The organism is Kitasatospora sp. NPDC057500 (assembly GCF_042802195.1).
Classification (GTDB): Bacteria; Actinomycetota; Actinomycetes; order Streptomycetales; family Streptomycetaceae; genus Kitasatospora.
Genome location: NZ_JBHVER010000011.1, coordinates 1 through 84,367, shown reverse-complemented (window position 1 = coordinate 84,367; position 84,367 = coordinate 1). Strand labels below are relative to the sequence as shown.

Genomic DNA, 84,367 nt, shown 5'->3' with positions numbered 1-84,367 from the left:
CTGGAGGCCCGCCGCCCGCTGCGCGCGGCCGCCCGCCGCGGCCCCCGCCTCGTCCGCACCGCCCGCGCCGCCGCGGCCGACACGCGGGTCGCCCCCGACGCCCGCGCCGCCGCCGACCATCTCGCCCCGTCGCCGGAGCCCCCGTCCCCGGAGCCCCCGTCGCCCAGCCCGGTGCGGCCGGCCCCGACGCTGCGGCCCGTCCCGCAGGCCCCGCCCGTCCAGGCGCCGGAGCGGCACCACGGCGGCTCGACGACCCGGACCATGCTGGTGGTCACCGTGCCCGCCGTACTGGCGGCGGCAGCGCTGCGCCCACGCGGCCGCTCCGGTCGCGGCGGTGGCAGGAGCTCCCGGGGCTCCAGCGGATCCAGCGGCTCCTGACGCCGCCTCCCCCTACCTCTTCACTCCCCGTTCGTCGGACCCCACCCGGCCCGACGAACGGTCCCGACTGTTTCCGATCGACCCTGTCGATCCCCGACCGAGAGAGGAGTTCCCATGTCCGAGTGGTTGGCGCTGGCCATCGCCATGCTGGCGGCCTGTGCCGTCGTGGTGGCGGTGGTGCTGCTGAGGCACCGCCGCGCCGGTGCGGACGAGGACACCGACGAGACGCCCGACGTCATCGAGTACATGACGATGATGATCGGCGTGGTCTACGCGATCGTGCTCGGCCTCGCCATCGCAGGCGTCTGGGAGGCCCGCGGCGTGGCGCAGGACGACGTCTTCCGCGAGGCGCAGTCGCTGCACGAGGTGAGCGAGCGGGCGCAGGTCTACCCGGTGGAGTTCCGGGAGAAGGTCCGCGCCGACGTCGACGCCTACGTCTCCTACGTGGTGGACGTGGAGTGGACGTACATGCGCGAGAACGGCGAGATCTCCGCCCGGGGCACCGAGTTGCTGGCGAAGCTGCGCAGCGACGTCGCGACCCGCGCCCCGGCCTCCGACCTGGAGGCCCAGGCCTACCAGCCGATCATGGACCGGATCAGCATCGCCGACGACGCCCGCAACGCGCGCGGGCAGAACGCCGGCCCGACCATGCCGGGCGTGGTCTGGTTCGGCCTGATCGTGGGCGCCGTGGTGACGGTCGGCATGGTGTTCGCCCTGCAGATCCGGCGCTCCCGGCGGGAGCTGTTGCTGGCCGGCGCGTTCAGCGCGCTGATCGCCTTCCTGCTGTTCCTCATCTGGGACTTCGACGACCCGTTCGGCCGCAGCGTCTCGGTCACCACCCAGACCTTCACCGACCTGTTCCCGCACCTCGGTGGCGGAAGCGGCTGAGCGCCCTGCGGATCCTCCTGCGGGCCGACCCCCGTGCCGACGGCCTTCGATAGTCTGATCGAGCCGTTGGGGGTCGGCCCCGGCGTGCGTGCGCCGAGAGGAACCGCCAGCGTTGTCCCACCAGCAGCCCGCCCAGGGCGAACAGTTCCCGACGACCCGACGCCCTGGACGCGCCTGGTGGTGGCTGCCGCCCGAGGAGCGGCGCAGGCGCAAGCGCCGGCAGCAGGAGTGGAAGGCGTACCTGCGCAGGCACGGGCAGCAGAAGAAGGACAACGACCCGACGGACTGCCTCCCGCCCGGCTGCACCGGCAGCGGCAGCGGCACGAGCGGCAGCGGCGGTGGTGGTGGCAGCGGTGGGGGTGGCGGCTGCGGTGGCGGGGGCGGCGGCGGGTGCGACGGTCCCTGTCTGATCGCCCTCTTCCCGGTGATGATGGCGGGTATCCGGTTCGCCCTCTCCAGCGGCCGGACGCGGCGCTCGGCGCACGGTGCGGACCCGGCCGCGCCCCCGCCGCGGGGCCTGGCCGCCGGGGTGCTGTACGGCGCGGTGCGCCACTACCGCACCGAGATCAGCCCGAAGCGTCCGGCCTGCTGCCGGTACACCCCGACCTGCTCGACCTACGCCGTCCAGGCGCTGCACCGGCACGGCGCGCTGCGCGGCGCCCGGCTCACCGCTGGCCGGCTGCTGCGCTGCCGCCCCGGCGTGCCCCGGCGCGGCGACGGCGTCGACCCGGTGCCGGAGCGCTGATCGGCCGCCCGTGGGCGGCCGACGGGCCCCGAGGACGCCCGGGCCCCGGAGGGCCGGCCGGTGCACCACCACCGGTCGGCCCCCCGGGGCCGCTGACGCGGGCGTCGGCGCGTCAGTTCAGGCTGCTGCTCATCGCGTTGAGCATGGTGCCGGAGGCGTCGTCGTTCTCCAGGGAGAAGGCGAACATCCCGGCCAGGCCCTTGCTCTTCACGTACGCGCCGCGGGCCTGGACGGCCTGCGGGGTGTCACCCGTCCAGAAGTTGGTGCCGTCGTACACCCAGGAGGACTCGGTCACCGGGTCCCAGTGGGTGTTGGCGGCGGTCGGGTTGAGCTCCTTCCAGGCGGCCAGGCCGGCCTCCGCGCTCAGCGGCTTGGCCGGGGTCGGGCCGGTCGCGCTCTGGTACAGGCCGAAGTTGTTGCCGGCCGGCACGCCGGTCCAGCCGCGCCAGTAGAACGGCACGCCCAGCACGATCTTGTTCGCCGGGAACCCGCCCGCGATGCCGTACTCCGGCAGGCCGGAGGTGTACGCGGTGATGGTGGTGTCGACGTTGTACTTGCGGTTGCCCGGGGTGATCGGGGTGGTCGGGTCGGCCGGGCTGTCGTGCAGCGGGTCCTGGTGGTTCGTCGGGCCCTTGGCGTCCCACGCGCCGTGCATGTCGTAGGTCATGACATCGGCGTAGTCCAGGTACGCGCCGATCTTGTCGGTCTCCAGCTGCGCGATCTTGTCCTGGCCGCTGGGCAGCGCCGCGGTCAGCAGGAACTTCTTGCCCTGGGCGTTGCCGAGGGTGTCCAGCTGGGTGCGGAACTCCTTGAGCAGCAGGGTGAAGTTCTGCTTGTCGGCGGGGGAGTAGTGGTTGCCGGTGTGGCCGCCGGCCGAGCCCGGGTACTCCCAGTCGATGTCGATGCCGTCGAACAGGCCGGCCGCCGCGGAGGTGCCGCCCGCCGGGTCACCGGCGACGTTGGTGGGCAGGTTCCCCTTGAGGAACATGTCGAGGCAGGAGGAGACGAACTTCTTGCGGGAGGCGTCGCTGGCGGCCGCGTCCGAGAAGTACTTGGAGTAGGTCCAGCCGCCGAGCGAGATGGTGAACCGCAGGTTCGGGTACTTGGCCTTCAGCTGGCGCAGCTGGTTGAAGTTGCCCTTGAGCGGCTGCTCCCAGGTGTCGGCGGTGCCGTCCACGCTGGTCGCGCCGTTGTAGTCGGCCTGGTAGTCGGCGTAGGCGTCGCCGGCGCCGTCACCGGCGTTCGGGTTGTTCTCGTTGCCCGAGTCCGAGGCCTTGACCGCCTGGAAGCAGGTCAGGTTGGTCGGGTGGATGTTGGCGAACGCGTACTGGATGACGTCCAGCTTGCCGGCCGAGCCGCTGGTGTCGACGTTCTTCGCGTGGTACGCGTTCTCGTAGACGCCCCACTGGTCGAAGTAGGCCGCGCGGAAGGGGCTGTTGGCGGGCGCCGCGGCGGTGGTGGTGGCCACCGGGGCGGACTGGGCCGAGGCGTGGGTGCCGGAGTAGCCCTGGACGGTGAAGGTGTAGCCGCGGGTGGGCAGCAGCGAGCTGACCGCCACCGAGGTGCCCATCGAGGTGGCCACCAACTGGTCGCCCGCGTACACCTTGTAGGCGACCGGGTCGTCGCCGGCGGTCGCGGTGGACGGCTGCCACTTGAGGACCACGGCGTTGTGGGTGACCTTGGTGACGGTGAGGCCGGTCGGCGTGGTGACCTTGCCGTCCCCGGTGGGGCCGGTGCCGGTCGAGGTGGCGGTGGGCGTCACGGTCGGGCTGTTGGTGGCCGTGGGACTGTTGGTGGCCGTCGGGCTGTTCGTCGCGGTGGGGCTGCTGGTGGCGGTCGGGCTGTTGGTCGCGGTCGGGCTGGCCGTGCCGGTCGGGCCCGCCGGGCCGGTCAGGCTGAGGTCGTCGGCCTGGTACGCGCCGGTGCCGTACCAGCCGTGCGTGAAGACGGTCACCGAGGTGGTGTTGGCGCCCGTGGTGAAGGTGCTGCTCAGCTGCGTCCAGCCGGTCGCGCTGGGCGACCAGGCCTGGGAGTTGACGCCGGTTCCGGTCGCGCCCAGGTAGACGTAGCTGCCGCGGACCCAGCCGGCCAGGGTGTACGTGGTGTTCGGCAGGACGGTGACCGTCTGCTGGCACTGCGCGGTGTCGGACGCCGAGGCGGCGCCGTTGAGGGCGTAACTGCCGCCGTGCACCGGGGTGGTGACGACCGATCCGTTGGCGCAGCTCCAGCCGGCCAGGGTGCCGGTCTCCAGGTCGGCGTTGGCGAGCAGGTTGACGGGGGCGGCCGAGGCGGTGTTGAGGGAGAGCGCGATGGCGGCGCTGCCGGTGCTGAGCGTGGCCGCCAGGGCGAGCGCGAGCGCCCGGCGGCGGGGGGCGACGGCCCGGCGCTCAGCGGGGCGCGCGGACATGACACGGTCGTGCATGCGGTGGTCCTCCGGAGGAGTGGGGGTTCCGGCGGTGCGATGGCCCGGGTGGGCCGAGGGAGCCGAACCGGGCACTGTGGGGGCGCGCGGTCGGGTGTACACGTGCGGCAGGGCAGGATGCGGCAGGGCGTGCGTGTGCGTGGCGCGGAACGGCCCGGGGCCGCTGCGCTCACGACATCACAGATTGGACTGGACCAATATTCGCCGTCAAGGGTGTCCGGTGGACGGACCGTCCGCTGCCGCACGACCGGTGCGACGAGCCCCGGCCCGGTACGGTGGCCTCCCGAGAGGTCCCGCGTCGAACGGAGAACGGGTCATGGACAGCAGCGCCTGGGACGACCGCTACGCCGCGAGCGAGCTGGTCTGGGGCACCGAACCCAACCGCTGGGTGGTCCGCGAGCTCGCCGGGCTCGCCCCCGGAACCGCCCTGGACCTCGCCGCAGGGGAGGGGCGCAACAGCATGTGGCTGGCCGACCGCGGCTGGGAGGTCACCGGCCTGGACTTCTCGACCGTCGCCCTCGGCCGCGCCGAACGGCTCACCGCCGCGCTGCCCGACGAGGTCGCCGACCGCCTCACCTGGCGGCACGGGGACGCCCGCGCCTTCGAGGCCCCGCCCGAGGGCTACGACCTGGTCCTCGTCGCCTACCTCCAGCTCCCCGCCGAGGACCGCCGGGCCGCGCTGCGCCGCGCGGCGGAGTCGCTCGCCCCCGGCGGCACCCTGCTGGTGGTCGGCCACGACTCCGCCAACCTGGCCGAGGGCGTCGGCGGCCCCCAGGACCCGGCGGTGCTGTTCACGCCCGACGACGTCCTCGCCGACCTGGCCGGCTCGGGCCTGCGCACCGTGCGCGCCGAGCGGGTCCGCCGCCCGGCGGGCGAGGCGGAGGCCGTCGACGCCCTGGTCCGCCTGGAGCGGGCGACGAACTGAGCCGGCGTCGGCGGGGGATCCGCATCCGGGGGGCGTCCGCGGGGTATGCAGGTGTCCCGGGACGAGGGCGTACGCGGGGCGCGAAAAGATCTACAGTGCTGTAGATTCGAGGCGCGCGCAGGCGAGCAACGAGGAGGGCGCGATGAGCGTTTCGCTGGCGAAGGGTCAGAAGCTGAGCCTGGAGAAGCCGGGCGGCGGCCGACTGGGCGTGGTCCGGATGGGCCTCGGCTGGCGTGCCGTGCAGAAGAAGGGCTTCCTGGCGAAGCTGTTCGCCGGCCAGGAGATCGACCTGGACGCCTCGGCGGTGCTGTTCGCCGGGGGCAAGCCGGTCGACGTGGTCTTCTTCCAGCACCTCACCAGCAACGACGGCTCGGTGCGGCACAGTGGCGACAACCTGACCGGCGGCGCCGGCGACGCGACCGACGACGAGACCATCACCGTCGACCTCACCGCCGTTCCGGCCGAGGTGGACCAGATCCTCTTCACCGTCAACTCGTTCACCGGCCAGACCTTCCAGGAGGTCGAGAACGCCTTCTGCCGCCTGGTCGACACCCAGACCGGCACCGAGCTGGCCCGCTACACGCTCACCGGCGGCGGCGCGTACACCGCGCAGATCATGGCCAAGGTGCAGCGCGCCGCGGGCGGCTGGCAGATGACCGCGATCGGGCAGCCGGCCAGCGGGCGCACCTTCCAGGACCTCATGCCGGAGCTGGTCAAGCACCTCTGACGGATCGACCGGACGGCCGACCGGAACCCCGGTCGGCCGGTCCGGGAACGCCGTCCTGCCCGGTCGGGTGGAGTTCCGCGATTAGCCTGCGTGCTCTGCGCACGTCCGCTAACACTGGCCGCATGGACGATGACGCTGTGCAGCTACCCGCGCACCTCACCATCCGGGTCACCTGCACCGACGATCCGGTGGCCGCGGTGGCCGGCCTGGAGGCCTGGGCATCGCGCGAGAAGTACCCGGACCTGGTGATGATGCCGCCCGTCTTCGGCAGCCTGGAGCGCACCGGCACGGGCGCCTGGAGGATCCTCCGGTTCCATGCCAGTACCCCGCAGGGGGCCCGTGACGGCCTGGGCCACACCTTCCGCACCTGGGCCCTGGCCGAACCGGGCGCGACGACGGCCGCCCCCTGGGACCTCACCGAGGAGGAGCGCACCGCCTACACCGAGGCCTACGAGCGGCTGGAGTGGGAGGCGCTGGACGAGATCTCGGTGGCCGGCCGGGACTTCCGCGTCTTCCGCGCCGAGCAGGTGCTGCGCTCGGGCCCGGACGGCATCGAGCCGCCCCGGCCCACCGACCCCGACCCGGCCGCGGTCGGCCAGGGGCACCGGCTGCCCTCCCGGGTGACGGGCTTCGTGATCGACCCGGCGGCCGGTGTCACGCTGGTCGACGGGATCCTGCGGCTGGACATGATGGCGCTGGTGCCGACCGGCCGGTTCATCCCGGAGGACGTCCGGGCCGAGGCACGGCTCGCCTCGCACCTCTACCCCAATGTGATGGTCCTGCCGGCGCACTGCGCCGTCGCCGAGTACCGGGACGGCCGCTGGGGGCCGATGACCGGCGCCTGCGAGACGCCGCAGGGCGCGCGGGACAGCCTGGCCGCCTATCTGCGGGAGTACGCGCCCCGCCTGGACCCGGCCCTCGGCGAGGACGAGCTGGTCCGGTACGCGGAGGCAGCCGACCGGCTGGACGCCGAGCGGGCCGACGAGGTGCGGGCGGGCAGCCGCCGCTTCCGGTTGGTCCGGGTCGAGCCGGTGGTCCGCCTCGGGCCGGACGGACCGGAACTGCCGCGCACCTCGGACTGGGACCCGGACGTGCCGCTGCGGGTGCAGGAACAGCGCGACCGCGCGGCCGGCATCCTCTTCGACGAAGACGAGGACGAGGACGAGGAGGCCCGGGAGCCGGAGGGCGGCTGACGGACCGTCGCCCGTGCGCGCGTCGGCCCGCCTCCCCGGACGAACGGGGGGCGGGCCGATGCCGTGCCGCGTGTCGGCCCGGACGCTTCCCGGGGTCGGTCAGCGCGCCGAGGGGGCGGCGGCCGAGGGGGAGAGCGCGGCGCTCGGGGTGGCGGTGGTGGCGGCGTCCGCCGACGGGGCTGCGGACGGCGTGGTGGGCGTCGTGCTGGTCGGCGCGGTCGGCGCGGGGCAGCCGGGGCCGGTCGGGGTCGTCGTCGCGCTCGGGGTGGCGCTCGCGGACGGGCTCGCGCTCGCGCTCGGGGTGCCGGTCGGGGTGTCCGTCGGCGTGGCGCAGCCGGTGGGCGTCTCCGTGGGCGTCGCCGTCGGGGTGGCGCTCGGGGTACCGCTCGGCGTCGTCGACGGGGTCCCGGTGGGGGTTTCGGTCGGGGTGCCGGACGGCGTGGTGGTGGGCGTGGTGGGCGTGTCGGTCGGGGTGGCGGTCGCGCTGGGGCTCGTGCCGCCGGACGGAGCGGTGCTCGGCCGGCCCGAGGGCGAGGCGGTCGCGGAGGGCGAGGGCTCGCCGGACGGCGTCGCGGTGGGCGACGGTGCGCCGGTCGGGGTGCCGGTCGCCGTGCCGGTGGGCGTCGTGGTGGACGGGGTCCCGGACGGCGTGGTGGTGGCCGGCTGCGAGCCGGTGGTCGGGCTCGGCGGCAGCGGCGCCAGCGGGCTCGGCGCCGTGACGGGGAGCAGCGGGGCGAGCGGGCTCGCCGTGCCCGGGCGGTCCGGGGTGGTGACCGGGGTGCCGTTGGTGAAGTGCGCCATCCAGTTGCGGACGGTGCGCAGGTACTCGGAGGAGTGGTTGTAGCCGAGCACCGCCCGGTCCAGCTGGGCCTGGTCGGACAGGTCGCGGCCGCCCGCGCACAGGTAGCGGCCGGCCGCCTCGGCGGCGTCGAAGATGTTGTTCGGGTCGGCCTTGCCGTCCCCGTTGGCGTCCACGCCCCAGGAGGCCCAGGTGGAGGGGATGAACTGCATCGGGCCGACGGCGCGGTCCCAGCCCGCGTCGCCGTCGAAGCGGCCGCCGTCGGTGTCGGCGATCGCCGCGAAGCCGGCGCCGTTGAGCACCGGGCCCAGGATCGGGCGGTACGTGGTGCCGGCGGCGTCGACCGCGCCCCGGCCCGCCTGGCCGGACTCGACCTCGCCGATCGCGGCGAGCAGCTGCCACGGGAGGTGGCAGCCGGGCGAGCGCACGGCGAGCGCCGCCTCGGCCTTGCGGTAGGCGGCGAAGACCGTCTCCGGCAGGGCGGGCCCGGAGCGCAGCGGGTCGGCGAACGGCGAGCCGACCGGGGCGAGCGGCGGCTGGAGCAGCGGCAGGGTGCCGCCGCCGTCGACCGGTGCGGTGCCGAGCGTGCCGGGGAGCGCGGGGACCCCGGGGATGCCGGTGGTGCCGGGGCCGAACGGGGAGGCCGCGCCGCCCGGGACCGTCGCGGTCCGGCCGGACGGGTCCTCCACCGTGCCCGCCGCGGCGACCGGCGAGAAGCCGAGGCCGGTCTGTGAACCGGTCAGCGCCGCGAGGGCGGTGAACACCGCCAGCATCCCGGTCACCCGCTTGCCGAGCCGCAGTCGGCGGCCGGCCGTGCGGCCTTTCCGCCGTCCCCCGGCCCCGGCGGGTTTCCCGCCGTCCTGCGTCGCCGCACCGCTTCCGCTCACCATGCCGTTCCCCTCCCGTCACCGTCCGGTCCCCGGGGGAACGGACGGGCTGTCACCATCGTGCCTGCCGGTGCATGACAGTTTCTCGTTTATCGGAACGATTAGTATCACGACGATCCGACAGGCCCTTGGTGGCGAAGGGCGGTACCGGGCGCCACCGTTCGGTGAACGGACGGTGGGCGGGTTCGACGGGACACCGTCAGCCGGCCCGCCCGGTGGCGGCGGCGGGCCGGGGCGGCGACGCGTCACAGGTCGAGCAGCGTCCCGTCCTCGGCGACGTCCGCGCCCGCCGCCGCCAGTGCCGGTGCCAGGGCGGCGGCCTCCGGCGAACCCCGGTGGGCGAGCGGGTTGGTGTTGTTGAGATGGGTGTAGAGGTAGCGCGGGCCGGGCCGGCGGGCCAGGTGGGGGAGCGAGTCGGCGACCGCCAGGTGGCCCATGCCGCGCGAGGTGCGGGCGCCGCCGGTGCGTTCGGCGAGTTCGTCGTCGGTGGCGAAGGTGCCGTCCAGGATCACCACGTCGGCGTCGGCCACCGCCCGGTCGAGGGCGGGCGTCCAGGCGGCGAGGCCGGGCGCGTAGACCGCGCGGGCCCGGCCGTCCGCCTCGGTGAAGCGGTAGCCCACCACCCAGTCCGCGCGCTCGCCGGACGGATCGCCCGCGGGGAGGCCGGCCGGGTCGGCGGCGTACCGGGGGCGCTTGCCACCGAGCGCCAGCGCCTCGGCGACCAGTCCGCCGGCCAGCTCGACCGGCTCGCCCGCGGTGACGGTGTGCCAGCGCGCCTTGGTGTAGGGGGCCAGCAGCGGTCCGACCGGGAAGGCCTCGTGCAGCGCCGTGCGGACCGGCCCGGTGGCATGCACCGACAGCTCGGCGGCCTCGCGCAGGGTCACCAGGCCCAGGGTGTGGTCGAGTTCGCCGCTGGTCAGCAGGACGCCGCGCAGCGGGGTGGCCCGGGTACCGGGCGGCGGCGCCAGTTCGGGCGCGGCGAGCAGCTGGGAGCGCAGGTCGGGGGAGGCGTTGACCAGGTACCAGGCGGCGCCGTCGGCGCTGACCGCCAGGCAGTCCTGGCTGCGGACGGCGCCGGTGCGGCGGGCGGTGGCGCAGCCCTCGCAGCCGCAGTTCCACTGGGGCAGGCCGCCGCCGGCGGCGGTGCCGAGGATCCGGATCTTCAGCGGGTGCTCCTCAGGCCGGGTCGGGAACGGGCGGGACGGGCGCCGTGAAGCGGCGCGGTACCGGCTCGGGTGCCGGGTCGGGACCCGGTGCCGGTTCGGCGCGCACCAGGTGGTGGTGCGGGGAGAACCGGCAGGCCGGGTCGGTGACGCCCGGGTCGCCGGTGAACTGGAAGGCCTGGCAGCGGCAGCCGCCGTGGTCCTGCTCGCGCAGCTCGCAGCTGCGGCACGGCTCGGGCATCCAGTCGGTGCCGCGGTAGCGGTTGAAGGCGGGCGAGTCGTGCCAGCTCGCCGCCAGCCCGTCGGTGACCGCGTTGGGCACCGCCAGGCCCGGCAGCTGGGCGGCGGCCAGGCAGGGCAGCACGGCGCCGTCCGGTGCGACGACCAGCTGCTCCCGGCCCCAGCCGTTCATGCACGGCTTCGCGGTGCCGCCGTGGTGGTCGGCGATCACATGGGTGATCTCGATCCGGTCCCCGTGGCGGGCCCGGGCCTCGGCGACGTCCCGCTCGGCCCGGCGGACCTGCTCGTCGCCGGGCGCCAGGTGGGCGCGGTTGAGCCAGGCCCAGCCGTAGAACTGGGTGTGCGCCAGCTCGACCCGGTCGGCGCCCAGTTCGACGGCGAGGTCGGCGATGGCGCCGAGGCGGGCGACGTTGGCCCGGTGCAGCACCGCGTTGACGGTGAGCGGCAGTCCGGCGGCGGTGAGCAGGGCGGCGGCGGCGAGCTTGCGCTCGTGCCCGGAGGGGCCGGTCAGCCGGGTCAGCCCGGCGATGGCGTCGGCCTGCCGCGGATCGGCGTCCTGGACGGAGAGCTGGACGTGGTCCAGGCCCGCCGCGGCGAGTTCGGCGGCGCGCGGGCCGTCCAGCGGCAGTCCGCTGGTGATCAGGTTGGTGTAGAGGCCGAGCCCGCGGGCGTGCGCGACGATCGCGGCCAGGTCGCGGCGCAGCAGCGGCTCGCCGCCGGTGAGGTGGACCTGGAGCACGCCGAGGCCGCGCGCCTGGTCGAGCACGCGCAGCCACTGCTCGGTGTCCAGTTCGTCCCGCTGCCGGATGAGTTCGACCGGGTTGGCGCAGTAGACGCACTGCAGCGGGCAGCGGTGGGTGAGTTCGGCGACCAGGCCGAGCGGGGCGGGCGCGTGCTTCCCGGCGGCGGCGCCGGGAAGTCCGGCCGCCGGGCACGGCTCGGCCGGCGCGCCGGTGCCGTCGAGGGTGAGCAGCCGGCGTCCGGCGAGGTCGGCCAGCAGCGCCAGCACCTGACCGGTGTCCACCCCCTCGTACTCCTCGGCGAGCCGGGCGGTGATCCGGGCGGCGTCGCGCCGGCCGTCGCAGTGCCGCAGTACGGCGGCGGCGGTCGCGTTGAGCAGCAGCACGCCCTCCGGGTAGAGCAGAGCGGCCTGCTGCCGGACCGGGTCGTGGACCAGCCGCACCCCGCGCCGCAGCCCGGGGGCCGCGGTTGCGGGTGCGGCGTTCACCGGGCGGTCCCGGCGGGCACGGCGGTCCCCACCGGTTCGGCGCTGCCGGCCGTGGCCGCGGTCTCCGGCCCGTAGTCGACGGCGTCGAGCATCGCGCGCAGCACCTCGCACTTGAACGCGAGCGCGTCCACGGCGGCCCGCTGCTGTTCGGCCGTCGCGCAGTGGTCCAGCACCAGGTCGAGGGTCTGTGCGCTGTCCCGGCGGGCGTCGGGGATGCGGTGCTCGAAGTAGGCGTAGCCGGACGGGTCGATCCAGTCGTAGTGCTTCTGCCAGGCGATGACGCGCTCCGCCATGTGGTCGGGCGAGAACATCTCGGTCAGTGCTGCCGCCACGCCCTCGGTCCACGGCCGGGTCTGGCAGAAGTGCAGGTAGGCGTCGACGGCGAAGCGCACGCCGCGCGCCACGTGCCGCTCGTCCAGCACCTCGGCCCGGGTCAGGCCGACGGCCTCGGCGAGGACCAGCCAGTCGGCCAGCCCGCCCTCGCCCTCGTGGGGGCCGTCCTGGTAGCCGAGCCGCCGGGTCCACTCCCGGCGGACCTCCGGCAGCGGGCAGTTGGCGATGATCGCGGCGTTCTTCCGGGTCAGGACCAGCTGGTAGTACCAGCGGTTGGCGACCCAGCGCCGCAGCTCCGGCGGCGTGCAGCCGCCGGAGTGCAGGCGCAGATGGAACGGGTGGGTGTCCCAGTACCGTCCCCGCAGGCCGTACAGCCTGGCCGCGAACTCCTCGCGGGTCGACGCGGTGGTGGGGGTGTGGGTCACCGAGTGGTCCGCGCGGCGTACGCGGTGACCTCGGCGCCGGTGCGGTGGCACTCCACCGCCGGGGCGGACCAGACGGGCTTGGCCGGGGCCGCCGCAGCGGTCGGCGCGGCGCCGGCGGTGACGGCGGTGGACTGGTGAGCGAGCGTGGACTTCATGGGAGTTGCCCTCCTCGGTGTAGCGGGGGTCGGGGCCGGGCGGCCCCAGGAAGGACGCTACGAGCCACCGGGCCCGCCCGCCGGTCCAACCCGCGCGATCGCCTGACAATCGCGCTCGAACGGGTGACGCGAGGGGCCCGCGGCGCCCGAGGACCGGTGCGAGTGCGCCGCCGGGGCGGTGCCGTGTCGAGCGGGCCCGCGCAGAAGTCCGTACGGGTGGCGTCCTCATCGGTCGTTCGGCGCAGCCGGTGGGGCCGTTCCGGGGGCGCTGGGCCCGTTCGGATGCGCTGAGCTGGCAGCCGGAGTGGGGGTGCCAGAGGTTCGTCTCAACGGGACAACCGTCCCCGACCGAAAGGCAATTGCCGTGAAGTATCGATACCCCGCGCTCGCCGCGGCCTCCGCGCTGGTCCTGGGAGTCACCCTGGCCACGAGCGTCCCGGCGACGGCGGGCGGCCCGACCGGGCCCTCCGGGTCCGCGTCCAGCCCCGAGTTCGACAGGAGTGTTCTCACGACCGGCCTCGGCGACCCCTACGAGCTGCTGTGGGGCCCCGACGGACAGCTGTGGTCCACCGAGAAGAGCGGTCTCAAGGTCACCCGGATCGACCCGGAGACGGGTGAGAAGGTCACCGCGCTGGACCTGACGGCGGTGGCGCACCACACCGAGGGCGGCCAGGACGGCGTGCTGGGCCTGGCCTTCCAGCAGACGGACACCGGCTGGGGCGACGGCGACCACCGGGGCGGCGGCGGACACGACGACGGCGAGGCCTACGTGTACGTGTCGTACACGTACATGACCGACACCCCCGCCGAGGTCACCGGCGAGACCAGGCGGCTGAAGATCGTCCGCTACACGCTCGACTGCGACGACCACACCCTCCACAGCCCCGAGGAGATCCTGACCGGCCTGCCCTCCGGCACCGACCACCAGTCGGCCCGGCTGCGGATCGGCGAGGACGGCAAGCTGTACTACACCGTCGGCGACCAGGGTGCCAACCAGCTCGCGCACTTCTGCAACCCGAACTGGGCCCAGCGGCTCCCCACCCAGGGCGAGGTGGACCAGCACGCCTGGTTCGGCCCCTACCAGGGCAAGATCCTGCGGATCAACCCCGACGGGTCCGTCCCCGACGACAACCCGGCCATCAACGGCGTGCGCAGCCACATCATCTCGTACGGCCACCGCAACAGCCAGGGCCTGGACTTCGCCCCCGACGGCACGCTCTACCAGACCGACCAGGGCCCGAAGACCGACGACGAGGTCAACGTCATCACCCCGGGCAACAACTACGGCTGGCCCTACGTGGCCGGCTGGCGCGACGACATGGCGTACACGTACGCGAACTGGGCGGCGTCGGCGCCCACGCCCTGCACGGACCTCACCTACGACGACATCGACATCCCGCCGTCGGTGCCGCAGCAGAAGGAGACCGACTGGAACGGCGCGTTCGTCCCGCCGATCAGCACCCTCGGCACCACGGTCCCCACCGGCTTCGAGTTCCGGGACCCGAAGTGCGCCGAAGGCGGCCTGTACTTCATCTGCTACCCGACGGTGGCGCCCTCCAGCCTCACCTACTACGCCAAGGACGGCGTACGCGGCTGGAAGAACTCCCTGCTCATCACCACGCTCAAGGACGGCAGCGTCTACCGGCTCAAGGTGGGGGCGGACGGCAACGCGGTCGGTGACGCCGAGCGCCTCTGGACCACCCAGAACCGCTACCGCGCCACCGCGCTGTCCCCCGACGGCAGGACGGTCTACGTGGCGACGGACAGCGCCGGCCTGGTCCGTGACGTGAACACGGGCGCCCCGACCACGGCACTGGAGAACCCCGGAGCGATCCTGGCGTTCAGCCTCCAGCGCTAGCGCGCCGGCCGGCCCACCGTCCACGCACGCCCGCCCCTTCAGGACGGGCGTGCGCGTTGGCGTGCGGGGCGAGGGGCCGCCGACGGGCTCAGGCCGAGCGGCCGAAGGCCAGCAGGTGGCCGTCCTTGGTGCCGACGAACACCCGCCCGCCGTCGGTCGCGGGCACCGCGAACCTGGTCACCGTGCCGAGCGGGAAGCTGCGCCGCAGCCTGAGCGTGCCGTTGACCGGAACCGCGTCGTAGACCCGCAGTTCGCCGTTCTGGCCGCCCGGGCCGGTGCCCGAGTAGATCGTCCACACCAGCGCCGAGCCGCTCGCCGTGCCGTCGGAGGTGACGACGGGGGAGCCGGAGGCGTAGCCGAAGCCCTCGGAGCTCGTCGCGGCACTGGTCAACTGCGGGTTCCCGGCGCCGTTCACCGAGTACTTGAGGGCGCGCAGCGCGCCGTAGTTCTCGACCAGGTAGACGTAGCCGCCGTCGCCGCCCCAGACGCCCGGGTGGCCCCAGACGCCCTTGAACGGGCCGGTGGTGCCGACCACGCCGTCGGTGCCGTTCGGGCCCTGGCCCATGCCGCCGAGGCGGTCCCGGTCGAGCAGGAAGATCCGGCCGTCCTTGCCGACCTGCACCATCAGGCGCGGGTGGGCGGCGGTGCCGAAGCCGGAGGGCAGCGCGGCCGGGCCGCCGGAGCCGAGGTCCACGTCGCCGTGGTCCATCTCCCGGTTGTCGGTGGGGCTGAAGAAGTCCCGTGCGGCGAGGCTGCCGTCGCTGTTGACGCCCAGCCGGACGACGGACTCGGCGAAGTGGCCGCCGGGCCGGTCGCCCGGGCCCTTCGGCGGGGAGGAGCCGTCGCCGGCGCCGTTGCCGGTCGCGATGAAGATCCGCCCGGGGCCGTCCGAGACCAGGCCGCCGCCGCTCATCCAGACGCCCGCGTTCTGCGAGGCGGAACCGGACTCGGTCGACCAGAGGGTGAGTTTGCGGGTACCGGTGTTGACGCCGGCGACCGTGCCGACGTACGTGCCGACCCCGCAGTCCGAGGCGAATCCGAAGTAGACCGCGCCGTCCAGCAGCAGCAGTCCGGCCCGCTGGGCGGAGGTGTCCGGGTCGAACGGCACACCGGGGCTGTTCACCGGCGTGCCCTGGACGGTGACCGGCCAGCCGCTGCGCTCGGCGCCCGAGGCGGCGTCCAGGGCGTGCACGGAGAAGTGCGCGCCCCCGTCGCCGGACTTGGAGACCAGGTAGACGGTCCTGCTCGCCTTGTCGTAGACGGGCGTCGAGACGATTCCGGTGCCGGGGGAGAGGCAGGCGGTGGAGGAGGTCACCGGGGTGCCGAGCGCGCGCTGCCACAGGATCCGCCCGTCGGCCGCGTCGACGCCGTAGACGTGGTTGGTGGCGGTGGCGACCACGACGGTCGAACCGGCCACCAGCGGTTGGGCGTACACCGCGCCGTCCACGGCGGTGGACCAGCGGCGGCCGAAGCCGGCCGAGGACACCTCGGCCGGGGCGAGACCGGGCTCGGCGGCGTCCCAGGCGGTGCGCATGCCGTTGCCGGAGACGGTCGGATTGTCGGCCCGGGCGGGGGCCGCGCCGCCGAGCGTACCGGCGCCGACGGCCGGGGCGAGCAGGGCGAACCCGGAGAGCAGGGCCGCCGCGGACCGCGGGATCCGGGCCCGCCGGTCGGAAGGGGGTGCGGGGGTTGGTGGCGGGGGCGCCGGCGCCGGGGCCGGCCCGGTGGGGCGCGCGGGTGGGTGAGATCGGCTCATGCGATCCGCCTTGGCTGTCGGGGGAGTACGGGAGAACGGCGCCGTGGCGTCATTGTGCGAACGACCGTCCCGCACCCGCACCCGCCCGGCACCATCGTGCCCGTCCCGTTCACGCCCCGGGGGGAACCGGCTGCGCCGGGCGGCGGGCGCGGCCGGTTCCGGGCTTCGCTAGACCCCCTTGGACAGGACCAGCGCCAGGGTGCTCGCGGCGAGCGCCTCCGCCTCCGCGTCGTCGCCAGGGCCGCGGTCCTTGACCACCTCGACCTCGTACACGTGGCCGTCGGCGGCGACGAAGTACACCGCGGGGAAGCTGCCGTCCTTGCGCCGGATCAGATGGGCCTCCTGGCCGACGCCGGGCATCGGGGCGGCCGTGAGGTCGGGGCTGGCCTTCAGGGCCGCGTACCGGGTGGGCTCGATCTCCTCGATGGAGGCGTAGGACTGCCGGGAACCCCAGGTACAGCCCCAGACCGGCTTGCCGTCCTTCGGATCGTGGTGGGTGCCCCTGAACGGGCCGCCGGTGCCGACGGCGGCGACGACCTGGGGGGAGGTCAGCAGGGTGCAGGCGTCGGCGGGCCGCTTGCTCGCGCCGGCGGGGGTGCTGCCGGTGGTGGCGGTCGGCGTCGGTGTCGGCGCCGGAGTGGTGGCGGTCGGTGTCGGCGCGGGTGCGGGAGTGGTGGCGGCCGGCGCGGTGCTGACGGGTGCGGTGGTGGCGGGCGCGGCCGGCGTGGAGGCGGCCGTCGTCGAGCCGCCGCCCGAGGAGGAGCAGGCCGCCAGCGCGAGGGCCGCGAGGGCCAGTGCGGGCAGCCGGCCGTACCGGCGGGCGGACGTGAGCGGTGACCTGCGGTCCATGGAGACCCCCTCCGATGGCGTCCGCCGGTGCGGCGGACGGCGACGTGGCAGGATCCTACGGGGCCGGGCGATCCATTATTTCCCGTTTGCGCTACGGGAGTTGGACAGCTCGGTCACACCCGGGGGGCGGGCGCGGAACGGGCGCGCCCGGCGCCCGGGACGGCGGTCCGGGGCACGGGGGTGGTACGCGCACGTGCGGCCGGGCCCCGGCGGCGCCCTGGGCGGGCCGAGCTGACCTGCCCGGATGCGAAGGGCGCTCAATACCAGTGCGGCCCGACCGGTGTCGAGCACGGGACGGCGTCTTCCCCGGACGGGTGACGTTCTGGTGAAAGTGGTCATGCCAGGAACGGCGGCCCGGCATCCTGGGCCCGTGATCATGCGGATCCCGGGACGGGGCGGGGCGCGCGACCAAGGGGATGCCAGAGGGACGGAGGCCCTGAGAATGAGCACCAACCTGCCGGAGACCGTGGCGGAGGCCCCGGCCGTCCTACCCGCCCCGCCCCGGGTAGTCGACGACCTCGCCCGCGACCTGACCCGGGCCGCCGCCGCCGTCCGGTCCGCCTCCCGGGACGGCCGGGGCGGTGGCGACCTCTCGGTGGCCGCGTACACCGCGGTGGTCTGTACGGGGCGGTCGGCGGCCCGCGCGCTGGAGGAGGCCGCGGCGTGGTGCCGGCAGGCGCCCGAGGCCGAGGTGCACTCGCTGGCCTGGGCGAGAGTGCCCGGCCACCGCGACGACGTCTTCGAATACCGGGTCACCCTCGCCGTCAGCTTCCCCGACCACGAGACCGGCGAACACGTCGGCGACACCCACCACGCCCGGCGCTGACCCCCGGCGCTGACCCCCGGCGCCGGAGCGGCCGACCGGCGGGGTCCGTCCGGGTGGCGGCGTGGCTAGACTCGCCGCCATGGACACTCGGGGGACGAACGATCCGGACGCCGGGGAACGCGAACTGCCCTTCGGCGCGGCCGTGGTGGTCGTGGTGCTGGCCGGGCTCTGCGGCGGCGTACTGCTGCTGGCCCTGCTGCACGGGCTGGGCTGGACGGTCCCCGGCCTCGGCTGGCTGGTCGCCAAGGGCGCCGTGAAGCTCGGGGTCGGCGGCGCGGTCGGCCTGGCGGCCGCCGTCGCCTGGCTCCGGGTCCGCCGCGCGGGCCGGGGACCGGACGCGTCCTAGAACCCGTCTCAGGACTGCGTGGCCGCGCACTCCACGTGGCCCCAGCCTGAGCCCACCTTGGTGATCTTGGCGCCCTTGGCGTACGGGCGGGAGCACGGGCAGGTGCCGGGGAACCGGGCGGAGAGCGTCGGCGCCTTGCCGGAGCCGCCGGACCCGCCGGAGCCGCCCGAGGTGCGGCGCTTGGCGGTCGCCGCGGCGGGGGCGCGCCGGGTCCGGACCGGGGAGCCGGTGACCGGGTCCGGCACGGGCAGGTCGGCGGCCGTCCCGCCGGCCGCCTCCTGGGTGCGGGCGGCGTCACTGGCGGCCTTGTCGGCGATGGCGTTCAGCGGATCGCCGTCCACCTGGTGGGCGGGCACGTAGACGAACTCGACCTCCCGCCCCTCCAGGAGCCCGTCGATCCGCTGGATCAGCTCCTGGTTGGCCACCGGCTTGCCGGAGGCGGTCTTCCAGCCGTTGCGCTTCCAGCCCTTCAGCCACTTCGTCACCGCGTCGCGGGTGTAGGTGCTGTCCAGCCGGACCTCCAGCGGTACGGCGGAATCCGTGGCGGTCAGCAGCTGCTCCAGGGCCGTGAGCTCGCCCACGTTGTTGGTGCTGTGCCCGAGCGGGCCGGCCTGCCAGCGCTGCGGCGCGCCCGCGCTGTCGGCCACCACGTACGCCCAGGCCGCCGGGCCCGGGTTCCCCTTGGCCGCCCCGTCGCAGGCGGCGATGATTCGGTCGTTCATCCTGCGATCATGCCAGGATCCGGGGACGTCCCTCGAACCGCGCGGCGGGCCCCCGGGCTCAGGGCACCAGGACGAGCCGGCCGCGCAGACCGCCCCGCGCCAGCCGGCGGTGCGCGGCCCCGGCCCGGTCCAGCGGCAGGGTGCCCGCCACCCGGAGCGCCAGTTCCCCGCGCGCGGCCAGCTCCGCGAGTCCGGCGAGCGCGGCGCCGTCCGCCGCCACCCAGACGTGGGCGACCCGGATCCCGCGCAGCCCGAGCGGCGCCGCGCCCGCCGACACCGCGACGAAGGACCCCCGGTTGCGCACCGCGCCGAGCGCCGTCACCCCGAGCAGCGCCGCGTCCAGCGCGCCGTCCACCCCGCCGGGCACCAGCGCGCGCACCTCGGCGGCGAGATCGGCGGCGCCGCGCGGCACGCACCACTCGGCGCCCAGCTCCCGCAGTTCCGCGGCGTCCCGATCGCCGGCCACCGCGACCACCCGCAGCCCGCGCCGCGCCGCCAGCTGCACGGCGAAGCCGCCGACCGCGCCCGCCGCCCCGGTGACCAGCAGGGTCGCGCCGGCCGGCAGGTCCAGCAGCTCCAGGGCCTGGAGGGCGGTGAGCCCGTTGAGCGGCAGGGTCGCCGCCGCGACGGCCGGCACGCCCGGCGGCGCGGGGGCGAGCGCCGCGGCGTCCAGCACCAGGGCGTCGGCGTAGGCGCCGAGCGGGACGTCCAGCCGGTCGCGCAGCCCGATCACCGCGTCCCCGACCGCGAACCCGGACACCCCGGCGCCGAGCCGCTCCACCGTGCCGGCCACGTCCCAGCCGAGCCCGGTGGTCTCCCCGGGCGCCATCAGCCCGGCCTGCGCCAGCACCCCGGCGCGCGTCACCGCGTCCACCGGATTGACCCCGGCCGCCGCCACCCGCACCCGCACCTGACCCGGGCCGGGCTCGGGGACGGGCACCTCCACCAGCTCCAGGACCTCCGGACCGCCGAACCGGCGGACGACCACGGCGCGCATCGCGCTCTCCCTCCATCGGGGGACGCCCCCCGAACCGGCGGGGCTTGCCAACGCCAACCAACCTAGGGAGAGTTGCTCTCCGGCGGGAAGTACGCACCCGCGAGTGCGTACCGCACCGAGAGGAGAGCCGATGGCCACCACGACCGCCGCCCAGCGCCGTTCGGCCGCCCGGGCCGACTACGACGCCTACCTCGCCGAGTGCCCCGCCCGGCAGCTGCTGGAGCGGATCGGCGACAAGTGGGTCAGCCTGGTCGTCAACGCCCTGGCCGACGGCCCGCAGCGCTACAGCGACCTGCGCCGCCGCCTGGCCGGGGTCAGCGAGAAGATGCTCACCCAGACCCTGCGCGCCCTGGAGCGCGACGGTCTGGTGATCCGGACGGTCACCGCGGCCGTCCCCGCCCGGGTGGACTACGCGCTCACCCCGCTCGGCACCGGGCTGCTCCCGCTGCTGCGGGCGATCAAGGACTGGGCGGAGGAGCACATGCCCGCGGTGCTGGCCCACCGCGAGGCCCACGACGGAACGGCCGGTGGGCGCTGAGAGGCTGAGGGCATGGACGTCGAACAGCTGAGACTCGCGGTCTACCGAGTCTTCGCCGCCACCGGCCGCGCGCCCGGCCACGGCGAGCTGGCCTCCGGCCTGGGCGCCACCCGGGCGGAGGTCCGCGCGGGCCTGCGGGCGCCGGCCGACGCCCGGCACCTGGCGCTCGGCCCGGACGGCGCGATCGTGATGGCCCACCCGTTCTCGGCCGTGCCGCTGGGCTTCTCCGTGATGGCCGGCGCCACCCTGTGGTTCGGCGGCTGCGCCTGGGACTCCTTCGCGCTGCCCCACCTGGTGCCCGGCGCCGACCCGGCCCTGGTCGCCACCACCTGTCCGGCCTGCGGACGCCCGCACGCCTGGACGGTCACCCGGCAGGCGCCGCCCGAGGGCGGCCAGGTGGCGCACTTCCTGGTGCCCGCCGCCCGGATGTGGGACGACGTCGTCCACACCTGCGCCCACCAGCGGCTGTTCTGCTCCACCGAGTGCGTCGACGCCTGGCTCGCCGCCACCGGCAACCCGCGCGGCGCCGTCCTCGACCTGGCCGGCCTCTGGCGGCTCGCCGCGCACTGGTACGACGGGCGGCTCGACTCGCCGTACCTCCGGCGCGAGCCGGCCGAGGCGGCCGGCTATCTGTACTCGGTGGGGCTGCGCGGCGCGTTCTGGGGGCTGTGAACCGCCGGGACGCCGAAGGCCCGTGCGGGCCGCCCCCGTTGAGGCGGGGGCGGTCGCACGGGCCGGGATCAGGGACGGGCCGGCAGCGTCACAGGGCGCTGCACTGACCGCCCTTCGGGCCGTTCACGGTGTTGCCGTGGCCGCCGTTCCCGGGGGCCGGGGTGTTGCCCGCGCAGTCCAGCGGACCGCGCACCGTGCTGCCGGCGACGGCGGTGCCGCCGGTGTTGAGCGCCAGGTGGGCCGGGCCCTCGACGGTCGACCAGAGCAGGGCGACCTGCCCGGTGGAACCGCTCACCGAGACCGGGCCGGACACCTGGGTGTCGGTCAGCACGAAGGCCGCCGCGCCGCGTGCCGAGACCGGGCCCTTGAAGGTCGAGCCGTTGGCGACCAGCGCCGCGCCCGGCTGGACCAGCACCGGGCCGGTGACCGTCGCGCCGTCCAGGCAGGTGACGCCGGAGGTGACCGCGAGCTTCTTCTGGGCGCCGCGCAGCGTGGTGGTGCACGCCGGGACGGAGCCAACGGTGAGCCTGCGCTCCGCCGTCACGCCGCCGACGGTGACGGTCAGCGTCGCGCCGCCCGGGCGCAGGCCGGTGAGCGTGCCGGTGGCCGGGTCGTACGCGGCGACGGTGCCGCGCGGGGCCTTGGCGGCCGGGCCGATGTGCACGCCCTGGCCGCCCCACCGGGCGGTGACCGGCCAGGCGACCGGCACCGTCCGCTCGCCGTCCTGGGTGAAGGTCGCGCTGACCGGCACGGAGGCCAGCAGGCCGAGCGACTCGGGGGCGGTCAGCTGCACCGCGTCGGCGCGGGCCCGCACCTCGGCGCGCAGCCAGGCCGAGGCGTCGGCCGGCACCGCGTACGGGTCGGTGACCTTGCCGGCGGCCGGGTTGACGCCGAGCATCGTCCAGCCGGTGAAGCCGCCGCGGTCCGGCTCGGCGGCCGGGCCCTTGCCGGAGTTGCCGTTGATCAGGTACGGGACGCCGTCGACGCTGCTCGCGTGGAAGGCACCGACGTGGCCGCTGATCATCGCGGCGGACTTGCCGCCCGCGCGGAAGCCGGACAGCCACTGCTCGACCAGCGCGGCCTCCTTGCGGTCACTGAGCTGGCTGCCCTGGTCGGGCAGCGGGTCGCGGGTCGGGTGGTGGTCGAACAGCAGCAGACCGGTGACCGACGGGTCCGCGGCGGCCTCGTCCAGCGTGCTGCGCAGCTTGGCGATCTGGTCGAAGCCGCTCGCGCGGAAGGAGCCGAGCGCGCTGTTCAGGGTGATGAAGCGGGTGCCCTTGACGTCGAACACCTTGCTGGTCTCGCCGAACGCGGCCTTGAAGTTGTCGATGGTGCCGGGGCCCATCACCTCGTGGTTGCCGGGCACGTAGTGCCAGGGGACGGTGCGGCCGGTGAGCTGGTCGAACTCGTCCAGCACCTTGCGGGCGAGGGCGAAGTCGGCCGGGCTCGCCTCGTCGACCAGGTCGCCGGTGATGACCAGCAGGTCGGGCTCGGCGGCGGCGATGTCGCGCAGGGTGCGGCGGGCGGCCTGCACCAGGTCGCTCTCCGGGGCGCGGGCGATGAACTGGGCGTCCGACATCACCGCGACCCGCAGCGGGCTGCCGTCCACGGTGCCGTTGGTGAGCACCACCGGGTCGGTGACCCGCGGGCGCACCGGCAGTTCGACGTCCGGCGCCACCTTGACCCGCAGGTCGGCCAGGGTGAGCGCGCCGCTGTAGGAGCGGGCGGCGCCGGTCTCCATCAGCCGGAACCGCTGGAAGGTCAGCGGGTACTGCACGCCGGCCGGGACCGGGAACTCCACCTTGCGCCAGCCGGTCCAGGTGACCATCGGGGCGTCCAGGTTGGCGGTGACGCCGGCGGCGGTCCGGTACTGGATGCGCGGCCAGGCGCCGTTGCCGTCGCCCTCGATCCACATCGTGATCGAGCGCGGCTGGCCGGGCAGCACGATGCCCTCGGGGGCGATGGCGTACTGGCCGCGGGTGCCGGTCGACTGGGTGAAGTCGTAGCTCAGCCCCAGGCCCTTGCCGCCGTCGTGGCCGGCGGCCGGGGCGACGCCGCCGCCGGGCGCGCGGTCGTTGCCGGACTTCCAGGCGGCCGCGTCGGAGAAGTCGGCGAACGGCTTCTCGGTCATGCCGACGGTGACGGCGACGGAGGTCTCCAGACCGCCCACGGTCAGCTTGAGGGTGGCGGAGGTGCCGTCGGTGAGCGCCTTGAGGGCGATCGAGCCGTCCTCGGCGGCGGAGGTCCCGACGACGCCCGCGCCGCCGGTGACGGTGATGTCCGAGGCCTCGACGGGGGCGGCGTGGCCCTGGGCGTCGTAGCCGGTCACGGCGATCTTCGCGGTGGCGCCGGCGGCCTCCAGGCCGATCGGGTCGGTGCCGGCGGTGATCCGCACCGGCGCGCCGAGCACGGTCAGCGGCAGGGTGCCGCTCTCGGCGCCGTCGGCGGCGGCGGTGACGGCGGCCGGGCCGGAGGTGCGGCCGGTGACGACGGCCTCGGTGCCCTTGCCGGACACCTCGACGGTGCCGCTGCCCGCTGCGCCGTCCTTGGGCGCGCCCTTGGCGGCCGACCAGCGGACCGGCGGGGTGCTGCCGGTCACCGGGCCGAAGGCCTCGTCGTGCGGCAGCGCGCGGACGGTGCGGTGCAGGCCGGGGAAGACCCGGCTCGCGGTGTCCACGGCCTCCGCCGGGCGGACCCGGAAGCCCTTGACCTGGCCGGAGCCCGGCGCGGAGAACAGTCCGAGCCCGTTGGCGACGGCGCGCTCCCCGCCGTTGTCGGACGGGCTGCTGACGGTGCCGGCCTGCGCGGTGCCGGGCAGCCGGGCGGCCATCGCGGTCGAGCCGCCGCCGTCCATGTTGAGCGCGTTGCGCGCGCCCATGTCCCGCATCAGCACCGCCAGGTCGGGCAGGCTGATGCCGGGGCTGTCGGCCTGCCGGCCGTCGATGCTGACCAGGTACATCCGCTTGTTGTCGGCGGAGAAGCCCACGGCGGTGCGGGCGTTGAGCTCGTTGCCGTCGTTCTCGCCGGGCCGCATGGCGACGCCGTCGCGGACCAGCACCTGGTAGCCGCCGACCGCGACCGCGACCTCGCCGAAGGAGGCGCGCGGCCGGTAGCCGGTGGAGACCTGGTCGCCGGGCTTGAGGTCGCGCAGCGCGCGGGCGCCGGCCTCCCGGCCGACCAGCACGGTGGCGCCCTCGGGCACGGCGCCGCCCAACTGGTCGCGGACGGCGGTGACCCGGCCGTCGCGCAGCTCGACCTCGACCACCTCCGAGGAGCCGCCGGCGACCTTGGCGCGCGGGGCGTTGCCCCAGGCGGGGGTGAACAGGCCGACGCCGTCGGCGGGCACGCCGTAGGTGTTGACGCCGTTGAGCTTCAGCTCGCGGCCGCCGGGCAGGGCGGCGTGGCCCTCCAGGAACACCTCGGCCATCCGGGCCAGGCCGTCGGTGCCGACGGTCACGGCCTGGTTCCAGCCCTCGATGGGGGCGTGGATCAGGCCGTCCTCGCGGGAGACGCCGACGCCGAGCGGGGCCTCGGAGGCGTTCATGTCGAAGTAGTCGCCGTTGATGGCGGCGACCGCGCCGGCGCCCCGGGCCATCTCGGTGACGGTCTGGCGGGTCGTCACCTGGCCGGAGGACAGGTAGTCGACGCTCAGGCCCTCGGTGGCGAGGTCGGCGACCAGGACCTTGCCCCGGAGCCAGCCGGTGGTGCCGAGCCGGTCGAAGGCGGTCATGGTCAGCCCCGGGGCGATCGGGGTGACGTCGCGCCGGGTGACGACCGACTCGCCGGGGCGGTCGAGCACCAGGCCGGGGTCGGCGGTCGTGCCGTTCGCGGCAGCCGGTCCGCCGGGCGCGGCCCAGGCGGTGGCGGGGGCGAGGACGGGCAGGCCGGCGGCGACGAGCGCGCAGAGCGCGAGCGTCGCGGCGGGGCGCCGGCGACGGCGCGGGGCGGGAACGGGGGCGGTCGTCGTGGGGGTGACGGGCGGTGACATCGGTGGTTCAGCTCCTCGTACTGCTACGGGACGTGCGTACCGCCGGTGCGAGCGCAGGACGCGGTCGGCGGCATGGGGAGCGCCGCGGGGCGGCGCGGCCCGGGCGTGTGATCACCAGGCCGACGGCAGCCAATCGTCCACGAAAGACCGTCACACCACGTGATGGTGAACCGGCCCGTTCGGCCGTGCGAACAAAAGCCCCATCCGTCGCGGGAACATGACATCTGCCGCGGGAACATGACACAACGGGCCGTCGGGACAAGGGCGGTGAGGATCGCGGTGGCCCGGACTGCCGGTTTCCCGTCCTGGTGCCGGTTGCGGCGCGGGCCGGTGGCGCACAGTGGGGCGCGCACCACCTCGTCCCGCTTCTTCCCGTCAACGCGTTCCACCGGAGGGGAAAACCATGAGCATCCGCACCGCGGCCGCGGCCCTCGCCGCCACCGCCGCCCTCGCCGTCCCGGTCCTCGCCGCCGTCCCGGCCTCGGCCGCGCCCGCCCGGGTGGCGGCCTGTTCGACGTACAGCAACTACGTCAGCTACGGGGCCTCCTGCGACGGCACCCGCAGCTACTACGCGTGGGCCGTCTGCGCCAACAACAAGGTGGTCTACGGGCCGACCCGGTCGGGCGGGGTCTGGTCCTACGCCTACTGCAGCAACGTCGGTTCGACCTTCCGCAGCGGCGGTTACACGCTGATCTGACCGCCGGGGCCGCCGACGTCCCCCAGGGTGCGGCCGATCCGGTCGGCGAGCGTCGCCCACGGACGGCAGTCGACCACCGGGAGGGCGTGCCGGCGGGCCTCGGCGGCGAGCCAGTGCGAGTGCCGGGCACTGACCTCGGCGCGGTCCGCCTGTACGCCGCTCTCCGGCTCGCGGGCCGCGTAGTTGGCGGCGATCCGGTCCGCGTCGCCCTCGTGCAGGAAGACCGCCCGGACGTCCCGCCCCGCCGCCCGCCCCAGCGCGACCGCGCGGGCGCAGGCGGCGGGGGTGAGGTAGTCGCCCTCGACGACGGCGGGGACCGGGACGGTCAGCCGGTTGCGCACCACGCCGAGCAGGGCCGGTTCCAGCGCCTCGGCGGTGGCGATCTGGAGTTCCAGCACGCGTTCGGGCGTCAGTTCCCCGGCCGGGGCGGCGTCGCCGCCGAAGAGGTGGAGGCCGGGGTGCTGCTCGGGGACGGTCAGCTCCTGGACGGCGGCGACCACGTCGTCGAACTCGACGACGAAGGCGGTGGTGCCGGTGCCGACGGTGTCGATGTCGGTGCCGGCCGCGAGCCGGGCGGCGGCGAGGCTCTTGCCGACGCCGGAGGCGCCGCCGAGCAGGAGGAGGTCCCAGGTCCGATTCGTCATCCGGCGACGCTATCGTGCGGGATCCGGTCGGATCATCCGGATTTCTCCGTCGGGCCTGCGAGGTGGTCGAGGCGCCGCTGCCAGGTCGTCAGCAGGCCCTCCAGGGCTGCCGCCTCCTCGGCGGTGAGCAGGTCCAGCAGGCGGTGCTCATTGCGCATGTGGGCGGTGAACGCCTCGTCGATCAGCCGCCGGCCCGCCTCGGTGAGGGCGACCACCCGACCGCGCCCGTCCGCCTCGCTGCGCCGACGGGTGACCAGGCCCGCCCGCTCCAGCCGGTCGATCCGCTTGGTCATGGCACCCGTGGTGACCATGGTGTGCGCGGCCAGCTCCCCGGGCGCCCGCTCGAACGGCGCGCCCGCCCGGCGCAGCGCCGCCAGCACGTCGAACTCGCCCTCGCCCAGCCCGTAGCGCCCGTAGACCAGGCAGAGCTCCTCGGTGAGCCGGCCGGCCAGCCGGTGCAGCCGGCCGATCACCGCCTGCGGGGAGACATCGAGGTCGGGCCGTTCGCGGTGCCACTCGGCCTGGATGAGGGCGACGTGGTCCGGGCTGTGCTGCTCCATGGCCTCATCGTAGCGCAGTAGCTTCCTGGGAAGTTATATTGCCTTCCATGGAAGCAAGTTTTCGGTGGGTCCTGCTGACCGCCGTCGCGCCGGTGGCCTGGGGCGCCAACTACTACGTCACCCGCGAGTTCCTCCCGGCCGACCGTCCGCTCTGGGGCGCCGCCCTGCGGGCCCTGCCGGCCGGCCTGCTGCTGCTGGCGCTGCGCCCGCGCCGCCCGCGCGGCCCCTGGTGGTGGCGCTCGGCGCTGCTCGGGCTGCTCAACACCGCGGGGTTCTTCGTCCTCCTCTACATCGCCTCGCAGTCGCTGGCCACCAGCGTCGCCTCCACCGTGATGGCCGCCTCGCCGCTCGCGATGCTGCTGCTCGCGTGGGCCCTGAACGCCGGCCGTCCCGCCCGGTCCCACCTGCTCGGCGCGCTGACCGGCCTGGCCGGGGTCGGCCTGATGCTGCTGACCCGCACCGGGCCGGTCGGCCTCCCCGGCCTGGCCGCCTCGGCGGCGGCGATGCTCGTCTCCTCGCTGGGCTACGTCCTCGCCGCCCGTTGGCGCGACGGCGCGGACGCGCTCACCGCCACCGCCTGGCAACTGCTGGCCGGCGGCCTGGTCCTGCTCCCCCTGGCGGCGGTCTTCGAGGGTGCCCCCGCCGCCCCCACCGGGCCGGAACTGCTCGCCTTCGGCTACGTCACGGTGGTGGCCACCGCCCTGGCCTTCGCCGCCTGGTTCACCGGCCTGCGCCACCTCCCGCCCGGAACGGTCGGCCTGGTGGGCCTGCTCAACCCCCTGACCGGCGTCCTCCTCGGCACGGCACTGGCGGGCGAGAGCCTCGGCCTCCTCCAACTCGCCGGCCTCCTCCTGGTCCTGGCCGGCGTGACCCTCGGCCGCCCGTCCCGCCGGGCGCGGGCCGCAGCGGAGCCGGGCGCGCCTTCCGGGTGGAGGCCCCAGTCCCTGCCCCGGCGGCGCTGAGTCCGCGCCAGGTACGCAGTGGTGTCCGCAACCGCTCCCGATGGTCGTTGATCCAACCGGCGGGCAGCGCGACGGGCGCGCGTACGGTGGCCATCGGGTGGTCGTCCTCCACCGCGGTTGCGGGACAGTCCCGGTCGCCGGTGAGCCGGACCGAGGGGGAAGGTCCGCGGTCCCGCTCCGTCCGGGCGGCGGATTCGTCGGCTTCGTCGGCGTCGAGTCTGTCCGGGGTTTCCGCCCGGGGCCGCAGTCTGCGGTCGCAGCGCGCCGGACCGGACCGGACCGGACCGGTCCGCCCCGCCACGAACGGCGCCCTGGCGACGATCTGGGCCGCAGGCCCCTGCGGCCGGGAGGGATCCGGCCCGAGGGCGCGGACGCTGTTGCCCCCGTCGTCGGCCAGGACGACGAGGTCCATCGGCTTGAAGCCGGGTACGGGATGCCCCCTCTCGGTCGAGAACGCCGGGGATCCCCGCTCAGCTCCCGGCGTCCGCGCCACCGGAAGGGCCGGCCGTGCCTTCCGGCCGGCCGCCCTGTCGGGGGCTCCCGGGCGGATCCTCGGGGCCGAGGAGCCGGGTCAGGTGGTGGTCGAGCACGGCCCGGGCGGCCTCGGGGGTGCGCAGGCCGATCGCGGTGTCCACGGCGAGGCCGGTGGCCAGGGTCCAGCAGATGTCCGCCTCGACCAGGTCCGCGGGCTCGGGCGGGCCCTCGCCGCCGTCGCGTGCGTGGCGGGCGCCGGTGATCAGGTAGGCGGTGAAGGAGAGGAGTTCCTCGCTGCCCGGGCCGAGGACGGTTGCCGTTGCCGGGTCGGACATCGCACGGCCGAGGACGGCGACCGCGAAGCGGATCAGCCGGGTGCCCTCGGCGTCCGTGTCGATCAGGGCGTGCAGGCAGGTCCGCAGGAGAGTGGCCGGTCGGTGGTCGCCGGCGGCCTCGATCCGGCGTTCGATCGCGCGGTTGGTCTCCAGGACCGCCCGCTCCAGGGCGTCGCGGAGCAGCCGGTCCATCACGGGGTAGTAGTGCTGGACCTGGCCCATCGACACCCCGGCCTCGGCGGCGACCTTGCGCAGCGTCACGCCCTCCAGTCCGCTGCGGGCGGCCAGGGCCCAGACCGCTTCCACGAGCCGGGCGCGGCGTTCCTCGTGGTCCACGAGCTTCGGCATCGTCCGTCTCCTCCCGGCGGTGGATGGCCATGCGATCGCATTGCTTCCGCCGCCCCATGCTATTACAGTGCAACCGCATGGAAACCCCAATGCAGTTGCATGGCAACCGGCGGCGGGACTCGATCACTCCACCCGGGAGGCGTCCGTGAAGTACGACATCCTGCAGATCGCCGGTGCGGCGCTGACCGTGCTCGGCGCCCAGGGGACCATCCGTCTCCTGCTGGACCACGGCGACACCGGCCTGCTCGGCCGGCTCCCCGGCGGCTTCGCAGCCGCGTTGGCCGGCCATCTGCTGGCGCTGGTCGCAGGCGTCCTGCTGGCGGGGTGGTCGCACTCCCGGGCCAAGGCCCTCGGCCGTCGCGGCTGACGGCTGACGGCTGACGGGGGACGGGGGGCGGGGGACGGGGAAAACCGGGTGCCCCGGGGCGGGGCGGTTCCTACACTCGGCGTCCAGAGGCGTGCCGCCCGCGGGCTCGGGGCGGTGCGTGCCGTGATGAGTCGAGGGAGGGTCGGTCGTGCGTCACCGCAGCGCTGCCGTCGTTCCCTCGTCCCGGTTCGAGGTGATCCTGGTGTCCTCGTCCTTCCGGTGCCCGCTGCGCGGCCGGCACCGGGGGCGTGCGACGACCTGACGCGGGACCGGGAAGCGCCGGGCGCCGTCGTCGCCGCAATCGCGCTGCCCTTCTTCTCCCGAGAGCTTCGAAAGGCACCGGGCCATGCGCAGCACCGACATCCGTACCACCACCGGGACCGCCGGCATCGCCGCCGTCCGCAACCTGGGCATCCTCGCCCACGTGGACGCGGGCAAGACCACCGTCACCGAGCGGATCCTCTACCTGACCGGCGAGACCCACCGGCGTGGCGAGGTGCACGACGGCACCACCGTCACCGACTGCCACCCGCAGGAGCGCGAGCGCGGCATCACCATCTCCGCGGCGGCGGTCAGCTGCGTCTGGGGCGATCACCGGATCAACCTCGTCGACACCCCCGGCCATGTCGACTTCGCCGACGAGGTCGAGCGCTCGCTGCGGGTGCTGGACGGGGCGGTCGCGGTGTTCGACGCCGTCGCGGGCGTGGAGCCGCAGAGCGAGAGCGTCTGGCGCCAGGCCGACCGGCACGGCGTGCCGAGGATCGCCTTCGTCAACAAGCTGGACCGGGCCGGCGCCGACCTGGACGCGGCCGTCGCCTCGATCCGTGAGCGGCTGCACCCGGCTCCGCTGGCCGTTCAGCTGCCGATCGGGCGGGAGGGCGGCTTCACCGGCGTGGTCGACCTGCTGACGATGCGTGCCATGGCCTGGGACGACGGACCCGACGGGGACGACCTGCGGGAGGGCCCGGTGCCCGACGTGCTGCGGGCCGAGGCCGAGCGGCGGCGCGCGCTGCTGGACGAGGCGGTGGCCGGGCTCCACCCGGCCGCCCTGGAGGAGTACGTCGAGCACTCGGCGCTCTCCACCGCGACCCTGGCCGCCGCGCTGCGCGACCTCACCCTCGGCGGCGAGGCCGTGGTGGTGCTGTGCGGCTCGGCCTACCGCAACCGCGGGATCGAGCCGCTGCTGGACGCCGTCACCGCCTACCTGCCCTCGCCGCTGGACGTTCCGGCGGTGCGCGGCAGGACGGACGCCGGGGAGGCGGAGCGGGCCGCCGATCCCGACGGGCCGCTCGCCGCACTGGTGTTCAAGGTGAACGTCAGCGCCTCCGGCCGGCTCACCTGTCTGCGCCTGTACTCGGGCACACTGCGCAAGGGGGACACCGTGCTGGACGCCGGGACCGGCCGCACCGAACGGATCGCCCGGATCATGCAGGTCGCCGCCCACCACCTCGAAGCGGACGCGGCCGTCGCCGGTGACATCGTCGCGGTGGTCGGTCTCAAGGCCGCGCGCACCGGCACGACGCTCTGCGCGCCCGGCGCACCGCTGCTCCTGGAGCCGGCCGTCGCCGCGGTGCCGGTGGTGACGGTGGCCGTCGAGGCGCGGCGCTCGGTCGACACCGACCGGCTGGCCGTCGCGCTCGCCCGGCTCGCCGAGGAGGACCCGTCGCTGGTCGTCCGCACCGATCCGGAGACCGGGCAGCGGGTGCTGTCCGGGCTGGGCGAACTGCACCTGGAGGTGGCGGTGGAGCAGATCCGCCGGGCGCACGGGATCGAGGTGGCCGTCGGCCGTCCGCAGGTCGCCCACCGGGAGACGGTGGAGCGCGGGGTCACCGGACATGTCCACCGGCACGTCAAACAGGACGGCGGCGCCGGCCGGTTCGCCCACGTGGTGATCGACGTGGAGCCGCTGGTCGGCCCGGCTGCGGGGGAGGACGGAGGCGGATTCGCGTTCGCGTCCACCGTCACCGGTGGGCGGGTGCCCAAGGAGTACGTCCAGGCGGTCGAGGCCGGCTGCCGGGACGCGCTCGCCGAGGGCCCGCTGGGCGGCCACCCGGTCACCGGCCTGCGGGTCGTCCTGACCGACGGGGTCACCCATCCCGAGGACTCCTCGGAGCTCGCCTTCCGCACCGCGGGGCGGCTGGCGCTGCGCGAGGCGCTGCGGTCCTGCCGGACGGTGCTCCTGGAACCGGTCGCCGAGGTGACGGTGACGGTGCCGCAGGAGGCGGTGGGCGGTGTCCTCGGCGACCTCGCGGCCCGCCGGGGCCGCGTCCGGGGCTCGGACCCGCGTGGCGGGACGGCGGTGGTGACGGCGGTCGTGCCGCTCGCCGAGCTGTTCGGCTACGCGACCGCGCTGCGCAGCCGCACCCAGGGCCGGGGCACCTTCACCACCCGCCCGGCCGGGTACGCCCCGGCGCCGGGGGCCGCCGCCCGCTAGCGGGGACGCGGCGGGGCCGTCGGCCGCCGGATGCACCGGGAGGTGTGTCCGGCGGCCGGGGGCTCAGCCGTGGCGGCGTGCCAGGTCGGGGTAGTCGAGGACCAGGCCGTACCGGTCGAACAGCAGGTCGCTGCGGAAGTCCCCGGACTCGTACCGGACGGTTGCCGCCGCAGCGCCGGTGGCGTCGCCGTCGCCTCCGGCCGGTCCCAGGTGGGTGTACGTCTGGTGGGAAGGGTGCACCGTCAGGTCGGGCACCCGGACCCACGCCATCAGGAAGTCGTGCCGCCCCGGTTCCCGGTGGAGCCGGTGGCGCAGCACCGGCATGGTGTTGGTCAGCGGGGAGAGCCCGAGGTCGCAGTCGAGCGCCCCGTCCAGCTCGGGCCGGTGGCGCCCGTCGACGGTCCACCGGCCGTCGTCGTTCAGCAGCTCCAGCTCCCGGGTGCCCTCCGCCGAAGCGGCGCGGACGGCGAGCCGCCGGGTGGCCCAGGCGGGCCCGGTGTCGAGCTGGTAGTCGAGCCAGTAGGGCGCGGGCACCAGGCCGGCCACCCGCCCGCGGGCGCGCAGCGTGCCGTCGCCGAGTTCGATCCAGGCGGTCTCGACGCCCCGGCTCGCCGAGACCTCCCAGGTGGGGACCAGATGAGTGATCATGCCGCCACCGTAGCCACCCGGTCGGGCCCGGCCCCTACAGCGCGCCCGCGTCGCGGGCCGTCCACACCGACGGGTAGAGCGGGCGCCAGCCCAGCTCGCGGCGGATCGCGGCGGTGGAGACCTGGCCCTCCCACGGGTCGGCGGGCCCCACGCCCTCCGGCGCGACCACCGCGTGGGCGTCCGGCACCTCGCCGGGGGCGGTGTTCCAGGCTTCCGGGCGGGGCACCTCGTTGATCTCGTGGAGGTCCCAGGCGGTCACCGGGGCGTCGTCCGCGACGTTGTAGGCGCGTCCTTCCACGCCCGGTGTCACCGCCGCGGCCCACAGCGCCCGCGCCACGTCGGCGTGGTGGACGACGGGCAGTCGCTGGTGCGAGGGCCAGCGGCCGGCCCAGAACAGCGAGTCCGCGAGGTGCGGGTCGCCGTCGCCGTAGACGAAGGCGGGCCGGACCACGACCAGCGGCAGCCGGTCGCCCAGCTCGCGGAGCCCGCGCTCCCCGGCCGCCTTGGAGGCACCGTAGGCGCCCCAGAGCGGGGACGGGTCCAGCGGGTCGTCCTCCACGGCCGGCCGGCCGAGCCGGCGCGGGTACACCAGGTTGGTGCTGGTGTGCACGAAGCGCCGGACCCCGGCCCCGGCGGCCTCACGACCGAGGGCGACGGTGGCGTCCCGGTTGACCTCGAAGGCCTCCTCGTCCGGAGCCCCCCGCCGGCCGGCGGCCGCGTGCACCACCACGGAGGCACCCTCCAGTGCCCGCGCCCGGGCGGCCTGGTCCCGCAGGTCGCCGACGACGGCCTGGAGGCCGAGGGCGGTGGCCGCCTCCGCCTGCGCCTCCTGCCGCACCAGCACCCGTACCGCGCCCCGCCCGGCCCACCGGGCCAGCCGCGGTACGAACCGTCGGCCGACCCTGCCGGTCGAGCCCGTCACCAGGAACGTCGTCATCGCTCATCACTCCTCGTGGAGGTGGTCGCTCATGGGCGGGGAGAGCGGCAGTCCAGCGCCGGCGCGTCCGGCGTCGCCCTCCCCGTGACCACGGTGGCGCAGCGGCGGCGGCCGTGGCAGGGACCTCCTCAACCAGGGACCGGCAGTCCCTGGTTGAACGGCCCGCGTGGGACGGAGGATGGGCCGGTGATCGACCGACCCGCCCTCGCCGACTTCCTGACCCGCCGTCGCGCCGGGCTCACCCCCGCCGACGTCGGTCTGCCGCCCGGTGCGCGCCGCCGCACGCCAGGACTGCGCCGGGAGGAGGTGGCCCAGCTCGCCGGGCTCTCGGTGGACTACTACGCGCGACTGGAGCAGCGCCGAGGCCCGCAGCCCTCGGCGCAGCTGGTCGCCGCCCTCGCCCGGGCCCTGCGGCTGACCGAGGACGAGCGCGACCACCTCTTCCACCTCGCCGGCCACCGGCCGCCGCGCCGGCACACCCCGCTCACCCATGTCCGGCCCGGCCTGCTGCTGATCCTGGACCGGCTGCACGACACCCCGGCCCAGGTGGTGTCGGACATCGGCGACGTGCTCGCCCAGAACCCGATGGCCGCGGCGCTGTTCGGCGACGTCGAGCAGTGGCCGCCGGAGCGGCGCAACGTGGTGCTGCGCTGGTTCACCGAGCCCGCCTGCCGGGCGCTTCTGCCCGCCGAGCAGCACGAGGAGGCGGCCCGCGCGTACGTCGCCCATCTGCGCGCCGCCCACGCGGCCCGCCCGGGGGACGCGCGGCTGGGCCGGCTGCTGGCACGCCTGCTCGCCACCGGCGAGGAGTTCGCCGGCCACTGGGCGCGGCACGACGTGGCCGTCCGGCGCAGCGACCGCAAGACCGTCCTGCACCCGGTGGTCGGCCGGCTCGACCTCGACTGCGAGGTGCTGGCCGCCGCGGGCGAGGACCAGTTGCTCCTGGTCCACACCGCGCCGCCCGGCACCGTGAGCGCCGAGCGCCTCGAACTGCTCCGGGTGGTCGGGCGGCAGCAGCTCGACGCCGGACCGGCCGAGGGCGTGGCAGTGCGGTGAGCCGTCGCACCCGCCCGGCCGGGCCTCGCGGCGGCCGAGCCCGTGGCGGCGGGTCTCGCACCGCCGGGTCTCGCGGCGGCGGTCCGGTGGTACCCGGATCGCTGGAGGACCTCGAAGGCACCCGGTGGCCCGAACCGGGGGCGGACGCCGCCCGGCCGGCCGCGACCGCCCACGCGCTGCGCCGCCGCCCGGTCGCCGAACTCGGCGTCGAGGACCTTCGGCTGCTCATCGGCCAGGACATCGGACTTCCCACCTCCTCCCACGTGCCGTCGAGCTGCTCTGCCAAGACCCGCCCGGCGAAGGCGACCTCCACCCGGGCGACCTGCTCTCCGCGGTGCTCGGCCGCGCCGCGGCCGTGTGGACGGCGCGCCCCGGCCCGGTCCGGCCCGCGCAGGCGGCCCGGCTCGCCGGCGCCCTGCGCCGGGTGATGACGGCCCCGGCGGTGATGACGGCCCCAGCGCCCGGCCTCCCGGGGGAGGTGCGACGCCGGGCCGAAGCGTTCCCGGTCGGCCAGGCGCGGAGTGACGAGCCCGCGACCCCCGGTCACGGAACTTGATGCATCCCCGGAATACCCCCTCTGACCTGCGCGTCCTTCGCCGGAGCCGGCGCGCGGAGCGGCTACCGTGGCCGGGCGGCCGGGCCTGGCCGCCCGGCGCCGCACGGGCGCCGGCAGCACCACAAGGGACGGACGCATGCAGTTCGACGACCAGGGCGACCTCGACACCTCGCAGGTGGACGACCGGCGCCGCATCCCCGGCGGGAAGGTCGCCGTCGGCGGTGGCGCGGCCGGTCTGATCGCCGTCCTGATCGCGGTGCTCTTCGGCGTCGACCCGAGCGTCCTCGGGCTCTCCGACGGCGGCGGGTCGAACGCCGGGTCCGGCGGGACCACCACCACCGCGGGGGAGGTCCAGCAGGTCTGCCGGACCGGCGCCGACGCCAACCGCCGCCAGGACTGCCGGATCGTCGCCGTCACCAACAGCCTCCAGGAGTACTGGGGCGGCCAACTGCCCCGGTCCGGGGTCGCCTACCGGCCCGCCGAGACGGTCCTGTTCACCGGCCGGGTCTCCACCGCCTGCGGCGCGGCGAGCTCCGCCGTCGGCCCGTTCTACTGCCCCGGCGACCGGCGGGCCTACTTCGACCTCGGCTTCTTCGACCAGCTGTCCACCCGCTTCGGCGCCACCGGCGGCCCGTTCGCCGAGTCCTACGTCGTCGCCCACGAGTACGGCCACCACATCCAGAACCTGACCGGCACCATGCAGAAGGTCGGACAGGACCGGCAGGGCCGGGACAGCGCCTCGGTGAAGCTTGAGCTCCAGGCCGACTGCTACGCCGGGGTCTGGGCCCACCACGCCACCACCACCCCGCAGGCCTCCACCGGACGGCCGCTGATCAGCACCCTCACCGAGCAGGACATCGCCCAGGGCCTGGACGCCGCGGCGGCCGTCGGCGACGACCGGATCCAGAAGCAGGCCACCGGCCGGATCGACCCCGACACCTGGACCCACGGCTCCTCCGACCAGCGCAAGGCCTGGTTCACCACCGGCTACCGCAGCGGGGACCCGGCCCGCTGCGACACCTTCGCCGCGCAGCGCTGACCCGCGGCCGGGCCCCGGTCCGGAGTCCCCCCGCCCCGGCCCCCTGTCATCCGTCAGGGACCGCTGCGCACGGACCCTTCCTACGCTGCTGAACACCGGCCGAACACGGTCCGGACCAGCACCTGAGGGAGAACCACCATGCGCAAGATCCTGCACACCGTCGCCGCGCTCGCCCTCGCGGCCGCCGGCGCCACCACGATGGGGACCTCCGGCGCCCAGGCCGCCGACGGCCCCTGGGACGGCTGCCCGTACGGGGCGGTCTGCATCTACCCGCAGGACGCCGACACCAGTCGGCCGCCCACCGACATCTTCTACAGCTACGGCGCCCACAACCTCCGCAACCAGAACGGCTGGCACTGGGTGCTCAACAACCAGTCCGGCGGCGCGCACGCCCGCCTGTGCACCGGCTACAACGGCACCGGCTGCGGCGAGGACCTGGCGGCCCAGACCGGCGTCTACGCCGACCTGACGCCGATCAACTCCATCACCCTGGACCGCCCCTGACCCTGACCCCGACGGTCGCCCGACCGCCGGGCCGGGCCGCTCGCGGCGGGGTCCTCCGGGGGGAGGACCCCGCCAAGCGCCGGCCGCGTCACGCCCGCTCATCCGGCCTCCGGCGACGGGCAGGTGAGGTCGCCGGTCGGCACCGCCCCGGCGAGCAGGCAGGACTCCACGGTGGAGCGCACGCACGGGTCGGGCCCGGGGTACTGGCCGTGGTCGCCGTTCCCGGTGGCCCTCACCAGGCGCGAGCCGCGCAGCGCCCGGTGCGCGGAGCGCGCGGCCTCGATGGGCGTCGCGGGGTCGTGCACCGAGTTGAGCATCAGCGTGGGCGGCAGGCCCGCACCCGCGACCCGCACCCGGGGCGCCGTGGGAGCCGGCCAGGAGGCGCAGACCGCCGGGAAGGCGAGCACGCGGGCCCCGGCCAGCGGCCGGCGTGCCGCGTTCTCGGCGCCCCGGTCCGCCCAGACGGACCGGCCGCGCGTCCACGGGGGTGTCGGTGCAGATGACCGCGAAGTACTCGGCGAGGAACTCCGGGTCGAGGTAGTTGCCGAAGACCTCCCGGGCGTCGGCCCGGGCGTCGGGCCAGTCGTCGAGCGCGTCCAGCGCCCCGGCCGGCCGGGTGAAGCCGTTGTCCGCCCGGTGGACGGCCTGGATCGCGCCGTTGTCGAACTGGTTGGGCCCGACGGTGAGCGCGCCGTCCACGACCGGGTGCTCGCGCAGGGCCTCCCGGCGGGCCTTCGCCTCGGCGACCGTCGGGCCGTAGTGGTAGACCTGCTCCCGGGCGGCCGGCCACGGCAGGAAGTCCGCCTCGAAGCGCCGCTGGAAACTCATCGGCAGCCGCGACTGGAACCGCTCCCGGGTGCCGTCGAAGCCGGTGTTGCCGTCCAGCGCCATCCGCTCCACCCGCTGCGGGAACAGCGTCGCGTAGTACGAGCCGATCATGGTGGCGTAGGACGGCCCGTAGTAGCTGATGCGGCGCTCGCCGAGCAGCGCCCGCAGCAGGTCGAGGTCCCGGGCGGTCTGCTCGGTCGTCAGGTGGGGCAGCAGACCGTCGCTGCGCCGCTCGCAGTCGGCGGCCAGGCCGCGCGAGGCGGCGGTCACCCGGGCCCGGTCGGCCGGCGTGTCGTCGCGGAAGTCCCCGGCGAAGAACGCCCGGAACTCCTCCGGCGTCCGGTAGACGGCCCGGGTGCTGCGCCCGACGCCGCGCTGGTCGAAGCCCACGACGTCGTAGGCGGCGCCGAGCGCGGGCGCGTTCCAGACGGAGTCCGCCGGGCGTTCCAGCCCCTTGCCGCCGGGGCCGCCGGCGGCCGTGAACAGGGTGCCGATCCGCCGGCCGGGGTCGCTCGCCCGGTGCCGGGAGACCGCGACCGCGAGGTCGGGCCCCCGCCCGGGGTGGTGCCAGTCCCGGGGCACGGCCGTGGTCGCGCACGGGAGCCCGGCCCGCTCCGCGCAGGGCTGCCAGTCGAGTCGCTGGTGGGCGTAACGGGCGGGGACCGCGGGGGCGGCCCGTCCGGCGGGCGTCCCGACGGCGCCCGCCGGGACCGCCGTCCGGGCGAGGGTGAGGACGGTGAGCAGGCCTGCCGTGCGCCTGCCGGGGGCGGAGAGCCGGGAGCGGCGCCGGGTGCGGATGACGGTTCGTGTGGTCATGCCGTAGATCCTGGCCGCCGGAACCGGTCGTGGTCGATCCAGTCCGCACCCGTCTTCTTCCTGGTGCCTGGACCACCCTTGACGGGAGGTCAGGTTCAGCTTCCCCCTCGGGGGGCGGCGGGGTTGCCCAGGTCGTCGGACGGTCGGCGCGCGGTGGTCAGTGCGCGACGGTGAAGCGGACGCGGCGGTGGGCGGGGCGCTCGGCCTCGTCGAGGAGGGCCACGGCGAGGTCCTCCGTCGAGATGGCCGAGACGCCGTCCGGGCCGACCAGGAGCTCGTCGCGGCCCACCCGGTAGCGGCCGGTCCGTTCGCCCGGTTCGAGCTGTGCGGCCGGGCTGAGGTAGGTCCAGTCGACCTCGGCGTCCGCGCGGCAGAGGGCGAGCTGCTCGCCGCAGGCGTCGGCGATCGGGCGCAGTGCGGCGGGGAAGTCCGGGGCGTCCACCAGGGTGCCGCCGTTGCCGCCGGGCAGGGCGAGGCTGCCGGCGCCGCCGACGACCAGCAGCCGCACGCCGGTTCCGGCCAGCCCGGCCAGCAGGCCCTTGGTCGCGGTGGCCAGTTCGTCCTCGTGGCCGGGGGCCGGGCGGGTGGCCGTGACCAGCAGGTCCTGGCCGGCGGCGAGGCGGCGGACGTCGGCGGGGTCGCGGGCGTCACCGGTGGCGGTCCCGACGGTCGGCGGCAGCCGGTGCGGGCGGGAGGGGTCGCGCAGGACGGCGGTGACCCGGTGGCCGCGGGCGGCCGCCTCGGCGACGACCCGGCTGCCGACGTTGCCGCTCGCACCGAACACGGTGATGCGCATGAGGGGTTCTCCTGGAGCTGGATCAGGGGAGGGAGGGAGGGGTCAGACGGCCTGGCGCACGCGGGCGTCGGTGTCGGTGCCGGAGTCGGTGCGGTCGGCGGCCGCGCCGTCGGAGGGAGCGGCCCCGGGTGCCCCGGCGACGACCTTCGACGGCGTGCGCGGCCGCTGGGTCTGCGCGGCGACGAGCGAGCCGAGCACGATCAGCGCGCCGATCGCCTGGACGGGGGAGAGGTCCTGGCCGAGGGCGAGCCAGCCGAGCGCGGTGGCGACCACGGGGCTGAGCAGGCCGAGGAAGGTGACGGAGGTGGGCGGCAGGGCGCGGATGCCGCGGAACCAGAGTGCGTAGGCGACGGCCGCGCCGATCAGGCTCAGGTAGCCGTAGCCGAGCAGGTTGGCGCCGGTGAGGTGGGACGGCGGCGGGCCCTCGACCAGCAGGGTGACCGGGAGCAGCAGCAGACCGCCCGCGGTGAGCTGCCAGCCGGTGGTGGCGAGCAGTGGGGCCGGCGAGGTCCAGCGCTTGGAGAGGACGACGCCGGTGGCCATCACCACCGCGCCGCCGAGCGCGGCCAGGACGCCGAGCGCGTCCAGCTGGGCGCCGGCGCGCAGGACCAGCAGGCTGACGCCGGCCACGCCGGCGATGCCGGAGAGGAGGGTGCGCCGGGAGAGGCGGTCGCCCAGGAGTGCGGCCGAGAGGCCGGCAGCGATCAGCGGCTGGACGGCGCCGACGGTGGCGGCGACCCCGCCGGGCAGGCGGTAGGCGGCGACGAACAGGAGGGCGAAGAAGGCGCCGATGTTCAGCGCGCCGAGGACGAGTGAGCGCCACCACCAGTCGCCCTTCGGCAGGCGCCGGGTGAGGGCGATCAGGAGCAGTCCGGCGGGCAGGGCGCGGAGCACTCCGGCGAGCAGTGGCCGCCCGGGCGGCAGCAGCTCGGTGGTGACGAGGTAGGTGGAGCCCCAGATGGCGGGGGCGAGGGCGGTGAGCAGCACGATGGCGAGTCGATTCCTTAGCACTAAGCCAATGTATCTCAGCGCTAAGGAATCTGGACAGGGGGTCGGGGTGCGGATGCTGTGAGGTATCTCACCGCTAAGGAATCGTTTAGGCTGGAGGGCATGGCAGAACGCGAAGATCATGTGGACCGGGTGGTCCGGCAGTGGGGCGCGGAGCGTCCGGACCTCGATGTCTCCCCCATGGAGGTGATCGGCCGCCTCAAGCGGCTGAGCCGGCTGGTCGACGCCGAGCTGAAGGAGACCTTCGCCCGGCACGACCTCGACTTCGCCTCCTTCGACGTGCTCGCCACCCTCCGCCGCAGCGGCCCGCCCTACCGGCTCACCCCGACCGGCCTGATGCGGTCGGCGATGGTCACCTCCGGGGCGATCAGCCAGCGCCTCGACCGGCTGGAGGCGCGCGGCCTGGTCACCCGCACCCCCAGCGGCTCCGACGGCCGCAGCCGCGACGTCGCCCTGACCGAGGAGGGGTACGCCCTGATGGACCGCGCCCTGCCCGACCACCTCGCCACCGAGCGCCGCATCCTCGCCGACCTGGACAAGCCGCAGACCGCCGCGTTCATCGACGCCCTGCGCGTCGTGCTCGGCACCCTCGGGGACGACCCGGAGTAGCCGCGGCGACGGGAGCCGGGTCGAAGGGGCCCGGCCGCTCAGGGGTTGACCGCGACCGCCTTGGAGAAGGTGTAGTGGAACGTCCCGCCCGGCTCCGCGGCACGTCGCAGCTCGGCCACGCCCCGGTCGAACGCCTCCGGCGTGGTGAGGCCGGCCGCGACAGCGTCGGCCCGCACCGCCTCGACCATCGCGATGAAGGTGCGCCGGGTGAAGTTCTCGACGAGCGCGGGCCGGGCGCCGTCCGCGGACATCGTGCGCAGGCTCACCGCGACGTCCCGGAAGCCGGCGTCCGCGAGCAGCGGGTACAGCCGCCGTCCGATGAGGGCGTCGCCGCCGGCGTCCGCCTGGAGCCGGGCCAGGTGCTCGACGACCCGCTGCGCCGCCTCGCCGCGCGGGTGGAAGCACGCCGTGCCGTGGTCGCCCTCGATCACGGTCAGCGTGCCGCCGGGGCGCAGCACCCGGCGCAGCGCGGCCAGGGCCGCGGCCGGGTCCGCGAGGTGCTCCAGCACGAAGCAGACGAAGACGTGGTCGAACGAGTCGTCGGCGAACGGCAGCCGGTGCAGGTCGCCGTGGTGCCACCGGACGTTCGCGCCGGGCGCGTGCGCGGCCACCCGGGCCCGCGCCTTCGCGAGCGAGTCCGCCGAGACGTCGGCCGCCGTCAGCAGCGCCCCGGGGCTGGAGTCCAGCAGGTGCACCGTCTGCGCGCCGACGCCGCACCCGGCCTCCAGGACCCGGCTGCCGGGCGGGTAGGCGGTGTCGGCGTGGAGCAGGCCGGCCAGGGTGTCGGCCTGGTCGCCGAGGCGCCGGGCCTCGGCGGGGGAGTAGCCGTGGACGTAGCCGGGGCCGCTGCCGACGGCCGGTTCGGGACGGACTGCGGAGTGCTGCGGGGTGCTTGTGGTCATGCGCCTACCCTCTCGGCACAATGGACCGGTGCACAGGTCCAATGGCAGCCCGGAGGACAGGTCCAAAACCGCCGGAGCCGACTTCCTCCAGCTCGACCCCAGCGAGGCCCCCGTCGGCGGGCTCGCCGCCTGGCTGGCCCGCCGGCTCCGGCAGGCCATCGCCGACGGCCGGCTCCCGGTCGGCAGCCGCCTGCCCGCCACCCGGCTGCTCGCCGCCGACCTGCGGGTCTCCCGCGGGGTGGTCACCGACGCCTACCGCCGTCTCACCGAGGAGGGCCGGATCGCCGGCCGGGGCAGGGGCGGCACCGTGGTGGTCGACCCGTTCGCCCAAAGCCCGGCACCCCCGCCGTCCCCGGCACACTCGGCACGCCCGGCACCCCCGGGGTCCACGGCCCGCCTGGCGTCGCCGGCGCACCCGCCGAACGGGCGGCGCACCCGCCCGCGCCCGCACGCCCCCGCCACCACCCGCGCAGCCGTGCCCCGCCCGGGCTCGCCGTTCGACGAGGCGCCCGTCCCGGCCAGCTTCGAGACCCTGCGCGCCGCCCCCGCCCGGATCGACCTCTCGCCCGGCGTCCCCGACCTCGCGGCCTTCCCCCGCGCCGCCTGGCTGCGCGCCGAACGCGCCGTCCTCCACGACCTCGGCGCCCAGGACTTCGGCTACGGCGACCCGCGCGGTACCCCAGCCCTGCGCCGCGCCGTCGCCGACTGGCTCGGCCGCAACCGCGGCATCCGCGCCGACCCCGAGGACGTCCTGATCGTGGCCGGGGCCGCCCAGGCGCTCGCGCTGGCCGGCGAGGTGCTCCGCGCGGTCGGCCTCGACGCCGTCGCCGTGGAGGACCCGGGCTCCCTCGGCACCCGCCAGCACCTCGGCCACCGGATCACCGACACCCCGCCCGTCCCCGTCGACGCCGAGGGCATCCGGGTCGACGCGCTGCGCGCCACCGGAGCCCGCGCCGTCCTGCTCACACCCGCCCACCAGTTCCCGACCGGTGTCGTCCTCGGCGGCGCCCGGCGGCGCGAACTGCTCCAGTGGGCGGCCGACGGCGGGCTCGTCATCGAGGACGACTACGACTCCGAACACCGCTACGACCGCCCGCCGGTGCCCGCGCTGCGCGGCGTCCTCCCCGAACAGGTCCTCCACCTCGGCAGCGTCTCCAAGCTCCTCGCCCCCGCCCTGCGCACCGGCTGGATGCTCGCCCCAGCCCGCTACCGCGACCTCCTGGTCGACGCCAAACGGCTCAGCGACCTCGGCAACGCCGTGCTGCCGCAACTCGTCCTCGCCCGGCTGATGGACTCCGGTGCGCTGGAACGCCACCTGAGGCTGCTGCGCCCGCGCCACCGGCGCCGCCGCGACGCGATGACCGCCGCCGTCGGGGCCCATCTGCCCGGCGCCGTGGTCCACGGCGCGGCGGCCGGGCTGCATCTGATGGTCACCTTCCCCGGCGGCCTGAACTGCACGGACACCGAGTTCGCCGCGGCCGCCCTGGCCCACGGGGTCAAGGTGCAGCCGCTGTCCTGGCACGCCCGGCTGCCGCACCCGCCCGGGCTGGTGCTCGGCTACGCGGCGGGCGTGCCCGGCGAGATCGAGGAGGGCGTCGCCGTCCTCGGACGGCTGCTCCGGGAGGCGCGACGACCGCTCCCGGGGTGAGGCTGCTGGTGTCATGCCGCGCCCGCCCGCCGTCCCGGGGCCGGGTGCCCGGACCCGACCGACCATGGGAGGCCCGGATGCCGATACCCCGCCGAACGATCCGCGTCGCGCTCCTCGTCCTGCTGCTCTCCGCCCTGGCCCCGTCCGCCCCGTCCGCGCCGCCGGCCCCGCTCGCCCTGTCCGGCGCGGAAGGCGTCGAGGGCGCCGGGGGCGCGGAAGCCGGGGCCCGGCCGCCGAACCCCGCCGAAGCGCGGACCGAACCCGCGGCGACGGTCCCGACCCGGCCCACCCCCACGGAGAGGACTACCCCCGTGTCCAGCACCGATTCGCGACAGCTCGCCGGCCGCCGCGTGATCTACTCCTACCCCGGCCCCACCCCGCCGCCCGAACTGCTCGACACCATCCGGGCGGGCCGCGCCGCCGGCGTCATCTTCTTCAAGGAGAACGCCCCCACGGCGGCCGGCCTCCGGGCGGCCGTCGACCAGTTGACCCGGGCCGCGGCCGAGGCGCCGACCGGTGCGCCGCTCCTGCTGATGACCGACCAGGAGGGCGGCAAGGTCCGCCGGCTGCCCGGTGCCCCGGAGCTCTCGGCCAAGCAGACCGGTCTGGCCGCCGACCCCGCCGGGGCGGCCGCCGAAGCCGGCGCCGGAGCGGCCCGCACCCTGAGCGACGCGGGGCTCAACGTCAACCTCGCGCCCGTGCTCGACGTCTTCGACACGCCCGACAACTTCATCGACCACTTCGAGCGCTCGTACAGCCCGAGGCCGGAGGTGGTGGCCGAGTTGGGTTCCGCCTTCCTGGTCGCCCAGCAGAAGCTCGGCGTGGCCGCCACGGCCAAGCACTTCCCGGGCCTCGGCTCCGCCGTCCACGAGGCGAACACCGACGCGAGCGCCGTCGTCCTCCCCGTTCCCCTCGACGAACTCCGGGCCCGCGGCGAGGAGCCGTACCGCGCCGCGATCGCCGCCGGGGTCCGGCTGGTGATGGCCTCCTGGGCGGTCTACCCGGCCCTCGACGCCTACCGCCCGGCGGGTCTCTCCCGCGCCGTCGTCCAGGGCGAGTTGCGCGACCGCCTGGGCTTCCGCGGGGTGACCGTCACCGACGCCCTCGAAGCCGGCGCCCTCGCCGGCTTCGGCGACGCGGGCGACCGCGCCGTCGCCGCCGCCGAGGCCGGCATGGACCTCGTGCTCTGTTCGGGCCGGGACGTCGACCAGGGCGACGCCGCCGTCGAGGCCCTCGCCACCGCCCTCGACAGCGGCCGCCTCGACGCCGCCGGCTTCACCGAGGCCGTCCACCGCGTCGACGCCCTCCGCACTTCGTCGGCGACCCCCTGACTCCCGGCCGCCGGGGTGGCGGAGGTTGGCGAGGGTGGCGCAGGGGTGGCGCGAAAGGGAGTGAGGGTGGTGCGAAGAGGGTGCACGGGCGATCAACACGCGCCGATCCGTAGCGGAAACGAGCGGACACGGAGGGTCATCCGGATGGCAGGCTTTCTGCCGTGACTGCGCACCCTCTCGTACACGAGATCGCCGACGCCTACCTGGCCCTGGTCGACGCCGCCGCGCCCGGGCTGGTCGAGGGCCTGTACGTGGTCGGTTCGACGGCCCTGGACGACTTCCACCCGGCGCGGAGCGACATCGACTTCGTGGCCGTGACCGCCGACCCGGTGACGGCGGAGCAGCTCATCGGACTGGAGCGCGTGCACGCCCGGCTCGCGGTCCGCCATCCGCGCCCCGTGTTCGACGGGCCCTACCTCACCTGGCACGAGCTGGCGGGCTCGCCGGCCCAGGCGCCGCCGGGGCCGCACGTGCTCGGGGGGACCGTCCGGCACCGGGTGCGGTCCGGCCGCACCCCGGTGCTCTGGCACACCCTGGCCCGGCACGGGGTGACGCTCTGCGGGCCGCGCGCCCAGGAACTGATGATCGACACCGACCCGGAGGAACTGGCCGGCTGGACGGCCGGCAACCTGGAGGAGTACTGGCGCCCGTGGTGGCGGCGCGCCTCCCGGCTGGCCTCGCGGCCGGGGCTGGCCTGCCTGAACGCGTGGGGGCCGGCCTGGGGGGTGCTCGGGGTGAGCCGCCTGCACTACACGCTCGCCACCGGGCGGATCGCCTCCAAGCGCGGTGCCGGGGAGTACGCCCGGGCGGTGTTCGACGAGCGGTGGCACCGGATCGTCGACGAGTGCCTGCGGATCCGTGACGGCGGGCGGCGGCGCTCGTCCTACCCGAACCCGTTCGTCCGGCGGGCGGACGCGCTCGCTTTCATGGACATGGTGATCACGGACGCCGAGCTGCTGGCTCCGGGGCGGCTCTCCCTCGGGGAGTAGCGGGGAGTAACGGGGAGGCGGCGCGGGCGGCTGACCGTGACGACTTGAAGAAATCTTCATCTGCAAGGATGATGCTTCCCGCCGAGAGGCCGATCCAGGGCCCATCCAGCGACGCGCAGGGAGTGACGGACGATGCCGGTCCCGCTGTACCAGGCGAAGGCGGAGTTCTTCCGCACGCTCGGGCACCCGGTGCGCATCCGCGTCCTGGAACTGCTCCAGGACGGGCCGCGACCGGTGCGCGAACTGCTCGGCGCCATCGAGATCGAGCCCTCGAACCTCTCCCAGCAGCTGGCGGTGCTGCGCCGCACCCAGCTGGTCACGGCGACCCGCGAGGGCAACACCGTCGTCTACGCGCTGAGCACGCCCGATGTCGCCGACCTGCTGCGGGCCGCACGGCGGATCCTGACCGAACTGATCACCGACCAGGGCACCCTGCTCACCGAGCTGCGGGCGCCGGAGGCGGGTGCCGCGCCCGCGGGCGACCGATGACCGGCCCGTCGACCGAAGGAGTGCCCGGCCATGAGTGAGAACACCGGCGAGCGCGGCCGGGAGGCCGAGGCCACCCGGGAGGAGCGGACGCGGCGCAAGGCCATGCTGATCAGGGCCGGCATCTACATCTTCGCCACCCACCTGTTCGCGGGGTTCGTGCTGCTGCTGTTCGCCCTCGGCGACCGGAAGTGACCGGAAGCGACCGGAATCGCCCGGGCGGACCAGGACCAGGACCAGACGCGGAACGAGCGGAACGAGCGGAACGAGCGGAACGACACGTGCGACTGACGCCACCGGTCCCGGCCGGGGAACGGCCGGGACCGGTCCGGTGCGGCCCGACGGCCGCCCGCCGGGGTCAGAGCGGGACGTCCTCCCCGGTGTAGCGCAGGCTGGTGCTGGTCCAGGCGTAGACGCCCTCCACCAGCTCCCGGGTGCCGTCGAGGTACCAGCGGCCCGCGGGATGCCGGAGCAGCAGGCTGCGGCGCAGTACCTCGCTCTCCGCCGTCAGCCGGTCGATCCGGGCCCCGACCGCGCGGGCGGCCCGGCTGCGGGTGCAGCCGCGGATCCGTTGCAGGGTGAGCACGGTGTTGAAGGCCGCGACGTTCTGGCGTTCCTCGCGGTCCGCCGAGTAGAGGTCGTTGATCAGCGTCGCCGCGTCGGCCGTGTTCGCGCGCAGGCGGTGCAGGGCGGGGTCGGCGTGCAGGCCGGCCGGTGCCTCGCCGCCGTGGACGTGCTCCAGTATGTCCATGAAGGGGTAGAGGCAGCTGGCATGGCGCCGCAGCCGCACCGTCTCGGCCAGGTCGGGCTGGGTGCGGGCGGCCCGGTGGGCGGTCTCGGCGAGGAAGGTCTCCAGACAGGAGCGCCATTCGGCGGCGGCGCGCCGGCGCCAGCCCGGCGGCATGGGGGCGGTCTGCCGCTGCCACAGTTCCCGCCAGGCGTCGAGCAGTTGGGGTTGGGAGGTGCCCGGGGGGACGGGCCGCCCGGCCAGGACGGCGAGCAGTGGCCCGACGATGGCGCGGGCCTCGGCGGGGTCGCGGCCGGGCGGGCCGTCGAAGCGGTCGTCGAGGATGGTGAACCAGCCGAGGATGTCGACCAGCAGGTCCAGCTCGGTGCCGTGGGCGCGGGGATACGAGTGGCCGATCAGCTCGGGCAGCGCGTAGGTGTGGTAGCGGGCGAGGTCCTCCGGGGCGAGCAGTCCGCGGGCCAGCGCCCAGTCGCTGTGCCGGGCGGTGGCCGCGCGCAGCTCGCCGGCGGTGCGCGGTTCGCCCTGCGGGCGCAGCGCGTCGGGTGCGCGCAGGGCGGCGGGGGGAGCGGCGGGGGCGGACAGCGCCTCGATGCGGACCGGCGGCGCGGGCCGGGGGACGGTGCCCAGCGGCCGCAGCGCGGTGACCGGCCGCAGCACGGTGACCGGACCGAGGTCGGTGACCGGGACGATCGTGCTGAGCGGCCCCGGGTAGGCGGCCGGGCGCGTGGCGCGGAGCGGTTCGGCGGTACTGCCGCGGGTGGTGGCTCCGGTCCGGGGGGCGGCGGTGCGTGCCGCGGTCACCAGGGCGCTCGGATACGGGCCCTCCACGGTTGTGGTGGTGGTCGCGGAGCGGCGGTTGGCGAGCGAGGACTGGGCGGGGAGCAGGGCGGAACCGGCGGGACCGGGGGAGCCCGGGGAGCCGGTGGGACCGCTCGGACCGGTGGGACCGCTGGGACCGGTCGGGCCGGTGCGACCTGCCGGAGCCGCGGCGCCCGCCGGGCACGGCTCGCCCGGCCGGGGCCCGCGTGGTCCGCGCGGGCCGTGCGGCGCGAACGGCGGGTGCTGGCCGTACTGGCCGGAGTCGGACTGCCGCGGCCGGACGATCGGGAGGCACTGGGCGGGTGAGTCCTCGTGACCGCCCGCCGGCGTGCGGCGCGGGCCGGGGGCGTGCGGGGCGCGGCCCCCGCGCGGAGTGAGCCGCACGCGCAGGCCCTGCGCCTGGACGGTGGTCCACACGACCTCGCGGGCCCGGACGCCGGGGATGGCCGTCGGGCGCCAGCGGCGCAGGATGGCGGCGGTCGCCACGGTCAGCTCGGCCCAGGCGAAGGCCTCGCCGATGCACTTGTGCTTGCCGGCGCCGAACGGCAGGAACGCCTGCCGGGCGACGCCGCCGGGGCCCGCAGGGCCCTGCGCCTGACCGGCGCCGTACCAGCGGCCGGGGTCGAAACGCAGCGGCTCCGGGTAGAGCGCGGGGTCGCGGTGCACGGCGGTGAGGCTGTAGAGCAGCTCGGTGCCGGCCGGCACGAGGTAGGGGCCCAGCTCGACCGGCACGCGCGCGGTGCGCATCAGGAACGCGTTCGGCGCGTGCAGCCGGACGACCTCCTGGGTGACCGCGCGGGTGTAGGTGAGACGGGCGAGCGCCTCCGGGGTGGGGACGGTGCCGGCCGGCAGGTGCTCGTCGAGTTCGGCCAGTACCCGCGCCTCGACCCGGGGGTGCCGGACCAGTTCGTCGATCAGCCAGGTGAGCGTGGTGGAGACGGTCTCGGTGCCGGCGCCGAACATGGTGATCGCCTCGGAGCGGACGTCGGCCTCGGTGAGCGGCCGCCCGGTGGCGGGGTCGACGGCGGCGCGCAGCACCGCGGGCAGGGTGGCGCCGCGCCGGCCGTCGGTGCCGGTCAGCGGGCACCCGCCGTTCGGCGCGGTGCCGTTGACCGCCTGGTCGACGACCTCGTTGAGCACCCGGACCGCCGCGTCGAAGCGCCGGTTGACCGGCAGCGGCAGCCGGGCGAGGGACCGGTGCGGGTAGAGCGACTGGACGATCTGGCCCTTCACCATGTCGGGCAGGGCCCGGTGGAAGGCGAGCGTGGCGTCCTCGCTGAGCCGGGCGTCGAACAGGGCGCGGGTGACGATCTCCAGCGCGAGGTGGTTCATCTCCTTGGCCACGTCGAGGACCTGGCCGGGGCGCCAGCGCCGGGCCCGCTCCTCGGTGACCTGGTGCATCACGGCGAGGTACTCGGCCATCCGGTCAGGGCCGAACGAGGGCTGGATGATCCGGCGGCGGTCGCGGTGGGCGCGGCCCTCGGACATCAGCAGGCCGTCCCCGAAGGCGGTCTTGAGGGTGTCCTGGACGGCGCCGCGCGGGCAGTCGTGGGCGAGTGCCACCAGCAGGGTGTGGACCAGTCCCGCGTCGGTGACCACGCAGACCGTGCGCGGTCCGAGCCGGATCCGGACCACCGCGCCGTGTTGGGAGAGCGAGCCGAGGAAGCCGAGCGGGTCGCGCAGCAGGGCGGGGGCGTGGCCCAGGCCCGGCACGGCGCCGGGGGCGAGCGGGGGGACGGTCGGGCTGCTCTCCGCCGGTGCGGTTCTGGGCGGGGCGGACGGTCTGTGGGTCTCGTTCGTCAGGATCATGACATCACCTCTCACCAGATGGACCGGGGGGACGGACCGGTGGGACGGCCCGGCGTGACCGGCCGGAGTCGGACCGGTCGACCGACCCGGCGCCGCGGTACCACCGGAGCCGCCGCCGCGACAGCCGGGATTCGGAGGCCTGTTGAAGCAGACCCCCGCGCGCGCCACGGACAGAGGGCGCACGCCATAGGAAACGCGCCGGTCGCGCGAGCGTTGCGCCGTGTCCGGATGGATCACTCCATTGGTGGAGTGTCCTCAAGGTGTGCGCGGCGTGTCCCGATGAGGGCGCGCCGGCGGAGGCGGTCCGCGGACCCGGCCGCGACGCCCCGCGGGTGTGCCGGTGGAGCGGCCCGCCGGGGCCGTCCTGCCTGGCAGGCAGGGCCTTTCGGCCCTCGGCGGGACGGTGTGCGGGGGTCCAGCATGGTGCAGAACCGAGGAGGACCCCCTGATGACCCGTCTGCGCAACCGGCCCGCGCTCGACCTCCGCGTGGAGATCCGGGGCGAACTGCCCCGCGAGGACGCCGAGTACGCCCGGATGCGGTCGCTGGCGCTGATCACGGACCTCGGACCGGACGCGCACGCCGCCCGGCTGCGGCTCACTCGCCCGCGTGACCGGTCGGTCACCAGGCCCGCCGTCGCACAGGCGTCGGTGGAGCTCGACGGCGCCGGCCGGGTGCGGGTGGAGCTGGCCGCGGTGGAGGTGCGCGAGGCGGTCGACCTGGCGCTCGGCACGCTCGCGGGGCGCGCGGTGCGACTGCGCGAGCTGGGCGACATAGGGCTCGCCTCGGCGTTCGAGAGCTCCTACCGGCCGCAGTACGCGGCGCGCCCGCCGGCCGAACGGCGGATCGTGCGGCGCAAGTCCGTACGCCTGGCCTGCCGCACGCCCGATCAGGCGGTCCGCGAGATGCTGGCGCTGGACTACCGCTTCCACCTCTTCTCGGACGCGCTGACCGGCCAGGACAGCCTGGTCCACCGCAGGCCCGGCAACGGGGGGTTCCGGCTGGTCCGGGCGCATTCCACGGCCCGGTTCGGCGGCCCGGGGCTGCCGCTGGTCGAGAGCCCGCACCCGGCGCCCCGGCTGGAGCCGGCCGAGGCGGTCCGCCAACTCTGGCTCACCTGCTGGCCGTTCGTCTTCCACACCGACCCCGGCGACGGCCGCGGCCGGGTGCTCTACCGCCGTTACGACGGCCACTATGGCTTGATCGCGCCGATAGCGGGGGCCCACTGACGGGCAGGTAATGATCGGCACGGGCTGACCGGTACACGACCGACAACGGACGAGCACACCTTCACGCTCTGGACGGGAACTGGGACCATGGACTGCGAAGAAGTCATGCTGACCGTCAGGATCACGGCTGCTGAGCGGGCCCTGCTGCGCGAACTCGCGCGGGGCCACGGCACCGACGTGTCGGACGTGGTCGTGGACGGTCTGCTGGACGTCATCCCCGGCCTGCACGTCCTGCCCGCGCGGTCGACCGGCGCCGCGCTCGCCGCCATCCCCGGGGACGCGGGGGTGGTGCAGCTGCTGCGCGTGCTGGCCCGGCCCGCCCCGTGTGCGATGACGCTCTGGCTGCCGGCGGCGGTCGCCGACCTGCTCCCGTTGGTCGGCGAGCGGATCGCCGCGGTGAGCGGGCTGCGGGTCGGCCCGGCGAGCGCCGCCCTGGCCGCCGCGCTGCGGTTCTGGCTGACCGGGGACCCGAAGCGGCTCGCCGCCGGGCTCGCCGGACTGCACCGGCACGGCGCTTCCCGCCCCGCCGTCCAGCGGCTCGACGTCGCCGCCTGAGCGCGCCCCCGGCGCCAGGCTCCCCGACGTCCGGGCCCCGGACGGCCGGTTCGCGCCGGACCCCGGGCGCGCGCGGGTGATCGAGGGCGTGCAAGGGGGTGTGCCGAGGGCGGCCGGGCGCTCGTGACACCTCGTCGGTCCGCCGTCCGGTGCGGGCCGGACGGGCAACCGCCCGGTGGTCGACGGACCGTCGGGCCGGGTGGGGCCGGAGCGGTTCCTGGGGGTCAAGTGGCATGTCCTGGACGGGAAATTAGCTGGTCAGAGCTCTGGTCACGACCTGCGCGCAGGTCTAGCATTCCGGTCACGGCGACCGGTGTCCGGACCCCCGGACTACCGGTGCGGTGGCCGCCACCACCCCCTGCCGGGGAGCGTACACCCCCCGAGTACGCTCCCCGGCGCCGCTTTGTGCGCGGTGCCCGCCCACCCGCGCCCGTTCCCGGCGCTGCCGCGGATTGTCCGCCCCGCGCTCGGTAGCCGCATCGCCCGTCGCGCGCCCCCGCGCCCGTCGTCGCGCGCCCCCGTCGCGGCTCGCGCGCCCGCCGACGCGCCCCGGTTCGGGCGGCGGCGGATCCGTTGCCGGGGGGAACCACCGCGTGCGAACCGGTCGTCCCCCACCCGACGGGCGCCACCGGGTGCCCGCCGAGGAAAGGAGCGTCCGGTCATGCGCAAGGTACTGATCACGGGCGGTGCGGGATTCATCGGAAGCACCGTGGCATCGGCCCTGCTGGACGCGGGCATCACCCCGGTCGTCCTCGACGACCTCTCCAAGGGCCGGGCCGAGTTCGTCGAGGGCCGGGTGTTCTACCGGGGCGACATCGCGGACCCGGAGCTGGTCGACCGGATCTTCGCCGAGCACCCCGACATCGACGCGGCCCTGCACTGCGCCGCGCGGATCGTGGTGCCCGAGTCGGTCTCCCGGCCGCTGTTCTACTACCGGGAGAACGTCGGCAAGACCGTCGACCTGCTGGAGTCGCTCCAGCGCAACGGCTGCACCCGGGTGGTCTTCAGCAGCTCCGCCTCGATCTACCTGCCCACCCCGACCGGCCGCGTCGACGAGTCCTGCCCGGTCGAGGGGAACAGCCCGTACGCGCGCACCAAGCAGATGATGGAACAGGTGCTCCAGGACTGGACGCGCGGTGACGGAGCCGAGCGGACGCGGGTCATCGCGCTGCGGTACTTCAATCCGATCGGCGCCGATCCGCAGCTGCGCACCGGGCTGCAGGACCTCCAGCCGAGTCACGCGCTGGGCAAGTTGATCGAGGCGCACACCAACGGCACGCCGTTCACCATCACCGGGGTCGACTGGGAGACCAGGGACGGCTCGGGCATCCGCGACTACATCCATGTGCAGGACGTCGCCGAGGCCCATGTCGCCGCGCTGGTCCGGTTCGACGAGGTGGTCGGGCCGGCGGCGGAGGAGCGCTACCGGGTCGTCAACATCGGGACCGGCGACGGCACCACCGTCCGCGAGCTGGTCGCCGCCTTCGAGCAGGCGGTCGGCGCGACGCTGGACGTCCGGGAGGCCGAGCCCCGGCCCGGGGACGTCCTCGGCTGCTTCAGCGACGTGACCGCCGCGCGCGAACTGCTCGGCTGGACGCCGCGCCGGACCATCGCCGAGGGCGTCGCGGACGCGCTGGCCTGGCGGTCGCAGTGGGCGGCCCGGTCGGCGGCCACCGTCTGACCCGCTTCTGCGGGGAGCGTCGCCGGTGTCCCGCCCCGGCCGGACGCGGGCCGGGGCGCCGGCGAGCCGGTGCTACTTGGACTGGTCGAGGCCGTTGATGAAGTCCTTGGCCTTGTCGGCGGCGGTGTCGATCCGGCCGCTGTACTTGCCGTCCGTCTTGTCGTCTATGACGTCGGCGACCTTGTCCAGGCCCTGGGTGATGGCGCCGCTGTGCTCGCGGGCGAGGTCGGTGGCCTTGTCGGCGAGGTTCTTGAGGTTGTCGAACATGATGGTCCTTCTGTTCGTCCGGCGCGGTTCGCGTTCATCCTAGCCGCCGCTGACCTGGGGTTTCGTGAGGGCGGGGCGCCGGCGGGATGACTTTGCGGGGGTGGGTTTGTATGCTCCTGACTTGCTCTACAGCATTGTAGAAGTTTGCTGACGGGTCCGCGGAAGGGGTGTGGGGCATGGCCGGGCGACGAGCGAGGACCTCGGAGCGGGAGGCGGAGCCGCTCCCCGCCGCGGTGTCCGTACCGGGTCCGCGGGCCGCCGCTGGTCACGGTGGCCGGGCGGCGGCCCGCCGAGCCGGGTCACGGCGCTCGGGCGGTGTGCTGCCGGTGCTGCTCGCCGCGGTCGGACTGCCCCTGGCCGGCGCGGTGGCCGGGGAACTGGCCGGGCACGGCGGCGGCCCGCTGTTCGCCGCCGGCGCCGTGCTCGGTACCGGTGGTGCGGCGCTGCTCTGCGGCCGCGCCGGCCGCTGGTGGGTCGTCATCGCCGCGCCGCCCGTCGTGCTGGCCGCCCGGGCGGGCACCGCCTACCTCGCCGACCGCGACGGCCTCCAGGGCAGGGCGCTCGTCTCGGCGGCGGTGCGCTGGGTGGTCGGCGCGTTCCCGGTGATGGCGGCGGCGGTGGTGGCCGCGCTGCTGGCCGTCGTCGTGCGGGTGGTCCTCGACCGTCGGGCAGACCGTCGCGCAGGCCGGCACCCGGACCGGCACCCGGACCGTCGCGCAGACCGACGCGCGGCCCCGGCCCGCCGAACCGACCACCGCACGGCCCGCCGCACCGACCGGCGCCGGACCGCCGGCGCCCCGACCCCCGCCCGGAGGAGCCACCGTGGCTGAGTCCCGCACCAGGCCGCTGACCATCGCCGGCCGCCTCCTCGCCGGAACCGTCTCGGCGGCCGTCCTCGGCGCGAGCGGCTTCACCTGGTACGAGTACCGGCAGCTCGACGGCGGCATGGTGAAGTCGGCCGCGCTCACCGAGGCCCGGAAGAACGCGCCTCCGCACCTCGACAAGTCCGTCAACCTGCTGCTCATCGGCCTCGACAGCCGCAAGGACATGGACGGCAACGACCTCCCCAAGGAGTTCGTGGAGGAGGAACTGCACGCCGGCTCCAGCGAGATCGGCGGCTACAACACCAATGCGCTGATCGTCCTGCACATACCGGCCGACGGCGGCAAGGTGACGGCGCTGTCCGTCCCGCGCGACGACTACGTGCAGACCGTCGGCGCGGACGGGAGGATGCACAAGGTCAAGGAGGCGTACGGGATCGCCAAGGAGGCCGCGGAGCAGAAGCTGGGCGGCAAGGGGCTGTCCAAGGCCGAACTGGAGCGGCAGAGCCGCGAGGCCGGGCGGGCCGCGACCATCCAGACGGTGCAGGCCCTCCTCGGCATCCCCGTCGACCACTTCGCGGAGGTGAACCTGATCGGCTTCTACGACATCGCCAAGGCCGTCGAACCGATCCAGGTCTGCCTCAACAATCCGGTGGACGACCCGATCGTGGCCAGGACGGCGAACCACGAGGGCGGCGGCACCGGGCTCAGGCTCCCGGCCGGCGTCAGCTCGCTCGACGCCCGGCAGGCGCTGTCGTTCGTCCGCCAGCGCCACCACCTGAAGAACGGCGACCTGGACCGGACCCACCGGCAGCAGGCCTTCATCTCCTCCGTCGTGTACAAGCTCAAGCAGCAGGGCGTGGTCAACGACCTGGGGCAGCTCCAGCGGCTGTTCGACGCGGTGAAGAAGGACGTGGTCATCGACGACCGCTGGAACGTGCTGGACTTCGCCCAGCAGGCGCCCAATCTGACCGGCGGGAACGTCGAGTTCAACACGCTGCCGATCACCGGGTTCAAGACGATCGGGGGCCAGGAGGTCAACACCGTCGACCCGGACCAGATCAAGCGCATCGTCAAGCAGCTGTTCGGGCACGAGGCCCCGCCGCCGGCCACGACCGACGCGTCGGCTCCGGCTCCGGCGACGGCGTCGTCACCGGTGGAGGCGCCCACCGCCACACCGAGCAGGGCGCGGGCGGTCGTCGACGTCCACGGCGCGAACGCGGAGGCGGCGGCCGCGGAGTCCGGGGCGCTCGCCGAACTCGGCTTCCCGGCGGGCAGGGCGACGGGAACGGCGGCCGCCGGGCGGGCGAAGGCGACGACGGTCGCCTACGGCGCGGGCACGAAGGCCGACGCCGAGCGGCTCGCGGCCCGCTACGGCGTCACGGCCACGGCGTCGTCGGCGGTGCCGTCGGGTCATGTGGTCGTCACCCTCGCGCCCACCACCCCCTCCGTCCCCGCCCCGCCCGTTCCCGCCCCATCCGAGCCGACCGCCGAGCCGACCGCCGAACCGACCACCGAGCTCCCCATGCAGGGCCCGGCGGTGAAGGCCGGCGGCATCCCCTGCGTGGACTGAGAGCCTGGCTCGAACGGGTGCCGGGGCGCAAGCGGAACCGTTTCTTCAGAACGGGCGTCTTTGCGCGGAAGCGTGATGGTGCGGGAGTGGCGGACGGGGGAGCGGGTGGGCCGGGCGGCTTGGTGGCGGTGGACGCGGCGGGTGCTGACGGGTGCCTGCGGTGCCGTCCTGGCCGGGGCGGCCGGGCTGGTGGCGGTCCGCCTCGGCGGGTGGGACGACGGGACGTCGCTCGCCCTCGTCGTGGTCGGACTGCCCTACACGGCGCTCGCCGGGGTGCTCGCGCTCGGCGTCCTGCTGGCGCTGCGCTCGTGGTGGCCGGCGGCGCTGGCCGCGGTCCTGGTGGCGGTGCAACTCGTCTGGCTCGTCCCGCGGTTGGTGCCGGAGGGCGGTGGCGCCCCGGCGGCCGACGCGCCGCGGCTGCGGGTCGCGACCAGCAACGCCTACCTCGGCCAGGCCGACGCGGCCGCGCTCGTCCGGCTGGTGCGCGAGCAGCGGGTCGACGTGCTCGCGCTGGAGGAGTTCGGCCCGGGGGCCGCCGAGCGGCTGGACCGGGCGGGGATCGCCGAGGTGCTTCCCCACCGGGAGCAGCGGCCGGGCCGGGACACCGCGATCTTCTCCCGGCTGCCGCTGACCCCGCTGGACGGCTCGGCCTCCGAGGCGGCCCGGGAACAGATCGCGGCCGAGGTGACGGTCGGCGGACGCGCCGTGCGGCTGACGGCCGTGCACACCTACTACCCGATGGGCGACGCGGCCCGCTGGGCGGAGGACTTCGACGAGCTGCGGGCGGCGGTGGCCGGCGCCACCCGCAACGCCGTCCTGCTGGGGGACTTCAACGCGACGCTCGACCACACCCCGATGCGCGCGCTGCTCGGCACCGGCCTCACCGACAGCCACGAGGAGCTCGGGCGCGGCGTCGCGCCGACCTGGCCGGTGTCCAACAGCTACTTCCCCGGTCTGTGGCCGGTGATCCAGATCGACCACGTGCTGCACGGCGAGGCGCTGCGCGCGGTGTCGGTGGCCGAGCACACGGTGCGCGGCACCGACCACCGCGCGGTGGTCGCGGAGCTGGCGGTCACGGGCTGACGCCGCGCCGCGTGGCGCCGCGCTCGGTGGCCCGCCGCTCGGTGGCCCGCCAGAAGGCGAGCGCGAGCAGGCTGACACCGCCGCCCAGCCAGCAGACCGCGGTCCAGCCGCCGTGCTCGTACACCACGGTGGAGACGATCGCGCCCAGCGCGCTGCCGATCGAGTAGAACAGCATGTACCCGGCGGTCAGCCGGCTGCGCGCCTCGGGCCGGACCTGGTACAGCAGGTGCTGGTTGACCACGTGCACGGACTGCAGGCCGTAGTCGATCACCACCATGGCGAGCACCAGCCACCACACCGAGTGCGGCAGCAGCCCGGCGAGCGGCCAGGAGACGAGCATCGCGGTGAGCCCGACCGCCAGGGTGCGCCGCGCCCGCCCCCGGTCGGCCTGCCGGCCGGCGTGCCCGGCGCCGAGCGCGCCGGCGGCCCCGGCCAGGCCGAAGAGCCCGATCTCGGTGTGGCTGAGGTCGAACGGCGGCGCGGCGAGCGGCAGCACCATCGGGGTGAGCAGGATGGTGACGGCGGTGAAGACCAGCAGCGCGAGCCCGGCCCGGACCCGCAGCACGGGCTCCTCGGCGAACAGGGTGAACACCGAGCCGACCAGCCGCGGGTAGCGGATCCGCTCCGGTCGGCGGCGCGGCTCGGCCGGGACGGCGGCGGCGAGGACGACGGCCGTCACCCCGGTGGCGATGGCGGAGACGACGTAGACGGCACGCCAGCCGGCGAGGTCGCCGATGGTGCCGGCGACGGTGCGGGCGAGCAGGATGCCGATCACGATGCCGCTGGTGACGGTGCCGACGACCCGCCCCTGGTCGGCGGGGTCGGCGAGCGAGGCCGCGTGGGCGACCATCACCTGCGCCACCACGGCGAGCACCCCGACCGCCGCCGTGGCGAGCAGCATCAGCGCCGCCGAGGGGGCGACGGCCACCGCGGTGAGCGCCGCGACGGACAGGCCGAGCTGGGCGGTGATCAGCAGCCGGCGGTCGAGGTGGTCGCCGAGCGGGACCAGCAGCACCAGGCCGACGGCGTAGCCGACCTGGGTGAGCGTGCCGACCAGGCCGACCGTGGCGCGGCCGATGCCGAGGTCGTCGGCGATGAGGTCGAGCAGGGGTTGGGCGTAGTAGACGTTGGCGACGGCCAGGCCGCTCGCGACCGAGAACAGCCAGACGACGGCGGGGGAGAGCCGGCGGGCGGACGCGGTGGCGGCGTCGCCGGTGCGGGCGGGCGGGACCACGGGGGTGGGCACGGCGGAGGGGCTCCTTCGGGCGGTACGGCGGCCGGGAGTGTGGTTTCAAAGTGCTACCTCGCTACCCTCGCACGGAGTGGTTTCATAAAGCAACCGCGGGGTGCCGTGGGCCGGACCGGTAGGGTTGCAAGGTGAAACCCGCTCCCGCCGGAGCGCGGGACCGCAGGCGAGAGGAGAGGCGCGCGTGCCGAAACGCACCTCGCACGAGGAGGCGGCCTGCCCGGTCGCCCGGCCGCTGGACGTGCTCGGCGACGGCTGGACGCTGCTGATCGTCCGTGACGCCTTCGACGGGCTGCGCCGCTTCGGGCAGTTCCAGAAGAACCTCGGCCTGGCGAAGAACATCCTCTCCGCCCGCCTCGCCAACCTGGTCGCCAACGGCGTCTTCGAACTGGCCCCGGCCGCCGACGGCAGTCCCTACCAGGAGTACGTGCTCACCGAGAAGGGCCGCGCGCTGTTTCCCGTCGTCACCGCGCTGCGCCAGTGGGGCGAGCGGTACTTCTTCACGGACGACGAGCCGCGGGCCCGTCTGGTCGACCGGGCCTCGGGTTCACCGGTCGCCCGGGTGGAGGTCCGGTCGGCCGACGGGCGGGTGCTCGGGCCGGACGACACCGAGGTGCTGCTGCCCTGACCGCGCGCCGCGCCCCGCCCACCGCGGAGGTGGACGGGGCGCGAGGGGCGGGACGGCCTCAGCAGTTCCGGATGGCCCAGACGGGCGTCCAGTCCTGGGTGTGGTTGAGGCCGCCGTCGGGCGTGAAGGACTTCAGCACGGCGCCGTTCGCGCCGTAGAAGTACGACCGCACGCCGCCGCTCTGGTTGTCGGCGTAGAACCCCTGGCCGAACCAGCCGCTGAGGCTGTACCGGGCACAGGCGTAGAGGTAGAAGATCTTGTAGTCGCCGGTCGTGGGGTCCCAGACCAGGGTGCAGAGGTTGCCCGGGTCGCAGCGGTAGTCGCTGTTGGCCGGGACGTGGTCGAAGGGGGCCGCCGGGGAGACGGTGGGCGAACCGGCGGCCTGCGTCTGCGCCTGCGCCTGGATCTGGAGCTGGGCCCGGAGCGGCGGCGCCGGCGGTGCGACCAGGACCTGCCCGGCGGTGGCTGCGGGCGCGGTGGCGGCCTGGGCCGGTGCGGCGCCGGCGCCGGCGAACGCCGTCAGCACGGCGGTGAGGGCGCCGGCCAGACCGAGGGCCGTGCGCTTGGGGCGGGAGCGGAGCATGGGTCCTCCAACTGTTCGGATCGGCTCAGCCGGTGCTGCCGGTGGCCGTCGCCGGCTCTTCGACGGAGGTGTTCGTCGCGGTCGTGCCGGTGGCCGTACCGGCGGGGGCGGTCGTGGTGGTGGTCGTGGCGGTGGCCGTCTTCGCGGTCGTCGCCGTGGCGGCCGGGGTGCTCGTCACGGTCACCGTCGGCTTCGCCGTGGTGGTCGGCGGCGGGGTGGTCTGGGCGGGGGTGGTCTGGGCCGGGGTCGTCACGGCCGGGGTGGTCTGGGCGGGGGTGGTCGGGCTGCTGGGGGTCCCCGTCGTGGTCGCGCCCGGAGTGGTCGGGCCCGTGGTGGTGGCCGTCGGCGAAGCGGTGGTCGGGATCGCCGAGCCCGAGGTGGCCGAGCCGGAGGTCGTCGCGCCGGAGGTCGTCGCGCCCGAGGTGGTGGCGCCCGAGGTGGTGGCCGAGGTCGAGCCGGAGGTCGGGCCGGACGCCGTCGGCGAGGCCGTCTTCCACACGGAGGCGGCGGGGACGCCGGGCGCCAGCGCGCCGGTCGGCGCCGGGGCCGGCCGGTCGACGACCTTGACCTGCCCGGTCCCCCGGGCGAACCAGCCGCCGGTCGTGACGTCCACCAGCACGATCTCGGTCACCGGCTTCGGCGCGGCGACCACGACGATCAGCGCGCTCGGCTGGAAGCCCGCCCACGCCTTGCCGGTGTACTTGGCGTCGCTGACCAGCGTCGGCGGCTTCAGCGGATTGCCGCAGCCGCACCGCACCCGCGGCACGCCCTGCGCGTCCACCAGCACCGCGGTGCCGGCCTGGAGCACGGACTGGTAGGCGACGGCCGCGCCGCCCTGGTAGCCGTGGTTGGTGACCCGGGTGTCCACCCGCAGGTACGCCGAGGTCAGCGAGCGCAGGTAGCCCGGGACGGCCGACTGCTCGATGCCCTGTGCCGATGCCCAGGCCCGGCCGGTGTCACCGGTCGAGGTGATCGAGACCAGGTGTTCGACGTCGCAGCTCGGCTTGTTCATCGTCCCGCCGTACACGCCCGCCGAGGTCCCCTCGACGCTGCGCAGGGCGGCGGTCGCGGTCGCACCGTCCGTTCGGGTGGCGGTCGTCCCGGCGGGGGTCGAGGGCGGGGCCGGTGCCTGGACCGCCTGGGTCTCCACCGACGGGGTGAACGGCGCCGGGCCCGGGTCCTGCGGCGGCTGGAGCGCGACCTCGTTGGCCGTGGGAATGGTGTTCTCCTGCCGGCCACCGCCGCCGGCGTTGTTGACGATCAGCACCGTCCCCGCCACCGCCAGCGCGGCCAGGCCGGCCACCACCGCGGCCTTCCGGCGCGAGCGCCACCACGGCGTCGGCCGTCCGGAGGGTCCGCCCGTACCCGAGGAGCCGCCGCCACCCGACGGCGGGCCGGACGGCGGACCGGGCGGCCCGGCGTGGCCGCCGCCCGACGGCGGACCCGAGAGCGGCCCCGACGGCGGCCCGGAGGGCGGGCCGAGCGGGGGCCCGGAGGAAGGCGGTTGGGAACTCATCGAGGGCTCCGATCGGGGGCTCCGGCGCGCGGACGGCGGTACGGCGGTACGCGGAGGGCGGTACACGCAGGGCGGTTCGCGGACGGCGGCCCGGAGACGGCGATTCGCAGGGCCGGTCCGACCGGCCGGCGCAGGAGGCTCCTGCCACTGGCATCCATTTCTGCCCCCGGACCCCGTCGGCCGCAACAGCAGCACCCGCCCCCGGTACCCGCCGAGCGGCCGACTGGCCGACGGCGCGGCGCCCTGCCCGGGCGGGCCGGTCCGTCCTGGGCGACCCTGGTGCCAGGCGCGGGGGACCACCGACCACCGCCCCCGACAGGGAGGCCCGCATGCAGCAGCAGGCCCGTCCGAGCCGGCCGGCCGACACCCCGGCGGCCGGACCGCCCGGCGCGCTGCGCGGCTGGCTGGACGCGGTGTCGGTGGTCCTGGCCGGCCTCGCCGCGATGGCGGTCGTGGCCGCGCTCGGCCTCTGGGCGGCCGGCGCCGACACGCTGCCCGGCGGCGGCTTCCCGTCCGTGCTCGCCGCCACCCTCGTGCTCGCCGTCGGTGGCTCGGTCGGCCTCGACGGCGGCGCCGGCTTCTTCGCCGCGGTCGACGCCGGGATCACCGCGATGCCGCTCTCCGTCGGCCTGGTCGGCGCGCTCACCGTGGCCGAGGTCTTCCTGCGCCAACTGCGCTACCGCGCGGTGGCCGGCGGCCGCGAACTGCTCGGCCGCGCCGCCCGGACGGCGGTGGTCTGGCTGGCGGCGCTCGCCCTGCTCTGCGTCGCCGCCCGGCACACCGTCACGGTGCCGCTCGGCGACGGCCTCGCCGAACAGCTCGGCGGCGTCCTCGGGCTCACCCCCGAGGTGGGCTTCCACGCGGAGCCCGCCAGTACCCTCGGACTCGGGCTGCTCTGGCTGCTGGTCGTGCTCGCCGCGACCTTCGCCGTCTCCCGCCGGGCGCCGCTGCCGCGCTCCCTGGTGCCGTTCCAGCAGGCCGTCCGCCCGGCCGCGTTCGCGATGCTGCTGGTGCTGCTCGGCTGCGTGGTGCTGGGGGTGGTGGCGGCGATCGGCACGGCCGCCGTGAACGGCGACGCCCGGCAGGTCGCGGCCGTCGTGCTGCTCGCCCTGCCCAACCTGGTCTGGCTGGCCCTCGGCGTCGGCCTCGGCGGCGAGTGGCAGGGCCACCTGGTCGGCGCGATCGGACTGCCGGTGCCCGAGTCGCTGGCCGCCGTGCTGCGCGCCGGCGAGGGGGAGGACGGCACGGTGAGCCTCGGCACGCTCGCCGAACAGGACGGCCGGGTGTGGTGGCTGCTCCCGCTGGCGGCCGTCCTGATGCTCGCCGCCGGAGTGCTGGCCGCCCACCGCTCACCGCGCGAGGTCCGTCCCTGGCAGCACGCCGTCCGGCTGGCGGCGGCCGCCGCCGTCACCATGCTGCTGGTCGGCGTCTGGACCAGGGTCTCCGCCGACTACGGCCTCTCGGTGCTCGGTGTCGGCCTCGGCGAGGGCGGCCTGGGCGACCTGCTGAGCTCCGTCCTCGGCCCGGCCCTGGACCCGGTCGGCCCCGCCGCGGCCCTCACCGGAGGCACCCTCACCCTGGATCCCCGCCTGTGGACCCTCGTCCCGCTCGCCGCCGGCTGGGGCCTCCTCGCCGGCGCCCTCGGCGCCCTCGCCGCCACCCGCCTCCCCCGCCGCGGCGAGACCGACTGAGGGTCTGCCGGACGCCGCCCGGCGTGCTTCCGGCCCGTCGGCGTCCTCGCGGGGTGGTGGGCCCGGTGCGGCGGGCGGGGCGAGCCGGACGCCGTCCGGCCTGCCCCGATGGCCTCGGCGGTCCGGCTCGGCTTGCTCCGTGCCGGCCGGCGCTTGGCGCTCCTCGCCCGTGCGGCCGGCTGCGGGTGCGCCGTGCGGGTGCTGCGCGGGGCCGGGCCCCGATTGCCGTGGCGGCCAGGGCCGGCCCGGTCCGGTGGCCCGCCCGTCCGGCTCTTCCGGTGTCCGCCGGCGCGCTCGGCGCCACGCGTCTGCCCGGTCGCGGTGTGAGGCGCTGAGGGTGCGCCGTGCGGGATCTGTGCCCAAGGGCCGGTTCGGCGGTGGCCTGCCGCTTGGCTTCCCCCCGGCCGCCGTGCCGGCGGCGGCCGGGCGCGCGGGGTGAGGGCGTGGGTGGCCGGCCGCGTCGGCCGCGCCGGATCGGACCGCCGGGGGTCGGGGCGGCACGAGGTCCGGTCGTACGACGCGGTGTCGGCCGTGCACTCGGGCGAGTGCACCGGTGCGGAGCGGGAAGTCGGCCGATCCGACTTCCCACTCCGCAGCCGACCAGGCGCGGGTCGGCTACAGGGCGTCGGCCAGGAGGACGGCGGTCGGGGGGAGGGCCTGGCCGAGGGCGCCCGGCCAGAGGCGGGGGTCGGACGCGAGGAGGGTGGCGCCGGCGGCGATCATGAAGGCGCTGAGGTAGCTGATCAGGGTGCGGCCGACGACGGGTTCGCCCACGTGCAGGGCGACCAGGCCGGCCACCAGGCCGAGGGCGAGGTAGAGGTTGTAGAAGCCGACGTTGACCCGCCAGAGCCGGACCTGCGGGGCGTCGGCGGTGGAGGCGGTGAGCAGTCGGCGGACCCGGGGGTGGCCGTAGAGGAAGCTCTCCAGCGGCCACACCACGAGGTGGACGGCGGCGGCGATCAGCGCGAAGACCTGGCTGACGGCGTTCATCCGGTGCTCCTGCGCGCGGACGGGCGGACGACGGGGAGGGCCCAGGCGGGCGGTTCGGGGACGTCCGGGGGCGGGACGGCGGGGACGGGGACCACCGCGGTGGGCGGGCCGCCGGTGGCCCACGGGCCCCCGGCCGGGGGAGCGGCGTCGGGGGCGGCGGTGGCGGCGGCGCGCAGTTCGGCGACGAACTGGAGGCAGCTCGCGAACCGTTCGTCGGGAGCCTTGGCGAGGGCGCGGGCGACCACCGCGTCCACGGCGGAGGGCAGGTCGGGCCGGTGCTCGCGCAGGGCGGGCGGCGGTTCGTTGAGATGGGCCCAGAGCAGGGCGAGGTCGCTCTCGCGGTGGAACGGGGGCGCGCCGGCGATCATCTCGAAGACCACGCAGCCGAGGCCGTACTGGTCGCAGCGGCCGTCGAGCGGGCGGCCGGTGATCTGTTCGGGCGCGGCGTAGTCGAGCGTGCCGACGATCTGGCCGACGCCGGTCAGGCCGCTGAGCGACAGCGACTTCTTGGTGAGGCCGAAGTCGGCGAGGTAGAGGTGCTCGGGGTGTTCGCTGTCGGTGCCGGCGGCGACCAGGACGTTTCCGGGCTTGACGTCCCGGTGGACCAGTTCGTGGTCGTGCGCGGCGTCCAGCGCGGAGGCGATCTGCAGGGCGAGCCCGGCGGCCCGGCCGATCGGGAGGGCGCCGCTGCGGGTGATCAGGGTGCGCAGGTCGCCGCCCTCGACGTAGCGCATCGCGATGAACAGGATGCCGTCGGCCTCGCCCGCCTCGAAGACCGGGATGATGTGCGGGTGGTCGATCGCGGCGGCGGCCTGCGACTCGTGGATGAAGCGCCGGCGGAACACCTCGTTGCGGGACAGTTCGGGGGCGAGCAGCTTGACGGCGACGGTGCGGCCCAGCCGCAGGTCCTTGGCCCGGTAGACGACGGCCATGCCGCCGCGGCCGATCTCGGCCTCAAGGCGGTAGCCGGCGACCCGGCGCCCGACCAGTCCGGCCGGCAGGCTGGGCGGTTCGACGGCGTCGGCGGACGCGTCGGCGGGCTCGCCCGTCCGGGACGCGGCGGTCCCGGACGCGGCGGTCCCGGGCCATTCACCCGCAGGCGCGCCGGTCTCGGTGGGCGGGTGCGGGGGCTCCTCGCCGGTGGCGTCGGGGGGCGGGATCACGGCTCCGCCACCCGGGTGGGCTCGTCGGTGCCCGTGGCCCGGCCGACCGGCGGGCTCGGGCGGTTGCCGACGGCGTAGGTGTGCAGTTGCAGGCCGTCGCAGTAGCACCAGCGGTCGTGCAGCGGGTCGAACACCCAGAGCCGCTCGCCGTCGACGACCAGGCCGACCCGCAGGCCGTGCGCCCGGTCCCGGAAGGTCTCCAGGTCGGCGCCGCCGGCCGCGAGGTCCTCCAGCAGCGAGCGGTAGCGGGCCAGCGTGCCCTCCGCCTCGGCCAGCGCGGGGCGCGGGTCGGCGGTACGGGCCGGTGGTCCGGTGGCGGTGGGCGGGCTGCCGGGCAGGGAGACCAGCAGCCGGCCGTCCACCCAGGTGGACCAGCCGTTGGAGCAGAGCACCTGGGCCCAGTCGCCGGCCCGGCCGACCAGCTGGAGCGGCAGCAGCGCGTCCAGCGGGGAGGCGGGCTGCGCCGGGTCCGGGGCGGCCCAGCTGGCCAGCCCGTCCGGCGGGGCGACATGGGTGGGGCGGAACGCGGGCTCCTCCATCGGCCGGGTCACTTCTCACTTCCGCATGATCGACGGCTCCTGCCGGCGCAGCAGGGCCAGCACGGCGACGGCCAGCACCACCGCGAGCGCGACCAGCACGGCCAGTGCCAGCAGCCACCCGGCCTGCTCCTGCCGGAACATCGGGTCGGCGGTGATGTCGTTCGGCAGCACGGTGTGCAGGTCGACGGTGCGGGCCATCGCGGACAGGCCCCAGCGGGAGGGCACCAGCCAGGCGAACTGCTCCAGGCCGGGTACCCCGTGCAGCTTCAGCATGGCGCCGCTGAACACGATCTGCACCACGGAGAGCAGCACCAGCAGCGGCATGGTCGCCTCCTCCTTGCGGACCAGAGCGGAGACGAGCAGGCCGAGCATCATCGCGGAGAAGGAGAGCAGCGCCACCGCGACGATCAGCTCGACCAGCGGCGGAAGCAGGACGCCGCTGTGCACGGTGACGCTGGTGGGCAGCACGGGGGCGAGGTCGACGCCGGCCAGGCCGACCACGGTCAGCACGGCGGCCTGGGCGACCGTGATGGTGCCGAGCACCACCACCTTGGAGACCAGATAGGCCGAGCGGGACAGCCCGACCACGCGTTCTCGCTGGTAGATCGGGCGTTCCTTGACGATCTCGCGCACCGCGTTGGCGGAGCCGGTGAGCAGGCCGCCGATGCAGAGCGTGAGCAGGATGTTGAGCGCGTTCTCGGGGGAGATGCGGCTGCCCGCCATCGCGCGGCACATCACGCCGATCAGGAACGGCAGGGCGATCATCACCGTCAGGAACAGCCGGTCGGCGGCGAGCACCGCCGTGTAGCGGCGGATCAGCGTGCCGAGCTGGGAGAACCAGCCCTGCGGCTGTTCGGGGCCGATCGCGTCGGTCGGCGCGGCGGGAGCGCCGGGCGCCGGCACCGGCCGGGCGGGCGGCAGCGCCTCGGCGGCGACGTACCGCTCGTACTGCGGGGACTCCCGGAACCGGCGCTGCCAGGCCTCGTGGTCCTCGTTCTCGAAGGCCTCGAAGGCCTGCGGCCACTCGGTGAAGCCGAAGAACGGCAGTGCCTCGGCGGGCGGCCCGTAGTAGGCGGTGCGGCCGCCGGGGGCGAGCACCAGCAGCCGGTCGCAGACGTCCAGGCTCAGCACGCTGTGGGTGACCACGACGACGGTGCGCCCGTCGTCGGCCAGGCCGCGCAGCATCTGCATCACCGAGCGCTCCATGCCCGGGTCCAGGCCCGAGGTGGGCTCGTCGAGGAAGAGCAGTGAGGGCTTGGTCAGCAGTTCCAGGGCGACGCTGACGCGCTTGCGCTGGCCGCCGGAGAGGCTGGAGATGACCAGGTCGGCCCGGCTGTCCAGGCCGAGTTCACGGATCACCTCGGAGACCCGGGCCTCCCGCTCCTCCTTGGCGGTGTCGCCGGGGAAGCGTAATTCGGCGGCGTACGACAGGGCTCGGCGGACGGTCAACTGGGTGTGCAGGATGTCGTCCTGCGGGACGAGCCCGATCCGGCGGCGCAGCTCGGCGTAGTCGCGGTAGAGGTCGCGCCCGTCGTAGAGCACGGTGCCCTCGTCGGCGGGGCGCAGCCCGGTGAGTGCGTTGAGCAGGGTGGACTTCCCGGCGCCGCTGGGGCCGGCGACGGCGAGCAGGGCCTTCTCGGCGAGCGGGAACGACACGTCGTCGAGCAGCACCCGCCGGTCGGGGCCGACCCGTACCACCAGGCCCTGCACGTTGAGCGAGATCTCGCCGGTGTCGGTGTACTCGACCAGTTCGTCGCCGGAGAGGCAGAGCGCGGAGTGGCCGATGCCGACGATGTCGGCGGGGCCGACCGGAGCCCGTTGGACGGGGCTGCCGTTGAGGTAGGTGCCGTTGTGGCTGCCGAGGTCGGCGATCTCGTGGCCGCCGTCGGGCAGGGTGCGCAGTTCGGCGTGGTGGCGGGAGACCACCAGGTCGTCGAGGACGAGGTCGTTGTCGGGCGCGCGGCCGATCCGTACCGTCCGGCCGGGCAGCCGCAGTACGGCGCTGGGGCGGCGGAAGGTGCCGGAGACGCGCGGGGCGACCAGGGAGGGGCGCTCGTCGGCGGAGGGGGCGGCCAGGCCGGCGAAGGTGGCGGACGGGCCGTCGGCGGGGTTGCCGAACCGCAGCCGGGTGCCGGGGCCGATGTCCTCGGAGCTGATCCGGCGGCCTTCGGCGAAGGTGCCGTTGGTGCTGCCGACGTCGTCCAGGTGCCAGTGGTCCCCGGCGGTGCGCAGCACGGCGTGGTGCCAGGAGACCCGGGGGTCGTCGAGGACGATCTCGCTGGTCGGGTCGCGGCCGACGTGGTACGCCCGGCGCGGGTCGATCAGCTGCGAGTCCGTGTCGGTGACGAGTACCAGGGGCGGCGCGGCGGGCGCGCCCGGGCGCTCTCCCATGGTTCGGAGTCTAGTCCGGTGACGGCCCCGGGGCGCCCGGAGGCGGTGGCCCCGGGGCGCCCGGAGGCCTCCACATACCGTCCGTCCGGTCCGATAGCACAGAATTGGACTGGACCACTGGATCGCCGCCGGGGACTGCCCTATCGTTCGGAGTGATCTGCACGGTCGTCCGGGGCGCTCCGCACGACTCCCTCCCACGCCCCGGGGTGAATCGATGAGTGTCTGGCCGCAGTTGCGCGACACCCGGACCGTCAGAGCCGGTTCCGCCCCCGGCACGGTGCTCCGCTGCGGCCTCGCCGACACCATGTTCGCCGACCTCTCCGTCTCGGTCGTCCTCTTCTTCGAGCGCGCGCTGGACGAGGACCGCCTCGCCGCGGGACTGGCCCGGGCGCTGGAGCGCGCCCCGGTCTTCGCCGGCCGACTGCGCACCGTCGACGGCGTGCTGGAGGCGGTCTGCGACGACTCCGGTGTCCCGATGGTGAGTTACCGCGTCAACGGCACGCTCGCCGAGTCCATGGGCCGGGTCACCGCGCCCGGCGCGCAGCACGTCGACCCGCTGGACGCCCCGGCCGCCCGCACCGGCGGCGGACCGCTGCTCGCCGTCCGGGTGACCCGCACCGGCGACGGCGGCACCGTGCTCGGCTGCTCCTGGCACCACGCGATCGGCGACCTGCACAGCTTCGCACTGCTGCTGCGCGCCTGGTCGGCGGCGGTCGAGGGCGAGGAGCTGCCGGAGGTCGAACTCGTCGAGGACCAGGACGCGCTGCTCGACCGGGTGCTGCCCGCCGAGGACTGCGGCCGGCCGGGCTTCCGGGTGCCCGGGCCGGCCGAGCGCGCCGTCCTGGACCGCGAGGTGGCGGCCGGCCCGCGCGCCAACCGCACCGTCCAGCTGTACTTCGGCGACGCCGAGATAGCCCGGATGTGCGAGGAGTTCGGTGCGGCGGCCGGGCGGCGGGTCTCCTCCGGCGACGCGGTCTGCGCCCATGTCGCGCACACCCTGAGGGAGTTGGACGGCGACCGGGAGACCCGCTGGCTCACCGTCCCGGTCAACGTCCGCCGCCCGCTCGGCCTGTCGGACGCCCTGGTCGGCAACCTGCTCGGCGACATCCACCTGCCGTACGCGCCGCAGGACGGCCCGGCCGCCCTCGCCGGGGCGCTGCGCACCGCCGTGCTGGGGTACACCGAGGAGCACCTCAACCTGCGCGCCAATCTGCGCTTCCTGGCCGAGCTCGGCCGCCCCGGGCTGGGCGACTGCGTGCCGCTCGGCTTCGACCCGCAGCAGCGCCGGATCAGCTTCTCCAACTGGAGCCGCTTCGGCCTCTACGACGCGACCTTCCAGGGGCAGCGGCCGGTGTTCTTCAGCCCGGCCGCCAACTACCCGATCCCGTGGGTCTGCTGGACCGTCGAGGGCTTCGGCGGCACCGGGCTGCTCACCACGGCGGTGCTGCCGGCCCGGCTGGCCGCACGGTTGCGCGGGACGGAGGGGCGGGCCGCACTGCACCGCTACCGGGACCCGTCGGACGCGCTGCCGCAGCTGCTGGAGGCCGTGCCCCGGGTGCTCTGAGGGGCCTCGGAACGCCTCCGGGGGCGGCCTCGACGGCCGCCCCCGGTCCATGTGCTGATGATGCGTCACTTCATGACGGCGCGCAGTGCGTGCCGCAGCTGCTCCCGGTCCGGCTGGAGGGCCCGGTCGAGCGCGGGCGCGAACGGCAGCACGGTGCCGTCCGGGCGGGTGACCCGGCGCGGCGGGGCGGTGAGCCGGAACTCCTCGGCGGCGGTGGCCAGGACCTCCGCGCCGATCCCGCAGCTGCGGTTGGAGTCGTCGACCACCACCAGCCGCCCGGTGCGCTCCAGCGAGGCGCCCAGCGCGGCCCAGTCGAACGGGTACAGCGTGCGCGGGTCGAACACCTCGACCGAGATCTCCCCGGCGAGTTCCTCGGCCACCGCCAGCGCGTCGTGCACCAGGTGCCCGACGGCGACCAGGGTGACGTCCGTGCCGGGGCGGTGCACCCGGGCGCTGCCGAGCGGGATCGGCGCCAGCTCCCAGGTGACGGTCTCGCGCACCGGCAGCGCGGCGGCCGGGGCGAAGACCACCACCGGGTCCGGGTCCTGGATCGCCGAGCGGAGCAGCCCGTAGGCGTCCGTCGGCGTGGCCGGGACGACGGTCTTCATCCCGGCGTGCGCGAACAGGCTGTACGGGTGGTCGGAGTGCTGGCCCGCCCAGCCGTCCCGGGAGCCGGAGCCGGGTACCAGGCAGGTGAGCGGGACGCCCGCCTGGCCGCCGCTCATCAACGAGAACTTGTGCGCCTGGTTGACGAGTTGCTCGAAGACCAGGAACAGCAGCGAGGGGATCTGGAACTCCAGCACCGGCCGCCGGCCGGCCAGGGCCGCGCCGAGCGCCATCGCGGTGAACGCCTGCTCGGAGAGCGGGGTGTCGACGATCCGCTCCGGCCCGAACCGGTCCAGCAGGCCGAGCGTGGGCCCGGCCATTCCGGCGCCGATGTCCTCGCCGAACACGCAGACCGCCGGGTCGCCGTCCAACTCGTCGGCCAGCGCCCGGTTGAGCGCCTTGGTGTACGACAGTCTCATGTCACCGCCCCCGCCCTGGCCCGCAGCCCGGAGGCGTACAGGTGGTCGGCGGCGCCGGCCGGGTCCGGGTGCGGCGAGGCCAGCGCGAACTCCTCGGCGGCCGCGAGTTCGGCGGCCACCTCGGCGTCCAGCGCGGCGGCGCGCTCGGCGCCGATCGCGGCGGCGGCCCGGGGGAGCGGGTCGCGCTCGCGCCAGGCGGCCACCTCCTCGGGGGTGCGGTAGTGCAGTTTCATCCGCCGTTCCATGGTGTGGTGGCCCTCGAAGCGGTAGGTGCGGCACTCCAGGAAGCCGGGCCCGCCGCCGGACCTGGCCCGGGCGACGGCCTCCTCGGCGGCGGCCAGGACCGCCTCGGTGTCCATGCCGTCGACCTCGGCGGCCGGGATGCCGAAGGCCGCCGCCCGCCCGGTCGCGCTGCCCGCGACCGCGGTGCCGGCGGGCAGGGTGGTGGCGTAGCCGTTGTTCTCGCAGACGAAGAGCACCGGCAGCCGCCACATCGCGGCCAGGTTGAGCGACTCCAGCAGCACGCCCTGGTTGAGCGCGCCGTCGCCGAAGAAGGCGACCGCGACCGCGTCCGAGCCGGCCTGCCGGTCGGCCCAGGCGGCGCCGACCGCGATCGGCGCGCCGGCGCCGACGATGCCGTTGGCGCCGAGGATGCCCAGCCGCAGGTCGGCGGCGTGCATGGAGCCGCCGCGGCCGCGGTTGGAGCCGCCGACCCGCCCGGCCAGCTCGGCCAGCAGCCGGGCCGGGTCGAGCCCGCGGGCCAGGACGTGGCCGTGCCCGCGGTGGGTGGAGGCGAGCCGGTCGCCGGCCCGCAGCGCGGCGCAGACGCCGACCGCGACGGCCTCCTGCCCGATGTACGGGTGGATGCCGCCGGTGATCACCCCGGACTTCACCAGGTCGAGCCCCCGCTCCTCGAAGGAGCGGATCAGCCGCAGCATCCGGTAGCGCCGCTCGGGCGTGTCGAGTGCGGCGACGGCGGGTGCCGTGGTCGTCACAGGGTGCCCCGCCACACGGTCGGGCAGAAGTCCGGGTCGGCGTAGTCGGGGCGGTCGTCGGCGGTGCGGCGCACCAGCACGTCGTGGTTGTAGACGACCGTCCCGCCGTCCGGCCGGGTGGCGCGCCGGTAGGTGTTGGCGCCGTCCTGGAGGTGCAGCGAGACCGCCCGGCGCGGGTGGGAGGCCAGGTTGGGGCCGCTGCCGTGGTAGGTGAGGCAGTGGTGGAAGCTGACGTGGCCGCGCGGGATGATCATCGGGATCTTGCGGACCTCGGTCCCGTTGTACGCCGCGTTGGCGTCCAGGATCGAGTCCAGCTCGGAGTTGTCGCGGTCGGCGAAGTGCCGGGTGGAGTCCTCCTCGGAGGGCAGCTCCTTCCAGCGGTGGCTGCCGTCGACCATGGTGATGGTGCCGTTCTCCTCGGCGCAGTCGTGGAACGGCAGGAAGGCGGTGAGCATCCGCTCCGAGGTCGAGGTCTGCCAGTAGTGCTTGTCGAAGTGCCACGGCACCTGGTTGCTGGGCTCGCCCGGCACCGGGGGCTTGTAGATGAGGGTGGCCTGGAAGACCCGGATCTCCTCGGCCTCGGCGAGCAGCGCGGCGACGGCGCCCAGCAGCGGCTTGCGCAGGATCGCGCCGATCGCGTCGCTCTCGTAGTGCACGTAGTCGTTGTGGCGCTGGACCGGGCCGTGCGAGGGCTCCCAGGAGGCCAGCCGCGGCGGGCGGACCGGCAGGGTGCGGTCGCGCTCGCCGGCGTAGTACCGCTCGGTGGCGGCCTGGAGGGTGTCCAGCTCCTCGTCGCTGAACAGCTTGCGGGACAGGTACCAGCCGTGCTCCAGGTAGCCGGCCACCTCCTCGGGGGTGGGCAGCAGGGCGCGCTCGGCCTCGGTGAGCTGGAAGCCGGGTGTGGCGGGTGCGGTGGTCATGGGGGACGGGCCTCCTGTGGTGGTGAGGGCTCGGGGTGGGCAGGGCCTAGACGGCGGCGGCGGCGCGCTGTCGCTCGACGGCCTCGTAGAGGGCCTTGATGTTGGCCGTGCCGAAGGTGCCGGCTCCCTGGCGCTCGATCAGCTCCACGAAGTACGTCCGGCGGGGGTGGGTGGAGCGGGCGAAGATCTGGAACAGCTGTCCGCCGTGGTCCTGGTCGACCAGCACGTCCAGTTCGCGCAGCGTCTCCACCGGGATGGCGGTGTCGCCGAGCCGCTCGGCGAGCGCGTCGTAGTAGGTGCCGGGGGTGGTCAGGAACGCCACGCCGCGCCCGCGGACGGTGCGGACGGCGGTGGCGATGTCACCGGTGCGGAACGCCAGGTGCTGGACGCCGGCGCCGTCGTGGTCGGCGAGGAAGGTGTCGATCTGGCCGGGCCGGCGGGTGGTGTCGGGCTCGATCAGGGTGAAGGTGACCTCGCCGGAGGCGCTCTGCACCACGCTGGAGTCCATCGCCTGCTCGCCGACCTCGATGTACTCGCCGAAGATGCGGTGCATGCCGAGCGCGGCCTCGCAGAACTTCACCGCGTCCGCCAGCTCGCCGGCCGGCAGGCAGATCGCGGCGTGGTCGAGGGCGTCCAGCAGCCGCGGGGCGTCGCCGTCGGCGGGCTCGGGCGCGGCCGGCGCCTCGGGGACGAACCGCAGGGCGGTGTCGCCGAAGCCGGCCACCAGCCCGCCGGCCCGGTCCAGGACCCGGGCGCCGTGCCGCTCGGCGCGGTCCAGGGCGGCCTGCGGGTCGGGGCAGGAGAGCGCGAGGGCCGCGACGCCCTCGCCGTGCCGGGCGGCGTAGCGGGCCACCGGGTGCGCCGGGTCGGTGGCGGAGCGCAGCAGGAACCGGATGCCGCCCTGGCGGACCAGCAGGGTGCGCGCGTCAACGGACTCGGCGGCGGCGAGCTGGTCCGGATCGGGTGTCGCGGCGGTGAAGCCGTAGTCGGCGCAGAGCCCGGCCGCGGCGGCGTCGGCGTCGGCGCAGTGGTACTCGACGTGGGCGATGGACTGGATGGACAACGGGATCTCCCCGGGGGATGGCGAGTTGACGAGTGGCCTGGCACGGAGGCCCGGGCCGCCGGGCCGGTGGGCGTCAGCGGGCGGACGGGGTGGAGGCGGGCTCGAAGATCAGGCTGAGGTTGTGCCCGCCGAAGGCGAAGGCGTTGCTCAGGGCGGCGGTGAGCGGGACTGTGCGGGCCGCGCCCCGGACGTGGTCCAGGTCGCAGGCCGGGTCCGGCTCGTCGAGGTTGACGGTCGGTGGAAGCGTCCCCCGGGCCACCGCGAGTGCGGTGACCGCCGCCTCCAACGCGCCCGCGGCGCCCAGCAGATGACCGGTGGCGCCCTTGGTGGAGCTGACCGCCGGGCGGTGTTCCCCGAACACGGCGTTCAGCGCGGCGCTCTCGGCGACGTCGCCGAGCTTGGTGCCGGTGCCGTGGGCGTTGACGTAGCCGATGTCGGAGGGCGCCAGGCCCGCGTTGGCGAGTGCGGCGCGCATCGCGTCGGCGGCGCCCGCGCCGTCGGGCCGCGGCATGGTCGGGTGGTGGGCGTCGGTGGAGGCGCCCCAGCCGGTGAGGTCGGCGTAGCCGGCCACGCCGCGGGCGGCGGCGTGCTCGGGGCTCTCCAGCACCAGGACGGCGCTGCCCTCGCCCAGCACGAAGCCGTTGCGCCGGCTGTCGAAGGGCCGGCTGGACTCCGCCGGGTCCTCCCAACCCGAGGACAGCGCGCGGGCGTTGGTGAACGCGGCGGCGATCGTCGGGTGCAGCGAGGATTCGGTGCCGCCGCACACCACGACGTCCGCGTCGCCGGAGCGGATCAGCCGCAGCCCCTCGGCGACGGCCTGGGCGCCGGCCGCGCAGGCCGTCACGATGGCCGTGCTGAAGCCGCGGATCCCGTGTTTGATGGCGATCCGGGCGGTGGCCATGTTGGAGAGCATGCCGGGCAGCAGGTAGGGGCTGACGCCGGGTCGGCCGCGCTCCACGCGCCGCAGGGACTGCTGCTCGAAGGTCTCCAGGCCGCCGCCGCCGGTGGCCAGCACCACGGCGGTGCGGTGCGGGTCGGCGTCCTGGCCGACGACCAGGCCGGCGTCGGCGAGCGCGTCGTCGGCGGCGGCCAGGGCGAGCAGCACGAACCGGTCCACGCAGCGGGTCTCGGTGGGCGGCAGCACCTCGCGGCCGTCCACCGCAGGGGCGATGCCGGCGGCGGTCAGCCAGCCGTGGGCGGCGTGGCCCTCGGGCAGGGCGCGGATGCCGGTGCGGCCGGCGGTCAGCGCGTCGAAGACCTCGGCGGGCTTGCGGCCGAGCGGGGTGACCAGGCCGATGCCGGTGACCACGGCGCCGGGCCGGCGGGCGGCGCTCACGCGTCCGCCCCGGCGGCGACCGAGTCCAGGTAGCGCTGGCGCAGCAGGACCTTGCGGACCTTGCCGGTGGGGCCGAGCGGGATGTCCTCCCCGGCCACCACGACGACCTGGCGGACGGTGGCCGCGGCGGCCTCGTCCAGGGCGGCGGTGACGGCCTTGGTGCGGTCGGCGGCCGGGTCGGCCCCGGCGGCCAGGACCAGCAGCACGTCGGTGACCACCCGCTCGCCGTCGCGCACCGCGACCACCGTGCAGTCCAGCACGTCGGGGCAGGCGGCCAGCACCCGCTCCTCCGACATGGCGGTGAACAGCCGCTTGCCGTCGCCGAGTTCGACCGAGTCCACGGCCCGGTCGACGTGGTAGTAGTAGCCCTCCTCGTCCCGGTACATCAGGTCACCGGTGAGGAAGCGCCCGCGCAGCCGGGTGCGGTAGGTGGTGGTCGAGTCGTTCCAGTAGCCGAGCGCCAACGTCGGTGAGTTGGTGGCGAGTTCGCCGACCTCGCCGGGGCCGAGCGGCTCGCCGTCCGGGCCGACCAGCTCGCAGTCGACGAAGGCGTGCGGGCGCCCGACGCAGCGGCCGTAGCGCTCGGTGTCCGGGCCGTGGGTGATGAAGAAGTGCGAGTGGCCCATCTCGGTGGATCCGAGGCCGTCCACGAACAGCGAGCCCGGCACCCGGATCCGGCCCTCGCGGGTCACCGACTCGCGGCTGCCGGCGGCGACCAGGCGGCGGATGTGCACCTCGTGGGCGCAGTCGCCGGTGTTCCACCAGAGCACGACCGAGTCCAGCTCCCGGGCGGTCAGGTCGTGGTGGGCGAGCTCGGCCCAGGTGGCGGCGAAGCCGATCACGCCGCTGGGGCGCCACTGCTCGATCGCGTCCAGCACGCCGGCGCCGGACTGGCTGGAGAGTACGGCGAGTTGGGAGTGCGTGGAGAGCGCGAGGTTGACCGCGATCAGGGTGGCGGCGTGCGGGGCGGGCAGTGCGCTGAGCATCCGGTCCTGGCCCTGCGGGCGGGGCAGCCGGGCGCGGTGGCGGATCGCCGCGTAGAGGCTCGCGTGCGAGTGGACCACGGCCTTGGGCATGCCGGTGGTGCCGGAGGAGTGGGTGATCGCCACCGGGTCGCCGGCCCAGTGCCGGTAGGGCTCGGGGGCGGCCTCGGGGTCGCCCGCGCCGAGCGTGGAGATCTCGGGCAGTGCGGGGGCGCCGGGCTCGTGGCCGGCCAGCGCGGCCAGGTGCGGCGCGTCGGCGAGGATGCCGACCGGGCCGAGCTTGGCGATGTAGCGGGCGGCCCGCTCGCCGTCCAGGTTGGGGTTGAGCAGCGCGGGGACGGCACCGAGGCGGGCCAGGGCGAGGAAGGCGAGCACGTGGTCGGCGGCGTCGCTCGCGTACACCACCACCGGGTCGCGCCGGCCGATGCCGAGGGCGTGCAGGGCGGCGGCCCGGGCGCGCACGGCGCGGTCCAGCTCGGCGAGGGTGAAGGGCTGCCAGGCGGCGTGGCCGTCCACCGGGGTGTCGAAGGTCAGCAGCGGCTCGTCGAGGCCGAGGCCGAGCGCGAGGCGGCTGGTGAGGACGTTTCCGGCGCCGACGGCCGGATCGTCGGCCAGCAGGGTGCGGATACTGCGGATGCTCACGGGGTGGATCCCTCCCGGGGTGCGGGCGTGCGGGGCGTGCTGCGGCGGGACGCGGCGGGTGGGGGGACCGTTCGCGCCGGTGGTGCGCAGGGGTGGGGCGGGGTGGCTGTGCGGTGGAGCCGGGTCGGGCGGGCGGGGGCAACGGGCGTTCGGGCGGGTTCAGGCGGTGGTGACCAGCAGGGCGACGGCCCGGTCGGCGGCGTCCGGGCGGCCCGGGCCGTCGCCGCCGTCGGCCTGCTCGGCGGCGATGACCAGGACGTGGTCGGCGTCGCCGTCGGCGAGCAGCAGTTCCGCCAGGTCGAGCGCGTCCTGAGGGACCCGCCCGGGGGGCGGGGCCTGTGCCGGGCTGATCGCCACCACCGGGCCGGTCAGGCCCCAGCGGGCGGCGATGTGGCCGAGGACGGCGTTCGGGTTGGACTGGAAGAACAGCAGCGGGGGCATCCGCCGGGTGGTGTCGGCGGCGGCCTCGTCGATGGCGCGGGCGGTGGCGCGGTCGCCGCTCGTGCTGGCCAGCAGCAGCGCGGTCCTCCGGCCGCGGTCGCCGGCCGCGCCGCGGTGGGCCCGCAGACAGCGTTCGGCGGTCTCGGCCACCAGGGGGTTGAAGGTGGAGGCGGCGAAGCCGGGCAGCGGCGGGAGCGGCTCGGGACCGCGGGCGTCGGGGTCGGGCCAGGCGGCCTGGGCGAGGATGCGCAGCGCGGTCATCGGGCGGCCACCAGGAGTGCGGTGTTGGCGCCGCCGAAGGCGGAGTTGAGGGTGAGCGCGTAGCGCGGCCGGGCGGCGCGCGGGCCGTCCAGCACCAGGTCCAGGCCGATGTCCGGGTCCGGGCCCAGCCAGCCGGCGTTGACCGGCAGCAGCCCCTCGGTCAGCGCCCCGATGGTGACGACGAGTTCGAGCAGCGCCGAGGCCTCCAGGGCATGGCCGTGCACGGCCTTGCTGGAGCTGACCGGCAGCCGCGCGGTGTGCTCGCCGAAGACCCGGTGCAGCGCCTTGGCCTCGGCGAGGTCGGACATCGGCGAGCCGGTGCCGTTGGCGTTGACGTAGCCGACCTCGTCCGGCTCGATCCCGGCCCGCTCCAGTGCGGCCAGGACGGCGCGCGCCACGCCTTCGCCCTCGGGCTCGGGGCGGCAGACGTGGTGGGCGTCGCCGGACCTGCCCCAGCCGGCCAGCCGGGCCAGTACGGGTACGCCGCGCCGCCGGGCCTCCGGCTCGGCCTCCACCAGGACGGCGGCGGCCGCGTCACCGAGCAGGGTGCCGGTGCGGCCGGCGCTGAACGGGCGCAGTTCGCCGTCGCGGGCCAGTGCCCGGCCGGCGTCGAAGGCGGCGTGGACGCCCGGTTCGACCAGGTGGCCGGCGGCGACCAGCACCCGGGGGTGGCGGCCGGCGGCGACCAGCGCGGCGGCGTCGGCGACGGCGGTGGCCGCCGCGACGCAGGCGCCGGTGTAGGTGCGGGTGACCCCGGGCGCGCCCCAGCCGGCCGCGACCCCGGCGGCGACCGCGGCGACGCCGGCCCGGGTGCGCAGATCGCTGTGCAGGGCGAGCAGCACGGGCGGGCCGGCGTCGGGGGCCGCCGGGTCCAGGCCGGCCCGGCGGCAGGCCTGGCCGACGGCGCCGAGCACTGCGTCGGCGAGCGGCGGCGGATCGGGCAGCAGCGCGGCGCGGACGGTGCGGCGCGCCGAGACGTCGAACCGGGTGACCGCGGCGAACGCGGCCTTGCCGTGGACGACGGCCTCGGTGAGCGCGGCCGGTCCGTCGCCGGCCGCGCTGAGCACGCCGACGCCGGTCACCACGGGCCGGACGGCGGGCGGGGCATGGCGGTTCATGGCCGCGCGGCCCCCGCGGTGGCGTCGGCGGCGGAGCCGGCGGCCGCGAGCACGGCGGCCCGGAACACCGCGACGGCGTCGTCGACGGTCCGGACGGCCTCGAAGGCGTCGTCGTCGAGGTCCGGCTCGATGCCGTAGCGCTGCTCGAACTCGGCTATCAGCCAGGTGAGTTCGAGCGAGCCGAGTTCCTCGGGGACGTCCTCGGGGGCGCGCTGCCCGAACGCCGCGAGCATGGCCAGGACCTCGGCCCGGTCGGGACGGGCGAGGTCGGTCACGCCGGGCTGCCCGAGGCGGCGGTGGCGGTGGCTGCGGCGATCCGCGCGGCGACGTCGGCGGTGAACTCGTCGAGCGTCATCAGCGCGGTGGTCTCCATCTCGTCGAGGTCGAACTTGACCCCGTACTCGTCCTCGACCTGGACCGAGAGGTCGGCGAGGGCGAGCGACTCCAGGTCGAGGCCGGCCGGGCCGAGGTCGGTGTCACCGGTGACCTCGGAGACGTCGTACTGCATCTCGGCCAGCGCGGCGAGGACGAACGCGCGGATGCGGTCCTGCATGGTGGGCTCCTTGTACTGCCCGGGCGCGTGCGGCGCCCGGGGTGGTCGGGGAAGGGAACGCGGCCCCGTCGGGGCGGTTCCGGCGGTGCTCGGGCAGCGGTCGGCCGAGGGTGCCGGAAGGTGAAGGGTGTACGGCCTGGTGCGCCGGGTCGCGGCGCGGGGGGTCAGCCGGCGGCGGCGCGCAGGGCGGCCGGGTCGCGCAGCAGCTTCCCGGTGGCGGTGCGGGGCAGTTGCGGGAGGTAGGCCAGCCGGCGCGGCCGCTTGTAGGCGGCGAGCTGCCGGGCGAGGCCGTCCTGGACGAGTGCCCGGTCGGCGCCGTCCTCGGCCGAGAGGTAGGCCTCGATGGCGCCGTCGTCGAAGACCACGACGGCCTCCCGGACCTGGGGGAGCGCGGCGAGGGTCTGCTCGACCTCGGTGAGGTCGACCTTGAGTCCGCCGATCGAGACCTGCGAGTCCCGTCGGCCGAGGACGGTGACCAGGCCGGTGGCCGGGTCGAGGACGGCGGCGTCGCGGGTGTGCAGCCAGCCGTCCGCCCAGCGGGTCGGGTCGTCGAGTCCGGGGTAGGGCGAGGCGGGGGTGCCCAGTTGGAGCTCGCCGCCGACGAGCCGCAGCTCCATGCCGTGCACGGGCTGCTTGGCCGGGTGCAGGGTGCCGTCCAGGTCGGTGGCGATCACCCCGGTCTCGGTCATCCCGTACATGGTGCCGAGCGGGACGCCGTAGCGCGCGGTGAACGCGGCGGGCAGGCCCGGGCGGACGAGTTCGCCGGCCACCACCATCCGCCGCAGCTGCGGCAGTTCCGGCGGGTCGGCGGCGCCGGCCAGCAGTTCGGCGTGGAACGGCACGCCGATCACGGTCGTCGGGCGGCCGTCGGCGGCGACCGCGCCGAGGATGCCCGCCGCCGTCATCCGGTCCGGGACGGTGAGCGGGGCGCGCGCGTGCAGGCTGTTGAGCAGCCCGCCGACCAGGCCGAGCACGTGCACCACGGAGGAGAGCAGGACCACCCGCTCGCCCTCGCCGGGGAACGCCGCCAGCCTGCGGTAGCAGTCGAGTTCGCGGATCAGGTCGCCCGCGGTGCGGGCGATCACCTTGGCCGGGCCGGTCGAGCCCGAGCTGAGCTGGACCAGCGCGTGGCCGGTCCCGGCGGGTCGGCCGGCGGGCAGCCGGACCGGGACCGGGTCGACCAGCGAGTAGCCGCGCAGCGCCGCCGCCGCGGGCCGCGAGGCCGAGCCGACCAGCACCTGCGGGGCCAGCCGCTCGACCGCCAGCTCGACCTCGTGGTCGGTCAGCCGGTGGTCCAGAAGGGCTACCTGGGCCCGCAGTTGCCAGGCGGCCAGGAGCACCGCGACGAAGCCGAGCGAGGGCGGCAGCCGGAGCGCGGCGGTACCGCCCGGGCCGAGGCCGGCCGCGGCCAGCCGTTCGGCCTGCTCGGCGACCAGCGCGCGCAGGGCGTCGCGGTCGACGGGCGTGCCGAAGCGCAGGCACTCCTCACCCCCGGGGCCGGCCAGCAGCACCCGGTCGACCCAGTCGGCGGGAGCATCGGCGTGCGGGGGTGAGGCGGGCGGCGGTGAAGAAGGGGAAAAGCCGGTCAACGCCACTCCACACGTAAGGAGGTTTGTCATGGACACTTGGACGATGTTCACATGTCATCAACAAGCAATACGTCCAATTCCGTTGCCAGACCATTGCACAGACGATTGGTCAAATCAAGGTCTATACCAATGTGGTGCAGACCTCCTACGCTGCCGATCCGTGGACCGGTCCGAACGCGGCCGGTCCGGGAACGAGGACGCCCGTGGCACCACTCACGCTGGCCGGGACCGAACGCGCCGCACGCGAGCAACTCGCGCCGGAAATCTGGGACTTCATCGAAGGCGGAAGCGGCGCGGAACGCACCCTGGCGGCCAACCGGGAATTGTTCGGACGCTATGCGTTCCGCCCCCGCGCGCTCGTCGACGTCTCCGGCTGCACGCCCGCCGTCGAGTTGCTCGGCAGCACGCTGCAACTTCCGGTCGGAATTGCCCCGATGGCCTACCACCGGCTGGTCCATCCGGACGGCGAAACCGCGACCGCGCGGGCAGCCGGAAAGGCCGGGGCACTGCTGGTCGCCGGAATCTTCGCCAGCCGCACCCTGGAGGACATCGCCGCCGCCGCGAGCGGCCCGCTCTGGCTCCAGCTCTACTGGCTGCGCCGCCGCGACGCCCTCGCCGCCCTGGTGGAGCGCGCCGAGGCGGCCGGCTTCGCCGCCCTGCTGCTCACCGTCGACGCCCCCCGGATCGGCCGCCGGCTGCGCGACCTGCGCAACGGCTTCGCCGTCCCCCCGGAGATCCGCGCGGTCAACCTCGACCCCGCCCTGATGAGCGCCACCCACCGGGCCGACCAGGGAAGTTCGGGCATCGCCGAGCACGCCCGCGAGCAGTTCGACCCGACCCTGACCTGGGCCGACCTCGCCTGGCTGCGCGAACGCAGCCGGCTGCCGCTGGTCCTCAAGGGCATCCTGACCGCCGAGGACGCCCGGCGCGCCGCCGACCACGGCGTGGACGCGGTCGTCGTCTCCAACCACGGCGGGCGCCAACTCGACGGCGCGCTGCCCGCCCTGGCCGCCCTCCCCGAGGTCGTCGACGCCCTGCCGCCGCACATCCCGGCGCTGCTCGACGGCGGCGTGCGCGGCGGCGCGGACATCGCCGTCGCCCTCGCCCTCGGCGCCCGCGCCGTCCTGGTCGGCCGCCCCGCCTTCTGGGGCCTGGCCACCGGCGGCGAAGCCGGCGTCGGCCGGGTCCTCGACCTGCTGCGCGACGAACTGGAGCACACCATGGCCCTGTTGGGCCGCCCCACGGTCGCCGACCTGGACCGCACCGCCCTCGCGCCGTGGCCCGGCTGACCCCTCCGCGCGCGCACCACCCCCCGACGGAACGACCGAAAGACCGACACCATGAACAGACAGGACGCCTTCCCCGGCTGGGACTGGGACGACCCGGAGGGCCTCGCCGGACAACTCGACCGGTTCAGCGCCGACGTCGCCACCTGCCGGACGCTGGAACCCGCCGCCGGCGGACTGCCCCACGACCACGCCGACTTCACCGACCTCGGCATCACCGGCCTGGAGTTCGCCGCCTTCCGCACCGCCCACCCGGCCGGTCTCGGCACCGACCTCGCCGCCCTGCGCGGCCCGGACACCACCACCGAACCCGGCACCCTCTACCGGGTCGACGGCGACCGCTGGTTCACCCAGCTCGACATCGCCGAACCGCTGCCCTTCGCCGACGCCAGCGTCGACTGGGTCTACGCCGAGCACCTCATCGAACACGTCACCATGCCCGTCGCGGTCGGCTGGCTGCGCGAGGCCCGCCGGGTGCTGCGCCCCGGCGGCGTCCTGCGCATCACCACCCCCGACCTGGCCCGCTACCTGGTCGGCTACGCAACCGGCGACGGCTTCCTGGCCAAGCACCGCCGACGCCTGACCACCATGGGCTTCGGCCCGCCGATGCCCCAGCGCCCCGCCTTCCTGGTCAACCAGATCTTCCGCTACTACGGTCACCAGTGGATCTACGACCTCGACGAGCTGCGCCACGTCCTCACCCTGGCCGGCTTCGAGGACGCGCGGATCCGCCACTGCGCCTACCGCGAGGGGGCCCGCGCCGACGTCGCCGACCTGGACACCGCCTTCCGCACCGACGAGACCATCTACGTCGAGGCCGACCGCTGACGCGGCCCCGTCCCGAGGAAACCCCGATGCCCCTGCACCCCCAGGCCCAGGCACTGCGCGACCACCGCGCGAGCGCCGCCACGGCCCCGCTCTACACCCTCACCGTGGCCGAGGCCCGCGCCGCCGACCTCGCCGACATCCGCGCCGCCGCGGGCACCCCCGAGCCCGTCGCCGCGGTCGAGGAGCACCGCCTCCCCGGCCCCGGCGGCGAACTCGCGCTGCGCCTCTACCGGCCCGAACCGCCCGCCGACGGCCGCCCGCTGCCCGTCCTGCTCTACCTGTTCGGCGGCGGCTGGACCCTCGGCTCGCCCGACACCAGCGACGCGATCTGCCGTGCGCTGACCAACGCGGTCGGCTGCGCCACCGCCTCCGTCGGCTACCGCCTCGCCCCCGAGCATCCGTTCCCCGCAGCCGTCCAGGACTGCGCCGCCGCCGCCCGCTGGCTCGCCGCGCACGCGGACGGGCTCGGCCTGGACGCCGCGCGCCTCGCCGTCGCCGGCGACAGCGCGGGCGGCAACCTCGCCGCCGTGCTCGCCCTGCTCGCCCGCGACGAGGGCGGCCCGGCGCTGCGCCACCAGCTGCTCGTCTACCCCAACACCGACGCCCGCGCCGACACCCCCTCGCTGCGCGAGCACGACGACCCGGCGCTGTTCAACCGCCGTTCGGTCGCCTGGTACTGGGGCCACTACCTGGCCGACCCGGCCGACGGCGACCACCCGCACGCCTCCCCGCTGCGGGCCCCCAGCCTCGCCGGACTGCCGCCCGCCACCGTCGTCACCGCCGAGTACGACCCGCTGCGCGACGAGGGCGAGCAGTACGCCGAGGCGCTGCGCGCGGCGGGCGTCCCGGTGGAGCTGCGCCGCTGGGCGGGCATGCCGCACGGGTTCTTCGCCATGACCGGCACCCTGGACGGCGCCGCCGAGGCCCAGGCCTACGCCGCCGAGCGGCTGCGCGAGGCCCTCGCGTGAGCGCCCCCGCCCCGCTGCGGCCCGCGCCGGCCGCCGGCGCCGACGGGCCCGCCGACGCCGAGGTGCCCGCCGACGCCTCGGCGCCCGTCACGCTCCCGCTCGCCGAGCTGCACGCCTCCCTCGCGGACCCGCTGCTGGATGCGATGACCTTCCTCAACGAGGTCACCACCCGCTATCCGCAGGCGGTCTCCTTCGCCCCCGGCCGCCCCTACGAGGGCTTCTTCGAGCCCGGGGACGTCACCGCCTACCTGGACGCCTACCTCGACCACCTGGCCGCGACCGGCCTGGGCCGCGACGCGATCCGCACCACCCTGTTCCAGTACGGGCCCACCAAGGGCGTCGTCAACGACCTGGTCGCCCGCACCCTGGCGAACGACGAGAACCTCGCCGTGGCCCCCGAGGCGCTGGTCCTGACCGTCGGCGCCCAGGAGGGCATGCTGCTGGCGCTGCGCGCCCTGTGCGCCGGCCCGGAGGACGTGCTGCTGGTCAGCTCGCCCTGCTACGTCGGCGTCACCGGCGCCGCCCGGATCCTCGACCTGGCCACCGTGCCCGTCCCCGAGGGCCCGGACGGCGGACCGGACCCGGCGGCCGTGCGCGCCGCCGCCCGCGAGGTCCGCGCCACCGGCCGGCGCCCGCGCGCGCTGTACGTCGTCCCGGACTTCGCCAACCCCTCCGGCACCTCGATGCCCGTCCCGGCCCGCACCCGGCTGCTGGCGACGGCCGCCGAGGAGGACCTGCTGGTCATCGAGGACAACCCGTACGGCTTCTTCTCCCGGGACGGTGTCGAGCGGCCCACCCTCAAGGCGCTGGACCGCCACCGGCGCGTCGTCTACCTGGGGTCCTTCGCCAAGACCTGCTTCCCCGGCGCCCGGCTCGGCTACGTGGTCGCCGACCAGGAGGTGACCGGCCCCGGCGGGCGGCGCAGCCTGCTGGCCGACGAGCTGGCGAAGCTGAAGAGCATGACGACGGTCAACACCCCGGCCCTCAGCCAGGCCGTGATCGGCGGCATGCTGCTCACCCACGACTGCCGGCTGCGGGCCGCCAACGCCCCCGCCACGGCCCACTACGCGGCCGGCATGGGCGTCCTGCTGGCCGAGCTGGAGCGGCGCTTCCCGGCCGCCGAGCGCGAGCGCCTGGGCCTGTCCTGGAACGTGCCGGAGGGCGGCTTCTTCGCGGTGCTCCGGGTGGCCTTCGCGGCCGACGACGCGGCGATGGAGCGCTGCGCGCGCGACTTCGGCGTGCTCTGGACGCCGATGGCGCCGTTCTACCCGGCCGGCGGCGGGGAGCACCGGCTGCGGCTCTCCATCAGCTCCCTGACGCCGGAGCGGATCGCGGCCGGCGTCGCCCGGCTCGCGGACTTCGTGCACGCCGAGACGGCCCGGGAGGCGGCGGGGTAGGCCCCGGCCCCGGAACACCGCGAAGGCGGCGCC

The 84,367-nt window shown here is 75.7% G+C and carries 76 protein-coding genes and 4 pseudogenes; 38 read left to right on the top strand and 42 right to left on the bottom strand.

Annotation, left to right across the window (positions count from 1 at the left end; translation table 11 throughout):
• The 3 genes and pseudogenes from ACFU74_RS04375 to yidD form a co-directional block, all read left to right on the top strand.
• Window positions 1-378, top strand: a pseudogene (locus ACFU74_RS04375) (hypothetical protein); the annotation flags it as partial.
• 114 nt (window positions 379-492) lie between these two features.
• Window positions 493-1,266, top strand: coding sequence for a hypothetical protein (locus ACFU74_RS04370; RefSeq protein ID WP_380751539.1), 774 nt, complete (start codon window positions 493-495; stop codon window positions 1,264-1,266).
• Between the two features lie 112 nt (window positions 1,267-1,378).
• Window positions 1,379-2,011, top strand: a complete 633-nt coding sequence (gene yidD / locus ACFU74_RS04365; protein ID WP_380751537.1) for a membrane protein insertion efficiency factor YidD — start codon at window positions 1,379-1,381, stop codon at window positions 2,009-2,011.
• 112 nt (window positions 2,012-2,123) lie between these two features.
• On the opposite strand, the gene ACFU74_RS04360 is transcribed toward yidD, so the two are convergent.
• Window positions 2,124-4,433, bottom strand: a complete 2,310-nt coding sequence (locus ACFU74_RS04360) for a glycosyl hydrolase family 18 protein (RefSeq protein ID WP_380751534.1) — start codon at window positions 4,431-4,433, stop codon at window positions 2,124-2,126.
• A gap of 316 nt (window positions 4,434-4,749) precedes the next feature.
• Between ACFU74_RS04360 and ACFU74_RS04355 the strand changes: the two genes are divergently transcribed.
• The 3 genes from ACFU74_RS04355 (at window position 4,750) to ACFU74_RS04345 (ending at window position 7,278) form a co-directional block, all read left to right on the top strand.
• Window positions 4,750-5,358, top strand: coding sequence for a class I SAM-dependent methyltransferase (locus ACFU74_RS04355; protein WP_380751532.1), 609 nt, complete (start codon window positions 4,750-4,752; stop codon window positions 5,356-5,358).
• Between the two features lie 142 nt (window positions 5,359-5,500).
• Window positions 5,501-6,085: a TerD family protein gene (locus tag ACFU74_RS04350; protein ID WP_380751530.1), complete on the top strand. Its 585-nt coding sequence runs from the start codon at window positions 5,501-5,503 to the stop codon at window positions 6,083-6,085.
• Between the two features lie 122 nt (window positions 6,086-6,207).
• Window positions 6,208-7,278, top strand: a complete 1,071-nt coding sequence (locus tag ACFU74_RS04345; RefSeq protein WP_380751528.1) for a DUF5954 family protein — start codon at window positions 6,208-6,210, stop codon at window positions 7,276-7,278.
• Between the two features lie 99 nt (window positions 7,279-7,377).
• On the opposite strand, the gene ACFU74_RS04340 is transcribed toward ACFU74_RS04345, so the two are convergent.
• The 5 genes from ACFU74_RS04340 to pqqA all read right to left on the bottom strand — a co-directional run bounded on the left by ACFU74_RS04340 (window position 7,378) and on the right by pqqA (window position 12,508).
• The gene (locus ACFU74_RS04340) at window positions 7,378-8,967 is read right to left on the bottom strand and encodes a lytic transglycosylase domain-containing protein (protein ID WP_380751526.1); all 1,590 of its coding nucleotides are present in this window, start codon (window positions 8,965-8,967) and stop codon (window positions 7,378-7,380) included.
• Between the two features lie 242 nt (window positions 8,968-9,209).
• Complete coding sequence (pqqB, locus tag ACFU74_RS04335; RefSeq protein WP_380751546.1) at window positions 9,210-10,118, bottom strand: pyrroloquinoline quinone biosynthesis protein PqqB; 909 nt, start codon at window positions 10,116-10,118, stop codon at window positions 9,210-9,212.
• Between the two features lie 22 nt (window positions 10,119-10,140).
• Entirely contained in the window at window positions 10,141-11,595 is a 1,455-nt protein-coding gene (pqqE, locus tag ACFU74_RS04330) for a pyrroloquinoline quinone biosynthesis protein PqqE (RefSeq protein ID WP_380751523.1), read from the bottom strand.
• Window positions 11,592-12,353: a pyrroloquinoline-quinone synthase PqqC gene (gene pqqC, locus ACFU74_RS04325; protein WP_380751520.1), complete on the bottom strand. Its 762-nt coding sequence runs from the start codon at window positions 12,351-12,353 to the stop codon at window positions 11,592-11,594. Before pqqC ends, pqqE begins: the two co-directional genes overlap by 4 nt.
• Entirely contained in the window at window positions 12,350-12,508 is a 159-nt protein-coding gene (gene pqqA, locus ACFU74_RS04320) for a pyrroloquinoline quinone precursor peptide PqqA (protein ID WP_380751517.1), read from the bottom strand. Before pqqA ends, pqqC begins: the two co-directional genes overlap by 4 nt.
• 364 nt (window positions 12,509-12,872) lie before the next feature.
• On the opposite strand from pqqA, the gene ACFU74_RS04315 reads away from it, so the two are divergent.
• Window positions 12,873-14,366, top strand: a complete 1,494-nt coding sequence (locus tag ACFU74_RS04315) for a glucose/sorbosone family PQQ-dependent dehydrogenase (protein WP_380751514.1) — start codon at window positions 12,873-12,875, stop codon at window positions 14,364-14,366.
• A gap of 88 nt (window positions 14,367-14,454) precedes the next feature.
• Here ACFU74_RS04315 and ACFU74_RS04310 read toward each other — a convergent pair whose 3' ends face one another.
• Complete coding sequence (locus tag ACFU74_RS04310; RefSeq protein ID WP_380751511.1) at window positions 14,455-16,122, bottom strand: PQQ-binding-like beta-propeller repeat protein; 1,668 nt, start codon at window positions 16,120-16,122, stop codon at window positions 14,455-14,457.
• Between the two features lie 168 nt (window positions 16,123-16,290).
• Entirely contained in the window at window positions 16,291-16,971 is a 681-nt protein-coding gene (locus ACFU74_RS04305) for a hypothetical protein (protein ID WP_380751508.1), read from the bottom strand.
• A gap of 442 nt (window positions 16,972-17,413) precedes the next feature.
• Here ACFU74_RS04305 and ACFU74_RS04300 point away from each other — a divergent pair, with 442 nt between their 5' ends.
• The gene (locus ACFU74_RS04300; protein WP_380751505.1) at window positions 17,414-17,797 is read left to right on the top strand and encodes a hypothetical protein; all 384 of its coding nucleotides are present in this window, start codon (window positions 17,414-17,416) and stop codon (window positions 17,795-17,797) included.
• Between the two features lie 79 nt (window positions 17,798-17,876).
• Complete coding sequence (locus tag ACFU74_RS04295) at window positions 17,877-18,143, top strand: hypothetical protein (protein ID WP_380751503.1); 267 nt, start codon at window positions 17,877-17,879, stop codon at window positions 18,141-18,143.
• An 8-nt stretch (window positions 18,144-18,151) separates the two neighbouring features.
• On the opposite strand, the gene ACFU74_RS04290 is transcribed toward ACFU74_RS04295, so the two are convergent.
• Window positions 18,152-18,865, bottom strand: a complete 714-nt coding sequence (locus ACFU74_RS04290) for a ribonuclease H (RefSeq protein WP_380751500.1) — start codon at window positions 18,863-18,865, stop codon at window positions 18,152-18,154.
• 58 nt (window positions 18,866-18,923) lie between these two features.
• Entirely contained in the window at window positions 18,924-19,862 is a 939-nt protein-coding gene (locus ACFU74_RS04285; RefSeq protein ID WP_380751497.1) for an NADP-dependent oxidoreductase, read from the bottom strand.
• A 130-nt stretch (window positions 19,863-19,992) separates the two neighbouring features.
• Between ACFU74_RS04285 and ACFU74_RS04280 the strand changes: the two genes are divergently transcribed.
• Both ACFU74_RS04280 and merB read left to right on the top strand, forming a co-directional pair.
• Window positions 19,993-20,400, top strand: a complete 408-nt coding sequence (locus tag ACFU74_RS04280; RefSeq protein WP_380751495.1) for a winged helix-turn-helix transcriptional regulator — start codon at window positions 19,993-19,995, stop codon at window positions 20,398-20,400.
• Window positions 20,401-20,412: 12 nt separating this feature from the next.
• Entirely contained in the window at window positions 20,413-21,072 is a 660-nt protein-coding gene (gene merB / locus ACFU74_RS04275) for an organomercurial lyase (RefSeq protein ID WP_380751492.1), read from the top strand.
• A gap of 88 nt (window positions 21,073-21,160) precedes the next feature.
• On the opposite strand, the gene ACFU74_RS04270 is transcribed toward merB, so the two are convergent.
• A complete protein-coding gene (locus ACFU74_RS04270; protein WP_380751489.1) occupies window positions 21,161-25,060 on the bottom strand; it encodes a phosphodiester glycosidase family protein in 3,900 nt (1,299 codons plus the stop codon).
• Between the two features lie 403 nt (window positions 25,061-25,463).
• Here ACFU74_RS04270 and ACFU74_RS04265 point away from each other — a divergent pair, with 403 nt between their 5' ends.
• On the top strand, window positions 25,464-25,757 hold the full coding sequence (locus ACFU74_RS04265; RefSeq protein WP_380751487.1) for a hypothetical protein: 294 nt from the start codon (window positions 25,464-25,466) through the stop codon (window positions 25,755-25,757).
• Here the strand turns inward: ACFU74_RS04265 and ACFU74_RS04260 are convergent.
• Both ACFU74_RS04260 and ACFU74_RS04255 read right to left on the bottom strand, forming a co-directional pair.
• Window positions 25,742-26,401: an AAA family ATPase gene (locus ACFU74_RS04260; protein WP_380751484.1), complete on the bottom strand. Its 660-nt coding sequence runs from the start codon at window positions 26,399-26,401 to the stop codon at window positions 25,742-25,744. The two genes, ACFU74_RS04265 and ACFU74_RS04260, sit on opposite strands and share 16 nt — an antisense overlap.
• 32 nt (window positions 26,402-26,433) lie before the next feature.
• Window positions 26,434-26,961: a MarR family winged helix-turn-helix transcriptional regulator gene (locus ACFU74_RS04255; protein WP_380751481.1), complete on the bottom strand. Its 528-nt coding sequence runs from the start codon at window positions 26,959-26,961 to the stop codon at window positions 26,434-26,436.
• A 47-nt stretch (window positions 26,962-27,008) separates the two neighbouring features.
• Between ACFU74_RS04255 and ACFU74_RS04250 the strand changes: the two genes are divergently transcribed.
• On the top strand, window positions 27,009-27,923 hold the full coding sequence (locus ACFU74_RS04250) for an EamA family transporter (protein ID WP_380751478.1): 915 nt from the start codon (window positions 27,009-27,011) through the stop codon (window positions 27,921-27,923).
• Window positions 27,924-27,942: 19 nt separating this feature from the next.
• Here ACFU74_RS04250 and ACFU74_RS04245 read toward each other — a convergent pair.
• Both ACFU74_RS04245 and ACFU74_RS04240 read right to left on the bottom strand, forming a co-directional pair.
• Window positions 27,943-28,335 (bottom strand): annotated as a pseudogene (locus tag ACFU74_RS04245) (DUF5959 family protein); the annotation flags it as partial.
• A gap of 58 nt (window positions 28,336-28,393) precedes the next feature.
• Window positions 28,394-29,080, bottom strand: a complete 687-nt coding sequence (locus ACFU74_RS04240) for a TetR/AcrR family transcriptional regulator (protein ID WP_380751475.1) — start codon at window positions 29,078-29,080, stop codon at window positions 28,394-28,396.
• 145 nt (window positions 29,081-29,225) lie between these two features.
• Between ACFU74_RS04240 and ACFU74_RS04235 the strand changes: the two genes are divergently transcribed.
• Entirely contained in the window at window positions 29,226-29,447 is a 222-nt protein-coding gene (locus ACFU74_RS04235; protein ID WP_380751472.1) for a hypothetical protein, read from the top strand.
• A 346-nt stretch (window positions 29,448-29,793) separates the two neighbouring features.
• Entirely contained in the window at window positions 29,794-31,881 is a 2,088-nt protein-coding gene (gene fusA, locus ACFU74_RS04230; RefSeq protein WP_380751469.1) for an elongation factor G, read from the top strand.
• Between the two features lie 63 nt (window positions 31,882-31,944).
• Here fusA and ACFU74_RS04225 read toward each other — a convergent pair whose 3' ends face one another.
• Window positions 31,945-32,529, bottom strand: coding sequence for a putative glycolipid-binding domain-containing protein (locus ACFU74_RS04225; RefSeq protein ID WP_380751466.1), 585 nt, complete (start codon window positions 32,527-32,529; stop codon window positions 31,945-31,947).
• 34 nt (window positions 32,530-32,563) lie between these two features.
• A complete protein-coding gene (locus ACFU74_RS04220; RefSeq protein WP_380751463.1) occupies window positions 32,564-33,466 on the bottom strand; it encodes an NAD-dependent epimerase/dehydratase family protein in 903 nt (300 codons plus the stop codon).
• A gap of 189 nt (window positions 33,467-33,655) precedes the next feature.
• Here ACFU74_RS04220 and ACFU74_RS04215 point away from each other — a divergent pair, with 189 nt between their 5' ends.
• The 4 genes and pseudogenes from ACFU74_RS04215 (at window position 33,656) to ACFU74_RS04200 (ending at window position 36,621) form a co-directional block, all read left to right on the top strand.
• Entirely contained in the window at window positions 33,656-34,522 is an 867-nt protein-coding gene (locus tag ACFU74_RS04215) for a helix-turn-helix transcriptional regulator (RefSeq protein WP_380751543.1), read from the top strand.
• A pseudogene (locus ACFU74_RS04210) lies at window positions 34,519-35,078 on the top strand (contact-dependent growth inhibition system immunity protein). Before ACFU74_RS04215 ends, ACFU74_RS04210 begins: the two are co-directional and overlap by 4 nt.
• 136 nt (window positions 35,079-35,214) lie before the next feature.
• The gene (locus ACFU74_RS04205) at window positions 35,215-36,117 is read left to right on the top strand and encodes a neutral zinc metallopeptidase (RefSeq protein WP_380751460.1); all 903 of its coding nucleotides are present in this window, start codon (window positions 35,215-35,217) and stop codon (window positions 36,115-36,117) included.
• A gap of 138 nt (window positions 36,118-36,255) precedes the next feature.
• Entirely contained in the window at window positions 36,256-36,621 is a 366-nt protein-coding gene (locus tag ACFU74_RS04200) for a hypothetical protein (protein ID WP_380751457.1), read from the top strand.
• 98 nt (window positions 36,622-36,719) lie between these two features.
• On the opposite strand, the gene ACFU74_RS04195 is transcribed toward ACFU74_RS04200, so the two are convergent.
• The 4 genes and pseudogenes from ACFU74_RS04195 to ACFU74_RS04180 form a co-directional block, all read right to left on the bottom strand.
• Window positions 36,720-37,028, bottom strand: a complete 309-nt coding sequence (locus ACFU74_RS04195) for an alpha/beta hydrolase (protein WP_380751454.1) — start codon at window positions 37,026-37,028, stop codon at window positions 36,720-36,722.
• 442 nt (window positions 37,029-37,470) lie between these two features.
• Window positions 37,471-38,265: pseudogene (locus ACFU74_RS04190) on the bottom strand (alpha/beta fold hydrolase); the annotation flags it as partial.
• Window positions 38,266-38,422: 157 nt separating this feature from the next.
• A complete protein-coding gene (locus tag ACFU74_RS04185) occupies window positions 38,423-39,061 on the bottom strand; it encodes an NAD(P)-dependent oxidoreductase (protein ID WP_380751451.1) in 639 nt (212 codons plus the stop codon).
• A 42-nt stretch (window positions 39,062-39,103) separates the two neighbouring features.
• On the bottom strand, window positions 39,104-40,072 hold the full coding sequence (locus tag ACFU74_RS04180; RefSeq protein WP_380751448.1) for an EamA family transporter: 969 nt from the start codon (window positions 40,070-40,072) through the stop codon (window positions 39,104-39,106).
• A 99-nt stretch (window positions 40,073-40,171) separates the two neighbouring features.
• Between ACFU74_RS04180 and ACFU74_RS04175 the strand changes: the two genes are divergently transcribed.
• Window positions 40,172-40,678 (top strand): MarR family winged helix-turn-helix transcriptional regulator, encoded by a 507-nt coding sequence (locus ACFU74_RS04175; protein ID WP_380751445.1) that lies wholly within the window; start codon window positions 40,172-40,174, stop codon window positions 40,676-40,678.
• A gap of 38 nt (window positions 40,679-40,716) precedes the next feature.
• Here the strand turns inward: ACFU74_RS04175 and ACFU74_RS04170 are convergent, their stop codons facing one another.
• Complete coding sequence (locus ACFU74_RS04170) at window positions 40,717-41,580, bottom strand: methyltransferase domain-containing protein (protein ID WP_380751442.1); 864 nt, start codon at window positions 41,578-41,580, stop codon at window positions 40,717-40,719.
• Window positions 41,581-41,608: 28 nt separating this feature from the next.
• On the opposite strand from ACFU74_RS04170, the gene ACFU74_RS04165 reads away from it, so the two are divergent.
• The 5 genes from ACFU74_RS04165 to ACFU74_RS04145 all read left to right on the top strand — a co-directional run bounded on the left by ACFU74_RS04165 (window position 41,609) and on the right by ACFU74_RS04145 (window position 46,229).
• Window positions 41,609-43,228 (top strand): PLP-dependent aminotransferase family protein, encoded by a 1,620-nt coding sequence (locus ACFU74_RS04165; RefSeq protein ID WP_380751439.1) that lies wholly within the window; start codon window positions 41,609-41,611, stop codon window positions 43,226-43,228.
• A gap of 311 nt (window positions 43,229-43,539) precedes the next feature.
• Entirely contained in the window at window positions 43,540-44,559 is a 1,020-nt protein-coding gene (locus ACFU74_RS04160; RefSeq protein ID WP_380751436.1) for a glycoside hydrolase family 3 N-terminal domain-containing protein, read from the top strand.
• A 161-nt stretch (window positions 44,560-44,720) separates the two neighbouring features.
• On the top strand, window positions 44,721-45,548 hold the full coding sequence (locus ACFU74_RS04155) for a nucleotidyltransferase domain-containing protein (protein ID WP_380751433.1): 828 nt from the start codon (window positions 44,721-44,723) through the stop codon (window positions 45,546-45,548).
• 132 nt (window positions 45,549-45,680) lie between these two features.
• On the top strand, window positions 45,681-46,037 hold the full coding sequence (locus ACFU74_RS04150) for an ArsR/SmtB family transcription factor (RefSeq protein WP_380751430.1): 357 nt from the start codon (window positions 45,681-45,683) through the stop codon (window positions 46,035-46,037).
• Between the two features lie 30 nt (window positions 46,038-46,067).
• Window positions 46,068-46,229 carry a DUF6126 family protein gene (locus tag ACFU74_RS04145; RefSeq protein WP_380751427.1) on the top strand — a complete coding sequence of 54 codons (162 nt, stop codon included), beginning with the start codon at window positions 46,068-46,070 and terminating at the stop codon, window positions 46,227-46,229.
• Window positions 46,230-46,392: 163 nt separating this feature from the next.
• Here ACFU74_RS04145 and ACFU74_RS04140 read toward each other — a convergent pair whose 3' ends face one another.
• Entirely contained in the window at window positions 46,393-49,410 is a 3,018-nt protein-coding gene (locus tag ACFU74_RS04140; RefSeq protein ID WP_380751424.1) for a cytochrome P450, read from the bottom strand.
• Window positions 49,411-49,858: 448 nt separating this feature from the next.
• Here ACFU74_RS04140 and ACFU74_RS04135 point away from each other — a divergent pair, with 448 nt between their 5' ends.
• The 3 genes from ACFU74_RS04135 to galE all read left to right on the top strand — a co-directional run bounded on the left by ACFU74_RS04135 (window position 49,859) and on the right by galE (window position 52,874).
• Entirely contained in the window at window positions 49,859-50,638 is a 780-nt protein-coding gene (locus tag ACFU74_RS04135) for a sigma 54 modulation/S30EA ribosomal C-terminal domain-containing protein (protein WP_380751421.1), read from the top strand.
• 87 nt (window positions 50,639-50,725) lie between these two features.
• On the top strand, window positions 50,726-51,193 hold the full coding sequence (locus ACFU74_RS04130) for a hypothetical protein (protein WP_380751418.1): 468 nt from the start codon (window positions 50,726-50,728) through the stop codon (window positions 51,191-51,193).
• A gap of 661 nt (window positions 51,194-51,854) precedes the next feature.
• Window positions 51,855-52,874, top strand: a complete 1,020-nt coding sequence (gene galE, locus ACFU74_RS04125) for a UDP-glucose 4-epimerase GalE (RefSeq protein ID WP_380751415.1) — start codon at window positions 51,855-51,857, stop codon at window positions 52,872-52,874.
• Between the two features lie 72 nt (window positions 52,875-52,946).
• Here the strand turns inward: galE and ACFU74_RS04120 are convergent, their stop codons facing one another.
• Window positions 52,947-53,141 carry an antitoxin gene (locus ACFU74_RS04120; protein WP_380751412.1) on the bottom strand — a complete coding sequence of 65 codons (195 nt, stop codon included), beginning with the start codon at window positions 53,139-53,141 and terminating at the stop codon, window positions 52,947-52,949.
• A 326-nt stretch (window positions 53,142-53,467) separates the two neighbouring features.
• On the opposite strand from ACFU74_RS04120, the gene ACFU74_RS04115 reads away from it, so the two are divergent.
• The 3 genes from ACFU74_RS04115 to ACFU74_RS04105 all read left to right on the top strand — a co-directional run bounded on the left by ACFU74_RS04115 (window position 53,468) and on the right by ACFU74_RS04105 (window position 56,618).
• A complete protein-coding gene (locus ACFU74_RS04115) occupies window positions 53,468-53,971 on the top strand; it encodes a DUF6542 domain-containing protein (RefSeq protein ID WP_380751409.1) in 504 nt (167 codons plus the stop codon).
• On the top strand, window positions 53,964-55,535 hold the full coding sequence (locus ACFU74_RS04110; RefSeq protein WP_380751406.1) for an LCP family protein: 1,572 nt from the start codon (window positions 53,964-53,966) through the stop codon (window positions 55,533-55,535). Before ACFU74_RS04115 ends, ACFU74_RS04110 begins: the two co-directional genes overlap by 8 nt.
• Window positions 55,536-55,676: 141 nt before the next feature.
• Window positions 55,677-56,618, top strand: a complete 942-nt coding sequence (locus ACFU74_RS04105) for an endonuclease/exonuclease/phosphatase family protein (RefSeq protein WP_380751403.1) — start codon at window positions 55,677-55,679, stop codon at window positions 56,616-56,618.
• Here ACFU74_RS04105 and ACFU74_RS04100 read toward each other — a convergent pair.
• Window positions 56,608-57,864, bottom strand: a complete 1,257-nt coding sequence (locus tag ACFU74_RS04100; RefSeq protein WP_380751400.1) for an MFS transporter — start codon at window positions 57,862-57,864, stop codon at window positions 56,608-56,610. The two genes, ACFU74_RS04105 and ACFU74_RS04100, sit on opposite strands and share 11 nt — an antisense overlap.
• A 184-nt stretch (window positions 57,865-58,048) precedes the next feature.
• On the opposite strand from ACFU74_RS04100, the gene ACFU74_RS04095 reads away from it, so the two are divergent.
• Entirely contained in the window at window positions 58,049-58,492 is a 444-nt protein-coding gene (locus ACFU74_RS04095) for a winged helix-turn-helix transcriptional regulator (protein WP_380751397.1), read from the top strand.
• A gap of 58 nt (window positions 58,493-58,550) precedes the next feature.
• On the opposite strand, the gene ACFU74_RS04090 is transcribed toward ACFU74_RS04095, so the two are convergent.
• Entirely contained in the window at window positions 58,551-59,075 is a 525-nt protein-coding gene (locus tag ACFU74_RS04090) for a hypothetical protein (RefSeq protein ID WP_380751394.1), read from the bottom strand.
• 25 nt (window positions 59,076-59,100) lie between these two features.
• Window positions 59,101-60,381, bottom strand: coding sequence for a DUF6777 domain-containing protein (locus ACFU74_RS04085; protein ID WP_380751391.1), 1,281 nt, complete (start codon window positions 60,379-60,381; stop codon window positions 59,101-59,103).
• Between the two features lie 539 nt (window positions 60,382-60,920).
• Between ACFU74_RS04085 and ACFU74_RS04080 the strand changes: the two genes are divergently transcribed.
• Window positions 60,921-62,282, top strand: a complete 1,362-nt coding sequence (locus ACFU74_RS04080; RefSeq protein WP_380751388.1) for a streptophobe family protein — start codon at window positions 60,921-60,923, stop codon at window positions 62,280-62,282.
• 615 nt (window positions 62,283-62,897) lie between these two features.
• Here ACFU74_RS04080 and ACFU74_RS04075 read toward each other — a convergent pair.
• From ACFU74_RS04075 to ACFU74_RS04060, 4 genes are all read right to left on the bottom strand, one after another.
• Window positions 62,898-63,272: a DUF1304 domain-containing protein gene (locus tag ACFU74_RS04075; protein ID WP_380751385.1), complete on the bottom strand. Its 375-nt coding sequence runs from the start codon at window positions 63,270-63,272 to the stop codon at window positions 62,898-62,900.
• Window positions 63,269-64,273 (bottom strand): serine/threonine-protein kinase, encoded by a 1,005-nt coding sequence (locus ACFU74_RS04070; RefSeq protein WP_380751541.1) that lies wholly within the window; start codon window positions 64,271-64,273, stop codon window positions 63,269-63,271. The genes ACFU74_RS04075 and ACFU74_RS04070 overlap by 4 nt, the downstream gene beginning before the upstream one ends.
• A gap of 158 nt (window positions 64,274-64,431) precedes the next feature.
• Entirely contained in the window at window positions 64,432-64,974 is a 543-nt protein-coding gene (locus ACFU74_RS04065) for a hypothetical protein (RefSeq protein WP_380751382.1), read from the bottom strand.
• A 15-nt stretch (window positions 64,975-64,989) separates the two neighbouring features.
• Window positions 64,990-67,365 carry an FHA domain-containing protein gene (locus ACFU74_RS04060; RefSeq protein WP_380751379.1) on the bottom strand — a complete coding sequence of 792 codons (2,376 nt, stop codon included), beginning with the start codon at window positions 67,363-67,365 and terminating at the stop codon, window positions 64,990-64,992.
• 214 nt (window positions 67,366-67,579) lie between these two features.
• Here ACFU74_RS04060 and ACFU74_RS04055 point away from each other — a divergent pair, with 214 nt between their 5' ends.
• Window positions 67,580-68,929, top strand: coding sequence for an acyltransferase (locus ACFU74_RS04055; RefSeq protein ID WP_380751376.1), 1,350 nt, complete (start codon window positions 67,580-67,582; stop codon window positions 68,927-68,929).
• A gap of 65 nt (window positions 68,930-68,994) precedes the next feature.
• On the opposite strand, the gene ACFU74_RS04050 is transcribed toward ACFU74_RS04055, so the two are convergent.
• The 11 genes from ACFU74_RS04050 to ACFU74_RS04000 all read right to left on the bottom strand — a co-directional run bounded on the left by ACFU74_RS04050 (window position 68,995) and on the right by ACFU74_RS04000 (window position 79,861).
• Window positions 68,995-69,954 carry an alpha-ketoacid dehydrogenase subunit beta gene (locus ACFU74_RS04050; protein WP_380751373.1) on the bottom strand — a complete coding sequence of 320 codons (960 nt, stop codon included), beginning with the start codon at window positions 69,952-69,954 and terminating at the stop codon, window positions 68,995-68,997.
• Complete coding sequence (locus ACFU74_RS04045; RefSeq protein ID WP_380751370.1) at window positions 69,951-70,949, bottom strand: thiamine pyrophosphate-dependent dehydrogenase E1 component subunit alpha; 999 nt, start codon at window positions 70,947-70,949, stop codon at window positions 69,951-69,953. The genes ACFU74_RS04050 and ACFU74_RS04045 overlap by 4 nt, the downstream gene beginning before the upstream one ends.
• On the bottom strand, window positions 70,946-71,869 hold the full coding sequence (locus ACFU74_RS04040) for a phytanoyl-CoA dioxygenase family protein (protein WP_380751368.1): 924 nt from the start codon (window positions 71,867-71,869) through the stop codon (window positions 70,946-70,948). Before ACFU74_RS04040 ends, ACFU74_RS04045 begins: the two co-directional genes overlap by 4 nt.
• Window positions 71,870-71,915: 46 nt before the next feature.
• The gene (gene hppD / locus ACFU74_RS04035) at window positions 71,916-72,932 is read right to left on the bottom strand and encodes a 4-hydroxyphenylpyruvate dioxygenase (protein ID WP_380751365.1); all 1,017 of its coding nucleotides are present in this window, start codon (window positions 72,930-72,932) and stop codon (window positions 71,916-71,918) included.
• 73 nt (window positions 72,933-73,005) lie between these two features.
• Window positions 73,006-74,268, bottom strand: a complete 1,263-nt coding sequence (locus ACFU74_RS04030; RefSeq protein WP_380751362.1) for a beta-ketoacyl-[acyl-carrier-protein] synthase family protein — start codon at window positions 74,266-74,268, stop codon at window positions 73,006-73,008.
• Window positions 74,265-75,893 carry a class I adenylate-forming enzyme family protein gene (locus tag ACFU74_RS04025; protein ID WP_380751360.1) on the bottom strand — a complete coding sequence of 543 codons (1,629 nt, stop codon included), beginning with the start codon at window positions 75,891-75,893 and terminating at the stop codon, window positions 74,265-74,267. The genes ACFU74_RS04030 and ACFU74_RS04025 overlap by 4 nt, the downstream gene beginning before the upstream one ends.
• A 159-nt stretch (window positions 75,894-76,052) precedes the next feature.
• Entirely contained in the window at window positions 76,053-76,595 is a 543-nt protein-coding gene (locus tag ACFU74_RS04020; protein WP_380751357.1) for a beta-ketoacyl synthase N-terminal-like domain-containing protein, read from the bottom strand.
• Window positions 76,592-77,713, bottom strand: a complete 1,122-nt coding sequence (locus ACFU74_RS04015; RefSeq protein WP_380751354.1) for a beta-ketoacyl synthase N-terminal-like domain-containing protein — start codon at window positions 77,711-77,713, stop codon at window positions 76,592-76,594. Before ACFU74_RS04015 ends, ACFU74_RS04020 begins: the two co-directional genes overlap by 4 nt.
• Window positions 77,710-77,988: an acyl carrier protein gene (locus ACFU74_RS04010; protein WP_380751351.1), complete on the bottom strand. Its 279-nt coding sequence runs from the start codon at window positions 77,986-77,988 to the stop codon at window positions 77,710-77,712. Before ACFU74_RS04010 ends, ACFU74_RS04015 begins: the two co-directional genes overlap by 4 nt.
• On the bottom strand, window positions 77,985-78,266 hold the full coding sequence (locus ACFU74_RS04005) for a phosphopantetheine-binding protein (RefSeq protein WP_380751348.1): 282 nt from the start codon (window positions 78,264-78,266) through the stop codon (window positions 77,985-77,987). The genes ACFU74_RS04010 and ACFU74_RS04005 overlap by 4 nt, the downstream gene beginning before the upstream one ends.
• 164 nt (window positions 78,267-78,430) lie before the next feature.
• Entirely contained in the window at window positions 78,431-79,861 is a 1,431-nt protein-coding gene (locus ACFU74_RS04000; RefSeq protein ID WP_380751345.1) for a class I adenylate-forming enzyme family protein, read from the bottom strand.
• A gap of 197 nt (window positions 79,862-80,058) precedes the next feature.
• Here ACFU74_RS04000 and ACFU74_RS03995 point away from each other — a divergent pair, with 197 nt between their 5' ends.
• Genes ACFU74_RS03995 through ACFU74_RS03980 form a run of 4 tightly spaced genes read left to right on the top strand, consistent with a single transcriptional unit; the run spans window position 80,059 to window position 84,334 of the window.
• Window positions 80,059-81,144 carry an alpha-hydroxy acid oxidase gene (locus ACFU74_RS03995; protein ID WP_380751342.1) on the top strand — a complete coding sequence of 362 codons (1,086 nt, stop codon included), beginning with the start codon at window positions 80,059-80,061 and terminating at the stop codon, window positions 81,142-81,144.
• Between the two features lie 51 nt (window positions 81,145-81,195).
• On the top strand, window positions 81,196-81,969 hold the full coding sequence (locus ACFU74_RS03990) for a class I SAM-dependent methyltransferase (RefSeq protein ID WP_380751339.1): 774 nt from the start codon (window positions 81,196-81,198) through the stop codon (window positions 81,967-81,969).
• Window positions 81,970-81,995: 26 nt separating this feature from the next.
• Window positions 81,996-82,937 carry an alpha/beta hydrolase gene (locus tag ACFU74_RS03985; protein ID WP_380751336.1) on the top strand — a complete coding sequence of 314 codons (942 nt, stop codon included), beginning with the start codon at window positions 81,996-81,998 and terminating at the stop codon, window positions 82,935-82,937.
• On the top strand, window positions 82,934-84,334 hold the full coding sequence (locus ACFU74_RS03980) for a PLP-dependent aminotransferase family protein (RefSeq protein ID WP_380751333.1): 1,401 nt from the start codon (window positions 82,934-82,936) through the stop codon (window positions 84,332-84,334). The genes ACFU74_RS03985 and ACFU74_RS03980 overlap by 4 nt, the downstream gene beginning before the upstream one ends.
• Window positions 84,335-84,367 lie beyond the last annotated feature (33 nt).

Excerpts from the sequence above, each read along its gene's own strand:
- ACFU74_RS04370 (WP_380751539.1), top strand. The coding sequence starts at position 493 with ATGTCCGAGTGGTTGGCGCTGGCCATCGCCATGCTGGCGGCCTGTGCC.
- ACFU74_RS04360 (WP_380751534.1), bottom strand. The coding sequence starts at position 4,433 with ATGCACGACCGTGTCATGTCCGCGCGCCCCGCTGAGCGCCGGGCCGTC.
- ACFU74_RS04355 (WP_380751532.1), top strand. The coding sequence starts at position 4,750 with ATGGACAGCAGCGCCTGGGACGACCGCTACGCCGCGAGCGAGCTGGTC.
- ACFU74_RS04350 (WP_380751530.1), top strand. The coding sequence starts at position 5,501 with ATGAGCGTTTCGCTGGCGAAGGGTCAGAAGCTGAGCCTGGAGAAGCCG.
- ACFU74_RS04345 (WP_380751528.1), top strand. The coding sequence starts at position 6,208 with ATGGACGATGACGCTGTGCAGCTACCCGCGCACCTCACCATCCGGGTC.
- ACFU74_RS04340 (WP_380751526.1), bottom strand. The coding sequence starts at position 8,967 with ATGGTGAGCGGAAGCGGTGCGGCGACGCAGGACGGCGGGAAACCCGCC.
- pqqA (WP_380751517.1), bottom strand. The coding sequence starts at position 12,508 with ATGAAGTCCACGCTCGCTCACCAGTCCACCGCCGTCACCGCCGGCGCC.
- ACFU74_RS04310 (WP_380751511.1), bottom strand. The coding sequence starts at position 16,122 with ATGAGCCGATCTCACCCACCCGCGCGCCCCACCGGGCCGGCCCCGGCG.
- ACFU74_RS04305 (WP_380751508.1), bottom strand. The coding sequence starts at position 16,971 with ATGGACCGCAGGTCACCGCTCACGTCCGCCCGCCGGTACGGCCGGCTG.
- ACFU74_RS04300 (WP_380751505.1), top strand. The coding sequence starts at position 17,414 with ATGAGCACCAACCTGCCGGAGACCGTGGCGGAGGCCCCGGCCGTCCTA.
- ACFU74_RS04295 (WP_380751503.1), top strand. The coding sequence starts at position 17,877 with ATGGACACTCGGGGGACGAACGATCCGGACGCCGGGGAACGCGAACTG.
- ACFU74_RS04290 (WP_380751500.1), bottom strand. The coding sequence starts at position 18,865 with ATGAACGACCGAATCATCGCCGCCTGCGACGGGGCGGCCAAGGGGAAC.
- ACFU74_RS04285 (WP_380751497.1), bottom strand. The coding sequence starts at position 19,862 with ATGCGCGCCGTGGTCGTCCGCCGGTTCGGCGGTCCGGAGGTCCTGGAG.
- ACFU74_RS04280 (WP_380751495.1), top strand. The coding sequence starts at position 19,993 with ATGGCCACCACGACCGCCGCCCAGCGCCGTTCGGCCGCCCGGGCCGAC.
- merB (WP_380751492.1), top strand. The coding sequence starts at position 20,413 with ATGGACGTCGAACAGCTGAGACTCGCGGTCTACCGAGTCTTCGCCGCC.
- ACFU74_RS04270 (WP_380751489.1), bottom strand. The coding sequence starts at position 25,060 with ATGTCACCGCCCGTCACCCCCACGACGACCGCCCCCGTTCCCGCCCCG.
- ACFU74_RS04265 (WP_380751487.1), top strand. The coding sequence starts at position 25,464 with ATGAGCATCCGCACCGCGGCCGCGGCCCTCGCCGCCACCGCCGCCCTC.
- ACFU74_RS04260 (WP_380751484.1), bottom strand. The coding sequence starts at position 26,401 with ATGACGAATCGGACCTGGGACCTCCTCCTGCTCGGCGGCGCCTCCGGC.
- ACFU74_RS04255 (WP_380751481.1), bottom strand. The coding sequence starts at position 26,961 with ATGGAGCAGCACAGCCCGGACCACGTCGCCCTCATCCAGGCCGAGTGG.
- ACFU74_RS04250 (WP_380751478.1), top strand. The coding sequence starts at position 27,009 with ATGGAAGCAAGTTTTCGGTGGGTCCTGCTGACCGCCGTCGCGCCGGTG.
- ACFU74_RS04240 (WP_380751475.1), bottom strand. The coding sequence starts at position 29,080 with ATGCCGAAGCTCGTGGACCACGAGGAACGCCGCGCCCGGCTCGTGGAA.
- fusA (WP_380751469.1), top strand. The coding sequence starts at position 29,794 with ATGCGCAGCACCGACATCCGTACCACCACCGGGACCGCCGGCATCGCC.
- ACFU74_RS04225 (WP_380751466.1), bottom strand. The coding sequence starts at position 32,529 with ATGATCACTCATCTGGTCCCCACCTGGGAGGTCTCGGCGAGCCGGGGC.
- ACFU74_RS04220 (WP_380751463.1), bottom strand. The coding sequence starts at position 33,466 with ATGACGACGTTCCTGGTGACGGGCTCGACCGGCAGGGTCGGCCGACGG.
- ACFU74_RS04205 (WP_380751460.1), top strand. The coding sequence starts at position 35,215 with ATGCAGTTCGACGACCAGGGCGACCTCGACACCTCGCAGGTGGACGAC.
- ACFU74_RS04200 (WP_380751457.1), top strand. The coding sequence starts at position 36,256 with ATGCGCAAGATCCTGCACACCGTCGCCGCGCTCGCCCTCGCGGCCGCC.
- ACFU74_RS04185 (WP_380751451.1), bottom strand. The coding sequence starts at position 39,061 with ATGCGCATCACCGTGTTCGGTGCGAGCGGCAACGTCGGCAGCCGGGTC.
- ACFU74_RS04175 (WP_380751445.1), top strand. The coding sequence starts at position 40,172 with ATGGCAGAACGCGAAGATCATGTGGACCGGGTGGTCCGGCAGTGGGGC.
- ACFU74_RS04170 (WP_380751442.1), bottom strand. The coding sequence starts at position 41,580 with ATGACCACAAGCACCCCGCAGCACTCCGCAGTCCGTCCCGAACCGGCC.
- ACFU74_RS04150 (WP_380751430.1), top strand. The coding sequence starts at position 45,681 with ATGCCGGTCCCGCTGTACCAGGCGAAGGCGGAGTTCTTCCGCACGCTC.
- ACFU74_RS04145 (WP_380751427.1), top strand. The coding sequence starts at position 46,068 with ATGAGTGAGAACACCGGCGAGCGCGGCCGGGAGGCCGAGGCCACCCGG.
- ACFU74_RS04140 (WP_380751424.1), bottom strand. The coding sequence starts at position 49,410 with ATGATCCTGACGAACGAGACCCACAGACCGTCCGCCCCGCCCAGAACC.
- ACFU74_RS04135 (WP_380751421.1), top strand. The coding sequence starts at position 49,859 with ATGACCCGTCTGCGCAACCGGCCCGCGCTCGACCTCCGCGTGGAGATC.
- ACFU74_RS04130 (WP_380751418.1), top strand. The coding sequence starts at position 50,726 with ATGGACTGCGAAGAAGTCATGCTGACCGTCAGGATCACGGCTGCTGAG.
- galE (WP_380751415.1), top strand. The coding sequence starts at position 51,855 with ATGCGCAAGGTACTGATCACGGGCGGTGCGGGATTCATCGGAAGCACC.
- ACFU74_RS04120 (WP_380751412.1), bottom strand. The coding sequence starts at position 53,141 with ATGTTCGACAACCTCAAGAACCTCGCCGACAAGGCCACCGACCTCGCC.
- ACFU74_RS04090 (WP_380751394.1), bottom strand. The coding sequence starts at position 59,075 with ATGCTCCGCTCCCGCCCCAAGCGCACGGCCCTCGGTCTGGCCGGCGCC.
- ACFU74_RS04080 (WP_380751388.1), top strand. The coding sequence starts at position 60,921 with ATGCAGCAGCAGGCCCGTCCGAGCCGGCCGGCCGACACCCCGGCGGCC.
- ACFU74_RS04075 (WP_380751385.1), bottom strand. The coding sequence starts at position 63,272 with ATGAACGCCGTCAGCCAGGTCTTCGCGCTGATCGCCGCCGCCGTCCAC.
- ACFU74_RS04065 (WP_380751382.1), bottom strand. The coding sequence starts at position 64,974 with ATGGAGGAGCCCGCGTTCCGCCCCACCCATGTCGCCCCGCCGGACGGG.
- ACFU74_RS04060 (WP_380751379.1), bottom strand. The coding sequence starts at position 67,365 with ATGGGAGAGCGCCCGGGCGCGCCCGCCGCGCCGCCCCTGGTACTCGTC.
- ACFU74_RS04055 (WP_380751376.1), top strand. The coding sequence starts at position 67,580 with ATGAGTGTCTGGCCGCAGTTGCGCGACACCCGGACCGTCAGAGCCGGT.
- ACFU74_RS04050 (WP_380751373.1), bottom strand. The coding sequence starts at position 69,954 with ATGAGACTGTCGTACACCAAGGCGCTCAACCGGGCGCTGGCCGACGAG.
- ACFU74_RS04040 (WP_380751368.1), bottom strand. The coding sequence starts at position 71,869 with ATGACCACCGCACCCGCCACACCCGGCTTCCAGCTCACCGAGGCCGAG.
- ACFU74_RS04020 (WP_380751357.1), bottom strand. The coding sequence starts at position 76,595 with ATGACCGCGCTGCGCATCCTCGCCCAGGCCGCCTGGCCCGACCCCGAC.
- ACFU74_RS04015 (WP_380751354.1), bottom strand. The coding sequence starts at position 77,713 with ATGAACCGCCATGCCCCGCCCGCCGTCCGGCCCGTGGTGACCGGCGTC.
- ACFU74_RS04005 (WP_380751348.1), bottom strand. The coding sequence starts at position 78,266 with ATGCAGGACCGCATCCGCGCGTTCGTCCTCGCCGCGCTGGCCGAGATG.
- ACFU74_RS03990 (WP_380751339.1), top strand. The coding sequence starts at position 81,196 with ATGAACAGACAGGACGCCTTCCCCGGCTGGGACTGGGACGACCCGGAG.
- ACFU74_RS03985 (WP_380751336.1), top strand. The coding sequence starts at position 81,996 with ATGCCCCTGCACCCCCAGGCCCAGGCACTGCGCGACCACCGCGCGAGC.